The sequence below is a fragment of the Caballeronia sp. LZ065 genome (assembly GCF_031450975.1).
Classification (GTDB): domain Bacteria; phylum Pseudomonadota; class Gammaproteobacteria; order Burkholderiales; family Burkholderiaceae; genus Caballeronia.
Window position 1 is genome coordinate 249,560 of record NZ_JARUXV010000004.1, and the last position, 89,015, is coordinate 338,574.

An 89,015-nucleotide genomic window follows, 5' to 3' on the forward strand; every position below is an offset into this window, starting at 1 on the left:
CGGCGCCGCGCGGCGTCTTCAGGAAGCCGATCTCGGCCTGCACGGCGTCTTGCAGCGCGGCGTCGAGGCGGCCCGACGTCAGATCAGCATAGACCTGATCCTGGTTCTGGTACGGCGTGACCGTCACGCCCTTCGGCGCCCAGTAGGTCTTCGCGTAGGTTTCCTGGATGGTGCCCTGTTCCACGCCGACGTTCTTGCCCTTCAGGCTTTCGGCCGTCGGCATGATGTTGCTGCCTTTCTTCGCGACCAGACGCGTGGGCGTGTTGAACAGCTTGCTCGAGAAGGCGATCTGCTCGGCGCGTTGCGGGGTCATCGACATCGACGAGAGCACGCCGTCGAACTTCTTCGCCTTGAGGGCGGGGATCATGCCGTCGAAGTCATTCTCGACCCACACGCATTTCGCCTTGAGGCGCGAGCAGATCTCGTTGCCGAGATCGATATCGAAACCAACCAGCTTGCCGTCGGAACCCTTGGATTCGAACGGGGGATAGCTGGCGTCGACACCGAAGCGGATCGTCGAATAGTCCTTCGCCTGCGCGGCGGTGACGGCGGTGAGCGACGTGGCGGCGAGAAGGGACATCGTCAGTGCCGCGAGCAGTTTCTTCACTGTTGTAACTCCAGAAGGTGGTCGGTTCTACCCGGAAGGTCTCGTTTCCGGGCGACCGGCGCGTGGTTGGGGCGCCGGATCAGGTGCATTCCGCGGATCGTGTCCGCTCAGAATCGGCAGAAGGTTACCAAGCCAAAAATGTTGGGGAGCTAGTGAAAGCCCCGATAGCGGGTCTTTGAAGCCTTACGGTCTGAGGAAGGTGCTTCATGCGGCCTTCAACTCGATGTGCGGATGCAAGCCGACGCGCACGGCCAGTGCCAGCAGCATGTCGAGGCTGAACTTATCCCACTTGCTTCGGTTCAGGTCGGAAACACGCGGCTGGGTGATGCCGAGCGCCTGAGCAGCCTGTGCCTGGGTCCAGCCACGGGCTTCGATCACCTGACGCAGCGAAGCCATCAGGTCGGCGCGGAGACTGAGCAGCAGAGCCTCTTCCTCGGGAAAGCCGAGGTCGGCGAAGACGTTTCCGCTTGAATCTACAATGGGTTCGTTCATGATTCAGCCTCCAATCAGGCGATAGCGGCGAGCCGCCAGTTCGATATCTTCGCGTCGCGTCTTTTGAGTTTTCTTCTGGAACGCGTGCAGCACATAGACGGCGTCGCTCAGCTTCGCGACATAAAGCACCCGCCATTCTCCTTCGAGGTGGACGCGGATTTCATAAACCCCTGCGCCGACCGACGGCATGGGTTTGAAATCATCCGGCATCAGGCCACGCTGCACGGCGTCCAGCTGAAATCCGGTGTGGCGGCGCGCTTCTATAGGAAATTTGCGCAGATCCTCCAGGGTCGTACCGACAAAGCGTAAGGTTTTTATCGCGACAATATACAAGTATATGTATATTTTCGGCGGTTAAGCAATGTCAAATTTGGTGACGTCTGTGCGTTGACCTGCTCCGTTTGGCATGACGCGCTATGGCGTAGTGGCGGGGCTTGTCGACTAGTGGCTTCGCGTGCCCACTGCATGTTTGCGTTCCGTATGCCAGACTCCGCAGGACGTACCCGGGCCGCGACCAATCTTCGAATATGTCCGACACGCTCAACCCAGTCGAAGCGGATCATGCTATGCGTCACTGGACCTACCGGTCCACGGGGACAATTCCGATCGGTTCAGACCTGCACAAGCGCATGTTCTGCGAGATGCTCCTGACGACGCACAACCCGTACAAGCCCGCCGTCATCGACTGGCCGCCTCTCGACCCCGGCGCCCTGAAGCGCGTGACTTCGCTGCCGATCTGGGACATCGCGGTGCAGACGGAAGGACGCGCATCGATTCGCGTCGCCACCTACGCCGCCACGGTCGCGGACGCGCATCTGCGCGAGGCCCTGCGCATGAACGGCGGCGAGGAGGCGCGTCACAAGCTGGTGCTGTCGAAACTGGTGGAGGCGTATGGCATCGCACTCGCGCCGGAACCGCCGTATCCCGCCCCCGCCGATCCGTTACGCGCCTGGATGCTGACCGGCTACAGCGAATGCATCGACAGTTTCTTCGCGTTCGGGCTGTTCGAGGCGGCGCGGCAATCGGGCTACTTTCCCGAAGCGCTGGTCGAGACCTTCGAGCCGGTGATTCAGGAAGAAGCGCGTCACATCTTGTTTTTCGCCAACTGGGTGGCGTGGTACCGGCGCAGCCTGCCGTGCTATCGCAGGCCGTGGTTCCTGGCGAAGACCGCGAGTGTGTGGATTTCGCTGATCCGCGACCGCATTTCCCTCGCGCGCGGCTTCGACACGAGCGGCGCCGCGCAGGACGCGAACTTCCCGGCGAATGTCGGCGATTCGGTGGCGGGCGATGTCTCGGTGCGCGCGCTGATCGAAACGTGCCTGAAGGAGAACGACCGTCGCATGGGCGGTTACGACGCGCGGCTTCTGCGCCCCGTCACCGTGCCGAAGCTCGCGCGCCTCGCGCTGCGCTTCATCCGCAAATAAAGCTTCATTTTTCCTGCTTCGGCTTCGCTGCAGCATCGAAGCGCCGCGAGGCTTCCTCGACTTCCTGCCGGAAGCGCACCAGCGCGGCCACCTGCGCGTCCGGCGGTTGCAGCGCCGCCCACAAGACTTCCACGAGCTCGTTCGCTGTCGTCTCGATCTGAGTCTGACTCAAGCGCCGCTTCGCGAGCGTGGCATCCCACAGAACGTGCTCCATCGGACCGAACACGAGCGAGCGCAATAGCCGCAGCGGCACGTCGTTGCGCACGTGGCCGAGCGCCTGGCCATGCGCGAGCACGTCCATCAGCGGGGCGGTATAGCGGCGTTGCAGTTCCGTGAGCGCGTCCGACAGATCGTGCTGCTTGGTGCGCCCCTCCGACAGTACCAGCGAGCAGAGCCCGGTGCCGTTCATCAGCATGAGCCGCATGTGCGTCCGGACGATGAACGCAAACTGCTGATGCACCGTGCCGTCGCGCGGCAAGCCGGATTCGAAGGCATCGATGATCTCGTCGTACCAGTCCGCGATCACGCGCGCGCACAAATCCCGCTTGCCGCTGAAATAGCTGAAGACCGTGGCTTCGGAAATGCCTGCGCGCTGCGCGATCTCCGCGCTGGTCGCGGCGTCATAACCCTTCTCGGCGAAGACTTCGCGGCCGGCCTGAAGAATCTCCTTCACGCGCTGCTGCGACTTGACGCCGGCGGGCGCGCGGCGGCCGGAAGCGGTGGTATGCGTCGACATGATCGGAATGCAGCCCTGGAAATGTCTCGAATGAATGTGAGCGTAGCTCAAAAACATGTTGACGGCCAGCCAATTTGAGCGTGAAATTGCCCAATCCAGCGGTTTCCGTCGTAGTGTGAGCCAGACTCATAACACGGCACCCGCCGAAAACATCCGTATTCACGAGGAGACGCTTCATGAGCAACCTGCCCGGTCTGAATTTCGCGTTGGGCGAAGACATCGACATGCTGCGCGATTCGCTCGCCCATTTCGCGGCGAAGGAAATCGCCCCGCGCGCCGGCGAGATCGACCATTCGGATCAGTTTCCGATGGACCTGTGGAAGAAATTCGGCGACCTGGGCGTGCTCGGCATGACGGTGTCAGAGGAATACGGCGGCGCGAACATGGGCTACGTCGCGCACATGGTGGCGATGGAGGAAATCTCGCGGGCGTCGGCGTCGGTCGGCTTGTCGTATGGCGCGCATTCGAATCTGTGCGTGAACCAGATTCATCGCAACGGCACCGAGGCGCAGAAGCAGAAGTACCTGCCGAAGCTCGTCTCCGGCGAGCATATCGGCGCACTCGCGATGAGCGAGCCAAACGCGGGCTCGGACGTCGTCAGCATGAAGCTGCGGGCTGAAGAAAAGGGCGACCACTACGTGCTCAACGGCACCAAGATGTGGATCACCAATGGCCCCGACTGCGACACGCTGGTTGTCTACACGAAGACCGACATCGAAGCAGGCGCGCGCGGCATTACGGCGTTCATCGTCGAGAAGGGCATGAAGGGCTTCTCGGTCGCGCAGAAACTCGACAAGCTGGGCATGCGCGGCTCGCACACCGGCGAACTCGTGTTCGAGAACGTGGAAGTGCCGAAGGAGAACATCCTCGGGCAGTTGAACGGCGGCACCAAGGTGCTGATGAGCGGCCTTGACTACGAACGCGCCGTGCTCGCGGGCGGACCGACCGGCATCATGCTCGCGTGCATGGACGCAGTGGTGCCGTATATCCACGACCGCAAGCAGTTCGGCCAGGCCATCGGCGAATTCCAGCTGATCCAGGGCAAGGTCGCCGACATGTATTCGACGCTGCAAGCGTGCCGCGCCTATCTCTACGCGGTCGGCCGCCAGCTCGACACGCTCGGCGCCGGTCACGTGCGCCAGGTGCGCAAGGACTGCGCGGGCGTGATCCTCTACACCGCCGAAAAAGCCACGTGGATGGCCGGCGAAGCCATCCAGGTCCTCGGCGGCAACGGCTACATCAACGAGTATCCGGTGGGCCGTCTGTGGCGCGACGCCAAGCTCTATGAAATCGGCGCGGGCACGAGCGAGATCCGCCGCATGCTGATCGGCCGCGAACTGTTTGCCGAGACGGCTTGAGGGCGCGACATGACGATCATCGAATCGAAGCTGAATCCGCGCGGCGAGGAGTTCCGCGCCAATGTGCAGGCGCTCGACGCGCTCGTCGCCGATCTCAAGCAGAAGGTCGCGAAACTCGCGGAAGGCGGCGGGCAGGCCGCGCGCGACCGCCACGTGTCGCGCAACAAGCTGCTGCCGCGCGACCGCATCGCGCAGTTGCTCGATCCGGGTACGCCGTTCCTGGAGCTGTCGCAACTGGCCGCGTATGGCATGTACAACGACGAAGCGCCGGGCGCGGGCATCATCACGGGCATCGGGCGTATCGCGGGGCAGGAATGCGTGATCGTGTGCAACGACGCCACCGTGAAGGGCGGCACCTACTATCCGGTCACGGTGAAGAAGCATTTGCGCGCACAGGAGATCGCCGAGCAAAACCGGCTGCCGTGCGTGTATCTGGTCGATTCAGGCGGCGCGAACCTGCCGAATCAGGACGACGTGTTTCCCGACCGCGATCACTTCGGCCGCATCTTCTACAACCAGGCGAACCTGTCCGCGCAAGGCATTGCGCAGATCGCGGTGGTCATGGGTTCGTGCACCGCGGGCGGCGCCTACGTGCCCGCGATGTCCGATGAATCGATCATCGTCAAGAACCAGGGCACGATTTTCCTGGGCGGCCCGCCGCTCGTGAAGGCCGCGACCGGCGAAGAAGTGAGCGCCGAGGATCTCGGCGGCGGCGACGTCCACACGCGTCTGTCGGGCGTCGTGGACCATCTCGCGCAGAACGACGCGCACGCGCTCGGCATTGCGCGCAGCATCGTCGGCAATCTGAATCGCGTGAAGACGCCCACGCTGGCGCTGAAGGAACCCCTTCCGCCGCGCTACGACCCACAGAGCGTCTATGGCGTCATCCCCGCCGATACCCGCAAGCCCTTCGACGTGCGCGAAGTGATCGCGCGCATCGTCGATGACTCCGCCTTCGACGAATTCAAGGCCCGCTACGGCACCACGCTCGTCTGCGGCTTCGCGCATGTGTGGGGGCATCCGGTCGGCATCGTCGCGAACAACGGCATTCTGTTCAGCGAGTCGGCGCTGAAGGGCGCGCATTTCATCGAACTGTGCGCGCAGCGCAAGATTCCGCTCGTGTTCCTGCAGAACATCACCGGCTTCATGGTCGGGCGCAAGTACGAGAACGAAGGCATCGCGCGCAACGGCGCGAAGATGGTGACGGCCGTCGCCACGGCGAAGGTACCGAAGTTCACGATCATCATCGGCGGCTCGTTCGGCGCGGGCAACTACGGCATGTGCGGCCGCGCGTATTCGCCGCGCTTCCTGTGGATGTGGCCGAACGCGCGCATCTCGGTGATGGGCGGCGAGCAGGCGGCGTCGGTCCTCGCCACGGTGCGGCGCGACGGCATCGAGAAGAAGGGCGGCGCATGGTCGAAGGAAGAAGAAGAAGCGTTCAAGGCGCCGATCCGCGATCAATACGAAGCCCAGGGCCATCCGTACTATGCGAGCGCGCGCCTGTGGGACGACGGCGTGATCGATCCCGCGCAGACGCGCGACGTGCTGGGCCTCGGGTTGGCCGCGACGCTGAACGCGCCCATCGAAGACACGCGCTTCGGCGTATTCCGGATGTGACGACAGGAGTTGGCGCTTTAGCGCCTTACTCCTGTCCTCTGCAGAGCAAAGACATGTTCAACAAAATACTGATTGCAAATCGTGGCGAGATCGCCTGCCGCGTCGCGGCTACTGCGAAGCGCCTGAACATCGGCAGCGTTGCCGTGTATTCGGATGCGGATGCGAAAGCCAAGCATGTCGATGTCTGCGACGAAGCCGTGCACGTCGGCGGCGCGGCGGCATCGGAGAGTTATCTGCGCATCGAGCGCATCGTCGCGGCTGCACTGGCGACGGGTGCGCAAGCCATACATCCGGGCTATGGCTTCCTCTCGGAGAACGAGGACTTTGCCAACGCGTGCGAGAAAGCCGGGTTGGTGTTCATCGGACCACCCGTCGATGCCATCCGCGCAATGGGTTCCAAGGCCGCGGCCAAGGCGTTGATGCAGTCCGCGTCCGTGCCGCTGGTGCCGGGCTATCACGGCGATGACCAGGACCCCGCGCTGTTGCAGCGCGAGGCGGACGGCATCGGCTATCCGGTGTTGCTGAAAGCGAGTGCGGGCGGCGGCGGAAAGGGCATGCGCGTGGTCGAGCGCAGCGAGGATTTCGCGGCGGCGCTGGCCTCGTGCAAGCGCGAGGCGGCGTCGAGCTTCGGCAATGATCGCGTGCTGATCGAGAAGTATCTGCAGCGTCCGCGTCACGTCGAAGTGCAGGTATTCGCGGACCAGCATGGTCACACGGTCTATCTGTTCGACCGCGATTGTTCTGTCCAGCGCCGCCATCAGAAAGTGCTGGAAGAAGCCCCGGCGCCGGGGCTCGCCGATGAAACCCGCCGCGCGATGGGCGAAGCCGCTGTTGCGGCGGCGCGCGCGGTGAATTACGTCGGCGCGGGCACGGTCGAGTTCATCATGACGCAGGACGGCCAGTTCTACTTCATGGAGATGAACACGCGCCTGCAGGTGGAACATCCGGTGACCGAGATGGTGACCGGGCTGGACCTCGTCGAATGGCAGTTGCGCGTGGCGGCGGGCGAGCCGCTGCCGCTCGCTCAGGACCAGCTGAAGGTGCACGGACACGCCATCGAGGCGCGCATCTACGCGGAGAATCCGTCGCGCGGCTTCCTGCCGTCGACGGGCACGCTCAAGCATCTGAGCATGCCGCACGCGGTGGAATTTTCCATCGACGGCGACGTGCGCGTGGACAGTGGCGTGCGTCGCGGCGACGCGATCACGCCGTTCTACGACCCGATGATCGCGAAGCTCATCGTGCATGGCCGCGACCGCCGCGATGCGCTCGCCCGCATGGCGCGCGCGCTGGCGCAATGCGAGATCGTCGGGCTGTCGACCAATGTCGAATTCCTGTTGCGCATCGTGCAGAGCGAGCCGTTCAGCACGGGCGAACTGGACACGGGCCTGATCGAGCGTCATCACGACGCGCTGTTCGCGCCGTCGACGGTATCGCGCAAGCATGCGCTCGCGCTTGCCTGCGCGGCGCTGCTGACGCGCGAGGGCGGCGAGGCGCATGGCCATTCGCCGTGGGATGCGCTGTCGCACTGGCGCATGGCGGGCGGCTACAGCCAGGACTTGAACTGGCGCGCGGCGGACACCGACGAAACGCTGAAGGTGATCTTCACGAAAGCCGGCGACAAGCGCCTGCAACTCAACGGCGAGCAGACGCGCTTCGACTGGTCGCATAGCGGCGACACCTCGTTCGCGGTGCAACTGGACGATGCGCTCATCAAGGGGCACGTCTTCACCGACGGCGACCTGTTCCACGTCTTCCACGAAGGTGCGGCCATGCAGTTCGAGTGGCAGAACCTGATGGCTCACGCCGGCGATGTCGAGCAGGAAGGTCGCCTTACCGCGCCGATGCCCGGCAAGGTGATCGCCGTGCTGGTGGAGCCGGGCGCGCAGGTGCAGAAGGGCGCGCCGCTGATGGTCATGGAAGCGATGAAGATGGAGCACACCATCGTCGCGCCGGGGCCGGGCACGATCGGCGAGATTCTGTTCGCCGTGGGCGATCAGGTCGCCGACGGCTCGCAGCTGCTGGTGCTGGAAGCGGCGCAGGCGGCCTGAAAGCTGAAACGCTAGCGCCGGCCTCCGGCGGGCGTGCCGAGCAGCGTGGTTTCGCTCTCGGTGCGCACCAGGATCTCCACGCGCCGGTTGAGCGCGCGGCCTTGCGCGGTGTCGTTGCCGGCGATCGGCCGCAGCCAGGCCGCGCCCTTCGTCGTGATGCGCTGGGCCGGCACGCCGCGCTGGATCAGCGCCTGCGCCACCGCTTGCGCGCGCGCTTCGGACAGATTGCGGTTGTAGCCGAGCGATCCCTGGTTGTCAGTGTGCCCTTCGATCAGCACGGGCCGCATGCTGCGCTTCAGCACGACGGCGACCCGATCCAGCAGCGGCGACTGTCCCGCGCGAATGTCGACTTCGTCGGTATCGAACAGCGGCGCCTCGGGCAGCCGGATCTCGACGCCGCCCTTCACGGGAAGCGTCGTGATGCCGTAGCGTGCATTGACCTCGTCCTCCTTCGACCGGTTGAGCTTGGTCGAGCAGCCGGCCAGCAGCGCGAGCGCCACGCACGCCGAAGCCGTGGCCCGCAGCGTCATTCCCTGTGGGGTCTTTCCCGTCATTGAACCTTCCCTGCATCGATGCCGAACTTCGATTATAGGGAGAGCGGCGCGCCGTTCCGTAAAGCATGTGCGCCGGCCACGCGGTCGGGCATGCGTGATTACAATGAACGGGGACGAATCTCCCCGCTTCTCCCCATTGTTCGCACCACCACGAGGCCCCCGTTTTTATGCCCATTCAGCCGCGCAACGACCCGACGCCGGATTCATCCGGCCGCACCTTCAAGATGCAGCGCACGGCCTCGGCGGTGCTGTACGCGGTTCTCGTGCTGGTGGCGCTGTACACGGCGCGCACTTTCATTCCGGCGGTCGTGTGGGCGGCGGTGATCGCCATCGCGCTCTGGCCGGCGTTCGGCTGGCTCGAACGAAGGCCGTTCTTCAAGAACCATCACATCGTGCTGGCTGTGTGCCTGACGGCGGCCATCGGCCTGCTGTTCGTGGTGCCGTTCTTCGTCGTCGCGGCGCAGACCATCAACGAGGCGCGCGACATGCTGCACGGGTTCCACGATGTCCTGCGCACCGGTTTCCCGATGCCCGCCTTCGTCGAACATCTGCCGATGAGCGGACAGATCTCGCGCTGGTGGCAGGAGAATCTCGCGACGCCGCTCGATTCCTCGCCGGCCGTCAAGAACCTGCACAGTGCCACCGTGGTCGCGATGACCCGTCACTTCGGCGGCCGCGTCGTGCATGGTTTCGTCATCTTCGGCTTCATGCTGATGACGCTGTTCTTCGTGTTCCAGGCGGGGTCGAAGCTGGGCCAGCAGCTGCTCTCGGGCTCGCGCCGCGCATTCGGCGCCGAGGGCGCGGCGCTCGTGCGGCGCATGGCCGAATCGGTGCGCAGCACGGTGGTCGGGCTGGTGGTGGTCGGGCTGGGCGAGGGCGCGTTGCTCGGCGTCGCGTACATGGTGACGGGCGTACCGCACGCGAGCCTGCTCGGCATGCTCACGGCGGTCGCGGCGATGCTGCCGTTCTGCGCGCCGATCGTCTTTCTCGGCTCGGCGCTGTGGCTGTTCGCGCAGGGCTCGACGGTCGCGGCCATCTGCGTCGCCGTGTTCGGGCTGATCGTCGTGTTCGTGGCGGAGCACTTCGTGCGGCCGGTGCTGATCGGCGGCTCGGCGCGGCTGCCGTTCCTGCTGGTGCTGTTCGGGATTCTCGGCGGCGCGGAAACCTTCGGGCTCATCGGCCTGTTCATCGGCCCGGCGCTGATGACGATCCTCGTCGTGCTGTGGACCGATTATGTGGTGGAGCGGCGCTAGGCGGTCCGGGCGGGTTCCTCAGCCGCGCTCCTGCACGCAGACCCACGGCGACGTCACGACCGCCCACAATTCGGGGGCGCGCGCGGCGAGATCGGCGGCGGTTTCGGCCTGCATGCGCTCGACGAGCCCGGCCGACAGCCATTGCGTGACCTGACGGGTGTCGTCATTGGCGACGGCTTCCGCGACGCTCACCAGATCGAGATCGCCCTTGACCCAGATAAGCTTGCCTTGCGCGAAGAAGCGTTCGAGTTCGGACCAGCCGATCTGGGCGGTTTCGGCGAGGAGCCGGGCGTAGAGGGGGCTGGGCGTGGAGGCGTCGGACATGATGTGAGGCGGGGAAAAACGAAAAAGGCGTCCGACACTATAGCGCAGTGCCGGACGCCTTCTATTCGAACCTCTGCCGCGAAAGCCTTACAGATCGAAGAACACCGTCTCGTTCGCTCCGCGCAGATGGATGTCGAAACGATAGATGCTGCCCGACGATCCCGGCTTCGCCGCCGGGCCCGTCTCGCGCTTCGCGATCAGCGTATGCCGGCGCTCGGCCGGCACGCTTTGCAGCACGGCGTCTTTTGCGTTGGCTTCGGCTTCGTCCTCGAAATAGATGCGCGTGTAGGTATGCAGCAGCATGCCGCGCATCAGCACGATCACGTCCAGATGCGGCGCGGAATCGTCGGCGGTCTTGCCGGGCTTCACCGTATCGACGATGAAGCGCAGCTTCGGATCCGTGCCCGTGCCCACGCGGGCAAAGCCGCGGAAGCCCGACTCGCGCGCTTCCTGCACGCTCTGCACGTAGCGGCCCGAGGCATCGGCCTGGGCGACTTCGATCAGCGCGTCGTTGACGGCCTTGCCTTCGGCGTCATACACATTGCCGACCACGGCGATGTGCTCGCCCGGCACCTCACGGTCCGCCGCCGATGCGGTGAACAGGCTCTTCAAGTCGAAGTTGTACTGCTCGGGAACCAGGCCGTAGGCGAAGTACGGACCGACGGTCTGCGAAGGGGTTTGCTTGAGCGTGGTCATGGGGTTCACTCCGTCGGCGTCTGGTCGGGGCCGCGCAGCACGATGTCGAATTCGTAGCCGAGCGCGTAGCCTTCCTGCGTGGTGTCGATGGAAAAGCGCGACACGAGACGGTTGCGCGCCTGTTCAGGGATGCCCTGGAAGATCGGGTCCAGTTCCAGCAGCGGGTCGCCGGGGAAGTACATCTGCGTGACGAGACGCGAACCGAAATACTCGCCGAACAGCGAGAAGTGGATATGGTTCGGGCGCCATGCGTTCGTGTGATTGCCCCACGGATACGCGCCGGGTTTGATCGTCATGAAGCGGTAGCGGCCTTCGTCGTCGGTCAGGCAGCGGCCCGCGCCGAGAAAGTTCGGGTCGAGCGGCGCGTCGTGCTGATCCGCCTTGTGCACGTAACGGCCCGCGGCGTTCGCCTGCCACACCTCCACCAGCGTGTTGCGCACGGGGCGGCCGCCCTCGTCGAGCACGCGTCCCGTCACCACGATGCGCTCGCCCAGCGGCGCGCCGTTCTTGGCGGCATTGCGAGTGAGGTCGGCGTCGAGCACGCCCAGGTCGTCGGCGCCATAGACCGGCACGCGGCGATTGCGCAGATTTTCCTTCAGCGGCACCAGCGGCAGCCCGGGGCTGCGCAGCAGCGACGACTTGTAGCCCGGCGACAGATACGGCGGATGGGATGCCCAGTCGCGCGGCGTGAGGATGGGGGAGGTCATTCGACTGTCTCCTGTGATTTTGTGAGGACTGAACCCGGTGTTTCTGACAAACACTTTATAGAACGTCGCAAGTTATGGAAAATGATGTTTCGTGCCATCTTGCATAACCAATTCTCATGGATACCGACTTCACCAACACGCGCGTCAAGTTCCGGCATCTGCAGTGTTTCCTGGCCGTCACGCAACTCGGCAGCGTGCAGCGCGCGGCCGACAGTCTTTCGATCACCCAGCCGGCGGTGTCGAAGACCATCGGGGAACTGGAATCCATGCTGGGCGTGCGTCTGTTCGAGCGCGGCCGGCGCGGCGCGGTTCCTACCCGCGAAGGGCGCCTGTTCGCGCCGCATGCGAGCGCATGTGTGGCGTCGTTGCGGGAAGGCGTCGACATGCTGCTGCGCGAGCGCGGCGACGTGCCCGGTTCCATCTCCATCGGCATTCTGCCGACGGTCGCGCCCGTGCTGCTGTCGCCGGCGCTGCTGTCGTTCCGGCAGCAGTGGCCGGCGGTGTCGCTGTCCGTGTGGACGGATTCCAATGCGCTGCTGCTGGAGAAGCTCAAGGCGGGCGAGGTGGATCTGGTGGTCGGCCGGCTGTCCGAGCCCGAGGCCATGCATGGGCTGTCATTCGAGCAGATTTATCGGGAACCGCTGGCGGTGGTCGTGCGGCGCGAACATCCGCTTACGCTGGAGACGCCGTTGACGCCCGCGTTGCTGGCGCGCTTTGCCATCGTCGTGCCGCCGTTCGGCACGCTGATCCGTCAGTCGGCTGAAAGCGTGCTGACGGCGTTCGGCGCACATGCGTTGACCGCGCTCGTCGAAACGCTGTCGGTGTCGCTTGGACGTTCGCTTGCGATGAACAACGACGCCGTCTGGTTCGTACCAGCGGGTGCGGTGGAGCAGGACATCGCGCTCGGATTGCTGGCCGCCTTGCCGATGCCGTTCGCCGGCACCGACGAGCCGATCGGCCTGATCCGCCGCAACGACGCCGCGCGCACGCCGGTTGAGGAGACGCTGGTCGATGCGCTGCGGGAAGCGGGCCGAGGGCGGGCCGGGAGCAAATGACCGGCAGGCATGAGCGGCGCGCAAGTTGCTGAAGGAGCATTTACCGCGCAGATTTCGCGCGAAAGAAATACTATGACGATAGGGTGAAGGAACGGCGCGGCTGCAACGAATGCAGGTCGCGACGGTCAGAAGCAGATTCCGCCCGCGCCATGGTTTCCACGTTTGACCGCACCGTACCCAGAACATGTTCGCAAGATGAAGACTGTACTGCTCGTCGACGACGATCCCGCCACCATCGAAGCCTGGACCCTCTGCATGCAGGGCGAGGACTGCACCGTGTTATGCGCATTCGACGGCAATGGCGCCCTGGCGATACTCGGCGAGCAGCAAGTGGACATCGTCGTCTCCGACTGGATGATGCCGGGCCTGGGCGGCGCGCTGCTCTGCCAGACGATGAAGAACGACACGGCGTTCGCGCATATTCCTTTCCTGATGATTTCGGGGCATCCGAATCCGCCGGCGTTCGTCAGCTACGACGGCTACCTGCGCAAGCCCGTCGATATGGAAACGCTTCTTTCCGCCGTCAACCGGCTGTGCGCCGCGAAGAAGCGGCCGCTTTACTGAGTGACGGCTAGCGCAGGATCGCCAGCGCTTCGTCCATCTGCGTCTGCGCGAGGCGATTCAGTTGCTGCGGGATCTCGCAGTCGAGCGGCAGGCACGGCGTGACGATCACGCGGATATGTCCGCCACGGTCCGGCCAGCCTTTCGCGGGCCAGACCTTGCCGGCATCGTGGACCACCGGCACGACCGGCACCCGCGCCGCGCAGGCAAGGCGCACGCCGCCCGAGGCGAGCTTGAGCGGCGCATCGTGCGCGACGCGCGTGCCTTCGGGGAAGATCACCACCGAGTCGCCTTTCTTCAGCCGCACGGCGGATTCGCGCGTCACCGCGCCGTGAGCCTGGCGGATCGAGCCGCGATCGAGGCTCACCATGTCGAGCCCGCGCAGGACCCAGCCGAAGAACGGAATGTTCATGAGTTCGTGCTTGAACACGAAGCTGATGCGGCGCGGGAAGAGCGCCATGAAGGACAGCGTTTCCCAGGTCGATTCATGTCGCGACAGGATGATGCACGGTCCTGCCGGCAGGTGCTCCAGACCTTCGATGGAACAGGTGACGCCGGTGATGACGCGCATCATCGCGACCATGGCGCGGCACCAGAGCCTGGCAAGCCGGTAGCGCCCGTTACGGCCCACGAAGGGAAACAGCGGCAGGATCAGGATCGACCAGACGATGCCGCTGCCGAGCAGATAGGTGGCGAACAGCCACTTGACGAGGGTGCGGCGCATCGGATTCACAAGATGACGAGTGGGTGACAGCGGGAGCAAGCCGCAAGCATAGCGTATCGGGGCTGGCGGGCGCGTCCAGCGCCGTCGCGCGAGCGATGCAACAATGGACTTCGGTCAAACCATCACGCAGGGAAGCGAGCTCATGGAAAATCAGGCGCCCAGGGATTTCGACGAAGGCATGCTCGACGTGGGCGACGGCCATTCGATCTACTGGCGGGCACAAGGTCCGCGCGACGCGCCGGTGATGCTGATCGTGCATGGCGGCCCCGGCGGCGCGATGAACCTCAAATGGGCGGACGTGCTGGAGCCGGACGCGTGGCGCGTCGTGTTCTTCGACCAGCGCGGCTGCGGCAAGTCCACGCCGTTTGGCAAGCTGGAACACAACGGCATCGAGGCGCTGGTCGCCGACATGGAGACACTGCGCGACGCGTTGCAGATCGAGCGCTGGGCGCTGTTCGGCGGCTCATGGGGCACGACGCTCGCGCTGGCCTACGGCGTCGTGCATCCGGGGCGCTGTCTCGGCTTCCTGCTGCGCGGCATCTTCCTCGCGCGGCGCGAGGATATCGACTGGTTCCTGTGGGACGTGCGCCGCGTCTTTCCCGACGCGCATCGCGCCTTTCTCGACGCTATCGAGACCGCCAGCGGCAAACGGCCCGCCAGCGCGCCGGAAATCCTGCAACTGACCGAGGCGCCGCTTGCGCGCTTCGACGAGGCCGGCACGCAGCTCGCGCGTGCGTGGACCCGCTACGAAACCACGCTGTCGGTCGTGAACAAGCCCGAGAAGGAACCAGCGGACGAGGCGAAGCGGCCGAGCGCGGAAGCCAATGCCGCCGCGATCTCGATGGCTCTGCTCGAACGTCACTACATGGCGCACGAACTGCCGCCGCCGGCGCTGCTGCCGCGGGTCGCGCGCATCGCGCATCTGCCTTGCCGGATCGTGCACGGGCGCTTCGACATGGTGTGTCCGGCCGACCAGGCGAGCGCGCTCGCGGCCCACTGGCCCGGCGCGCACCTGGCGATCGTGGACGCCGCGGGGCACTGGACTTTCGAAAAAGGCAATGTGGCGGCGCTGCGCGAGGGGGCAGCCGCGCTTGCTGGCGTTATCGGAAAGACTTGATCTGAGGAACCGGCACTCAGAGTATCTCGGGCGCGCCGTCGATCAGCCGCCGCCAGTCGAGATCCGCGCCGATCACGACGGACTTCGACGCGCGTTTCGTCGCGATGGTGAGCGTCACGCACAATGAGGTGCCCGTCACGGAGAGATACGGCGCGCTCGTGATGACCTGCTGCGGATTGGCGTGGGCATCGACGAAATACGGCCGGTTGTCCCAGCGGCCCGTCGCCGGGTCGGCGATCGGCGCGAAACGTTCGCTTGGCGTCTTCGCGGCGGAACCGGCCAGCCCCGGCGTGAATTCGCGGCCCGTCTGATCCAGAAAGAAGCAACTGAGCGTGCAGGGCAGGGCGAGCAGGTCGGCGCAGGCGCTGTGCGTCGCGGCGCCGGCGGCGAAGCGCTCGGCCGCCTGGAATAGCCCCGCACGATACGGCAGCACCAAGAGATCGCCCGCCAGCCGCTCGGCGCGCCGCATGTGCGCGAGCTGGTCGAACACGTCCTCGAAGAGCGGCATGGCCGCGCCGCGCGCGGCGAGCTGCGCGGCGGGCAGCCCGAACAGATAGCCTTGCACGAAATCGACGTTCGAGCGCGCGGCCAGCATCAGATCCTCGCCGGTCTCGATGCCCTCTGCCACCACGAACATGCCCGACTCGTGCAGCAGATCGACGAGCTTCGGCATCAGCGCGTCGCGCATGTGGGCGCTCTTCGCGCGCACGAGGCTGCGGTCGAGCTTGACGATATCCGGCCTGAGCGTGAGCAGCCGGTCGATGTTGGAATGGCCCGCGCCGAAGTCATCGACCGCGACGAGGAAGCCCTGCGCGCGAAACGCGTGCGTCGCGCGCGCGATTTCGGCGACATCGGTGCCGCCGGATTCGAGCACTTCGATCACGAGCCGCTCCGGCGTCAGGCCCGCGGCGCGCGTGGCCGCGGCGAGCCGTGCGGCATAGCCGGGATCGGTGAACGTGGCTGGATTGATGTTGAGAAAGAGCCATTGCGCGGGCGGCAGCAGCGGCGCGGCGTTGCGCAGATGCGTGACGTGGCTCATGCGGTCGAGTTCGGTCAGCGTGCCCGCGACGATCGCCCGCCCGAACAGATCGAACGGGCCGATCAGCGCGCCATCGCCCGCATCGCCCCGCAGCAGCGCCTCGTAGCCGACCTCGCGTTGATGCGGCAGGCTGTAGATCGGCTGCAAGTGCGTGCGCAGCGTGATGCCATCGACGATTTCCGGCTGTGCGGTCGCCACGTTCAGACGGCGGAGACCGGCGTTGCAGGCGCGACGGCCGGGTTCGGCTCAAGGGACGCGCGCGCCGTCGGACGAACACAGAGAATGGCAGACAGGTCGATGAACAACACGGCAGTCACGCGTTTTCGTGGGGATGTGGGCAATATCGGCTGATCATGCTCAAACTTGAGCAGCGGCCGTCTGGACGTCCAGACGCGCACCCGGATTGCCGCCTCGGCCGCTGCGACCTATCTTTGTTGATGCAGCGGTATGATCCGGCTGCAACTTCTGCCGCGTGCCGCTCGTCGAACGCTGCAACGAACCCTAGAGAGAGACTGATGGCGCAACAAAAAACCAATCCGAAACTCGAACAGGCGCTGACCCGCGGCGATCTCGCGATCCGTCAGGCCAACTCGGGCCGCGCCACCGCGGTGCTGCGCGCACTCGGCAAGATGATCGTCGAGGCGTCGGCGACTATTGGCGTCGAGGCGCACGTCGTCATTCACGACGGCGACAAGATCTATGATCCCGCCGACGGCGTCTGGCCGCAGCAATTGCTGATTTCGCTCGATGGCCCGGTCGAGGAAAACGATCCGGACGAAGTCCGCACCGTGACCTTGCTCGCCGATACCCCGGCCACGATTTTCCGTTGCGAATGGCAACGCGCCGATGGCAATCTCGGCCGCCAGGAAGGCAAGCCGCTCGCGATGGTCGCGTTCATCACCGACGTGGATATTCCCTGGCTCGACGAAGACGACTGATTTTCCGAACTGTTTGACGGTCATTCACACGGCCGACACGATTATGTCGTGCCAAAGGCGGACGTCTCGAAACTGAGCGTCCGCTTTTTGTTTGTTCATTCCATTCCGGGTGAATCCGGATTTTCTCCATTTATGCCGTTTCGCAAGATCTGCGAAGCGACGCACACAGCAAACGTTACCGTGTCGCCTTTCTCCCGTGTTTTGCGGTATTTACGATGTCCTCCGAAAAGGTTTTTCGAACGCTATTCTTCATCAGGCTTCTCACGTCGTCAGCACAGCACGCCCTCGTTGCCATTTCACTCAAATTCCGGCTCGCATATATCGGTACGGCATATGCATATTTCGGCTTGCGGCGGCTGCCTGACGGTCGATTCGTCGATTAGAAGCTTTCCTCCAATGGTTTAGCCTGAAATTTGCTGGGAAACGGCGGCAAGCGCGCACGCCCTTATTTGACTTCGTGAGAGGCTCGTTGAGCCGTGTGTGAAGAACTCACCCAAAACCCGTTCTTCACGCCCGGACCTTTCCAATCGCCAAGAAAAAATGGGGTATTACAAATGGAACGTCTGAACCTTGCCAATCACACCGCCGCTAACCCGATCGAAGCAGCGGCCCGCCCGACTCTTACCGTGGTTCCCACGCTTCAGAAAACGGAGCGGATGCCGTTTACGATTCGTATCGTCCGTGACGATGCAGGGCTCCAAAAGGCCGTGAGCATCAGACGTTCGGCCTATGGGCGTCATCTGCCCGAATTCGCCGATACGATGGCCATCGAATCGTCCGACCGCGACCGCGGCACGGTCGTGCTGCTGGCGGAATCGAAGCTCGATGGCGCGCCGCTCGGCACCATGCGCATTCAGACCAATGCGTACAGTCCGCTGGCGGTGGAGCAGTCGGTGCGTCTGCCCGACGAACTGGCCGGCAGCCGGCTCGCGGAAGCGACCCGGCTCGGCGTGGCGGGCGGAATGGTGGGACGGGTGGTGAAGGTGGCATTGTGCAAGGCGCTGTGGATGCTGTGCGAACTGCACGAGATCGACTTCATGGTGATCACGGCGCGTACGCCGCTGGACCGCGAATACGAAGCGATGCTTTTCAAGGACGTGTTCGGCGTCAACGAATTCCTGCCGATGACGCATGTCGGCGGCCTGCCCCACCGGGTGCTGGCCAAGGATGTCGCCGCCGCGCGCCAGCGTTGGGAAGAGGCTCGTCATCCGCTGTTCAACTACATGGTCAATACGCACCACCCGGACATCGATTTGCATTCTGTAGATTTATCTTTTGAGTGGGAAACGGTAGGATGTTCCAAGACCCCGTTAATGGCTTACGGAAGGTAAAAACAGGGGTCTCGTGCGGGTAAAAAAGTACGATCGTATCTAGGACGGTAATAGAAAAAAACCGGACACGAAGCGGTCCGGTTGGCCAGAAGCGGCGGCGCCCGGGGATTCACACGGCACCGCCGCCGCTTTGCGCAGACGCATCGGGCGTCGGCGCACACGGGGGTTTTTCCAGGTATGGCGTCGGTTATTCCAGCTTCCCTTTCGCGTATCAGACGCAGCGGCTCGTGGATCGACGACGCGCTTTATGTCGTTGCGGTCTACGCCGTGCCCGTCCTGATTCTGCTCGGTACGCTGGCTACGCTTTATTTTCTGCCGCGCCAATATGAAACCCGCGGCGCCATTCCACTTTCATTACAGGTTGTCGCGGATAGAAGCGACATTACCGCCCCCGCCGATGCGCTCGAGGCATTGCACGGCGCCGCACCGGTCTCGAGTTACAGCACGCGTCTCTCCGAAAAACCCATCTGGTTCAGCTTCACCGTGCCCAGCATGAGCGCGGACGGGTCGACGGCCGTGGAATTGCCGTCGCGTCACGCGCAAACTCTCGCCTGCTGGAATGCGAGCACGCTCGCGCCGCTCGGCCGGGCAGACCGCGACAGCGTCAGCGGCACGATGCATCCGGTCAAGGCCGGTTATTACATTCAGGCCGGCCGCGTGCGGCAACCGGAAAACATTCTCTGTAAAGGCACATTTTCAGGCCCCGCGCAAATCAACGCTTTTGCCTGGGAATGGCAAGGCCTGCGTAGTTCGGCGCTCGATTTCCAGGAAAGCTCGGGTTTGATTGCCGGCGGCTTGCTGACGCTCGCCGTTTTCGTGTTTGTCACCGCGCTGATCAATCACGAATGGACTTATGTGATTTTCGCGGTATGGCTGGTTGGCAATTTGCGCTTGTGCGCGAATGCGATGGGCTGGGACATGCAATGGCTCGGCCGCATGCTGCCGTCCGATTACCTTCAGCCATTGCGCCAGATCACCTTCGCCGCTTATTACCTGCTGACCGCCGCGCTGTTTCAGCAGTTGTTCCGGCGTGAACTGCGAGTCGTCGGATATCGGTGGTTGCTGCGGGTCATTCAATATGTCGGCATTGTGCTGCTTGCTGCCGCGCTCGCGCTGCCGTACGCGTACTTCATTCCGGTGCTGTGGGTCATCGCCGGCTTCGGCATCTGCGTGCTGCTGTTCTTCCTCGTCCGGCTTGTCTGGATGGCGCGTTCGCGCACCGTGCTCTGGTATGTGGCATCGCTCGCCATCGTGCTGTTTGCCACCTTCTCCGAAGTCCTCGGCGCGGCCTTCGGGCTGAAGTTCCTGGTCGGCGGTGTGAATACCGTAATGGCCGCGTTGTCGTCGAGCATGATGGCGGCGTTCGCGATCGCCGAGCAGATGCGCGCCGAGCGCGACTTCCGCCGTCAGGCGCAAATGGAACTGCGCAATACCTACGAAGTCACACCCATCGGGCTCTTCACCCTCGACGCCGAAGGTCACTTCGTGCGCGCGAATCCGTCACTGCGCGCGATGCTCGACCTGCTGAAGTCCGACTACAAGATCCGCCACTGGAACGACTATTTCGAGGCGGGCGCCTGGGGCGCACTGCAGGCGCTCGCGTCGAAGGGCAGCGACGGCGAACTCGAAATGAGCGGGTCGCCCGAACGCGGCACCGGCGAGCGCCGTTACCTGTTGAAAGCCATTCGCTCGAACGGCTGGATCGAAGGGTCGCTGCAGGATACGACCGAGCGCTCGAAGGCCGTCGAGCGCCTGCGCTTCCTGGCCGAGCACGATCCGCTGACCGGCTCGCTGAACCGCCGCGGCATCGAGAAGGCGATCGCCGCGCAAAGCGACGAAACGTTGCCGTGGGCGCTGGCCTACGTCGATCTCGACCGCTTCAAGCTCGTCAACGACCTGTTCGGCCATCGCAGCGGCGACGAAGTGCTGCGTCAGGTCGCGGCGCGCACGCGGGCGCATTTTGCGCGCAGCTATCCGGTGGGGCGTATCGGCGGCGACGAGTTCGTCTGCGTGATGCACGACACGTCGATCGAAGAGGCCATCGCGCAATGCCGCGAGCTCATTTCCATCCTCTCCGACGCGCCATATCAGGTCGGCAATCGCGCGTTCCAGGTGAAGGCGTCGATCGGTCTGGTCGAATGTTCGCAGGGCGTGCGCGTGCAGGAAGCGCTGTCGCATGCGGACCGCGCCTGTCGCGAAGCGAAGAAGGTCGCGCACACGCATCTGGTCACGTATCGCAAGGGCGCGGCCGCGTTCGAGGAGCGCGCGGAAGAATTGAGACTGGTCGAAACGCTCGGCCGCAATCGCCTGCCGCCCGGTCTGTTTCTCGTCATGCAGCCGATCATGTCGCTTGCGGCGCCCACCGAATCGCTCAATTTCGAAGTGCTGCTGCGCATGCGCGCGCCCGACGGCGCCACGCTGCCCGCCGGCAAAGTGATCGTCGCGGCGGAGGAATCGGGCAACATCGCGGCCATCGACCGCTGGGTCATCTCCACACTGCTTGAATGGATCGAGGAGCACCAGCATCTGCTGGCCAACACGCAGTTCATCTGCGTGAACCTGTCGGGCGGTTCGCTCAACGACGAGCAGTTCATGGAGGACATCTTCGCGCTGTTCGGGCGTTACCAGTCCATCGTGCATTACCTCTGCCTGGAAATCACCGAAAGCGTGGCGCTGCACGATCTCGAGAACACGCAGCGCTTCATCGCGCGCGTGCATGACATGGGCGGCAAGATCGCGCTCGACGATTTCGGCGCGGGTTACACGTCATTCAAGTATCTGAAGGCGCTGTCGGCGGATGCACTGAAGATCGACGGCGAGTTTGTCCGCTCGATGTGTGCGCATCCGGCGGATATCGCGATCGTCGAGGCGATCGTCGCGCTGGCGCGCAATCTCGGCATGCGCAGCGTCGCGGAGTGGGTGGAGGATCTGGATACCTTGCGGGCGTTGCAGGAAATCGGCGTCGATTACGTGCAGGGCTACCTCGTCGCGCGGCCGCAGGAGAGCACCGCCATTCTTACGGCGGCTTCGGCGGCGAGCTTCCTTAAAGATCCGGACGTGGTGAGCTTCGTGGAAGGACTCTCGGAACCCGCCCAGGCCACCGTCTTCAATTACGACTGGCAGGCGCGCGCGTCGGGCACGCACTGACAAGCGCCGGTCCGTCGATCACGCGGTGTCCATCTCGTTGAGAATCTTGCTTGCCGCGATGGGAATGCGCGTGTCGTCCCATTGCGCGAGCCACTGGATTTCCTTGCGGGTGAAATAGCCCGGATGATTGCGCAGCGCGAACTGCAGCGAATCGACGATGTGATCGCGGATGATCTGGGGCGCGTTGTCGTCGTTGACGATGGCGTGCAGCGCTTCGAGTGTGCTCATGTTTCGGCGAGGTTTGATGAATGATCCTGCCGCCGAACATAACCGACTAAAAATCGCGTCAAAAATAACGGTTGAGGCTGACCGATTGGCAAGTCAGGCGCTTGCCAGAATCGGAACAGGCCGCTTTAGCCGATAAAATCAGCAGAATAAGCCACACGGGGACCTGTCCATGAATGTTGTCCGACGCGCGCGGCCGCGCCGCGAGGCCCGCGCCGATGCCTGATCCCAAGCCCGGGCGGACGCCTCTCGTTTCCACGCAATCCATCGGCTCCAATCAGCTGGGTATGCGGCAGTTCAACGAGCGCATCGTCCTGCAGGCCATCCGTCTGCACGGCGCGTTGCCCAAGGCCGATATCGCCCGCCTCACGCGTCTCTCGATGCAGACCGTGTCGCTGATCGTCGATCATCTGATCGGCGACGGCCTGCTGGCCAAGGAACCGCGCACGCGCGTGCCGGGACGCCTCGGCCAGCCGTCGGTGCCCATTTCGCTGCGCGCGGACGGCGCGTTTTCGATCGGCGTGAAGGTGGGGCGGCGAAGTCTCGATGTGCTGTCGATGGACTTTTGCGGCAACGTGCGTGCGCGCGAAACCCTCGACTATGCGTATCCCGATCCGCGCGCGCTGTTTCCGGCGCTCGAAAAGCGCCTCGCGCGCGTGACGGCCGCGCTCGGCGAGCACGCAAGCAAGATCGCCGGGATTGGCGTGGCCGCGCCGCTGTGGCTCGGCGGCTGGCGCGATTTCTTCGACACGCCCCCCGACGCGCTCGCGGCCTGGAACGAGATCGACATCCGCGCGCGCATCGGCGCGATGACCGCGCTGCCGGTCGAGTTCGCGAAGGACACGACCGCCGCCTGCGCCGCCGAACTCGTGATGGGTCAAGGGCGCGGGTTGCGCAATTTCCTCTACGTGTTCATCGGCACGTTCATTGGCGGCGGACTCGTGATCGATGGCCGGCTGCACGCGGGTCCCGGCGGCAATGCGGGCGCCATCGGTTCCCTGCCACTCACCCGCAGTGCCAGCGATGGCCAGCCCGGTCAACTGCTCAACACGGCATCGGTGTATGTGCTGGAGAAGGCGTTGGCCGCCGCGGGCGCGCCCGCCGAGGCGGCCCACGACGCACGCGCGTGGTCCACTGCATGGCGGCCGCTCGCGCAGGCGTGGATGAGCGAGACGTGTCCGGCCATCGCGCACGGGATTGCGTCGTCGGCGGCGCTGCTGGATCTGGAGGCGGTGGTGATCGACGGAGAAATCGATCGCACGTTGCTGCGCGAAGTGATCCGTGCCACCGACCAGGCCCTGTCCGGCTTCGACTGGCAAGGCATGGCGCGGCCGCGTCTGGTGGAAGGGCAGATCGGCCCCGACGCCCGCGCGATGGGCGGCGCGATCCTGCCGCTCTATGCGCATTTCGCGCCGAAGCACGAACTCTTTCTGAAGCCGCTGGAAAGCTGACTTGCCCGCGAAGGGCCACGTGCTTCAGTCCAGCGACAGCCGCACGGCGAATGCAAGCAGCGCGGCGGAAAAGGTCCAGCGCTGCACGGTCTGCGCTCTCGGATGGCGCTTGAGCCAGCTGGAGAGATGCGTGGTGCCGGCGACCATCGCAAGATCGAATGCCATGCCCACGACCACCAGCACCACACCCAGTTCAAGCACTTGCGACCAGACCGGCCCGGCGTCCGGATGCACGAATTGCGGCAGCAACACGGAGCAGAAGAGGAGCGCCTTGGGATTGAGGATGCTGCTCAGGATGCCTTTCGCATAGGCGGCGCGCAGTGTCGGCGCGCTGGCGCTGGCGGCCGCGGTATCGAGTCCGAAGGCCGGCGAGCGGAAGATCTGGACCGCGACATAGGCGAGATACACGCCGCCTGCGATGCGCACGCCGTCATAGAGCCAGGGCGCACTGCGCAGCAGCGCGGCGACGCCGAGCGCCGAGAGCGTCACATGCGTGGCGCGCGCGGAGGCCAGTCCACATGCCACCGCGACGCCGTGTCGGATGCCCCGGGTGGCGCTCGTTTGCAGGACGAGCGCCATGTCAGGTCCCGGCAACGCGTAGACGAGGGCGAGCGCGCCAATGAAAACCCAGAGCAAATGTGCCGAAACCATGATGATGAAACTCCCGTATGAGGGCATCATCGTGCCATGAGGTTTGAAGCGATTTCTGGCAATTTCAGATACTCTTCCGCATCCCGAGGTTGCTTTCCCCTAGAATATCCACAAAGAAAAGGGGAAACCACCATGACCGATCTGGACCGAATCGACCGCGCGATGCTCGCCGCGCTCCAGCAGGACGGACGCATGCCCGTGGCGAAGCTCGCCGAGCGCGTCGGCCTGAGCGAAACGCCCTGTGCTCGCCGGCTGAAGCGTCTGGAGAGCGAAGGCTTTATCGACGGCTATCGCGCCATGCTGTCGCGCAAGGCGCTGCAACTCGGTGTCGTCGCGTTCGCCCAGGTGCGGTTCAGCGTGCACGACCGCGCGTTGTCCGACCGCTTCGAGCGCGAGATTCACGGCATTTCCCGCATCCTGTCCTGCCACAACATTTCAGGCACCGCCGATTATCTTCTGCAAGTGGTGGCGCGCGATCTGGACGAATACGGCGAATTCCTTCGCGATGTATTGCGGACGCTTCCGGGTGTGACGGCGGTGGAATCGATGTTGTCGTTGCGCGAGATCAAGCGCGACAGCGGCCTGCCGATGCCGTGAGTATTGTCTATACAAGCATGCCGTCGCATGAAGCCATTACGGCACATAAGGCATCGGGTTCGCCCTAATACAACCCAAGTTGTATATACAAGAAGATGAGGTCGATCCGGCGTGCGCGACAACGTTCACGTCCTACGTCCATTCAGGAGCTGCCCGTGACTTCATCTTCCCGTTTCCGCGACATCGAAATTCGCGCGCCGCGCGGCACCCGGCTGAACGCCAAAAGCTGGCTGACCGAGGCGCCTTTGCGCATGCTGATGAACAACCTCGATCCCGAGGTCGCCGAGAATCCGCGGGAACTGGTGGTGTATGGCGGCATCGGCCGGGCGGCGCGGGACTGGGCGTGTTTCGACCAGATCGTCGAGACGCTGAAGCGCCTCGAAGCCGACGAAACGCTGCTGATCCAGTCGGGCAAGCCGGTCGGGGTGTTCCGGACGCATGAGAACGCGCCGCGCGTGCTGATCGCCAATTCGAACCTCGTGCCGCACTGGGCCAGCTGGGAGCATTTCAACGAACTCGACGCCAAAGGTCTCGCCATGTACGGCCAGATGACCGCCGGCAGCTGGATCTACATCGGCAGTCAGGGGATCGTGCAGGGCACCTACGAGACGTTCGTCGAAGCAGGGCGGCAGCATTACGCCGGCGATCTCAAGGGGCGCTGGGTCCTCACAGCCGGACTGGGCGGCATGGGTGGCGCGCAGCCGCTCGCCGCGACGCTGGCGGGCGCGTGTTCGCTCAATATCGAATGCCAGCAGAGCCGCATCGATTTCCGCCTGAAGACGCGTTACGTCGATGAGCAGGCCACCGATCTCGACGACGCCCTTGCACGCATGCAGCGCTACACCAGCGAAGGCCGGACGGTATCGGTCGCACTGTGCGCCAACGCCGCCGACGTGCTGCCCGAACTGGTCCGGCGCGGCGTGCGCCCCGACATGGTCACCGATCAGACGAGCGCGCACGATCCGCTGAACGGCTATCTGCCGAAGGGCTGGACTTGGGCGCAGTATCGCGACCGCGCGCAGAGCGATCCCGCGGGCACGGTGAAGGCGGCGAAGCAGTCGATGGCGGAGCATGTCCGCGCCATGCTCGCGTTCCGCGAACAGGGCGTGCCGACCTTCGACTACGGCAACAACATCCGCCAGATGGCCAAGGAAGAAGGCGTCACGAACGCGTTCGACTTCCCGGGCTTCGTGCCGGCCTATATCCGGCCGCTGTTCTGCCGGGGCGTCGGGCCGTTTCGCTGGGCCGCGTTGTCCGGCGATCCGGAAGACATCTATCGCACCGATGCGAAGGTGAAGGAACTGATCGCCGACGACGCTCATCTGCATCGCTGGCTCGACATGGCGCGCGAACGCATCAGCTTCCAGGGCCTGCCTGCGCGCATCTGCTGGGTCGGTCTGGGCCAGCGCGCGAAACTCGGCCTCGCGTTCAACGAAATGGTGCGTAACGGCGAACTGTCCGCGCCGGTCGTGATCGGCCGGGATCATCTGGATTCGGGTTCGGTCGCGAGCCCGAATCGCGAGACCGAGGCGATGCGCGACGGCTCCGACGCCGTATCCGACTGGCCGCTCCTCAACGCGCTGCTCAACACCGCGAGCGGCGCGACGTGGGTGTCGCTGCATCATGGCGGCGGCGTCGGCATGGGCTTCTCGCAGCATGCGGGCGTCGTGATCGTGTGCGACGGTAGCCATGAAGCCGATGCCCGCATCGCCCGCGTGTTGCACAACGATCCGGCGAGCGGCGTCATGCGTCATGCGGATGCGGGCTACGACATCGCCGTGGAATGCGCGCGCGAGCAGGGTCTCGATCTGCCGATGATCACGCGATGAAGACACTCTGGCATCACTGCAACGCCGCAACGATGGCGAATGGCGCGTATTCGAGTATCGAGGACGCGGCGATTCTCACCGATGGGCCGCGTATCGAGTGGATCGGCCCGCGCGCGGCGGCGCCCGAGTCTGATGCATGCAAGCGCGTCGATCTGCAAGGCGCGTGGGTGACGCCCGGTCTGGTCGATTGCCACACGCATCTGGTGTTCGGCGGCGACCGCAGCGGCGAGTTCGAAGAGCGTCTGCAAGGCGTGAGCTACGCGGACATCGCGGCGCGCGGCGGCGGCATCGCCGGAACCGTGCGCGCGACCCGCGCAGCCAGCGAGGACGCGTTATTCGACGCAGCGCGCACGCGTGCGCTCGGCTTGCTGCGCGAAGGCGTGACGACGATCGAGGTGAAGTCCGGCTATGGTCTGGATCTCCCCAGCGAGCGCAAGATGCTGCGGGTGGCGCGCCGTCTGGCCGACGCCCTGCCGCTGACGGTGCGCGCCACCTGTCTCGCCGCGCACGCTCTGCCGCCCGAATACGCGGCGCGCCCGGACGACTACATCGGCCATATCTGCGACGTGATGCTGCCCGCGCTCGTGGCCGAAGGTCTCGTCGATGCCGTCGATGCCTTCTGCGAGCACATTGCATTCTCGCCGCAGCAAGTGGAACGCGTGTTCCGTTGCGCGCAGGAACTCGGCGTCCCCGTCAAGCTGCATGCAGAACAGTTGTCGTCCCTGCATGGCGCGACGCTGGCGGCGCGTTATCGGGCGCTCTCGGCGGATCATCTCGAATACATGACCGAAGCCGATGCCGAAGCGATGGCGCAGTCCGGCACGGTCGCCGTGTTGCTGCCCGGCGCGTTCTATCTGTTGCGCGAGACGCAGTGTCCGCCCGTCGATGCGCTGCGCCGCCAGCGTGTGCCCATCGCGCTCGCCAGCGACATGAATCCGGGCACCTCGCCCGCGTTGTCGCTACGTCTGATGCTCAATATGGGTTGCACGCTGTTTCGCCTGACGCCGGAAGAAGCGCTCGCCGGCGTGACGCTCCACGCGGCGCGGGCGCTGGGTCTCGATGCCACCCATGGATCGCTCGAAGCGGGCAAGACGGCGGATTTCGTTGCATGGCGCATTGGCCGGCCCGCCGAACTGTCCTATTGGCTGGGCGGCGCGCTGCCCGCGCGGGTCGTGCGCGGCGGCGAGGAACTGGACTTTGCGCATTTGAATGCATAGAGGCGCATAAAAAAACGCCTCGCCCGGTGCAGGGCGAGGCGTTAACTCCCTCAATGCATGCTCACGTGCTGCGCTTGCGGATCATCCCCCAGACGACCAGCAGCACGATTGCGCCGATCACGGAAGCAATCCAGCCGGCCGGTTGCCCCGGCTGATACCAGCCGAGCGCGCGGCCCACATAGCCGGCGATCAGCGAGCCGGCGATGCCGAGCACGATGGTCATGATCCAGCCCATGTTGTCGTCGCCAGGCTTGACGGCGCGCGCGATCAGGCCGACAACGAGTCCCACGATCAAAGTACCGATGAATGCGAACATGCGCTTGCTCCTTAGCAGTAGTTGACGGCTTCTGACCTGAGCTGCCGGTGTTTCCGGGAACATCCGGTAGCTTCAAATTAGCACGGCGCACTGCGTTTGGGTATGACAGGGCCATGGCGAAGCACGGGAGGCCGGGATCGGCCATTCGGACGGTTGCATCAGCACGAACAATGCCGCGCATCGTTGACACGGTAAAATCCGGCGCATTGCCTCACTGCATGCTTGCGCATTTACGCCATGACCGATTCCGAATTCCCCTCCGCCGACGAAGCCATCCACGAAGACCGCCTGTGGCGCGATGACGGCTGGACCGCGCGGGTCATCAAGAACGAAGACGACGACGGCTGGGCTGTCGCGATGATCCAGGCGGGCGAGGCCGAGCCCGCGCTCGTCGGCCCGTGGACCATGGGCCGCGACAAGAAGAACCCCAAGCCGCTCGACGGCGCGGCGTTCCGCACGCTGGTAAAGACGGCGTCGGAAGTGCTGCGCCGCCACGAACAGCAGCGGCATGCGATGCTGCACAAGAATCTCACGATCGAAGTGAACGGCGAAGAGGTCACCGTGACGCTGGAGATCGTGCCCGATGAAGACGATCCCTACGCCAATCTGAAGGCGCTCGATGCCTTCGGCACGCAGCTCGCGCATGCGCGCGTCTCGCCGGCATTCAAGCTGACGAAGGCAAGCGCCGAGCGCTGGGCGGAGAACGATTTCGACAAGCCGAACTGAGCCGCGGTGGCGTGTGATTCAACGTCGAAACAGGGCGAGCACACGCCGCGCGCACTTGCGCAGCCATGAGGCCCGCGCGCGCTCCGTCTCGCGCCGCTCCACCGTCAGCGTGATGAACACTTGCGTCGTGGAGGGTCGCTCGGGCGCACGCTCCGTTGCATCGGACGGAGCGGTCCACGGGCACCTCCGGCAGTCGGGCTTCAAACAGGTATTGCAGGGCGGTTGATTGCAGCTCATGTCGGTCCTCGGCGGCTTCGGTCCATGATGTGCGAAGCCGTTTCGCAAAGGGATAGGACAGGTCTGATTGCCCATCGAATCGGAGCGCCAACCATCGCGTTGAAATTGCGCCAGAATCAGCCAAATCGGCGGACCGCCGATTCACTTCAGGAGAAGGCGATGCATCACCTGTTGATCTACGAACTGTGTGCGGATTATCTGGATCGTCGCGCCGAGTTTCGCGATGCGCATCTTGCGCTGGCGTGGGCTGCGGTCGAGCGCGGCGAGATCGTGCTGGCAGGCGCGCTCGACGCCCCCGCCGACCGCGCCATGCTGCTGTTTCACAGTGATTCTCCGGCGGTGGCGGAGGCGTTTGCGAAGAACGATCCGTATGTGACCAACGGGCTCGTGACGCGCTGGGAAGTGCGCAAGTGGAATACGGTCGTTGGCGCGAACGCGGCCACGCCGGTGCGCTGACCCCGCGCCGGGTTCAACGTCGTCAAGCGTCCGCGGTTTCCTCTTCCGGACGATCGCGCCGCGGACCGCCGCGCCGTTGCGCCGAGCGATACAGGTTGGTCAGCGTGTCGTCGATCAGCTGCGAACGCTCGAACAGCGTCGCCAGCCAGTCGACGAACACCGAGACGCGCGGCGTCGCCTGACGGCTCTTCAGGAACGCCACTGACACCTTGAGCGGCGGCGCCTTCAAATCCGGCAGCACTTCATGCAACTGTCCGGAGCGCAGAAACGGCTGCGCTGCGATGCGCAGCGGCTGAATCAGCCCGAGCCCTTCGATGCCGCACGCGAGATACGCGTGCTCGTCAGCGACCTGCACGAAGCCGCGCATTTTCATCGTGACGGGCTCGCCGTTCACGTCGAAATCGAAATCGGCAGGACGGCCCGTCTTCTCCGACACGCAGTTCACCGCGACATGCTGCGCCAGTTCGCCGAGCGTCGCGGGCGTGCCATGCTTCTCCAGATAAGCCGGGCTTGCGCACGTCACTTGTTCGAGCACGCCCAGACGCCGGGCGACCAGACCCGAATCCGGCAGTTCGCCCAATTGCACGCTGCAATCCACGCCGCTGCCGACCAGATCCAAATGGCGATTGCCGATACCGAGCGAAAGCTCGATCTGCGGAAAGCGCGCATGAAATTCCGGCAGCGCGGGCACGACGATGGACGTCGCGACGGTATCCGGCATTTCCACCCGCAGGCGGCCGCGCAGGCGTTCCTCGCCCGCGCCGAAACCGGATTCGAGTTCGTCGATGTCGGCGAGAATCTGCGCGCTGCGTTCGTAGTACGCCGCGCCGTCGACGGTGAGATTCAGGCGCCGGGTCGTGCGTGCAAGCAATTGCACGCCGACCAGCGCTTCGAGTTGTTGCACGGTCGTCGAAACACTCGCGCGCGGCATGCCCAGTGATTCGGCGGCGCGCGTGAAACTGTTCGTATCGACGACACGCGTAAAGACACGCATGGCATGAACGCGATCGATCACGTTGAGTTTCCCCTTGATGACGATTGAATGGCGATGCGCGAGAAAAAACGTCTCCGCCGCGGCTGCAAGGCTGCGGAAAAAGGGCGCATCGGCGATGGTTAGATCGTACGGACGGGAGACGTCAACGTGAATACACAAAACTGGAGGATTCTTGCCTGATCCTTTTTTCAGGGCGGTGCTTCAGGCAATGCATGACGCCATGAATGCCATGCGCCATGCGGCTCAGAGCGTCGGCATTTCGCCGCGCAGGCGCCCGGCCATGCCATTGAAGACCGAGCCCGACGGCGCCTGATACAGCCGCAGTCCCATCTCGGGAAGGATCGACAGCAGATGGTCGAATACATCGCCCTGGATGCGCTCATATTGCGTCCACGCGGTCGTCGCGGTGAAACAGTAGACCTCCACCGGAATGCCCTGCGATTCCGGCTCCATCATGCGCACCATGATCGCCATGTCCTGGCGGATCTCGGGATGCCGTTGCAGATAGGCCAGCCCATAGGCGCGAAAGGTGCCGATGTTCGTGAGCCGCCGGCGATTGGCCGGCTCGTTCGCGAGTTCGCCGAGGTTGCGGTTGGCCTGTTCCACTTCGGTCTGTTTCTGTTCGAGATAGTCGTGCAGCAGGCGGAAGCGCATCAGCCGGGCGGTTTCCTCGTCGGTCAGAAAGCGCACGCATTGCGCGTCGATGCGCAGCGTGCGCTTGATGCGCCGCCCGCCCGATTCGAACATGTGCCGGTAATTGCGGTAGCTCTCCGAAAAGAGCTTGTAGGTCGGCACTGTCGTCACGGTGTTGTCCCAGTTCTGCACCTTGACCGTGTGCAACGCGATGTCCTTCACGAAGCCATCCGCAGCGGCCTGCGGCATCTCGATCCAGTCGCCGATGCGCAGCATGTCGTTCGACGTGAGCTGGGTGCTCGCCACCAGCGACAGCAACGTGTCCTTGAACACCAGCAACAGCACGGCAGAAAGCGCGCCGATGCCGGACAGCATCCAGAGCGGCGAACGGTCGATGAGGATCGACAGCACGAGCACGCCGCACACCAGCGCGAGCGCCAGCTTGCCGATCTGGATATAGCCCTTGATGGAACGCGTCTGCGCTTCCTTGCTTTCCGCGTAGACATCCTGCCAGGCGGACAGCGCGCTGCCCGCGGCGAGAAACGCGCAGATCCACGCGCCGGCGTGCGCCACGCGGCCGATCATCGTGGCCCAGTGACCGACGTGCGGCACCTCGTCGATACCGAGCGCGATCGTCGCGAAGGGCACCGCGTACCAGAGCCGGTGATAGGCGCGCCGCCGGATGAACGCCTGATCCCACTTCACATGACCGGCCAGCACCAGCAAGCGGTGCGCAAGATACAGGACGATGCGCGCCACGACCCATTGCACGAACAGCGCGATGAGCGCGAGCGCAATGAATCCCGCGAGGGTCTGCGCCCACGGATGGGCGTCGATCTGTTGCGGCAGCGTGCCGGGAAGAAAGTCGAAATTCATGCTGGGTCGTTGGCCGGTGGGCGCACGCCTTGCAGCGCGTCTGGCCCCGTATTGTGCATGAAGGCGCGAGGCGGGGACATCGGACATGGCCGAAGCGCGCAGCGTGCGAAGCGGCGTCGAAGCCTCCCGGAAAACCCCGAGTGCGATGAAAATGAATTTTTTTTGGCGAGTTTTTCGAGTAAATATACTTTCATCGCTCACTGGCAACGAACTCGCGCGCTCCATGTCCCGAACGCAGTCAGTCTCCGCTCACATGCAGGCAACGGCTCGTGCCGACGACCTGATCGCCGCGCGCATCACCGCGGCCATGCCGACGCTCACGCCGATTCACCGGCGCATGGGAGCCTTCGTGCTGGCCAACCTGTTCCGTTCGGCGACCATGCGGATCGACGAACTCGCGGGCGCGGTGGGGGCATCGGTGGCGACGGCGAACCGCTTTGCACGCGCGCTGGGCTTCTCCGGCTATCCGGCGTTCCGCGAGGCGCTGGTGCGCGGCTTCGAGGCGACCATCGCGCCGGTCGAGCGGCTGCGGACCGCGCTCGAACAACCGGCGAGCGCCGCCGACGTGTTCGATGCGTCGCTCGCGCAGGCGGCGGCAAATCTGCATCTGGCGCAAACCTCCGTCGATGCCGCGACTGCCGAAGCCATCGTCGAGGCCATACTCGCCGCGCCGCGCGTGTTCGTGCTCGGCTACGGCGCGAGCGCGTTTCTCGCCGGACTGATGGAGCACGGGCTCACGCCGTATTGCGCGAACGTGCAGTCGCTGGCGCTGATGGGCGGACCGTCGCACGCGGCGCGACGTCTGTTCACCGCGACGCCCGGCGACGTGCTCGTGGCGATTGCGTTTCCGCGCTATGTGGACGACACCATCACGCTGGCGCGGCGCGCGCGCGCTCACGGCCTGCGCGTCATTGCGCTGACGGATCACGCCGCCTCGCCGCTCGCGCAGGTGGCGGATCTGGTGCTCGCGATCCGCGCCGAGCGGCGGCTCGCGGCGAATTGCGATACGGCGGTGCTGGCCGTCATCGAAGCATTGTGCGATGCAGTTGCGCACCGGGCGAAGCGCTCGGTGGAGGCTGCATCGGGTCTGACCGAATTCGTGTTGCCCTGGCTCATCGTGCCGCCGGCGCCGTCGGCGTCGAACGAGACGCAGGGGCTGCGGACAAGCCGGCCCGCCGCCGCGAAGCGACACCTTCAACCGGAACCGCGCGAATCATGAACGCCATCCCCGTCATCGCCATTCATGGCGGCGCAGGCACCATCGTGCGCAGCGCGATGAACCCCGACGCCGAAGCGCGCTATCACGCCGCGCTCAACGAGATTTTGAGCGCGGCTCAGCGCCTGCTCGCCGAAGGCGGCAGCGCGCTCGACGCGGTCACCGAGGCGGTGCGCCTGCTCGAAGACTGTCCGCTTTTCAACGCGGGCCACGGCGCCGTGTTCACGGCGGCGGGCACGCATGAACTGGATGCCTCCGTGATGGACGGCGCAACGCTCGAAGCCGGCGCGGTCAGCTGCGTGACGCGCGTGAGGAATCCGGTGCTGGCGGCGCGCCGCGTGCTCGACGTGAGCGATCACGTGATGTTCACGGCGGCGGGCGCGGAAGCGTTCGCGCAGGCGCAGGGACTGGAATTCGTCGAGCCGTCCTACTACTACACCGAGGCGCGTCATCAGCAGTGGCTCAAGGCGCGCGGCACCTCGCGCACGATGCTCGATCACGACGCGGCGACCTTCGCGTTCGCGGGCGCTTCGGGTGCAGCGGATACATCGAACGCACCGGGCGAAGACGATCCGCTCGATCCGGCGAAGAAGTTCGGCACGGTCGGCGCGGTCGCGCTCGATGCGCAGGGCCATCTCGCGGCGGCCACCTCGACGGGCGGCATCACCAACAAGCAGGCCGGCCGGGTCGGCGATGCGCCGCTGATCGGCGCGGGCTGCTACGCCAGCGACGCCACCTGCGCGGTGTCCACCACCGGTACGGGCGAGATGTTCATCCGTATGCTCGCGGCGTATGACGTGGCGGCGCAAATGGAATATCGCGGTGTATCGCTCGACGAAGCATCGCGCGATGTCGTGATGAACAAGCTGCCGCGCATCGACGGACGCGGCGGTCTCGTCGCCGTCGATGCGCGCGGCAACGTCGTGCTGCCGTTCAACACCGAAGGCATGTACCGCGGCTACGCGCGCGTGGGTGAAGCGCCCGTCACGGCGATCTACCGATGATCGATACGGCCACCACGCTCCCTGGTTCGCGCGTCATCGACGTGCGTGATCTGTCGGTTTCGTTTCGCTCGCGTGCGCGTACGGTCGAAGCGGTGCGCAAGGTGTCGTTCTCCGTCGAGCGCGGCGAGACGCTGGCGATCGTCGGCGAGTCGGGTTCGGGCAAGTCGGTGACGTCGCTTGCGCTGATGCGGCTCGTCGAACATGGCGGCGGCCGGATCACGGCGGGCCGCATCGACTTCAGGCGGCGCAACGGCCAGGTGCTGGATCTCGCGAAAGCGTCTTCGGCGACGATGCGCGGCGTGCGCGGCGCCGACATCGCGATGATCTTCCAGGAGCCGATGACCTCGCTCAATCCGGTCTTCACGGTCGGCGACCAGATTGCGGAAGCCATCGCGCTGCATCAGGGCAAGAGCCGCAGCAAAGCACGCGCCGAGGCGTTGCGCCTGCTCGATCTCGTGCGCATTCCCGAATCGAGACGGGTGTTCTCGCGCTATCCGCATCAGTTGTCGGGCGGCATGCGTCAGCGCGTGATGATCGCGATGGCGCTGTCGTGCAAGCCGGCGCTGCTGATCGCCGACGAACCGACCACCGCGCTCGACGTGACCATTCAGGCGCAGATCCTGCAACTCGTGCGCGGCTTGCAGAATGAGATGAACATGGGCGTGATCTTCATCACGCACGACATGGGCGTAGTCGCCGAAGTGGCGGATCGCGTGCTGGTGATGTATCGCGGCGAGAAAGTGGAGGAGGCCGGTTCGGATCAATTGTTCCACGCGCCGCAGCATCCGTACACGAAGGCATTGCTGGCGGCCGTGCCCACGCTGGGCGCGATGCACGGCACCGACCGACCCGCGAAGTTCCCGATTCTCGAAGTCGCGCCGGTGGAAGCCGCGCCGGACGATGCAAGCGCGCTGCGTCCTGCCGAGGCGGTGGGACACGAGACGCAACCCGCCGTCGATCAAACCGCGCCGCCGATCCTGCGCGTGCGCGACCTGGTCACGCGCTTCCCGGTGAAGACCGGCTTGTTCGGCCGCACGACGGCGGCGGTGCATGCGGTCGAGCGCGTGAGCTTCGACCTGCGTCCGGGTGAGACCCTGGCGCTCGTCGGCGAGTCGGGCTGCGGCAAGTCGACGACCGGGCGCTCGCTGCTGAGGCTGGTGGAGAGCCAGAGCGGTTCCATCGAGTTCGACGGACGCGACATCAGCACACTGCAAGGACACGCGCTCCAGACGCTGCGGCGCAATATCCAGTTCATCTTCCAGGACCCGTTCGCCTCGCTCAATCCGCGTCTTACTGTGGGCTTTTCGGTGATGGAACCGCTGCTGGTGCACGGCGTCGCGAGCGGCCGCGAAGCGCAGGCGCGGGTCGACTGGCTGCTCGACAAGGTCGGCTTGCCGCCGGAAGCCGCGCAACGTTATCCGCATGAGTTCTCCGGCGGACAGCGGCAACGCATCGCCATTGCACGCGCGCTCGCGCTCAACCCGAAGGTCGTGATCGCCGACGAATCCGTCTCCGCGCTCGATGTCTCCGTGCGCGCGCAGATCGTCAATCTGATGCTCGACCTGCAGCGGGAACTGGGCGTCGCCTATCTGTTCATCTCGCACGACATGGCCGTGGTCGAACGCGTGAGCCATCGCGTGGCGGTGATGTACCTGGGGCAGATCGTCGAGATCGGGCCGCGCGCCGCCGTGTTCGAGGCGCCGCGTCATCCCTATACGAGAAAGCTGATGAGCGCGGTGCCGGTGGCGGATCCCGCGCGCCGCCATGCGCAGCGCATGCTCGCCGCCGATGAAATCCCGAGCCCGATCCGCGCGCTCGGAGACGAACCCGTAGTCGCGAAACTGGTCGCGGTCGGACCAGATCACTTTGTCGCCGAGCATCACGTGGGCGGCGCTTACTAAAAGCACTTCAACAAGGAGTCAACCGATGCCGTCCTCTCGTCCTCATTCGTTGCGCGCGCTGATTGCAGCCGGCGCCTTCGCGACGCTCGCCGCGCTCGGCCCGGTCACGGCGGCGCATGCGCAAAGCACCGCCGTGATGGCCGTCGCCTCGACCTTCACGACGATGGATCCCTACGACGCCAACGACACGCTCTCGCAAGCGGTGGCGAAGTCCTTCTATCAAGGGCTGTTCGGTTTCGACAAGGACATGAAGATTCAACCCGTGCTCGCCACGAGCTACGAAGCGAGCCCGGATGCGAAGGTCTACACGATTCATCTGCGTAAGGACGTGAAGTTCCACGACGGCACCGACTTCAACGCGGACGCGGTGAAGGCCGTGTTCGACCGGGTCACGAATCCGGACAACAAGCTCAAGCGCTACAACCTGTTCAACAAGATCGAGAAGACCGAAGTGATCGATCCGTACACGGTGAAGATCACGCTGAAAATTCCGTTCTCGGCGTTCATCAACGTGCTGGCGCACCCGTCGGCGGTGATGATCTCGCCGACCGCGCTCAAGAAGTACGGCAAAGAGATTGCGTTTCATCCGGTCGGCACGGGGCCGTTCGAGTTCGTCGAATGGAAGCAGACCGACGACCTGAAAGTGAAGAAGTTCGCCGGCTACTGGAAAAAGGGCTTGCCGAAGATCGACATGATCGACTGGAAGCCGGTAGTGGACAACAACACCCGCGCCGCGTTGATGCAGACCGGCGAAGCGGACTTCGCGTTCTCGATTCCGTTCGAGCAGGCCGCCACGCTCAAGTCGAGTCCGAAGGTGGACCTGGTTGCGGCGCCGTCGATCATCCAGCGCTATGTCAGCATGAACGTGCTGCAAAAGCCATTCGACAATCCGAAGGTGCGCGAGGCGCTCAACTACGCCATCAACAAGGAAGCGCTGGTGAAGGTCGCATTCGCGGGCTACGCGGTGCCGGCCGAGGGCGTGGTGCCGCAGGGCGTCGATTACGCGACCAAGCTCGGCCCCTGGAAATACGATCCGGCGAAGGCGCGCGAACTGCTGAAGGAAGCAGGCTATCCGAACGGCTTCGAGACCACGCTCTGGTCCGGCTATAACCACACGACCGCGCAGAAGATCATCCAGTTCGTTCAGCAGCAGCTCGCGCAGGTGGGCGTGAAGACGACGGTCGAAGCGCTCGAAGCGGGCCAGCGCGTGCAGCGCGTCGAGAGCGCGCCGGATCCGAAGACTGCACCAGTGCGCATGCTGTATATCGGCTGGTCGTCGTCGACGGGCGAAGCGGACTGGGCCATTTCGCCGCTGCTGGGCGGCTCGTCGTTCCCGCCGAAGCTCTTCAACACCGCGTACTACAAGAACGACAAGGTGGACGACGATCTCGCGAAAGCGCTCGCCACGACCGATCGCGGCGAGAAGGCGAAGCTCTACGCCGACGCGCAGAAGCAGATCTGGACCGATGCGCCGTGGATCTTCCTCGTCACGGAGAAGGTCGTGTATGCGCGCAGCAAGCGTCTGTCGGGCGCGTACGTGATGCCTGACGGCTCGTTCAGCTTCGACGAGATCGCGATCAAGTAATGGCCCGTGGCCGGGCTTCGCCGCCCGGCCACTCTCTGACTCAAAACGATGCTCACTTTCCTCGTCAAGCGTCTTTTCGGCCTGCTGCCGACGCTCGTCATCGTCGCAGTGTTGGTGTTCTTCTTCGTGCACATGTTGCCCGGCGATCCGGCGCGTCTCGCCGCCGGCCCCGAAGCGGACGCACAGACCGTTGCGCTGGTGCGTGCTGATCTCGGTCTCGACAAGCCGCTGCCGCAGCAACTGGTGAGCTTCTTCGGCAAGATCGTGCAGTTCGATTTCGGCACCTCGACGCGCAGCAAGCGGCCCGTCTCGACGGAAATCGCCGAGCGCTTCATGCCGACGCTCTGGCTCACGCTTGCAAGCATGGTGTGGGCGGTGATCTTCGGCATGGCGATCGGGATTGTCTCGGCGGTGTGGCGCAATCGCTGGCCCGACCGGCTCGGCATGACGCTCGCTGTTTCCGGCATCTCGTTTCCGGCGTTCGCGCTCGGCATGCTGCTGATCGAGATTTTCTCGGTGAAGCTCGGCTGGCTGCCGATTGTCGGCGACGGCACCTGGAAGGGCTACGTGCTGCCGTCCATCACGCTGGGCGCGGCCGTTGCCGCGGTGATGGCGCGCTTCACGCGCGCGTCCTTTGTCGAGGTGCTGGGCGAGGACTTCGTGCGTACCGCGCGGGCGAAGGGCGTCCACGAGCCGATGGTGATCGTCAAGCACTGCCTGCGCAACGCGATGATTCCGGTCGTCACGATGATGGGCCTGCAATTCGGTTTCCTGCTCGGCGGTTCGATCGTGGTCGAGAAGGTATTCAACTGGCCGGGCCTCGGACGGCTGCTCGTCGATGCCGTCGAGATGCGCGACTACCCGGTGATCCAGGCGGAAGTGCTGCTGTTTTCGCTCGAATTCATCGTGATCAATCTGGTCGTGGACGTGCTGTACGCCGTCATCAACCCGACCATCCGTTTCAAGTAAGTCAAGTGAGGACCGCATGAGCGCGACCGCAGAAAGCGCAGTGAATGCCGCGCAGGAGATCCGCACGCCGTGGCGCGAATTCTGGCGCAAGTTCAAGCGGCAGCATGTTGCATTGATCGCGGCCGGGTTCGTGCTGCTGCTGGTGGTGATCGCGATCATCGCGCCGTACATCGCGCCTTATGATCCGGAAAACTACTTCGACTACGACGCGCTCAACGCGGGTCCTTCGGCGGCGCACTGGCTCGGCGTCGATTCGCTCGGGCGCGATATTTTGAGCCGCATTCTTGTCGGCAGCCGCATCTCGTTGACGGCGGGCTTGCTGTCGGTCGTGATCGGCGCGGTGATCGGCACCTTCTTCGGGTTGCTCGCCGGTTATTACGAAGGCTGGTGGGACCGCATCGTGATGCGCGTCGCCGACGTGCTGTTCGCGTTCCCGGGCATTCTGCTTGCCATCGGCGTCGTCGCGATTCTCGGCAACGGCATGGTGAACGTGGTGTGCGCGGTCGCGATCTTCAGCATTCCCGCGTTCGCGCGGCTCGTGCGCGGCAACACGCTCGCGCTCAAGCATCTGACTTATATCGAGGCGGCGCGCAGCATCGGCGCGTCGGACTGGACGATTCTCGCGCGGCACATCCTGCCGGGCACGATTTCATCGGTGGTCGTGTACTTCACGATGCGTATCGGCACGTCGATCATCACCGCCGCCAGCCTGTCGTTCCTCGGTCTCGGCGCGCAGCCGCCGACGCCCGAGTGGGGCGCGATGCTCAACGAAGCACGCGCCGACATGGCCATGGCGCCGCACGTCGCGATCTTCCCGAGCCTGGCCATTTTCTTCACGGTGCTCGCCTTCAACCTGCTCGGCGACGGCCTGCGCGATGCGCTCGATCCGAAGCTCGACCGGCCATGATGCAGGCGCCGCATATCGGCATGTTGCAGGCGGGCGCGCGCGGCAGCATCGCGGACGTCGCCGGCGTGAGCGTCGGGCATTGCACGCTCGACCAGGGCGCAATCCAGACCGGCGTCACGGTGTTGCGTACCCATCCGGGCGATCCGTATCGCACGAAAACGCCCGCCGGGGCCTGCGTCATCAATGGCTTCGGCAAGAGCGTCGGGCTGATTCAGGTGGACGAGCTCGGCGTGCTCGAAACGCCGGTTGCGCTGACCAACACGTTCGGCGTCGGCACGGTCGCGAACGCGCAGATTCGTGCGGCGATTCACGCGAATCCGCGCATCGGACGCGAGGAGCCGAGCGTCAATCCGCTCGTGCTCGAATGCAATGACGGCTATCTCAACGACTTGCAGGCGCTTGCCGTGGACGAAGCGCATTACCGCCGCGCGCTCGATGCCTGCAGCGATACGTTCGAACGCGGCGCAGTGGGCGCGGGTCGCGGCATGTCGTGCTTCGAGCTGAAGGGCGGCATCGGCACGGCGTCACGCGTGGCGCGCGCCGGCGCAAGCGAGTACACGACCGGCGCGCTCGTGCTCGCCAACTTCGGCCGCCTGCCGCAACTGACCATCGACGGCGTAGCGCTCGGTCGCGAGCTGCACGGCGCATCGCAAGCAAAGCCCGAGCAGGGCTCGATCATCATGCTCGTCGCGACTGATGCGCCGCTCGATGCGCGTCAGTTGCGACGGCTCGCGCAGCGCGCGGCGGCGGGCCTCGCGCGCACCGGTTCGGTCTATGGCCACGGCAGCGGCGATATCGCGCTGGCCTTCTCGACGGCCTACACCGTGCCGCACGATGCCGCCTACGTGAACGTTCCTCCGCTGCTCGCCGACGCCGCGCTCGACCCGCTGTTCCAGGCCGCCGCCGACAGCATCGAACAGGCCATCCTCGACGCGCTGTTCAGCGCGCAGACGGTCATCGGGCGCGACGGCCATCGACGGGTCTCGCTCAACGAAGCTTTGCAAACGCGATCATGAAAGTACTCATCTCGACGGATATCGAAGGCATCGCGGGCGTGTTCCATCCGGAGCAGGTGCGCGCCGGCAACGGCGAGTACGAGAACGCGCGCCGCTGGATGTCGAACGAAGCCAACGCGGCCGCGCTCGGCGCGTTTGAAGGCGGCGCGACGCAGGTCTGGATCAACGATTCGCACGGCGGCTTTCGCAATCTGCTGCCCGACCTGTTCGATCCGCGCGTGCGTCTCGTGCTCGGCAAACCGCGCACGCTCGGCATGATGGCGGGACTCGAAGCCACGCCCGATGTGGTGTTCATGATCGGCTATCACGCGCGTGCGCAAAGCCGCGGCATTCTCGCGCACACCATCAACAGCGCGGCGTTCGCGCGCGTCACGCTCGACGGCGAGGAAACCGGCGAAGCGGGCCTGTATGGCCGGCTCGCCGAGGAACACGGCGCGCGCGTCGCGCTGCTCACCGGCGACGATGTGTTCGGCGCCGAGACATTGCCGGCGTTTCCCGGCGCGCGCTTCCTGTGCGTCAAGACCGCGCACGGCTATTCGAGCGGCGTGACCGAAACGCCATCGGCCGCCTGCGAGGCGATCCAGCTCGCGGCGCGCGAGACCATCGAAGGCGCGGCCTCGCTTGATCGGATGCCTAAGCTTTCGCGCGCCGCGCATCGCTGCGAACTGCGCGCGCAGAGCAGCGCTTATGCCGATCTCTTCAGTCAGTGGCCCGCGCTCGAACGCATTGATGCGGTCACGCTCGCCTTCGATGCCCCATGCATCGAACATGTGGTGCGCACATTAAATTGCCTTTCGGCAATGTCCTTCATGTTACGTTAAGCGCCTTAACGGATCGGGTGGTCTATGGCTAGAATGGAGGCCGCCGCGAGACTGGCCTTCTCTTGACGCACACCGCAGGCGACCCTCATGCACCACGTGAAGCTGGAACACAATGATGACGAAACTCTCGATCCCGCCGCGCCGCAGGTCGCGGCGCGCGGCTCGCTGTTCATCGACGGCCTTGAGGCCGGTTCCTGGGAACAGCGGCGCGACGGCACCTGGGCCGCGCACGTGCGGCACCGCGACGGATGGATCGTTGAGCCGAGCCGCGACGCATTGATCGGGCGGCTTGCCGACGCGGCATGAGTCCGACTCCTGTGCACCCTCCGCACTATCTCAATAACATCGAACCGCTTCAACACTGACATGTATCTGTCGATCATCGCCGTGGGAATCGGCGGCGGCCTGGGGTCGCTGCTCAGGTGGGTCTTGAGCCTGCGTCTCAACGCCGTCTTTCCGAACTTGCCGCTCGGCACGTTCGCGGCCAACGTCATCGCGGGCTACATCATCGGCGTGGCGGTCGCGGTGTTCGCGCGCTTTCCCGATATCCCCGTGGAGTGGCGGCTGTTCATCATCACCGGGCTGATGGGCGGGCTCTCGACGTTCTCGTCGTTTTCAGCCGAAGTGGTCGCGCATCTCCAGCAAGGACGGCTCGGCTGGGCGTTCACCGAGATCGCCCTGCACGTGGGCGCCTCGCTGCTCATGACCGCGCTCGGCATTGCGACGGTCGCGGTGGCCGCCTGACACAACGCGTTCCATGACGGTCCCCGCGTTTTCGCATTCAGCATGTCAAACGTTTGCGCGCCGCGTTGTTCGCGTCGGCCGCACGCCGTTGACCCCCATCTTTTATTACTCTTGAAAGCAGGAAGGTGAAGGTATGGCACGATTTCCGGTCATCGAAGTCAGACCCTATCAGCCGAGCGATCTCGACGCCGTGATTGAGTTGTTTCAGCACGCGATCCGAGAAACCGCTTCGGCCGATTACAACCAGGCGCAGATCGACGCGTGGGCGCAAGTCGATCGCGACGAATGGGAACTCGCCCGCGCGACCCGGCCGACCTGGGTCGCGTTGGTCGACGGTGACATCGCCGGATTCGCGGATCTGGAAAAGAACGGCCTGGTGGACATGCTGTTCGTCCATCCGAAACATCAGCGCAAGAGCGTCGGGACCTCGCTGCTCGCGCGCATCGAGGCCGAGGCCGACGAGTGCGGCATCACCTGCCTGCACACGTATGCCAGCGTCACAGCCAAGCCGTTCTTCGAGTATTGCGGCTTCACGGTCCTGCTGGCGCGGGCGGTGGTCGTGCGGGAACAGCGCTTCATCCAGTACGTCATGGAGAAAGTCCTGTAACCAACTCAAAATGTATAGACAACATGCGGGTTCTGCCTGTTTGAGGATCGGTGGAATCCCGCATGTGCCGCGTTTCGACCTTGTCTCGGGCTTGCGCTGCGTTTAGACTTAAGTCCAACTTGTATAGACAGGACGAATCATGATGATGCTCACGCCCGGCCAGTTGACCTTGCCGCAATTGCGCCGCATCGCGCGCGGCTCTGACACGCTTCAGCTCGATCCCGCGAGATTTGTCGCCATCGATGCCAGCGCGCGTGCCGTCGCCGCGATCGCCGCGAAGGGCGAGCCGGCCTACGGCATCAATACGGGCTTCGGGCGGCTCGCCAACACGCATATCCCCGCCGACCAGCTCGAACTGCTGCAAAAAAATCTGGTGCTGTCGCATGCGGTGGGCGTCGGCGAGCCAATGTCTCGTCCGGTCGTGCGCCTCTTGATGGCGCTCAAGCTGTCGAGTCTCGGGCGCGGTCATTCCGGGATCCGCCGCGAGGTCATCGAAGCCCTCATCACGCTGTTCAATGCCGACGTCCTGCCAGTCATCCCGGTGAAGGGCTCGGTCGGCGCATCAGGCGATCTCGCGCCGCTCGCGCATATGTCGACGGTCCTGCTCGGGCTCGGCGAGGTGACGATCCGCGGCGAGCGGGCCCCGTCCGCAGAGGGTCTCGCGGCCGCCGGTCTGAAGCCGCTGACGTTGCAGGCCAAGGAAGGTCTCGCGCTGCTCAACGGCACGCAGGCTTCGGCGGCGCTTGCGCTGCATAACCTGTTCGCGATCGAGGACCTGTTTCGCACCGGACTGGTGGCGGGCGCGCTGTCCGTGGATGCGGCCGCGGGTTCGGTCGTGCCGTTCGATGCGCGCATTCATGAACTGCGCGGGCATCGCGGGCAGATCGACGCGGCGGCGGCGTATCGGACGCTGCTGAAGGGTTCGGGCATCAATCTGTCGCACGCGGACTGCGAGAAGGTGCAGGACCCGTACAGCCTGCGCTGCCAGCCGCAGGTGATGGGCGCGTGCCTCGACCAGATGCGGCATGCGGCCGAGGTGCTGCTGATCGAGTCGAATGCGGTCTCGGACAATCCGCTGATCTTCCCCGACACGGGCGAAGTGCTCTCGGGCGGCAACTTCCACGCGGAGCCGGTCGCTTTCGCCGCCGACAATCTCGCGCTCGCCGCCGCGGAAATCGGCGCGCTGGCGGAGCGTCGCATCGCGCTGCTGATCGACGCCACGCTTTCGGGGCTGCCGCCGTTCCTGGTGCGCGATGGCGGCGTCAACTCGGGCTTCATGATCGCGCATGTGACGGCGGCGGCGCTGGCGTCGGAAAACAAGACGCTCGCGCACCCGGCCTCGGTCGATTCGCTGCCGACGTCCGCCAACCAGGAAGACCACGTCTCGATGGCCACGTTTGCGGCGCGCAAGCTCGGCGATATCGCCAGCAACACGGCCAACATCCTCGCCATCGAACTGCTGGCCGCGGCGCAGGGCGTCGACTTGCGCGCGCCGCATCGCACCAGCGCACTGTTGCTCGAAGTCGTGGAAACCTTGCGCGCACACGTGCCGCACTACGATCTCGACCGTTACTTCGCGCCGGACATCGCGGCGATCGCCACGCTCGTGCAGCAGGGCGCGATTGCACGTCACAGCCCGTTTGCGTTCGCGTCGGAACAGGCCACATGAGCACGCCTGCGTATCAGGAGATCAAGGACTACATTCTCCGGCGCATCCACGTGGGCGAATGGCGCGAAGGCGATCAGGTGCCCTCCGAGAACGAACTCGCGCGGGAGTTCAAGGTGGCGCGCATGACCGTCAACCGTGCGCTGCGCGAACTCACCGCCGAGCAGGTTCTCACGCGCGTGCAAGGCGCGGGCACCTTCGTCGCGCAGCCGAAATATGCATCGACGCTCGTGGAGATCCGCAGCATTTCGGATGAGATTGCCGCACGCGGGCATGCGTACCGGGCGCAGGTGCTGCATCTGGGGGCGTCCATCGTCGATGAACAGCTGGCCGCCGAAATGCAGCTTGCGCTCGGCAGCCCGGTGTTTCACTCGCGCGTGCTGCATCTTGAAAATGATGAGCCCGTGCAGCTCGAAGAACGCCATGTGAATCCCGCGCTCGCGCCGGAATATGCGCGTCAGGATTTCACGACGATCACGCCTAACCAGTACCTCATGAGCGCGGCGCCGTTGCAGCGCGTGGAGTATCGCATCGAGGCATCGGTGCCGTCGGCGGAGATTCGCTCGGCGCTCGCAATGAAAGAGCACGCGCCCTGTCTGCTGCTGCACCGGCGCACCTGGTCGCGCGACGCGGTGGCGTCCGTGGCCAACCTCTGGCATCCGGGCGACCGCTATCAGTTCACCGGACATTTCTGAATTCATGATGATTCGTGCAGCTTCGCTTGCGCCGCAGCCCTGGAAGAACGGCGGCGGCATGACGCGGGAAATCGCGACGGGGCCGCAGGGCGCGTCGCTGGATGGATTTGCGTGGCGTCTTTCGCTTGCGGACGTGGCGCTGGAGGGCGCGTTCTCTTCGTTTGCGGGCGTCGATCGGGTACTCGTGCTGCTCGATGGCGCAGGCATGCGGCTCGCGGAAGCGGACGGTGCGACGCATGTGCTCGACCGGCCGCTGGCCATGGCGCGCTTTGCGGGCGAGACGAAGATTCACGCAACGCCCATCGATGGTCCGACACGCGATTTCAACGTGATGGTGCGTCGTGATCTTGCGCGTGCGGCGGTCGAGGCCCGGCGTGGTGCGCATGCGGTTGCGTGTGCGCACGACGTCACGTTTGTTTTCTGTGTGAGCGGGCAGATCGAGATCGAGCTTGCCGATGGCGCCCGTCTCACGCTTCATTCAGGCGACACGCTGCAGCTCGATCAGCCGGCGGTGTGTATCGCGGAGGACGATGCGGGGTGGCTGCATATCGGTATCGACTTGAATCAGGATCGCGAGACGGTCGGCTGAAGCTGTCAGAAAGATGGCGATTGGCTGGCCAATGTGCAATGACGTTTTGACCTGACGGATGAAGCAGGACTCGCGGGCGACGCGGCCGTCCTAGAAAAATATAATAAAATCAATTAGATGAGGTGGATTTGCATGACTTCTGCTTTGGCAGGCGTTTCATTCTTCAAAACGCATTATTGCAATCAGAACAAATATGTTTCATTGAAATCGGGGTTTCCCCTAAGTTGCCTGCCTCCTACACTGTCTTCAAGCGAAACGAAATCAGAAACGACTTAATTAGCTTCCGATTCGGTTTCGATTTCAAAACAAGACAATCTGGAGGTTCATCATGATCAAGGCATTCGTTCCCGCACTCGTCATCGCCACTGCTCTTGCTGCTCCGAGCTTCGCGTTCGCACAAAGCAATGCGCCGGTGACCCGCGCTCAAGTCCGCGCCGAACTGGTTCAACTGGAAAAGGCTGGCTACAACCCGTCGCAAGACCGCGTGAACTATCCGCAGGAACTGCAAGCAGCACAAGCCCGCGTGAACGCCGAAAACGGCCAGTCGGCTTATGGCGCTTCGACCGGAGGTTCGTCGCAATCGGGTGCGGCGCAGGGCGCAGCGCGCGCCAACGTGTCGATGTCGGATCGCAACTCGGTCTACTTCGGTCACTGATTTGACCCGGCGAATGCGCCGGGAGAGCAGCGTTGAAGAGCAGGTGCAGTTGATGTTGTAGTTGAGGTGGCAGTTGAAGGTGAAGCAGCAGTTGACGTTGCCGTTGCAGTTCAGAAAGCAAGAGCAGTGGCAAGACCAGCAGTACTTGCGAGAAATGCAGTAAGCAGTGAAGCATCACCGCAGCATGCAGTAGGCATCAGGCAGTAAGCATCAGGCAGTACCGGAACGCCGGCCGCTACCAAGCGACCGGCGTTTTTTTACGTCTCGCGTTCGTCGCCATCCCGAGGCGACTTCGCGCCACACGCGCGGATCACCAGTCTGACCACTTCCTCGGTCTGCTCGTCGAAGGCCTTGTGCGTCAGCGCACGCTTGCCTTTGAGCGCGCGGATCTGCGCATCGAAGTCGGCGTAATGCTGGGTGATGGCCCAGATCATGAACATGAAGGTATCTGCCTCGACCGGCGCGAGCAGGCCGCGCGCGACCCAGCCATCGATTACCTTCACCCGCGTGTCGAGCCATGGCTTCACGCGCTCGTTCAGAATGTCCTGCATGTGATGCGCGCCGTGGATGATCTCGCTCGCCCACACCTTCGAGCCGAGCGGCCTGCGACGCGACAACGCCATCTTCGCGCGTACATAACCGCCGATGGCTTCCACCGGATCGTCGCTGCATTCGAAGGTATCCGCCGCACGATGCCAGTCTTCGAACAGGTCTTCGAGCACGCGCCGGTACAACGCCAGCTTGGTCGGGAAGTAGTAGTGCAGGTTGGCCTTGGGAAGACCGGCGCGCTCAGCGATCATCGCGGTGCTCGCCCCTTCGAGTCCCTTCTCCGCGAACACCTCTTCGGCGCAGGCCAGTAACTGCGCTTCGTTGCTCTCGCGAATCTGTGCCTTGCGCCGCCGCAAGGGCGGCGCTTCGGCCTCGCTTCCGGTGATGCCGTTTGCCGCGTCGTCGTGTCTCATCGTCGATTGTCGAGCTCGTGTGTGCCGCATCGTGCCTCAATTGCGCCGTTCATGCACGCCGCGCTGCATCGCGACGAAAGCGACGCCTGAGCCATGCCACATCGATGCTGCACAGCAATGGCATGTAAATCGCTTGGTGCGCCCGCGCACGAAAGACGTTGATTTGCTTATTTTAATCGGCTACAACCTGTCCAACCGGACAGGATTCGACAAGTACTCGCATCAAGAAGCAGCACGTCGCTGGCAGCATGCATCGCAGAACAGACTTGTGCACCGCCTCCGTGCGGCACGCACGAGCGCGGGTCCCCACAGACGAAGGCCGATAGTAAGGAGCGCGTCGCATGAACGCTGTCACGGATTCACTCGGAGAGGCTGGTCTCGATACCTCCATCAAGGTCAACGGCGAGAGACTGTGGAACAGTCTCATGACGATGGCGAAAATCGGCGCCACGCCCAAAGGTGGCGTGTGCCGCCTGGCGCTGACCGACCTCGACCGCGAAGGCCGCGATCTCATCGTTGCGTGGGCCAAGGAAGCGGGCTGCACGGTGAGCGTCGATCAAATGGGCAACGTGTTCATGCGGCGCGCCGGCCGCAACCTCGACGCCTTGCCCGTGATGACCGGCTCGCACGCCGATTCGCAGCCCACCGGCGGCCGCTTCGACGGCATCTATGGCGTGCTCGGCGGACTGGAAGTGATCCGCTCGCTGAACGATCGCGGCATCGAGACCGAGCATCCGATCGAAGTCGTCATCTGGACCAACGAGGAAGGCTCGCGATTCGCCCCGGCGATGGTGGCGTCAGGCGTCTTCGCCGGTGCCTTCACGCTCGACTATGGCCTGTCGCGCAAGGACACTGACGGCAAGACGATCGGCGAGGAACTGGAGCGCATTGGCTATGCGGGCGATCAGCCGTGCGGCGGGCGCAAGCTGCATGCGGCCTTCGAACTGCACATCGAGCAGGGACCGATACTCGAAGCCGAGAACAAGACGATTGGCGTCGTGACCGATGCGCAGGGTCAGCGCTGGTATGAGATCACGCTGACCGGCCAGGAAGCGCACGCGGGCCCGACACCGATGCCGCGTCGCAAGGACGCCTTGCTCGGCGCCGCGCGCGTGGTGGATCTGGTGAACCGCATCGGCCTCGATCATGCGCCGCTTGCCTGCGCGACGGTCGGCATGCTGCAGGTGCATCCGAATTCACGCAACGTGATTCCGGGCCGCGTGTTCTTCACGGTGGACTTCCGTCATCCCGATGACGCCGTGCTCGCCCGCATGGATGCGGCGCTGCGCGAAGGCGTCGAGCGCATTGCGGGCGAGATCGGCTTGCAGACCGAGCTCGAGCAGATCTTCTACTACGAGCCCGTCAAGTTCGATGCCGCGTGTGTCGCGTCCGTGCGCGCCGCGGCGCAGCGCTTTGGCTACTCGCACCGCGACATGGTGTCGGGCGCGGGCCACGACGCGTGCTATCTCGCGCGGGTCGCACCGACATCGATGGTGTTCGTGCCCTGCGTCGACGGCATCAGTCATAACGAAATCGAAGACGCGACGCAGGAGTGGATCGAGGCCGGCGCCAACGTCCTCCTGCACGCGATGCTCGAACGCGCGTCGGAACCCGCCTCTTAAGCAACCCTTTTTCGTTCGCACCTTCAGTCCGTCCGCGACTCCACACGCGGACGGAAGGCACCGTCACGCCTTTTTCGAGGATCGTGTATGACCATGAAAACCATCGGCGACATCGCGACCGGACGTCTCGCGCAGGACCAGCTCGCCTGCGAATTCGCGGATGTCGCGCCCTTGCTCGACGCCACCGCCGCGGCCGCTGCCGCGAGCCGCTGCTTCTATTGCTACGACGCGCCGTGCATCCAGGCGTGTCCCACGCAAATCGACATTCCCGGCTTTATCCGCAAGATCGGCAACGGCAACCTGAAGGGCGCGGCCGTCGATATTCTCTCGGCCAATCCGCTAGGAGGCATGTGCGCGCGAGTCTGCCCGACGGAGATCCTGTGCGAAGGTAGTTGCGTGCGCAATCATCCGGGCGACAAACCGGTGGCGATCGGCGCATTGCAGCGTCACGCGACCGACCGCGCCATGGCCCGGGGCGAGCCCTTGTTCTCGCGCGCGCCGGACACGGGCCGGCGCGTGGCGGTCGTCGGCGCGGGTCCGGCGGGGCTTGCGTGCGCCTATCGGCTCGCGCTGGCGGGACATCGCGCCGTGATCTTCGATGCACGCGACAAACCGGGCGGTCTCAACGAATACGGCATCGCGGCGTACAAGACCGTCGAGGACTATGCGCAGCGCGAGATCGAATGGCTGCATTCGATTGGCGGCATCGAGATCAGGACGGGCATGGCGCTCGGCCGCGATGTCACGCTCGACGAACTGCGCACGCAATACGACGCGGTGTTCCTCGGCTTCGGGCTGGCGGGCGTGCGTGAACTGGGGCTGGACGGCGAGACGCTGGGCGGCGTGATGAACGCGGTGGATTTCATCGAGCAGGTGCGTCAGGCCGATGACCTCGCGAGCGTGCCGGTCGGGCGGCGCGTGGTCGTGATCGGCGGCGGCAATACGGCCGTGGACGCCTGCGTGCAAAGCCGCAAGCTCGGCGCGACGAACGTGACGATGGCCTATCGGCGCGGCGTCGAGAACATGAGCGCAACGTGGGCGGAGCGCGAGTTCGCGCAGACCAATGGCGTCGGAATCGTCACGCATGCGAAGCCTGTGCGGTTGATCGGCGTGGACGGACAGGTCACCGGGGTGGAGTTCGAACGCGACGCGGAGCGCTTCGTGATCGAAGCCGACATCGTGCTGAAGGCGATCGGTCAGACGCTCGTGCCGGTGGGCGTCGCGCGCGAACTGCTGACGCTGGATGGCGGACGCATCGTCACGGACGAGAACCGCCAGACGACCCTCCCGAAAGTCTGGGCGGGCGGCGATTGTGCAACGCATGAAGGACTCGATCTCACGGTGCAGGCCGTGCAGGACGGCAAGCTCGCGGCAGCGTCCATCGATGCCTCGTTCGCACTGACTGCCATCAAGGCTGCGTGAACCTCTCGAAGGAATCCAACGAACATGGCTGACCTGACTTGCAACATCGCCGGCATCACTTCGCCGAATCCCTTCTGGCTGGCCTCCGCGCCGCCCACCGACAAGGCCTATAACGTCAATCGCGCCTTCGAGGCGGGCTGGGGCGGCGTGGTCTGGAAGACGCTGGGACTGGACCCGCACGTCGTCAATGTGAGCTCGCGTTACGGCGCGGTGCAATGGAACGGACAGCGTATCGCCGGGCTGAACAACATCGAGCTGATTACGGATCGCCCGCTCGATATCAACCTGCGCGAGATCGAGCAGGTGAAGCGCGACTGGCCCGACCGCGCGCTGATCGTGTCGCTGATGGTGCCGTGCAACGAACGTGACTGGAAGTGGATCCTGACGCAGGTCGAGGACACGGGCGCCGATGCGGTCGAACTGAACTTCGGCTGTCCGCACGGCATGAGCGAGCGCGGCATGGGCGCGGCTGTGGGACAGGTGCCCGAGTATGTTGAGATGGTGACGCGCTGGGTGAAGGAAGGCACGAAGCTGCCGTGCCTCGTCAAGCTGACGCCCAACATCAGCGACATCCGCACTGGCTCGCGTGCGGCGTTCAAAGGCGGCGCGGACGGCGTGTCGCTGATCAACACGATCAACTCGATCGTGGCCGTCGATCTCGACCAGATGGCGCCGATGCCCACTGTCGATGGCCGCGGCACGCACGGCGGCTACTGCGGCCCCGCCGTGAAGCCGATTGCGCTGAACATGGTGGCGGAAATTGCACGCGACCTGGAGACGCCGAACCTGCCGATCTCGGGCATCGGCGGTATCTCATCGTGGCGCGATGCAGCCGAGTTCATGGTGCTGGGCGCGGGCAGCGTGCAGGTCTGCACGGCGGCGATGCACTACGGCTTTCGCATCGTCAACGATCTCGCGGATGGCCTCTCGAACTGGATGGACGAAAAAGGCTACGCGACGCTCGACGACATTCGCGGCCGCGCCGTGCCCAACGTCACCGACTGGAAATACCTCAACCTCAAGTACGACATCAAGGCGCGCATCGACCAGGACAAATGCATTCAGTGCGGGCTGTGTCATATCGCGTGCGAGGACACGTCGCATCAGGCCATCCTCGCGCAGAAGGACGGCAAGCGTCATTTCGAAGTGGTCGATGCGGAATGCGTCGGCTGCAACCTGTGCATGCATGTGTGCCCGGTAGAGCAGTGCATCACGATGGAACGCGTCGATGCCGGCGAGTACGCGAACTGGACCACGCATCCGAACAATCCGGCGCGCGTGACCGAGAAGGAGTCCGTGAAGGCCGCCTGAGCGGAACCTTGCGTTCCGCATCCATCGTTTCTTGGTTACATCAACCGGAGTGCATCCGATGAAGCAGACAGCGCACGACGTCGAGGCCAGCAGCCTGTACAACGACGATCTCGCGCCCACCGGCCCCGCGCAGCGAACCTGGAAGTGGTATCACTTCGCGGCGTTGTGGGTCGGCATGGTGATGAACATCGCGTCGTACATGCTGGCGGCCGGACTCACGGAGCAGGGCATGTCGCCGTGGCAGGCGGTGCTGACCGTCTTGCTCGGCAATCTGATCGTGCTGGCGCCGATGCTGTTGATCGGCCATGCGGGCGCGAAGCACGGCATTCCCTATGCAGTGCTCGTGCGCTCGTCGTTCGGTACGCAGGGCGCGAAACTGCCCGCGCTGCTGCGGGCGGTGGTCGCGTGCGGCTGGTACGGCATCCAGACCTGGCTGGGTGGCAGCGCGATCTACACGCTGCTGAACATCCTCACCGGCAACGCGCTGCACGGCGCCGCGCTGCCGCTCATCGACATCTCGCTCGGGCAACTGGCGTGCTTCCTCGTGTTCTGGGCCCTGCAGCTGTACTTCATCTGGCACGGCACGGATTCGATCCGCTGGCTCGAAAGCTGGTCGGCGCCGATCAAGGTTGTGATGTGCATCGCGCTCGTATGGTGGGCGACTTCGAAGGCGGGCGGGCTGGGCTCGATGCTGTCGGCACCGTCGCAATTCGCGGCGGGCGGCAAGAAGGAAGGACTGTTCTGGGCCACGTTCTGGCCGGGACTCACGGCGATGGTCGGCTTCTGGGCGACGCTCGCGCTCAACATTCCCGACTTCACGCGCTTCGCCCGCACGCAGCGCGACCAGGTGATCGGCCAGTCGATCGGACTGCCGCTGCCGATGGCCTTGCTTTCCGTGATCTCGGTCGTCGTGACCTCGGCGACGGTCGTGATCTACGGACACGCCATCTGGGACCCGATCGACCTGACGAGCCGCATGACGGGCATCGGCGTGGGCGTCGCGCTGCTGATCCTCACGCTCGACACCATGTGCTGCAATCTCGCGGCCAATCTTGTCGGACCGGCCTATGACTTTTCGAGCTTGTGGCCGAAGGGCATTTCGTACCGGGCGGGCGGCATGATCACGGCGACCATCGCCATTGTGATGATGCCGTGGAAGATTCTCGCGACCACGCAGGGCTATATCTTCACCTGGCTGGTCGGCTATTCGGCGTTGCTCGGGCCGGTGGCGGGCATCCTGATGGTCGATTACTTCCTGATTCGCGGCACGCGGCTCGATCAGCGTGAACTCTTCGACGAGCACGGCGAGTATTCGTATAGCAACGGCTGGAATGTGGCCGCCGTGGTCGCGTTGCTGGTCGGCGTGCTGCCCAACTTGCCGGGCTTCCTGCACACCGCGTTTCCCGCCTCGTTCCCGGGTGTGCCGGCCTTCTTCAATACGCTCTATACCTATGCATGGTTCGTGGGCCTCGTGCTGGCGGCGCTGGTCTATGGCTCGTGGATGAAACTGCGCGGCTCGCCGCGCGCCGGCGTGCTCAGCGCCTGAACGGCTCAATTTGTCTCTGTGGAGGACGACTCATGCCTACTCTGATTCGCGGCGGCACCATCATCGATGCGGACCGCACTTATCGCGCCGACGTCCTGTGCGCGGACCCGCAGGCCGGCGGCGCGATACTTGCCATCGGCACGGAACTCGACACGCCCGCCGGCACGCAGACAGTCGATGCAGGCGGGCAGTACGTGATGCCCGGCGGCATCGATCCGCATACGCACATGGAACTGCCCTTCATGGGCACGACCGCCAGCGACGACTTCTACACCGGCACGGCGGCGGGCTTGTCGGGCGGCACGACGAGCATCATCGACTTTGTGATTCCGAGCCCGAAACAGCCGCTGATGGACGCGTTCAAGGAGTGGCGCGGCTGGGCGGAGAAGGCGTCGGCGGATTATGGCTTTCACGTCGCGGTGACGTGGTGGGACGAATCCGTGCATCGCGACATGGGTCTGCTGGTGCAGGAACATGGCGTGTCGAGCTTCAAGCATTTCATGGCGTACAAGAACGCCATCATGGCCGACGACGAAGTGCTGGTGAACAGCTTCACCCGTTCGCTCGAACTCGGCGCGCTGCCGACGGTGCATGCCGAGAACGGCGAACTCGTGTTCCAGTTGCAGAAGCAATTGCTGGCGAAGGGCTTCCGCGGGCCGGAGGCGCATCCGTTGTCGCGTCCGCCGGAAGTGGAGGGCGAGGCCGCCAACCGTGCGATCCGCATCGCGCAGGTGCTGGGCGTGCCGCTGTACATCGTGCATGTGTCGGCGAAGGATGCCGTCGATGTCATTGCAAAGGCGCGCAACGACGGACTGCGCGTGTTCGGCGAGGTGCTGCCGGGGCATCTCGTGATCGATGAATCCGTCTATCGCGATCCGGACTGGAACCGTGCCGCCGCGCACGTGATGAGCCCGCCGTTCCGATCGGCCGAGCATCGCGAGGCTTTGTGGCGCGGCTTGCAATCCGGGCAATTGCACACCACCGCGACGGATCATTGCGTGTTCTGCGCGTCGCAGAAGGCGATGGGCCGCGAGGACTTCACGCGCATTCCGAACGGCTGCGGCGGCGTGGAAGACCGGATGTCGGTGCTGTGGCATCACGGCGTCAACATGGGCCGCCTGACGCCGAACGAATTCGTGCGCGTGACCTCGACCAACGCGGCGCAGATCTTCAATCTGTATCCGCGCAAGGGCGCGGTGCAGGTGGGCGCGGACGCGGATCTGGTCGTCTGGGACCCGAACGCGACGCGCACCATCTCGGTGAAGACGCATCATCAGAATGTGGACTTCAACGTTTTCGAGGGGATGACGGTGCAAGGTGTCGCCACCAGCACGCTTTCGCGGGGCGCGCTTGTATGGACGGGCGGCGAGTTGCGGGCGGAGCGTGGCGCGGGGCAGTATCTGAAGCGTCCGCCGAATGGGTCGTACTTCGAGGCGGCGCGGGTGGCGAACCGGCTGCGGGAGCCGCATCCGGTGGAGCGGGTCTGAGGCACGGTTGCCTTGCGTTTTTGGTGGATGCGGGTTCGCGCTCTTTCAGGCTGTTTCACGCGCTCGCAAGCATAATCCGGCAGGCTGGTGACTTTCTCAGACTGCCGGATCATGCCGATGAAAATTGTTCAGGGAATGGGGCGCCTCGCGGCGCTGTGCGGCGTCGCCGTGACGCTCGCGTTGCCGCTTGCGTGCGCGGCGAACCCGAACGCGTTGTGGGACATCGTCCACGATTATTGCGAGCCCGCCGCCGAAGGCGCGCCAGTGAAGCAGAAGTGCGCGGACGTGAATCTGCCGGAAGGTTATGCGGTGCTGAAGGATCTTGTGGGCGTCGCGCAATATCTGCTGATTCCGACGGCGCGCGTCTCCGGTATCGAGAGTCCCGCGTTGCTGACGCCGGATTCACCCAACTACTTTCGCGATGCGTGGAACGCGCGAGGGTATGTGGACCGCAAGTTGCATCGCACCTTGCCGCGCGATGAAGTATCGCTCGCGATCAACTCCGCGAGCGGACGCACGCAGAACCAGTTGCATATCCATATCGATTGCCTCGCTGCCGATGTCGCCCAAACCCTGCGCGAAGTGGGGCCGCGCATCGGCACGGAATGGGCGCCGTTGCCGGTGCGGCTGCGCGGGCATGTCTACAGTGCAATGCGCATCGACGACGATGATCTGTCGCACACGGATCCGTTCAAGCTGCTCGCGCCTTATGCCGCGCAACGCGGACAGACGATGGGCCAGCAGACACTTCTGCTGGTGGGCGCGGTGCGTGGCGATGGGGCGGCTGCTTTCTATCTGCTCAACGATCATGTGCAGCCGGGCGACTGGGCGTCGTCCGAGGAGTTGCAGGATCACACGTGCTCGCTGGCCGATCGGTCTATAGAGAAACCTTGAGGATTGCAGAAGAATGAAGTGACGCGGGATCTCACGCGGATTCGTATCAGGCGGGTGCGAATTCGGAGATTTCGCGGGTTGTTACTTCAACTTCTGGGAACCACAATGAATGCATTCGGATATCACGTTTGACCCGTTGAAGGACGCGATCAATTGTCTTCAGCATGGGGTGTCGCTTGGGCTTGCGCGGGACATAGCGTGGGACAACCTGATTCGCTGGGTTGATGATCGATACGACTATGGAGAGCTTCGCGAAGTAGGCTTGGCGCCTCTTCGCGGCCACATATTCTGCGTGGTGTTCACCCGCAGGGACAATCAGCGACGCATCATTAGTCTGCGCCGCGCCAACAAGCGAGAGATAAAACGATATGGAATTGACGGATAAAGGACTCATCTTTCCCACGCCGGAAGAAGAGGCGGAAATCCAACGGGGAATTGAACTCGACCCGGATACGATTGATCTTTCCGATGAGCGCCTTTTACTGAGGCGGTTTCGGGACGTCAGGGATCTATGTCGGGTTTGAAGTCGCTCAGGTATTTGAGCGTTAGCCATCAGGTCTATAGCGAGTCATTGAGGCTTTCCAGAGGATTGAAGTGACGCGATATCTAGCGCGGATTCGTATCGGGCGGTAGGGAATTCGGAGATTTCGCGGCTTGTTACTTCAATCTTTGGGAGCCACAATGAACGCATTCGGATATCACGTTTGATCCGTTGAAGGACGCGATCAATTGTCTTCAGCATGGAGTGTCACTCAAGCTTGCGCGTGAGATCGCTTGGGACGAAGTCGTGCTGAGGGTCGACAAGCGTCGAGATTATGGAGAGGTTCGAGAAGTGGGCTATATGCCCATTCATGGACGAATGTTCTGCGTGGTATTCACGCGAAGCGCCAAGTCGCGGCGCATCATCAGTCTGCGTCGCGCGAACGATAGAGAGATTCAAAAATATGCGAAAGAAACTTAGCGAAATCATCCGGCCAACGCCGGAGGAAAACGAAGAAATCAACCGCGGCATAGCGTTGGACCCGGATAAATGGGAACTGACTGACGAAGAGTTCAAGCAGCTTAAGCCTTACGCCATTTACGAGGAAGAACGCCGGAAGGATGGCTATCGGTAGCGCACGTAACTGCCTCGATTGCGCCGCAGTCATTCGCCTTTAGGCAACATGGGTCAAATTTGCGTGATTCGAAAGCGCGCAGCAAAGTGTGTCGCACCCCTCTTAACCTAGCTACAAGAAAGATCAATGAAACATAAACGAACGCCCAAGGGTTTGATCCTCCCAACAGACGAAGAAGACGAAGCAATCAACCGCGGCATAGCATTGGACCCGGACACTTGGGAACTGACCGAAGAAGATTTCAAGCGCTTCAAGCCCTATGCGATTTATGAGGAGGAACGCCGAAAGGCAGGTGATCGATAGCGCGATGCATAGCTGCACTCCCGCCGCACGTCACTTGCCTTCGGCCATCACGTGCGGCGCGCGACCCATCAATCAAACCCCTGAAACACCGCATCGTCCGGACCAATAGAAGCCGGCGATTTCCATGCAGCATCGCGCATCGAATGACCCACCTGCTGTTCAACGCCCAGCAGCACGGCGAAAATCGCCATGCGCACCGCAATGCCGTTATCGGTCTGCCGGAAGATCGCGAGGCGCGAGTCGTGGTTCAGGTCCGTGGCAAGATCGTTCGCTCCCGGGCGGCTGTCGCGCGGCAGCGGATGCATGATGAGCGTGTCGCGGCCGCATACTGCATCGACGAGTGCCTGATTGATCTGGAAATCGGGCGTATAGCCTTCAATGGATTCATCCGCGAATCGCTCTTTCTGAATGCGCGTCGCGTACACCACGTCCGCACCGGCAAGCCCGGCGCGCAAGTCGCTGGTTTGCTCGATCACATGATCGCCGCGCGCAAGACGGTCGATGATATGCGCCGGCATCTCCAGTGACCCTGGCGAGACGAGCGTGAACTTGAGCCCCTTGTAGAGCGAAAGCAGCTTGGCGAGGGAGTGCACGGTGCGGCCATACTTGAGATCGCCGACCATCGCGATATGCGCGCCATCGACAATCTTGCCGAGCCGCGAGAACTCGCGCTGGATCGTATAGAGGTCGAGCAGCGCCTGGCTCGGATGCTCTCCCGGTCCGTCGCCGGCATTGATGACGGGAATGTTGGTCGCGCGCGCGAACTCGGCCACCGAGCCTTGTTCCGGATGTCGCACGACGATAGCGTCCGCATAACCGCTAATCACGCGGCTCGTGTCGTAGATCGATTCGCCCTTGGCCATCGACGAAAACGTAAAGCCGGTGGTGTCGCACACCGCGCCGCCAAGACGCGCGAATGCCGCGCCGAAACTGACGCGCGTACGCGTGCTGGCTTCGAAAAACAGGTTGGCAAGCACCGCGCCCTCGAGCACCCGCGTGATTTTCTTGCGGCGTGCGATGGGCTGCATCATGTCGGCCGTGCGGAACAGCGCCTCCGCCGAATCGCGCGAAAACTGGTCGATGGACAACAATTGCGGCCGTCCCTCAAACGTGATTTCGGAATATGCGCTTTGCGTATATTCGCCATTCTGCGGCATGCCACTGAGAATCTCGGCGACGTAGCGCGCCGCGATTTCTGGCATCGCGCGGGATTCCGGCGATTCGTCCGGCAAAAGCCAGGTATCCAGTGCTCGCCTTGTCACGCCAATGCGCGCGGCAAACGCATCGCGGGTCATGTTGAGACGCCGCATGGCATCGCGAAGAATGGTTTGCTGCTGATGGTGCTGTGACATGGCGCCGCTCCCGAGATATACGCGTTGCGTATATTAGATCACTCGCCAATCAGATGCAACACCAGTTCCCGCTGATGCTCCGCCGTACGGTGCTCGAAGACATAGATGCCTTGCCATGTGCCCAGCACCATGCGTCCGGCCTCGACGGGAATGGAAAGCTGCACGGTCGTCAGTGCCGTACGCAGATGCGCCGGCATGTCGTCGGGGCCTTCGGCGTCATGCACGTACCGGCCGGGCGCTTCGGGGGCAACGGTCTCGAAATAGCGCTCCAGATCCACGCGGACGTCCGGATCGGCATTTTCCTGGATCAGCAGCGACGCCGACGTATGCCGGCAGAACAGTGTCAGCAAGCCGGTGCGGATGTCCTGAAGGTCGATCCAGCGGTCGATGTCGCGGGTGACTTCGTGCAGGCCGCGCGAGCCTGTCGCGACCGTCAGATGGTGCAGTGCCTGTTTCATGTCGGTCTCGGTTCAGAAGTGCGTCGGGATCTTCAGTGTATCGGCTTGGGCGCGGGCGGTTCGGGCCGGCACAATCCACTATGCTGTTCGAATCCCGGCTCGATGAAGGGCGTCATGATGCGCTCAGCGCTCCCCACCCCAAAAACGCTCTCGCGCGTGCGGACGATGCTGGCCGCCGCGCTGGCCGTGTCCACGTTTGCCCACGCCGACGAAGCCCGTGAGAATCGCGGCCACGATCCTTTCATTCAGGTGTCGAGCGCGCTGCCCGGTTGCAGCGCGCCGCGTGGACCGTTCGAGACCGAGCAGGAGTGGCTGGACGAGGCGCACTACCGCATCGAACGCGGCAATAGCTGCTGGCTCGCGGGCCGTTGCCGACTCTCGAACAGCTATGACTACGACCAGGAGATCGCGGCGAGTGTGACGCGGCGTCTCAACTCACTGAATGCGTCGTTCCAGTGGCGCGAGAAGACCACGCTGTGGCTGACCATCCAGCGGCGTTTCATTTACGTCGACGGCTGCGTCGCACGCGATTTCGACAAAAGCCACTTTGTCTCGGCCCTCGGCGAGACGGCCGATGTCGACAAGGTCATCGACCGGATCACGGTTCGGCAGTGAACGCACGGCGCGTCCGTTTGCTCTAAGCTTGAAGCGAAGGCAAAACGGCAATAACCGGCAACATGAGGAGGACCGTGGCGGCGTGCGCGCTGGCGGTGTCAGCCCATGACGAAGAAACTCGTTGACTGCTTGTGGACCTGCGCCAGGCTGTTACTGGGCGCGCTGGTTTTGACTGCGTCCGCTCACGCGGCAGCGGCGTCGGCGCCGGTCGTCGTGATTCCGCTGAAAGGGGCAATCGGCCCGGCGAGCGCGGATTTCGTCGTGCGTTCGCTGGCTCGCGCCGCCGCGGGGCATGCGAAGCTCGCGGTGCTGCAACTGGACACGCCCGGCGGCCTCGACCTGTCGATGCGCACGATCATCCAGGCCATGCTCGCCTCGCCGGTGCCGGTGGCCGTGTTCATCGCACCCAGCGGCGCGCGCGCCGCGAGCGCCGGAACCTACATCGCCTATGCCAGCCACATCGCGGCCATGGCGCCCGGCACGACGCTCGGCGCGGCGTCGCCGGTGCAGCTCGGCATCGGCGGCGCGGGAGGCGAGCCGTCGCGCGCGGGCAAGGAAGCATCGGCAACAGATTCACACGCGGATGCCCGATCGACCGAAACCCGCAAGCAGATGCAGGACGCTGCCGCCTATATACGCGGCCTCGCCCAGTTGCGCGGGCGCAATGCGCAATGGGCGGAACGCGCCGTGCGCGAGGCCGTCGCGCTCTCGGCGGACGAAGCGCTCGCCCAGCATGTGATCGACCTGAACGCCGCTGATATTCCCGATCTGCTCACGAAGCTCGATGGCCGTCACGTGCGCACCGTCTCCGGAGAACACGTGCTCGCCACGCGCGGCGCGCCCGTCGAGACGCTGGAACCGGACTGGCGCAGCCGCTTCCTCGCGACCATCACGGACCCGAGCGTCGCGCTCATTCTGATGATGATCGGCCTCTACGGTCTGTTCTTCGAGTTCGCCAATCCGGGCATGGTGCTGCCGGGCGTCGCGGGTGCGATTTGCCTGCTCGTCGGCTTGTTCGCGCTGCAACTCCTGCCGGTCAGCTATGTCGGACTGGGACTCGTCGTGTTCGGCCTCGGCTGTCTGATCGCCGAGATGTTCCTGCCGACCTTCGGCGCGCTTGGCATCGGCGGGATTGTCGCGTTCGCCATCGGCGCGCTGATGCTGATCGATACCGATGTGCCGGGTTTCGGCATTCCATTGGGCCTCGTGATCGGCCTTGCACTCTTCACGGCGCTGTTCGTGTTCGTCGTGGGCGGCGTCGCGCTGAAGGCACGCAGGCGGCCGGTCGTGAGCGGTGCGGAGGCAATGCCCGGCAGCATCGGCGTGATGCTGGCAAGCGAGGGCGCAGCGCCCGGCAGCGGCTGGGCGCGCGTGCGCGGCGAGCGCTGGCGTGTGCGCGCCGGCGACGCGCAGGCGCTGCCGGCCGAAGGCGCGCGCGTACGCGTGATCTCACGCCAGGGACTGACGCTGACGATCGAAGCGCACGACGCGCTCAAAGCCGGTCATCTATAACCACCTTCACTGCGAGGCTCGCGAAATGGGGCTTACCTTCGGTTTCAGCGGCATTCTGATTGCACTCGTCGTCTTCATCCTGGCGTCGGCGGTGCGCATCTTCCGCGAGTACGAACGCGGCGTCGTCTTCATGCTCGGGCGCTTCTGGAAGGTCAAGGGCCCGGGGCTCGTGCTGATCATCCCGGTGGTGCAGCAGGTCGTGCGCATGGACTTGCGCACCGTCGTGTTCGACGTGCCGCCCCAGGACGTCATCACGCGCGACAACGTCTCGGTGAAGGTGAACGCGGTGGTGTACTTCCGGGTCGTCGATCCGGAGAAGGCGGTGATCCAGGTCGCGCGCTTTCTGGAAGCGACCAGCCAGCTCGCGCAGACCACGTTGCGCGCGATTCTCGGCAAGCACGAACTCGATGAACTGCTGTCCGAGCGCGAGCGCCTCAACGCCGACATCCAGCGCGTGCTCGATTCGCAGACCGACGCGTGGGGCATCAAGGTATCGAACGTGGAGATCAAGGACGTCGACATCAACGAGACGATGATCCGCGCGATCGCCCGCCAGGCCGAGGCCGAACGCGAGCGCCGCGCGAAGATCATCCATGCGGAAGGCGAACTGCAAGCCTCCGAGAAGCTGTTGCAGGCGGCGCAGATGCTCGCGCAGGCGCCGCAGGCGATGCAGTTGCGTTATCTGCAGACACTGACGACGATCGCCGGCGACAAGAATTCGACGATCGTCTTTCCGGTGCCGATCGATCTGGTGAACTCAATCGTCGACCGGTTCACCGGCAAGAATAACGCGCCCTGATCCGCTTCAGACCAGCTTCGGGAAGTCGAGCGTCGTGTCGTTCACGCGGTTCACGAGGTTCGTGAAGTTGATGACGCTCATCGCGAACAGCGTGTCGATCACCTGCGCTTCCGAGTAACCCGCTGCGCGCACTTCGTCCAGCCGCGCCGCATCCACGGTGCCGCTGCTGCTGACGAGATGCCGCACGAAGCGCACGAGGGCGTCGCGCTTCGCGTTTCCGGTGGCTTCGCCCGCGCGAATCTGCTGGGTTTCCTGCTGCGTGAGACCGACCATCTTGCCGACCACCGTATGCGCGGCGGCACAGTAATCACAGCCGACGAGTTCGCTGACGGCCAGCTTGATCGCTTCGACATCGGACTTCTCGAGGCTGCTCTTGGCGAGGATCGCATCGCCGTTGAGCGTGGCGCCCAGCGCGGCCGGGCTGTGCGAACCAATGGCCGCATAGGCGTTCGGCACGCGGCCCATGGCCTTCTTGATGCCGGCGAACAGGTCGGCGGTGACGCCCGTGGCTTCGTTGACGTTGACTTGGGAAAGACGTGACATGGTGAACTCCTGGGTTCGTTGAGACGCCATCTGGATGGCGTGAGTGAACTTTAGGCGCGCGCCGTCGCGGCGTGAATGTCCGATCGACTCGTAAAACCGCGCGATCGTCTCAAGTGCCGGGAGAGCGTCCCGGCTTGCTTCGTGCCATGATCGGGGCTTCGCCTCCGCCTGCATCGACGAAACCGCAATGGAATATCTGACGAGCCTGAAAGTGTTCTGCTCCGTGGTCGAAGCGAAGAGCTTCGCGCGCGCCGCCGACATCCTGGGCTTGTCGCCGCCGGTGGTTTCGCGCGCCATCGCGGGGCTGGAAGAGCGGCTCGGCAGCCGCCTGTTCAACCGGACCACGCGGCAGATCTCGCTGACCGAGACGGCCGAGCGTTTCTACGCCGATTGCTCGCGCCTGCTCGACGAACTCCAGGCCATGGAAGAACGCGTGTCGCACCGCGCCAGCGAGGCAACCGGCCTGTTACGGCTGGTCGCGCATACCACGGTGATGACGAGCCGCTATACGCCCCTCGTCGCCAGCTTCAGGCGCGCGCATCCGCACGTGCGCCTCGACGTGACGCTGACCGAGCGGCCCGTGGACCTCGTCGGCGAAGGCTACGACCTGGCCATCGTGCTGCCGTTCATGCTCTCCACGGACACGGCGGTCACGCGCCTGCTCGAAACCATTCCGCTCGTGCTGGTCGCGAGTCCCGCGTATCTCGCGCGGCATCCCGCGCCGCGCCATCCGTCCGAACTGACGGATCACGAATTCGTGCCGATGTCCCCGTCGATCCGCAAGCCCGCGCTGACCTTCCGCATCGGTGGCGAGGAACTGCGTGTGCCGCTCGGTCACGGCGTGTCGTCGAACAGCGCCGTGTTCAACCGCGAGATGGTGCTGCAGGGCTTTGGCATCGGCGTGCTGCCGACGGCGCTCGTCGATCGAGACGTGGCAGAAGGCCGCCTCGTCACGCTGCTCGACGCCTATGAGCGTGTGGATTCCGCCATCGAGATCCGCATCGCCTACAGCACGCGCGCGCTGTTGCCGGCCAAGGTGCGCGCCTTTGTCGAGCATGCGGTGCGCTTCTGCATCGATCAGTCGATGCTGGCCGACATCGCCCAATCCTGACCGCAGCCGCGCGCAGCTTGCCTCGGGGCGATTGTTTCCGTCTGTGTCATTCACTCATGCGAGCCGTGACGGTTGACGGGGTGCATATGCACATCTAGTCTACCGGCCTATGACGGACGGCTTTAGCGGTCCACTTTTCACTCTCAATCGTGCATATGCACACAAAGCGGACAACATGACGACTCCAACGACAAACCTTCCTTCGGTCGCCGCGCCCGCCCTGGCGCGGCCTGAGCGGCGGATTCCGTGGATGCTGCTGGCGCTGGGCCTGGTCGGGCTGGTGGTGATCGCGGCGGCGGCGTGGTGGGCGCTGGTGCTGCGCTTCCAGGAATCGACCGACGATGCCTACGTGGGCGGCGATGTCACCGTGCTGGCGCCGAAGGTGAACGGCTTCGTCACGGACGTGCTGGTGCAGGACAACCAGCGCGTCAAGGCGGGCCAGGTGCTGATCCGTCTCGACGCCCGCGACTATGACGCGCGGCTCGCGCAGGCGGACGCCGACCTGTCCGGCGCGCGCGCCGCCGTCGTCGAACTGCAGGCGAAGGACGCGCTCCAGGCCGCCGTGATCAACCAGCAGCAGGCGGAAGTGCATGCGTCGGCGGCGGAATTGACGCGCAGCGCGCAGGACCGTTCGCGCTATCGCGAGCTGGTGAAGGACGACGCGGTGTCGAACCAGATCGTCGAGCGCGCCGATGCGGACTACGCGAAGGCGCAGGCTTCGGTGGACCGCAGCGGCGCGGCGCTGGTCGCGGCGAAGCGCCAGCTGAGCGTGATCGACGCGCAGATCGCGGACGCGGAGGCGCGCGTGGCCACCGCCGAGGCGGCGCGACGGGTCGCGGCGCTGAACGTGGAGTACACGACGATCCGCGCGCCGGTCGACGGCTATGTCGGCAACCGGACGGCGCGCGTGGGCGTGCTGGCGAATGTCGGCACGTCGTTGCTGACCGTGGTGCCCGCGACGGGCCTGTGGATCGACGCCAACTTCAAGGAAGACCAGTTGAGGAAGATGCGCGCGGGCGACACGGCGGATATCGAACTCGATGCGTCCAACCTGCCGCTCAGCGGCCACGTCGAGAGCCTGGCGCCCGCAACCGGCGCGACCTTCAGCGTGTTGCCGGCCGAGAACGCGACCGGCAACTTCACGAAGATCGTGCAGCGCGTGCCGGTGCGCATCCGTCTCGACGTGCCGAAGGGTATGGAGAACGTGTTGCGTCCGGGCCTTTCCGCGACGGTGAAGGTGCATCTGCGCCAGCAGGCGAACAGCTGAGGAGCGCGCTCATGACCCGATCACCGACCCCGGCGCCGCTCGCCGACCCGTCGACCCAGCCGCTCAAGCTGCGCGCATTCGCGTTCGCGCTGATGTGCCTCGGCTTCTTCATGGCGACGCTCGACATCCAGATCGTCGCGTCGTCGCTGAAGGACATCGGCGGTGGCTTGTCCGCGAGCCAGGACGAACTCTCCTGGGTGCAGACCTCCTATCTGATCGCCGAAATCCTGGTGATCCCGATGTCCGGCTGGCTTTCGAAAGTCTTCTCCACGCGCTGGCTGTTCGCGGCATCGGCGGTGGGTTTCACGATCACCAGCATGCTGTGCGGCATGGCGTGGGACATCAACTCGATGATCCTGTTCCGCTGCCTCCAGGGCGCGCTCGGCGCCGCGATGATCCCGACCGTTTTCACGACCGCCTTCGTGCTGTTTCCGGGCAAGCAGAGACTGATTGCATCGACAACCATCGGCGCGCTGGCTTCGCTTGCGCCGGCGATTGGTCCGGTGATCGGCGGCTGGATCACCGATCAATGGTCGTGGCACTGGCTGTTCTACCTGAACGTCGTGCCGGGTCTCGTGGTCGCGGTGCTGGTGCCGAAGTACGTGCATATCGATACCCCGGATATTTCGCTGCTGAAGAAGGGCGACTATCTTGGCATTGCGCTGATGTCGGGCTTTCTCGGCTGCCTCGAATACGTGCTGGAAGAAGGGCCGCGCAAGAACTGGTTCGGCGACAACGTGATCATCGCGTGCACCTGGATTTCGGCGATCTGCGGCTTTCTGTTCCTCGTGCATGCCTTCACCGCCAAAGACCCCATCGTCGATCTGCGCGCGCTTGCGGTGCGCAACTTCGCGATTGGCAGCGTGCTGTCGTTCGTGACCGGCATCGGCATCTTCGTCTCGGTGTTTCTGACGCCGGTGTTCCTCGCGCGCGTGCGCGGCGTCGATTCGCTGCACACGGGTCTCGCGCTGCTGTCGGTCGGCTGTTTTCAGTTGCTGTCGATCGGGGTGTACGGCTTCGCGTCGCGCTTCATCGACATGCGCGTGTTGCTGGCCTTCGGGCTCGTCTGCTTCGGCGCGGGCTGTTACTTCTACACGCCGCTCACGCACGATTGGGGCTGGCAGCAATTCCTGCTGCCGCAGGCGCTGCGCGGCATCGGCCAGCAGTTTGCGGTGCCGCCCATCGTCACGATGGCGCTCGGTTCGCTGCCGCAGTCGCGTCTCAAGTCGGCGAGCGGCCTGTTCAACTTGATGCGCAACCTGGGCGGCGCGATCGGCATCGCGGTGAGTTCCACGATGCTCAACGACCGTCTCAACCTGCACTATCTGCGCCTCAATGAGAACGTGACGACCGGCCGCTCCGCTGTGGAAGACATGCTGGCGCGCAGTTCGTCGCATCTCGCCTCGGTGGCGGGCGACGCGCTGAACGCTTCGCAGGCGGGGCTGGCGTCGCTGCACGCGCTGGTGTTGCGCGAGGCGCTCGTGCTGACCTTTGCCGACTGCTTCTACGTGCTCGCCTTGTGTTTCCTGTTCGGCCTTACGACGGTGCTGTTCGCCAAGCCGATAGGCGTTGCGCCGGCATCGCCGGACGCTCATTGATTCTGCTTATCCGACTCCGACCATGAAGAAACTCGTCCTCTCAAGCATCGCGCTGCTGACGCTTGCGGCCTGCGCGGTGCAGCCTGCAACGCACGCCGACTTGCCCGCGACGGTCCAGGCCACCGCGCCCGCCGACTGGAACGTCGAGACGCCGAAAGCGGCCGCTGACCCGCTCGCGTGGTGGCAACAGTTCAACGATCCGCTGATGCACGAACTGGTGGCATCGGTGCTCGATGAGAACCTCGACCTGCAAGCCGCGCTCGAACGCGTGAAGCAGGCGCAGGCGATCACCACGCAGCGCCGCTCGGTGCTGCTGCCGCAACTCGACGTCAACGCCGGCGCATCCGACTCGCGGCAGAACACGCCGCCGCCGCTCGGTTATGTGAGACAGGCGGGCATCGGCCTCGCATTGAGCTGGACGCCCGACGTGTTCGGCGGCGAGCGGCTCGAGTTGCTGGCCTCGCAGGCGCAACTGGTTGGACGGCAACACGCGGCGGATCAGGTGCGGCTCGCGCTGGCGGCCAACACGGCCGGCGCGTATATCGACTTGCGCTGGGCGCAGGCCGAACTGAAGATCCTGCAGGACAATCAGGCGATCCGCGAGCGTGCGCTCAAGCTCACGCAACGCCGCCTGCAATACGGCCTTTCAACGCAACTCGACGTCGCGCGCGCGCAGAATCAGTTGAGCGACTTGCTGTCGCGCATTCCGCGCACGCAGGCCACGATCCAACATCAGTTGAGCCTGATCGCGGTGTATTCGGGACGCACGCCGGAAGCGCTCGACCGATTGATGCTCGCCGATGCCGGCACGACGCCGCGTATCCCGGTGCCGGCTGGAGGCGCGCCGCAGATATTGCCGTCGGAGGCCTTGCTGCGTCGTCCGGACGTGCTGGCCGCCTACGCCACGGTCCGGCAACGCGCGGCCGAAGTGGGTGTGGCGCGGGCGGAGCGCTATCCGAAGTTTTCATTGCGTCTGACCGATGGCCTGCTCGCGTCGTCGTATCTCGGCCTGCCTACGCTTACCGACAACCTGTTCTCGGCCGCGCTCAATGCCACGAGTCCGATTTTCAACGCGGGACGCATCACGGCGGAAATCGGCCAGAACGAGAGCCGCATGCGGGAATCGGAACTCGGTCTGCGGCAGACGATGCTGGCCGCGCTGAAAGACGTCGAGGACACGCGCAGCGATCTCGTCAGCACGACCGAATCGAGCGCGCGTCTCAACGATGCGCTCGCCGCGTCCGGACAGTCGCTGACGCTCTCGACGCAGTTGTACAAGGGCGGCGCGGCGAGCTTCCTCGACGTGCTCGACGCCCAGCAGACCTATCTGCGCGACGCCGATGCGCTCAACCAGTCGCAACGCGACCATGCGCTCGCCGCCGTGGCGTTGTACCGCGCGCTGGGCGGCGGCTGGAGCGTGACCGGCGACGACAGCACGATCCAGACCGCAAGCAGCACGACGGAGAAGGCGAAATGAGTTTGATCGAAGAAACGGCCGCGGGCCTCGATGGCCTCGCGCAGATGCGCAAGCTGATCGCGAGCGGACGCAAGCCGGGCATCCTGGTGTCGCTGGAATTCGACTTCATCGAAGTGGAGGCGGGCAGGGCGGTGTTCGCGGGCGTGCCCGGCGATCATGCGTACAACCCCATCGGCACCGTGCATGGCGGTTATGCGGCCACGCTGCTCGATTCGGCCTGCGGCTGCGCGGTGCATTCGTGCCTGACCGCGACGCAGGCCTACACGACGCTCGAACTCAAGGTCGCGTACCACAAGGCCCTCACGCGCGAGACCGGCGTGGTGCGCGCGGAAGGCCGCGTGTTGAGCATCGGACGGCGTGCGGCGTTCGCCGAGGCATCGCTGATGGACATGAGCGGTCGACTGTTTGCATCGGCGACATCGACGCTGCTGGTGATGGAACGCTAGGCTGAAAAAGCATCAGGCGTGGCGGCGCGCGTAGCGTTTCGCGGCCACCGAAGGCAGTTCGCCGAACATGACGCGATAGTCGTTCGCGAAGCTGCTGAGATGCCAGAAGCCCCACTTCGTCGCGGCCGAGGTCACGGACTCGCCGAGCCGCAGATCGCGCCGCACGTGATTGAGGCGCACGGCGCGCAGCCAGGCGATCGGATTGAGATTCAGCGCTTCCTGGAAGGCGTATTGCAGCGTGCGTCGGCTGAGTTGCAATTGCACGCACAGATCGGCGATGGACAGCGGACACGTGCTCGCATCCTGCAGCCGCTCCTGCACCTCGTTGACCAGCGACCAGTAAAGCGTGGGGCGCGTATCGGTGGCGGGAGACGCTGACAACACTTCCGAGACGGCATAGAGCACCGTGCGTTCGAGCAATTCGATGCGCTCGTCGGTGTCCGCCTGTTCGCCCGGCGACGATTGCGCCGCAGCCGCCAGCGTCTGCTTGAGCAGACTGCGCAGGTTGTCGGCGACATCGGATGCCATCGGGATCAGCGGCGCCATGTGCCGGCCGAGCAGCGATGCGCCGAGTATGCGCAACGGGTTCGACGAGAGTTTCTCCGGCTCGATTTCCACGTTCACCAGAAGATGCCGGTCGGGCGGGTAGAACTCGCATTCCGGACCGCTCGAGAAGACGTGCAGGCTGTCGCGATCGCTCTTTTCGCCGCACATTCTCGCGTGACCTTCCAGTTTGAGCGGCACCGCGACGGCAATCCGGTCCGAAGGCACCGAGGCGCGAGCTGAAGGATCTTCAGGCCATGGGCGTCGATGTCACCGAGGCGGCCATCGCCGCGCAGCAGGGGCGTCTGTGCGAACCGGCCGAAGTGGCGGCCGCAGCGCTGTTTCTCGCGTCCGATGAATCCAGCTTCGTCAACGGCACGCACCTGTTCGTGGACAACTGCTTCTCGGCGGTCTGAGGCTGCCGACGCCGAACGTTCCGCGCACGGTCATGCGAATCGAAGGTCACGCACCAATGCGGCCTTCGATTTTTTTTGTGCTGTTGTGGCGTCCCGTCCCATCGGAATGTCGGAATTCTTCTAGCAGGCCGCGCGCGACTTCGATGAAATGCAGCGTGTGGATCAGGCACCCGAAGCAGTTCGACTTCAACTTTCATCGATACTTCACCATGTTCAATCGCGCTAGCAGCACCGTCGAAAACGTCGACCCCGAACTCTGGGCGGCCATCAGCCATGAGAATCGCCGTCAGGAAGAGCACATCGAACTGATTGCGTCGGAGAATTACACGAGCCCCGCCGTCATGGAAGCGCAAGGCTCGCAGCTCACCAACAAGTATGCGGAAGGCTATCCGGGCAAGCGCTACTACGGCGGTTGCGAGTATGTGGACGTGGTGGAGCAACTGGCCATCGACCGGGTCAAGCAGCTGTTCGGCGCAGAAGCCGCCAACGTGCAGCCGAACTCGGGTTCGCAAGCCAATCAGGGCGTGTTCTTCGCGATGCTCAAGCCGGGCGACACGATCATGGGCCTGAGCCTCGCGCACGGCGGTCACCTGACGCACGGGTCGCCGGTGAACATGTCGGGCAAGTGGTTCAACGTCGTGAGCTATGGCCTGAACGAAGCCGAAGACATCGATTACGACGCGGCCGAACAGCAGGCGCGCGAGCACAAGCCGAAGCTGATCGTGGCGGGCGCTTCGGCGTTTGCGTTGAAGATCGACTTCGAGCGTCTCTCGAAGATCGCGAAGAGCGTCGGCGCTTACTTGATGGTGGACATGGCGCACTACGCGGGATTGATCGCGGCGGGCGTATATCCGAATCCGGTGCCGCATGCGGACTTCGTCACCACGACCACGCACAAGAGCCTGCGCGGTCCGCGCGGCGGCGTGATCCTGATGAAGGCCGAGTATGAGAAGCAGATCAACTCTGCGATTTTCCCGGGCATCCAGGGCGGTCCGCTGATGCACGTGATCGCGGCGAAGGCCGTGGCGTTCAAGGAAGCGCTCTCGCCGGAGTTCAAGGAGTATCAGCAGAAGGTGGTTGACAACGCGCGCGTGCTGGCGGAAACGCTGGTGAAGCGTGGCCTGCGCATCGTCTCGGGCCGTACGGAAAGCCATGTGATGCTGGTCGATCTGCGCGCCAAGAAGATCACGGGCAAGGCCGCTGAAGCAGCACTCGGCGCGGCGCACATCACGGTCAACAAGAACGCGATCCCGAACGATCCGGAGAAGCCCTTTGTCACGAGCGGCATCCGACTCGGTTCGCCCGCGATGACCACGCGCGGCTTCGGCGTGAAGGAGGCGGAGATCGTCGGCAATCTGATTGCCGATGTGCTCGAAAGCCCGGAGAACGCGGCCAGCCTCGAACGCGTGCGCGCGCAGGTCGCGGAGTTGACGAAGCGGTTCCCGGTTTACGGTTGAGGCTTTTTGTACTTCTGGCAGGGCTGCACAGGGCCGCGCTCATGCGCGGCCCTGTGCGTTGTACATGCTGGCTTTACGCCTGAGCAAGCGCCTCGTATGCATCCTCCGGAATCTCCGCGAGTCTGGAAGGATGGACTTGTCCGCTGAGCCCATAGAACTTCTGGAAGTTCATGATGAGCGGCGACCACTTGTCCGGATCGATGCGATTGGCGTGACCTTCCATGAGCAGATCGGGATGGACGTGAACGCGCTGGATCCGCACTTCGAAGAGACTCAGCGCGCCGCGCAGTTCGTCACTGTCCTCGCCGATGCCGTGAGCCGCTGCCAGCACGGCTTCGAGCTGGATCGGGCATTCGAGCGCGCGTGCAGCGGCGACGGTATCGGACTTCACTCGCGTCATGCCCGCGCGGCCGAACTTGTCGGGTTCATAGACATAGCCCAACGCCTGCCGGAACGGTGAAACGGGATTCATGCCCGTGGTTCGCGCGATCCGGTCCACGGCGCCCACTTCGCCGCTCGACGGCAGATTCAGCACGCATTCGCCGGTGCGCAGCAGATTTTGCGCGGTCTGCGAACTCGTCGCGATGCCCAGCGCGCCGCGCCAACCCAGCCAGAAGGCCGACGATATCGGAGCGAGGTTATGCGTGCCGTCTTCGTTGACGGTGCTGACGAGCACGACGGGCGTGCCGAGATACAGGATGTGCGGTTCGGCGACGACGTGGGGCGCATTCATGGTTTCTTCCTCGTTGATTGAATGTGTCCATGATGCGGATGCCGCGCGCTTCCTTCACCCCGGATCTTGCGCCGTCATCAGTGAAGACCCGCATTTTCCGAAAAGCGATAGTCCTCAAAAAAACGGCCTCCTAGAGTGGCACTCACCGGCTAACCGGCCAAGCGGCGACATCGACGTCGCCCGGGCCCCTCCGGGAGACTGAGCATGGATGTGGAACAGCGCAGTATCGAATTCATTCCGCTGAGCGAGCGCTACGGCACGCCCAGGCGGCTCTTCACGATCTGGTTCAGCGCGAACATGCAGGTGACGGCGCTGGTGATCGGCACGCTCGGGATCGTCGCGGGGCTGAGCCTGTTCTGGACCATCGTCGGGCTGATCCTGGGCAATGTGATCGGCACCGTCTTCATGGCGGCGCATTCCGCGCAAGGACCGCACCTCGGCATCCCGCAGATGATCCAGAGCCGCGCGCAGTTCGGCGTGTTCGGCGCGGGGTTGCCGCTCGCGATCGTCGTGCTGGCGTACATTCTCTTCGTGGCCGCGGGCGGCGTCGTGATGCGGGATTCGATCAAGGCCATCTAATCCGATGGGCGACAACGAAGCCATCATCCTGTTCGGCATTCTGACCTTCGTTATCAGCTATATCGGCTATGAGCTGATCCACAAGATGGGCGCGTTCATGACGCTGCTGTCGTGCGTGATCTTCTTCGCGTCGGCGGTCATGGTGTTCCTTCAGCCCGACACGCTGACGATGCTGCATCAGGCGAAGCACGGCTTCTCCGCAGGCGCCTTCAATCTCGTCGTGGCGCAGGCCGCTTCGTGGACGCTCGGCTTCGGTCCGTATGTGGCCGACTATTCGCGCTACCTGCCGGCCAACGTGAAAACGAAGCACACGTTCTGGTACACCTACCTGGGCGGCTTGCTGGGTTCGCTGCTCGTCATGATGCTCGGTGCGTTGCTCGCGACGCTCGCCCCGGCCATCGCCAACGATCCCGGCACCGGCACCGGCATTGCCTCGATGTTCGGCCACGGGTCGCGTCCGGCGCTTGTGATCATCGTGCTCGGCGTGCTCGAATTCAACGTGCTCAGCCTGTACAGCGCATATATGTCGACGGTCACGATCTTCAGCGGCTTTCGCAAGATGACGCGGGTCGGCAAGCTCGTGACGTTTTCGGTGTTGGCCGTGACGGCGGCCGTGGCGACCGTGATTGCCATCGGCACGCAGTATCACTTCAACGACTACTTCGCCGACATCCTCAACGCCCAGATCTACGTGCGGGTGCCGTGGAGTTCGATCAATCTCGTCGATTACTACCTCGTGCGCCGCGGCGACTACTCGGTCACGGAGATGTACGACAGCCGGGGACGCTACGGGAAGTTCAACCTGTCGACGCTGGACATCTACTGCCTGGGCATTGCCAGCACGCTGCCGTTCATGGATCTGTCGTTCTATCACAGCTATTTCGCGAAGATCATCGGCGCGGATGTGAGCTGGATTCCGAGCCTGCTCGTGCCCGGCATTCTCTACTATGGGGTGAACCGGGGACTGCTGATCGAGTCCCGCGCGGTGGCGAATCAGGCGTGATGCATCGCGGACTTGCCACAGACATGTGGCAAGTCCGCTTCCAGCTGAAGACGCTTACTTGACGCTTTCCAGCACCTTCTTCACCGTGCCGAAGATCTGCTCGATCTGCGCATCCTCGATGATGAGCGGCGGCGAGAACGCGAGAATGTCGCCGGTGTAGCGGACCAGCACGCCCGCCTCGAAGCACTTGACGAACACCTCATACGCACGCGCACCCGGCGCGCCTTCGCGCGATTCGAGTTCGATGCCGGCCACCAGCCCCAGATTGCGGATGTCCTTGACGAAAGGCGCGTCACGCAGCGCGTGCACGGCGGTTTCGAACTTCTCCGCCTTCGATGCGGCGCGCTCGAACAGCTTGTCGCGCTGATAGAGATCGATCGTGGCGATGGCGGCCGCCGTTGCAATCGGGTGCGCCGAATAGGTATAACCGTGGAACAGTTCGATGGCGTTGGCGGCGCCCGCATCGACAATCGCGTCGTGAACCTTGCGATGCGCCGCGACCGCGCCCATCGGGATGGCCGCATTGTTGATCGCCTTGGCCATCGTGATGAGGTCCGGCGTCACGCCGAAATATTCGGCAGCGGTGGCCTTGCCGAGACGGCCGAAGCCGGTGATGACCTCGTCGAAAATCAGCAGGATGCCGTGCTTCGTGCAGATGTCGCGCAGCTTTTGCAGATAGCCCTTCGGCGGCACCAGTACGCCGGTCGAACCCGCGAGCGGCTCGACGATCACCGCGGCGATCGTCGAGGCGTCGTGCAGCGCGACGATGCGCTCCAGTTCTTCCGCGAGATGCTCGCCCCAGGCGGGCTGGCCTTTGGTGAAGGCGTTGTGGGCGAGATCGTGGGTATGCGGCAGATGATCGACGGACGGCAGCAGGCCGCCCGAGAAAGTCTTGCGATTCGGCCCGATGCCGCCCACCGAAATACCGCCGAAGCCGACGCCGTGATACCCGCGCTCCCGGCCGATCAGGCGGGTGCGCTGGCCTTCGCCACGCGCGCGATGATAGGCGAGGGCGATCTTCAGCGCGGTATCGACGGACTCGGAACCCGAGTTGGTGAAGAAGATCCGGTCGAGCCCTTCGGGCATCAGGCCGGCAACCCGGCTGGCCGCTTCGAACGCAAGCGGATGGCCCATCTGGAAGGTCGGCGCGAAGTCGAGCGTGGCGACGGCCTTCTGCACCGCCTCGACGATCTCGTCCCGGCAATGTCCCGCATTCACGCACCACAGGCCGGCGGTGCCGTCGAGCACCTCGCGGCCGTCGGTCGAACGGTAATACATGCCCTTCGCGCTTTCCAGCAGGCGCGGCGCGGCCTTGAACTGGCGATTGGCGGTGAAGGGCATCCAGAACGACGAAAGGTCTTCGATGACGGGGCGGGCATTCATGGCAGGTTGTCTCCGGGAGAAGTGCGGTCACTGCACTGTATTCCGCCGCCATTTTGCGCGGCATAGACAGTTCTCTCACTGCGCTGCTAACTGTGCTGGCAAAATGCGGCGAACTGTATTGGTTAGCGCGCATGGCACGCGCTATGCTCGCCTCCATGATCGAACTCAAACTGGAGCGCGGCTCGCGGCAGACGCCGACGCTCGTCGAACAACTGGTGCGCGCGTTCTCGCAGGCCATCGAGGAGCAGACGCTGCGCGCGGGCGCGTTGCTGCCCTCGGTGCGGCGGCTGGCCGAAGCCGAACGGCTCAGCACCTTCACGGTGACAGAAGCGTATGGCCGGCTCGTGTCGATGGGTCTCGTCACCGCGCGGCGCGGTTCGGGTTACCGGGTGGCGGTGCGTGGCCGTAGCGAGCGTGTGCGCGACCAGGCGTGGCAGCCGCCGAGCCTCACCGCGACCTGGCTCCTGTCCGATGTCTTCGCTGATCATTCCGTGCCGATCAAATCCGGTTGCGGCTGGCTGCCCAACGAATGGGTCAACGAAAGCGGCCTGCAACATGCGCTGCGGGCGGTGAGTCGCGTGCCGGCGGCGCGCATTGCCGACTACGGGCATCCGTATGGGTTCGCGCCGCTGCGCGAGCGCATCGCGGAACAGCTCGACCGCCATGGCCTGCCGGTCGATGCCGCCGCGAACGTGCTCCTGACCGCCGGCGCCACGCAGGCGCTCGACCTGATCGTGCGCACGCTGCTGCGCCCGGGCGATGCCGTGGTCGTCGAGGATCCCGGTTACTGCAACCTGCTGCAGATTCTTCAGCTCGCGGGCTTGCAGGTGCATGGCGTGCCGCGCACGGTTGCAGGCATCGATACGGACGTGTTCGAGCGCGTCGTCATCGAGCACCGGCCCAAGGCGGTGTTCCTCAACACCACGTTGCAGAATCCCACGGGCGCAACTTTCAGCATGGCGTCGGCGTTCCGGTTGATGCAGATCGCGGAGCGCCACGGCGTGTGGGTCGTCGAGGACGATGTGAACCGCGAGCTCGCGCCGCCCGGTGCACCGTTGCTCGCGTCGATGGAAGGGCTCAACCGCGTGCTGTACGTCGGCGGTTTCGCGAAGACGATCACGCCGTCGTTGCGCTGCGGGTATGTGGTCGCGGAGCGCGAAGTGCTGCGCGAACTGGCGCGCACGAAGATGGCGGTGGGTTTGACGACTTCTGAAGCGACCGAACGGATCGTTGAAAAGGTGCTGACGGAGGGACGCTACACGCGGCACGTCGAGTTCGTCGTCGAGAAGCTGAAGGATGCGCACGTGCTGATCGAAGAGCGCATGGATGCGCTCGGCGTGGAACTGTTCCGCCGGCCGCGCGCGGGGCTGTTCGTGTGGGGCGCGCTGCCGATCGATCCCGCACGCGGCAATACCGTCGCGACGCAGGCGTTGCAGCATGGCATCTGGCTCGCGCCGGGTTCCTACTTCCGTCCCGGTGACGCGGCGAGTCCGTGCTTCCGCTTCAACGTGCCGTATTCCGCCGATGACGCGCTGTGGGCCTTTCTGGAGGGAGCGATCAGCGGCGGCTGATGAGCGGTCTCAAGCGACTGCGTGTTGTTGCTGCATGCGTTGCGGGCGGTTTTGTTTGAAGCGCGCGGCCGCGAGATGCGTCCGCGGAGGTTCGCAGACATCCGTGCGGCGCACCGGTTTGAGTGGATCGCAGAGCCGGATGGTGAGCGTGGCCGGGCGCATCTGCGCCTGCGTGAGTTCGGGCGCCTCCCACAAGACCACCGTGAAGGTTCTATCGGAAATCTGCACCAACTGAAACCGCGAGAGATCGATGTGGGTCAGCTCATAAGGTTTGATCGAATGATGCATGAGGTCCTCGACGTTTTCCGACTGGGTCAGGCCGCATGATGCGAACAGGGTGCCGGTTTTGGAAGGCGCATGCGCCCGTGTCTCACGGCGCTGGGCTGTGTGTCAAAGATTCTGCAAGAGCACCGAATCCTTGAGACTGGTACTCCAGCATAGCCAATGACTTGCTCACGAATTCGGTCTCGCGGCGGACGACGCTTGAATAGAATTCGCGAGTTTTACCGGATTTGAGACGCGAATGATCTGGAACGTCTGGACGTTGCGACCGGCGTACGTACGCCGGTCATGTGGGGGCGCATCCGGCCAGTTCCTGCCGTTAAGTCACCAGATACAATGGTCATCGGGACGGCCGGTACATCCCGAAATCCGCCCGTTGTTCGGCGCAACCAGGTCAGTCTAACCTGTATTCGATAAGGGACTCAGCCCGTTTAACGGCCATACAGTTGGTCCGACGGGAAGAGATCCTTGCACCGGAGCCCGGATAGCTTCGCCAATCGAATCTCACGCCCCGAAATCCATAGACGCCCGCTCGGCAACGCCCAGAATAGGACTCTACAAATTAGCACGATCCTTTGGAAGGCCATTTATTTATCAGTCTAACGGATCAATCATCGGCGACAGGTTACCTCGATATGGCTCTCCTAACTCCAATCCGCACAGCGTTTGTCGAAAATTATCTGTCAGACCGCATGTTGAAAGACGGTCTTGGATTTTTTTTAGCTGTGGCGCCGCGTCGGGAATAGTATCTAGGTCCCCGCCAGCTAGAAGCTGATTCATATAGGAAGCAGCTTTTTTATATTGAGCGCCAGAGTTATGGTCGCCGGTACGAATCGAGATGATGGCTCGATTTCCAAAGATGTACGCAATATCCAATTTCAATCCAGGAGGAACATTGTGATTTTCATCTTGATACAGCAATAGCGTCTCTTTCAGTTCCTCGGTGAATTTGCGGTCAACACTTGCAGCAGTGTCGCGACCGGCGGAGCCGCCGTATTTTAGAAGGCTTGCTAAATAGGTTAAGTAGATCTTATATCTACTTTCAAAATAAGGAGAATATACATTCCAACTACTATAATTCAACTTATTGGGCGCTGTGAAATCAAGGATGTATTGAGCATAGCTATGACTGCAGTCTCCGGATGGTGCGCATGGAGCACCGGCTCGAAAGTTCTGTCGTGCCCTCGTAACGGCTAAATCAAAGCATTTTTCCAAATAGCTGTAACCACATCGGAACTCAATAAACACGCTTAACCCTTGGGGCGTTGAAAGCAGTGCCTGGCGTTCAGTGATTTTCGCAAGATAGTCTTGTCGCAGTCTTTTATCACCGTTCAGTAGTGCCTGTGGTTTGATGTATTCCAAGCTCGCTTCCTTTACCTGACCGCTCGCCTCGAAGGCTCGTGCTTTTAAAATGTGCAAATTTGTTATAATCAAAAGGCCGGCATGTGTCGTGACAATATCGGGGTCTCCCAAGGCGATGCTGAATGCAGCATCGATTTGCTGAGACGCTTGTGATATGTACCCAGCGTCCAAAAGCGTTTCGATCGCTTTGATTTGACGCGCTAGTGATTTTACACGGTCAAGTTTGGTAGAAGGCACCTGATAAAAATTCGTAATCTGATATGTCTTCACTTCCACGTTTTTTGATGCAATTGTCCCAATAGCAACTCCCGATGTGGTAGCGCTGACAGAGGGCGGGTTCGCTCGGTCTCCGACTGACTGTGCGCCGACCCTGCCGCCAAGCAAGACAAATAGAAGGAAAACGGCAGTAATTTGATGGACAAGCGTACCGAAAGAGGATGCTTGAATCATTTCTGGCACTCGACACCTATGGCGATACCGCCGGACTGCGCACTAACGGATCCTTTGTTGACGCACTTTTCGGATGAATCGATCATTTGAGGCCGAGGAACATTGGCAGGGGTAGCCGATTCAGCGATCGGTCGGAGAGAGTCGTCCTTCGAATTAGTGGATTTTCGAACAGAGTCGTCTTTCGATTCGATTGTTGAAGGATGAGAATTAAGGACCGCAACATAGAATCCCGCCATCAGTGTTCCGGCAATTAAAAGCACAGCCAATAGTGTGCTGGTCACTGAGTATCCGATTAGACGGCGCCCCGCTAGGCCAATAACCAGCGCGAGAGCGAAAGCACCGAATCCCACTGGGCTAGCCCCGATTTTCGCGAGCTCCGCAAGGATCGTCGAGTTCATTGACATCTTCCTGAAGGAACCCTAACAATACAATTCTAGACAAAAAGGAAGAATTTTCCTGAAATATTTCTTTTGGCTTAGTCGTGCTCGTACCGCCGTTCGATCTCAAACATCCGACAAGGTCGGACCTCTTAGGCATGATCACGTATGTTGATCGCGCCCGTGTTGAATGTCGCAGACACGAACTTCGGGAATTGAAGCGCCGGGAACAATCCGCGACATTGCTGACGTACAACTGAGCGCGCCTCAATCACGGCCGAACTGCAATCTGCAAGAAGGTGGCGTGCATGACGGAACCTTTCAACTCCCCGCCGTTGAGTCCCAGTAGTGGTTTCAATGCTTCGAAACGTGGTTAGCATCAGGTTGTCGAAGCGACGCTCTAGCCGCGTGCTTCGCTCGCGAACAGGACGTCAACGTCAATTTGATGTTCAGATGGCGTCGTCGTCAACAGCTTGCCGGCTAATTCGGCATCCCTTGAAGCTGCGATGTCTGGTCCGACAGCACTGAACCGGTTCTTGTTGACGGTTGCAGCGCTGTCGTTGGAGGTGGTCGAGTCGGCACGATTTTGATTGCTCATTGTCGTGAGCGCGAAGTTGCCAACAAGAATCAATGTCCGGGATGGGTTGCTTACTTTTACGAAGAGTCAGCGTTCCCGATTCGCAGTCAGAGCTTAAATGAATCGTCCGGTTTGGTGCTGGCCGCTCCAGACACGTCCGGATGAGGAGATGTGTTGCCCGGAGCCGCCGCAGTGCTGCTCGGGGCCGGAGGGACACTGTTTGAAGGAAAGGCGTTGGTGACCGCTGGCGGCTCTCTATTGTCTCGTGGGACAACAGTTTGGACTGTGTTATGACTTGTGCCAAAGAGATAGCCCACTATCGCACCTAGAAGCGCAGTCATGGCCTCGCTCGCCAAAAGTCCGGTTGAGCCAATTACGAGGATGACGGGCAGCAAGAACGATACGCCCATAATCTGTAGGAGATGAGGACTTAGAGGATCATTTCTCGGATCCCTGATCGAAAATTTTCCCCTCCAGACCATCACCAGTAGAGCGAAACCGCAGACCAATATTGCAAGCGCCAGTGCACCGACAATAAGTGTTACGGAAGTGCCTTTCGCGCAAACAAACTTCGTGCAATCGACGATCGCTGGTGTTACTCCGCTTGCACCAATTGCGATATCACTCATTTCGGTTACCTCGGCTTGTGGTCGATGGCCGTACGATTTGGCCGTTGGCAAAGGCGAATCAACGATTGATACACTTGCTCCCTGTGGTATCGCGGATAGAGCAGGATCGGTTGGCTTCTTAAGCGTCGAGGCTGAAGCCGAGTTGGGAACTCTAGCCGCGGGGGGCGCCGAGTCGGCATTCCGGGGTTTCGGCAATTGCGTCGCTGAGGCGAAATCGTTTACTTCGGTACTAGGTGACGTTGCTGGGGCGCTGGAAGCAACAGGTGGCACCAAGGCCGAATTCGACGGGTCCGGCGGCTGCACGATTGGAAAGGAATTCGCTGCCGCTGCAGCCACCGCTTCCTTTACAGAATCTGTGGGGGTATCGGCCCGCGCTTTAAGATGGGATTCAGATACCGTTATCGGCGGGGTGGTTGACCTGGAATTAGAAGCTTTCTTTGGCAACTCGATTGCATCGGCATGAGAACTTTCGGCTCTTCGAGTGTGAGAAAGAAGATTTGCAGTTCTCTCAGGCTGGGTGCCTCGCTCGGAACGATTTTTCTTCGAAGGAAGCGTCGCCGAGGCGGAACTAGGTGTGTCAACGGAGGATATGGGTGAACTACCTTCTTGGCGGAATGGTATGGAGGTACTCGATTGTGCCCGAAGAGGTAACGTCCTGCTCACTGCGGAGTCCGGCAAATCTTTCGTATTGGACCCACAGCCGTTCAAAAGCAACGCGATGAATGCAGTCGTCAGCGGGAATAGCGGTCTCGGAATCCTAGTCAAGGCAACCCCCGATGCATTTCTTTGGACTTACAGCGAGACCGTGTGTCACGAGTTTGTTCAATACCAAAGAACGATTTCCGATGCAACCAGAAAACAAGCAGCAGTCAGGAATTGTTGTTCCCCTCGGAGCTGAGGTTACATCCCTTATTAAATAAGCAATTGAGTTTGCATGGTACGATTTTTTTTGATTAACGCCTGAGGATGATCGAAAACCGCCAAAAATGTCTAGCGGGCGCTTAATGATACTAAAGTTCATTTGGTGGAGGCCGCTTGGTCTTTTCCTCTTCGACGGAGAATATGATGTCCTGTGAGCCTCATCAATCCATTCCGTGCTCATCATACGATAAAGAGCGTGATAAATTGTCAGGGAGAGAGTGCGCTTGCTCACACTCATTAGTTAAGGTTTCGCTTCATTCCGATGTTTGCCGTCTCATCGAGATCACCTTGATGAATGAACGACTCTCTGCTAATGAACAGATTGCAGTCATTGTCGAGCTAAGGAAGTTAGCCGGCCTCGATGCTCCGATATTTCGATATTACATACTCGGTTTTGTGTTAGCGATTATATTTAGTGTAGTTATGCTTATCATGCTTAGTGTGGAGCGAGTGACTGGCGCGTTAAGTGGGGGGGTGGTCGCCCTTGCGTCAACCGCTGTTGGATGCTTGGCAGGATTACTCATGCCGGGGCGAAAAGATAGAAGTTGAGTGAAGATCCGACGAACACGCGGCCTCCGATCCTTGTGTCACTACAAGTCTTTCCGAGTACATCTTGAGCCGAATGTTTAATGAATTATTGACCTTAATTCAATCGAGCGCAGTTTGGCTGTTTCAGGCAAACCGGGAGAGGGAAGGCTGAATGTCGCCTGAACAGAAAAAGCGCGACGCGGAGTGCGCCCATTCACATCGCTATGGCAGGGTAGCACATGCTCCAGACCATCATCGGGCGAAGGGTTCGGAAGCCTGCACTGACCTCAACCAACTCAGAAATTCGGCAAAGTGACGTGAAGCAGTCAGACGGAGCGTGCAGGGCGTGCGTCCCCTGAGGCCGATGACTCGCTGGCGGGGCTGCGAGCGAATGACCATTGCACGTCATGAAGAGACATCCAATGCAGCGGCTGTCGAATGGCCGAGAAGGGTCGGCTACGGTCAACCCCGCCGGCCATTTCTGTCCTTGGAAGACCTGTCAGCGCCGTATGGCTGCTTCCGCCCCTGGTCCCCGACCGTGACCACCGCTCACTGCAACTCAACTTTCCGCCTAAGTTCGGGCTGTCTCACGGTTCCTGTTTTTCGAGTTTCACCAAAAGCGCCCAATCTTACTAATTCCGTTCCCCAGCACTTCCTCGCCTCCCTGCAAAAAAGCGCTAAATCCACGCGCAAGAACACATCGCGACGCGTTTCCTCAGCGGCAAAATTCCTCACTTCGACGATGCTGCCGTCTTCCTGCCAGACGTCTTGCGAGCCGGCACTGCTGCGGACTTCTTCGCGGCGGGTTTCGGCGTCTGCTTCTTCGCTGCCGGCTTCGGCTTGAGTCCCGCAGCAGCCTTCGGCTTCGGCTTCACTGCGATCTCCGTCCCCTCCGCATCAATCAAAAAACGGCTTCGGTCCTTCACATTAACGATCCACGCGGGCGGCCGGGCCCAACCGCTCCAAGTCTCGCCGGTTTCCGGATTGCGATACTTCGCCGGCAGCTTGCCCTTCTTCGCGGCCCGGTTCACCGCTTCGTGCCGTTTCACGGGCGCGGGAATCGCGACATTCGGTTTGGCCGCGCGCTTCGCCTTCCTGCGATGCCGCTCGATGTCGCTCGTCGTCAGACCATGGCGCTCCATCATCGCGCGGATGTCGTCGAGCACCGCCTGCGCGCGATCGGAAATCAGGCTCTCCGCGCGTTCCTGCAACTTCCTGAGCCGCGCCTGAATCTGCTTGAGCGTTGCCATCGACGTCTCCTTGTCATTGAAGAAAGCGCTAATCCACGCCGCTTCGCGTTTCATCGACGAACTTCTCGGTCGCTTCATCGATGCGCCGCGACTTGCGCCCCATCGGTCCGTGCACGTAGACGGCCTTGACGTTCGCGGCCGCATCGGGCGGAGGCGGCGGCGTCATCGGGTAACGCACCGTGCGCGCGTGATCGCCCAGTTGCAGGCGCGGATCGAACACCGAGTTGAAGCGCCACAGCATGCGGATGAAGTTCGTCTGACCCTGCATCAGCAAATGCACGGCCTGGCCCGCCGCGCCGCGCAACGCCGTCCAGCCCATGTGCTTGCGATTGAGCACCTGCTGCGTGCGCACGAGTTCCGCGTAGAACTCGGGCAAGGGCAGGCGCGTGGGCAGCACGGCGTGCTGGATGTCGTAGAGACGATAGTCGAGACTCGTCAGCCGGCGCTGCTCGCGCAGCCAGATTTCCGTGCCGGGATAGGGCGTGTTGACGCTGATGTTCACGATCTCCGGAATCTCCAGGCACCATTGGCGCACGGCCTCGAAGCGCTCGCGCGTCCAGTCGGGATCGGCGATGAGATTGATCGCCACCGTGATCCCGAGCGATCGCGCGAACTCCAGCGCCTCGAAATTCTTGTCGAGCGTGATGCGCTTGCGAAACGCTTTCAGCCCTTCGGCGTCGATCGCCTCCATGCCGATGAACATGTACTGCAAGCCGAGCGTGCGCCAGAAACGGAACACCTCCTGGTTGCGCAGGAGCACGTCGCCGCGGGTTTCGAGGTAATACTGCTTGCGGATGCCGCGTTGCTGGATCGCGCGGCCGATCTCCATGCCATGCTCGGCGTGCACGAAGGCAACGTCGTCGACGATGAACACGCCCGGCTCGCGGATCGACGCCAGTTCATCCGCGATCACCTGCGGACTGCGCGCGCGATAGCTTCTTCCATAGAAGGTCCACGCACTGCAAAACGTGCAGTCCCACGGGCAGCCGCGCGCGAATTCGATCGACGCGCACGGATCCAGCGTGCCGATGAAATACTTGCGCCGATGCCGCAGCAGATCGCGTGCGGGCAGCAGGTCATCGAGACTGTCGACGAAACGCGGCGGCGGCCCCGCGCCTTCGCTCGTCACCGCGCCGGGCACGTCGAGCAGGGAAGCGCCGGTCGCGAACGCGTGCAGCAGCGCATTCACCGAGGCTTCGCCTTCGCCTTTCAGCACGCAATCGATCGCGCCTTGCGCGTGGCGCAGCAGATCCGCCGCCGTGAACGACGCGCTATGGCCGCCGACGAACACGAAGCAGGCCGGCAGGACGTCGCGGACGGCGCGGGCCAGATCGATGATTTCCGGAATGTTGGCGAGATAGTTGCCCGAGAAGCACAGCGCATCGGGGTGCCAGTCGCGGATCAGACGGTCGAGGTCGCGATGCGTTTCGACCTGCAGGTCGATCAGGCGCACGTCGTGTCCGGCGCGACGCACGGCGGCCGCGACGGTTTCGAGCCCGAGCGGTTCGAGGCAGAGGAAGACGCGGGTGTACATCAGCCCGCTGGGATGAACGGCAAGCACCTTCATGGACTCTCCTTGCGAGAGTGAGCGGCGCCAGCCTGCCGGCCGCTCCGGTCATGTCAGATCAGGCGGATCGGATCTCCATTCGTGCGCGGCCTCGTTCAGTGCGGCTTCATTTTCAGTGCCGATGCGAGGTCGTCTTCATTCTACTGGCGGCGTGCGCAGGATGCCGGCAGGGTGCGCGGCGGATTCCCAAGAAGGCTATTGACGCACCGCGAGGAAAGCGGCGGTTTCGTAAGGCACGGTGACTTCGCTTTTGCCGCGCAAGTCGGGTTCATCGTCGATCAACTGGCGCACCGCGCGTTCGATGTCCTCGCGCTCCGCCGCAGGCAACGCCGCGATGAAACTCGTGGAGCGCACGCGATTCAGGATCACGTCTTCCGGCGCGCCCGTGTGGCCGATGCCGAAGTGCGTTTCGACGAGCGGCCCGAAACCCGCATGCGGGAACGCGCTGCGCCATGCGCCGGTGTAGTAGCGCGGCGTGTCGCCTTCGTAGCGGTTGACGATGGCGTCCAGCTTCGCGACCCACGGCACGCGCGCATCGCGCATGTTCCAGACGAGGCCAAGCTTGCCGCCGGGCTTGAGGACGCGATGAATCTCGTCGAGCGCCGCGCGGCCGGCGAACCAGTGGAACGACTGGGCGCAGACGACGGCGTCCACCGAGGCATCGGCGAGCGGAATGGATTGCGCGGTGCCCGCCAGCGCCTTTACCTCGGGCAACGCCGCCGACAGCTTCGCGCGCATGGAATCGACCGGTTCGACCGCGAAAACCTGCGCGCCGGTCTGCACGAGCCGCGGCGTGAACTTGCCGGTGCCCGCGCCCAGATCGACGACGCTCGCGCCCGGCCGCAAGCCCAGCTGTTCAACGAGCCAGCCCGCGAGCGCGGGCGGATAGTTCGGCCGTCCGCGCACATAGCTGTCCGCGTGGGCCGTATAGCCGACAGCCGCCGCGCGGTGGACGTTGGAGGAAGCGGATGCGGGCGGCTGCGTCATGATGATTACTCGCCGTAGATGTCGAAGTCGAAGTACTTCTGCTCGATGCGCTTGTACGTGCCGTCCTTGATCATCGCGGCGATGGCGCCGTCGAGCTTCTCCTTCAGGTCGGTGTCTTCCTTGCGCAGGCCGATGGCCGTGCCGGGCCCGAAGATCGCGCTGTCCTCCAGCGCGCCGCCCGCGAAGCCGTAGGGCTTGCCGCGCGGCGTGTCGAGGAAGCCGCGCTCGGCCTGCACGGCGTTTTGCAGCGAGGCGTCGATACGGCCGGCCAGCAGATCCTGATAGACCTGGTCCTGATCGGCGTATGACACCACCTTCACGCCCTGCGCGCCCCAGTGAACCTTCGCATAGGTTTCCTGCATCGAGCCCTGCTCGACGCCGACAGTCTTGCCCGCGAGCGCTTCGGCGGTCGGCTGGATGGACGAGGCGCGTTTTGCCACGAGACGCGTGGGCACGTGAAAGAGCTTGCTCGAGAAGGCGATCTGCTTGACACGTGCAGGCGTCATCGACATGGTGGACAGGACGCCGTCGAACTTGCGCGCCTTGAGGCCGGGGATCATGCCGTCGAAGGCGTTTTCCACCCACACGCATTTCGCGTTGAGGCGGCGGCACAGTTCATTGCCGACATCGATATCGAAGCCCACCAGCGAGCCATCCGGCGCTTTCGATTCGAAAGGCGGATAGCTTGCGTCGACGCCGAAGCGAATCGTCGACCATTCCTTCGCATGCGCACCGATCGATACCATCAGCATCGAACCCAACAACACCGTCAACAGCCTCTTCACGATAGTCCCTTGTTTTCTTGAATGATTGACTTGGGCGGCGGGCGCCGCCAGGGACGATTATAAAGAGTCGCTTTCAGATGCGAAAACGGCCGCGAAGACGCGGCCGTTCTTGTTGGGCTTACTGGCGTTTCAGCTGGCGCGCACGTCGACCCGACGCGGACGCGCCTGTTCGCGGCGCGGAATGGTGAGCTTCAGCACGCCATGGCTGAGATTGGCGTCGATCTTCGTGGTGTCGAAGTCGTCGCTCACCGTGAAGGCGCGCACGAAACGCGGCGCGCGCAGTTCAGTGTGATGCGCGCGAACCGCGCCCTGAACCGGCAAGTCCGCTTCGGCTTCGATGGTGAGGCGCGCGTCGTGCACCTTCACATCGAGCTTGTCGCGCGGCACGCCGGGCAGGTCGGCCCACACGGTGATGCCCTGGCTGTCCTCGATGATATCGACGGCGGGCGTCACGGTGGCACGGCGCACGGCGTCCTGCGGTGCCACACGTGTGGCTGCTTGCGGGGTATCGAACATGATGGCTTCCCTCTTACTGAATGGTGATGGCGCGCGGCTTCGATGCCTCGCGCTTGCCGATGGTGACGAACAGCGTGCCGTTCTCATAGCGCGCTTCGACCTTGTCGCTGTCCGCGTTCTGCGGCAGTTCGATCACACGGCGGAAGCTGCCCTTGAAGCGTTCCTTCGCATAGGCGCGCGAGCCTTCCGCGGCGGCCGGCGCACGCCGTTCGCCACTGATGGTGAGCGTGCCCTTGTCGACGGTGACATCGAGCGATGCAGGCTCGACGCCCGGCGCGAAAGCGACGATCTGGATGGCTTCGTCGGTGCTGCCGATGTTCAGTTGCGGAAAGCTGTCCGCGCGGCTCGAACGGATGCTCGAAGGAACGTTGCCGAAGAGCGTGGACACCTGCCGTTGCACGCGGTCCAGTTCGGAGAACAGGTCGCCGCCAAAATAAAAGTCACTCATGGTCGAGTCTCCAGGGTTGCGGCCATGCGGCCGGCAGCAGGAAATTGAAACGGCAGCGTGTCGATTCGCCGCCTCCGCATCCAAGGTAGGTGCGCAGGCTATCGTTTCAATACCCTGCAACAGGGCTTCAGGCGGACTATATTTTTGCCGCGCGTCTCTTGAAACAGCGAAGCGAGCCCATAGAGCGCAGCCTTCTGCTACCGCTCGAAATGCCGCAACTGCTGCTGTTTTTTGCCGGCTGCGCCGCTCATCATCGAGGCATGAAGCACTCATGTCCCCTTTGAAGGAGCCGCTCGTGAACCTCTTGAAGATGATCCGCATCGTGCTATGGAGCTTTTTCGGCGTGCGCCGGCGCGCGTCCCACAACGCCGATTTCGCGCAGGTCAAGGTGTCGCTGCTGCCGTTCATCGCTGTCGCGCTGGCGGGCGCGTTCGGCGCCACGCTGCTGATCGTCGCCCGGCTCGCGACGGGCATCGCGCACTGAATGTGCTGCGGCGCCGTGTTCCGCTCTTACAATGGCGAACGATCGATAGCCGGCGAAGAGAGGAATCAGGACCATGAAAACAGGCATCTACGGCGCGGGCGCCATCGGCGGCTGGCTCGGCGTCAAGCTCGCGCAGGCGGGCTGCGACGTCAGCGTGGTCGCGCGCGGCGCGACGCTCGACGCGCTGCGGCAGGACGGGCTGCGGCTCGTCGAACAGGACGCGACTCATACCGTGAAGGTCGCGGCGAGCGCCGACCCGGCGGACCTCGGCGTACAGGATCTGGTCATCGTGGCCGTCAAGGCGCCGGCGATGGAGTCGGTCGCCGCGCATATCGCGCCGCTCATCGGGCCTGACACCCTCGTCCTGACCGCAATGAACGGCGTGCCCTGGTGGTTCTGCGACGGGCTCCCCGCGCCCTTCACCGGCAGGCAACTGTCATCGGTGGATCCGCATGGCAGCATCGGCGCCGCGATTCCGGCTGCGCAAACGGTCGGCTGCGTCGTGCATGCGAGCTGTTACGTCGAGACGCCGGGCGTCATCCGTCATCATCACGGGCGCGGGCTGATGATCGGTGAAGTGGCGGGCGGGCCGGCCGCGCGTACCGAGGCGCTCGTGTCCCTGTTCGCCAAGGCGGGCTTCGACGCCACGCTCTCGCCCCTGATCCAGCGCGACGTATGGTTCAAGCTGTGGGGCAACATGACGATGAATCCCATCAGCGCGATCACCGGCGCCACCACGGACCGCATTCTCGCCGACGATCTGGTGCGCGGCTTCGTCACCGGGGTCATGCTGGAGGCGAAGGAGATCGGCGCGCGCTTCGGCATTCCGATCGAGCAGGCGCCCGAAGACCGTCACGCCGTCACGCGCAGGCTCGGCGCGATGCGCACCTCGATGCTGCAGGACGTGCAGGCGGGCAAGGCGGTCGAGCTCGACGCGCTGGTGGCCTCCGTGCGCGAGCTTGGCGCGATGACGGGCGTGCCGACGCCCTTCACCGATGCGCTGCTCGGACTGGCGCGGCTGCATGCGCGCACGCTGGGGCTGTATCCGGATGCGTGAGAGCGGAACCTCGTCGGAGGAGAGCATGGAGCCCGGGAACCCGCAGGAAACGGAGCGCGGCGAACTCGCCGAGATGCGCGACCTGCTGCGCGAGTTCGTCCGCGAGCGCGACTGGAGCCGCTTCCATTCGCCGAAGAACCTGGCGGCGGCGCTCTCGGTGGAAGCGAGCGAACTCCTCGAACCGTTCACGTGGCTTTCGAGCGGCGACAAAAGCGAACTCGACGAAGCGAAGCTGCGCGCCATCCGCCACGAGATGGCCGACGTGCTCGCCTATCTCGTGATGCTCGCCGATGCGCTCGATGTCGACCTGTATCGCGCGCTGATCGAGAAGATGGCGCTCAACCGCGCGAAATATCCGGTGGAGCGCGTCAGGGGCGACGCGCGCAAATACACGGATTACTCCGACCAGGACGATTGACCGCTGGCTGCTTTCAGTGCTGCGCGGTGTTGCCCTGCGCCTGTCGCTGCGCGACGATGCGGCTTGCCGCGATGGCGTTGTCGGGATAGTTGAGCCAGTCGTCCGGGTCATAGCCGGCTGCGCGCCAGATCAGGAAGTCCTGGCGGACCTGCGCGCGGGTTTTCGGCGCGTTCGGATCGCCGGGCTGCGTCGCGGTCTGGGCGAATACGGATGTCGCGCAGCACAGCGCAAGCGCGAAAGGAATCAGGCGGAATGGATGTGTCATGACGGTGACCTCGCGCGCAACGAAGGCGAACCACAAAGGCGAACCACAGAGGCGAACCGCAAAGGCGGACCGCAAAGGCGAACCGCAAAGGCGAACCGCAAAGGCGAACCACAAAGACGAACCACAAAGGCGAACCACAAAGGCGAATCACAAAGGCGAATCACAAAGGCGAACCACAAAGGCGAACCACAAAGGCGAACCACAAAGGCGAACCACAAAGGCGAACCACAAAGGCGAACCACAAAGGCGAACCACAAAGGCGAACCACAAAGG

Annotated in this window: 91 protein-coding genes and 1 pseudogene (1 of these 92 cut by a window edge); 59 read left to right on the forward strand and 33 right to left on the reverse strand. The window is 63.6% G+C overall.

Features of this window, described 5'->3' with window-relative positions:
• The 3 genes from QCE63_RS27655 to QCE63_RS27665 form a co-directional block, all read right to left on the reverse strand.
• A protein-coding gene (locus tag QCE63_RS27655) for an ABC transporter substrate-binding protein (protein WP_309837625.1) crosses the window boundary here: on the reverse strand, positions 1-607 show its 5' portion. 188 nt of this gene lie to the left of the window's left edge; the window shows 607 of its 795 coding nt (coding positions 1-607); its start codon is at positions 605-607; the stop codon falls past the left edge of the window.
• A 204-nt stretch (positions 608-811) separates the two neighbouring features.
• A complete protein-coding gene (locus QCE63_RS27660; protein ID WP_309819528.1) occupies positions 812-1,099 on the reverse strand; it encodes a helix-turn-helix transcriptional regulator in 288 nt (95 codons plus the stop codon).
• Positions 1,100-1,102: 3 nt separating this feature from the next.
• On the reverse strand, positions 1,103-1,432 hold the full coding sequence (locus QCE63_RS27665) for a type II toxin-antitoxin system RelE/ParE family toxin (RefSeq protein WP_404990196.1): 330 nt from the start codon (positions 1,430-1,432) through the stop codon (positions 1,103-1,105).
• A 194-nt stretch (positions 1,433-1,626) separates the two neighbouring features.
• Between QCE63_RS27665 and QCE63_RS27670 the strand changes: the two genes are divergently transcribed.
• Positions 1,627-2,523 carry a ferritin-like domain-containing protein gene (locus QCE63_RS27670; RefSeq protein WP_309837627.1) on the forward strand — a complete coding sequence of 299 codons (897 nt, stop codon included), beginning with the start codon at positions 1,627-1,629 and terminating at the stop codon, positions 2,521-2,523.
• Between the two features lie 4 nt (positions 2,524-2,527).
• Here the strand turns inward: QCE63_RS27670 and QCE63_RS27675 are convergent, their stop codons facing one another.
• A complete protein-coding gene (locus QCE63_RS27675) occupies positions 2,528-3,259 on the reverse strand; it encodes a TetR/AcrR family transcriptional regulator (RefSeq protein ID WP_309837628.1) in 732 nt (243 codons plus the stop codon).
• A gap of 176 nt (positions 3,260-3,435) precedes the next feature.
• On the opposite strand from QCE63_RS27675, the gene QCE63_RS27680 reads away from it, so the two are divergent.
• From QCE63_RS27680 to QCE63_RS27690, 3 genes are read left to right on the forward strand one after another with little or no spacing between them, the layout of a single operon-like run.
• Entirely contained in the window at positions 3,436-4,617 is a 1,182-nt protein-coding gene (locus QCE63_RS27680) for an isovaleryl-CoA dehydrogenase (protein WP_309837629.1), read from the forward strand.
• 9 nt (positions 4,618-4,626) lie between these two features.
• Positions 4,627-6,234 carry a carboxyl transferase domain-containing protein gene (locus QCE63_RS27685; RefSeq protein WP_309837630.1) on the forward strand — a complete coding sequence of 536 codons (1,608 nt, stop codon included), beginning with the start codon at positions 4,627-4,629 and terminating at the stop codon, positions 6,232-6,234.
• Positions 6,235-6,287: 53 nt separating this feature from the next.
• On the forward strand, positions 6,288-8,285 hold the full coding sequence (locus QCE63_RS27690) for an acetyl/propionyl/methylcrotonyl-CoA carboxylase subunit alpha (RefSeq protein ID WP_309837632.1): 1,998 nt from the start codon (positions 6,288-6,290) through the stop codon (positions 8,283-8,285).
• 11 nt (positions 8,286-8,296) lie between these two features.
• Here the strand turns inward: QCE63_RS27690 and QCE63_RS27695 are convergent, their stop codons facing one another.
• On the reverse strand, positions 8,297-8,839 hold the full coding sequence (locus QCE63_RS27695; RefSeq protein ID WP_309837633.1) for an OmpA family protein: 543 nt from the start codon (positions 8,837-8,839) through the stop codon (positions 8,297-8,299).
• Between the two features lie 167 nt (positions 8,840-9,006).
• Here QCE63_RS27695 and QCE63_RS27700 point away from each other — a divergent pair, with 167 nt between their 5' ends.
• Positions 9,007-10,092: an AI-2E family transporter gene (locus QCE63_RS27700; RefSeq protein WP_309837634.1), complete on the forward strand. Its 1,086-nt coding sequence runs from the start codon at positions 9,007-9,009 to the stop codon at positions 10,090-10,092.
• Between the two features lie 18 nt (positions 10,093-10,110).
• On the opposite strand, the gene QCE63_RS27705 is transcribed toward QCE63_RS27700, so the two are convergent.
• The 3 genes from QCE63_RS27705 to pcaH all read right to left on the reverse strand — a co-directional run bounded on the left by QCE63_RS27705 (position 10,111) and on the right by pcaH (position 11,819).
• The gene (locus tag QCE63_RS27705) at positions 10,111-10,416 is read right to left on the reverse strand and encodes a DUF2288 domain-containing protein (RefSeq protein WP_309837635.1); all 306 of its coding nucleotides are present in this window, start codon (positions 10,414-10,416) and stop codon (positions 10,111-10,113) included.
• Positions 10,417-10,503: 87 nt separating this feature from the next.
• Complete coding sequence (gene pcaG, locus QCE63_RS27710; protein WP_309837637.1) at positions 10,504-11,112, reverse strand: protocatechuate 3,4-dioxygenase subunit alpha; 609 nt, start codon at positions 11,110-11,112, stop codon at positions 10,504-10,506.
• A 5-nt stretch (positions 11,113-11,117) separates the two neighbouring features.
• Complete coding sequence (gene pcaH, locus QCE63_RS27715) at positions 11,118-11,819, reverse strand: protocatechuate 3,4-dioxygenase subunit beta (protein ID WP_309837638.1); 702 nt, start codon at positions 11,817-11,819, stop codon at positions 11,118-11,120.
• 116 nt (positions 11,820-11,935) lie between these two features.
• Between pcaH and pcaQ the strand changes: the two genes are divergently transcribed.
• On the forward strand, positions 11,936-12,874 hold the full coding sequence (gene pcaQ, locus QCE63_RS27720; RefSeq protein WP_309837640.1) for a pca operon transcription factor PcaQ: 939 nt from the start codon (positions 11,936-11,938) through the stop codon (positions 12,872-12,874).
• Between the two features lie 195 nt (positions 12,875-13,069).
• A complete protein-coding gene (locus tag QCE63_RS27725; RefSeq protein ID WP_309837641.1) occupies positions 13,070-13,438 on the forward strand; it encodes a response regulator in 369 nt (122 codons plus the stop codon).
• Positions 13,439-13,445: 7 nt separating this feature from the next.
• Here QCE63_RS27725 and QCE63_RS27730 read toward each other — a convergent pair whose 3' ends face one another.
• Entirely contained in the window at positions 13,446-14,159 is a 714-nt protein-coding gene (locus tag QCE63_RS27730; RefSeq protein WP_309837643.1) for a lysophospholipid acyltransferase family protein, read from the reverse strand.
• Between the two features lie 103 nt (positions 14,160-14,262).
• Between QCE63_RS27730 and pip the strand changes: the two genes are divergently transcribed.
• Complete coding sequence (gene pip, locus QCE63_RS27735; protein WP_309837644.1) at positions 14,263-15,276, forward strand: prolyl aminopeptidase; 1,014 nt, start codon at positions 14,263-14,265, stop codon at positions 15,274-15,276.
• A 16-nt stretch (positions 15,277-15,292) separates the two neighbouring features.
• On the opposite strand, the gene QCE63_RS27740 is transcribed toward pip, so the two are convergent.
• Positions 15,293-16,513 (reverse strand): EAL domain-containing protein, encoded by a 1,221-nt coding sequence (locus QCE63_RS27740; RefSeq protein WP_309837645.1) that lies wholly within the window; start codon positions 16,511-16,513, stop codon positions 15,293-15,295.
• A gap of 317 nt (positions 16,514-16,830) precedes the next feature.
• Between QCE63_RS27740 and QCE63_RS27745 the strand changes: the two genes are divergently transcribed.
• The 3 genes from QCE63_RS27745 to QCE63_RS27755 all read left to right on the forward strand — a co-directional run bounded on the left by QCE63_RS27745 (position 16,831) and on the right by QCE63_RS27755 (position 21,731).
• On the forward strand, positions 16,831-17,253 hold the full coding sequence (locus tag QCE63_RS27745; RefSeq protein ID WP_309837646.1) for a hypothetical protein: 423 nt from the start codon (positions 16,831-16,833) through the stop codon (positions 17,251-17,253).
• A 554-nt stretch (positions 17,254-17,807) separates the two neighbouring features.
• Positions 17,808-18,584, forward strand: coding sequence for an N-acyl amino acid synthase FeeM domain-containing protein (locus QCE63_RS27750; RefSeq protein WP_309837647.1), 777 nt, complete (start codon positions 17,808-17,810; stop codon positions 18,582-18,584).
• A gap of 177 nt (positions 18,585-18,761) precedes the next feature.
• Complete coding sequence (locus tag QCE63_RS27755; RefSeq protein WP_404990197.1) at positions 18,762-21,731, forward strand: putative bifunctional diguanylate cyclase/phosphodiesterase; 2,970 nt, start codon at positions 18,762-18,764, stop codon at positions 21,729-21,731.
• 18 nt (positions 21,732-21,749) lie between these two features.
• Here QCE63_RS27755 and QCE63_RS27760 read toward each other — a convergent pair whose 3' ends face one another.
• Positions 21,750-21,959 carry a hypothetical protein gene (locus tag QCE63_RS27760; protein WP_309819565.1) on the reverse strand — a complete coding sequence of 70 codons (210 nt, stop codon included), beginning with the start codon at positions 21,957-21,959 and terminating at the stop codon, positions 21,750-21,752.
• Positions 21,960-22,174: 215 nt separating this feature from the next.
• Here QCE63_RS27760 and QCE63_RS27765 point away from each other — a divergent pair, with 215 nt between their 5' ends.
• Positions 22,175-23,407: an ROK family transcriptional regulator gene (locus QCE63_RS27765; RefSeq protein ID WP_309837650.1), complete on the forward strand. Its 1,233-nt coding sequence runs from the start codon at positions 22,175-22,177 to the stop codon at positions 23,405-23,407.
• A gap of 24 nt (positions 23,408-23,431) precedes the next feature.
• On the opposite strand, the gene QCE63_RS27770 is transcribed toward QCE63_RS27765, so the two are convergent.
• Positions 23,432-24,058 carry a LysE family translocator gene (locus tag QCE63_RS27770; RefSeq protein WP_309837652.1) on the reverse strand — a complete coding sequence of 209 codons (627 nt, stop codon included), beginning with the start codon at positions 24,056-24,058 and terminating at the stop codon, positions 23,432-23,434.
• 132 nt (positions 24,059-24,190) lie between these two features.
• On the opposite strand from QCE63_RS27770, the gene QCE63_RS27775 reads away from it, so the two are divergent.
• The 3 genes from QCE63_RS27775 (at position 24,191) to hutI (ending at position 27,701) form a co-directional block, all read left to right on the forward strand.
• On the forward strand, positions 24,191-24,655 hold the full coding sequence (locus tag QCE63_RS27775) for an Lrp/AsnC family transcriptional regulator (RefSeq protein ID WP_309837653.1): 465 nt from the start codon (positions 24,191-24,193) through the stop codon (positions 24,653-24,655).
• A gap of 155 nt (positions 24,656-24,810) precedes the next feature.
• Positions 24,811-26,484: a urocanate hydratase gene (gene hutU, locus QCE63_RS27780; protein WP_309837654.1), complete on the forward strand. Its 1,674-nt coding sequence runs from the start codon at positions 24,811-24,813 to the stop codon at positions 26,482-26,484.
• Positions 26,481-27,701 (forward strand): imidazolonepropionase, encoded by a 1,221-nt coding sequence (gene hutI, locus QCE63_RS27785; RefSeq protein WP_309837656.1) that lies wholly within the window; start codon positions 26,481-26,483, stop codon positions 27,699-27,701. The genes hutU and hutI overlap by 4 nt, the downstream gene beginning before the upstream one ends.
• 61 nt (positions 27,702-27,762) lie before the next feature.
• On the opposite strand, the gene QCE63_RS27790 is transcribed toward hutI, so the two are convergent.
• Complete coding sequence (locus QCE63_RS27790) at positions 27,763-28,017, reverse strand: GlsB/YeaQ/YmgE family stress response membrane protein (protein WP_309837657.1); 255 nt, start codon at positions 28,015-28,017, stop codon at positions 27,763-27,765.
• A gap of 237 nt (positions 28,018-28,254) precedes the next feature.
• Between QCE63_RS27790 and QCE63_RS27795 the strand changes: the two genes are divergently transcribed.
• Together QCE63_RS27795 and QCE63_RS27800 are read left to right on the forward strand one after the other, a co-directional pair.
• Complete coding sequence (locus QCE63_RS27795) at positions 28,255-28,743, forward strand: hypothetical protein (RefSeq protein ID WP_309837659.1); 489 nt, start codon at positions 28,255-28,257, stop codon at positions 28,741-28,743.
• 396 nt (positions 28,744-29,139) lie between these two features.
• Positions 29,140-29,436: a YciI-like protein gene (locus QCE63_RS27800; RefSeq protein WP_309837660.1), complete on the forward strand. Its 297-nt coding sequence runs from the start codon at positions 29,140-29,142 to the stop codon at positions 29,434-29,436.
• Positions 29,437-29,458: 22 nt separating this feature from the next.
• Here QCE63_RS27800 and QCE63_RS27805 read toward each other — a convergent pair whose 3' ends face one another.
• Positions 29,459-30,451 carry a LysR substrate-binding domain-containing protein gene (locus QCE63_RS27805; RefSeq protein ID WP_309837661.1) on the reverse strand — a complete coding sequence of 331 codons (993 nt, stop codon included), beginning with the start codon at positions 30,449-30,451 and terminating at the stop codon, positions 29,459-29,461.
• A gap of 222 nt (positions 30,452-30,673) precedes the next feature.
• Entirely contained in the window at positions 30,674-31,939 is a 1,266-nt protein-coding gene (locus QCE63_RS27810) for a mechanosensitive ion channel family protein (RefSeq protein ID WP_309837663.1), read from the reverse strand.
• 223 nt (positions 31,940-32,162) lie between these two features.
• Between QCE63_RS27810 and QCE63_RS27815 the strand changes: the two genes are divergently transcribed.
• From QCE63_RS27815 to QCE63_RS27885, 15 genes are all read left to right on the forward strand, one after another.
• Complete coding sequence (locus QCE63_RS27815) at positions 32,163-33,158, forward strand: MurR/RpiR family transcriptional regulator (RefSeq protein ID WP_309837665.1); 996 nt, start codon at positions 32,163-32,165, stop codon at positions 33,156-33,158.
• Positions 33,155-34,159, forward strand: coding sequence for an isoaspartyl peptidase/L-asparaginase (locus tag QCE63_RS27820; protein ID WP_309837667.1), 1,005 nt, complete (start codon positions 33,155-33,157; stop codon positions 34,157-34,159). Before QCE63_RS27815 ends, QCE63_RS27820 begins: the two co-directional genes overlap by 4 nt.
• Positions 34,156-36,060, forward strand: a complete 1,905-nt coding sequence (locus QCE63_RS27825) for a dipeptide ABC transporter ATP-binding protein (protein ID WP_309837668.1) — start codon at positions 34,156-34,158, stop codon at positions 36,058-36,060. The genes QCE63_RS27820 and QCE63_RS27825 overlap by 4 nt, the downstream gene beginning before the upstream one ends.
• Before the next feature lie 25 nt (positions 36,061-36,085).
• A complete protein-coding gene (gene gsiB, locus QCE63_RS27830) occupies positions 36,086-37,645 on the forward strand; it encodes a glutathione ABC transporter substrate-binding protein GsiB (RefSeq protein WP_309837670.1) in 1,560 nt (519 codons plus the stop codon).
• A 48-nt stretch (positions 37,646-37,693) separates the two neighbouring features.
• On the forward strand, positions 37,694-38,614 hold the full coding sequence (gene gsiC, locus QCE63_RS27835; protein ID WP_309819598.1) for a glutathione ABC transporter permease GsiC: 921 nt from the start codon (positions 37,694-37,696) through the stop codon (positions 38,612-38,614).
• A 16-nt stretch (positions 38,615-38,630) separates the two neighbouring features.
• A complete protein-coding gene (gsiD, locus tag QCE63_RS27840; RefSeq protein ID WP_309819600.1) occupies positions 38,631-39,521 on the forward strand; it encodes a glutathione ABC transporter permease GsiD in 891 nt (296 codons plus the stop codon).
• Positions 39,518-40,537: a P1 family peptidase gene (locus tag QCE63_RS27845; protein WP_309837671.1), complete on the forward strand. Its 1,020-nt coding sequence runs from the start codon at positions 39,518-39,520 to the stop codon at positions 40,535-40,537. Before gsiD ends, QCE63_RS27845 begins: the two co-directional genes overlap by 4 nt.
• The gene (locus tag QCE63_RS27850) at positions 40,534-41,358 is read left to right on the forward strand and encodes a M55 family metallopeptidase (protein WP_309837672.1); all 825 of its coding nucleotides are present in this window, start codon (positions 40,534-40,536) and stop codon (positions 41,356-41,358) included. The genes QCE63_RS27845 and QCE63_RS27850 overlap by 4 nt, the downstream gene beginning before the upstream one ends.
• Before the next feature lie 87 nt (positions 41,359-41,445).
• On the forward strand, positions 41,446-41,664 hold the full coding sequence (locus tag QCE63_RS27855; protein ID WP_309837674.1) for a hypothetical protein: 219 nt from the start codon (positions 41,446-41,448) through the stop codon (positions 41,662-41,664).
• 60 nt (positions 41,665-41,724) lie between these two features.
• A complete protein-coding gene (crcB, locus tag QCE63_RS27860; RefSeq protein WP_309837675.1) occupies positions 41,725-42,102 on the forward strand; it encodes a fluoride efflux transporter CrcB in 378 nt (125 codons plus the stop codon).
• A 133-nt stretch (positions 42,103-42,235) separates the two neighbouring features.
• On the forward strand, positions 42,236-42,709 hold the full coding sequence (locus tag QCE63_RS27865; protein ID WP_309837677.1) for a GNAT family N-acetyltransferase: 474 nt from the start codon (positions 42,236-42,238) through the stop codon (positions 42,707-42,709).
• Positions 42,710-42,848: 139 nt separating this feature from the next.
• Positions 42,849-44,378 carry a histidine ammonia-lyase gene (hutH, locus tag QCE63_RS27870; RefSeq protein ID WP_309837678.1) on the forward strand — a complete coding sequence of 510 codons (1,530 nt, stop codon included), beginning with the start codon at positions 42,849-42,851 and terminating at the stop codon, positions 44,376-44,378.
• Positions 44,375-45,070, forward strand: coding sequence for a histidine utilization repressor (gene hutC, locus QCE63_RS27875; RefSeq protein WP_309837679.1), 696 nt, complete (start codon positions 44,375-44,377; stop codon positions 45,068-45,070). The genes hutH and hutC overlap by 4 nt, the downstream gene beginning before the upstream one ends.
• A 4-nt stretch (positions 45,071-45,074) precedes the next feature.
• Positions 45,075-45,659 (forward strand): HutD family protein, encoded by a 585-nt coding sequence (locus QCE63_RS27880; protein ID WP_309837682.1) that lies wholly within the window; start codon positions 45,075-45,077, stop codon positions 45,657-45,659.
• A 331-nt stretch (positions 45,660-45,990) separates the two neighbouring features.
• A complete protein-coding gene (locus tag QCE63_RS27885) occupies positions 45,991-46,314 on the forward strand; it encodes a DUF4148 domain-containing protein (protein WP_309839282.1) in 324 nt (107 codons plus the stop codon).
• A gap of 257 nt (positions 46,315-46,571) precedes the next feature.
• Here QCE63_RS27885 and QCE63_RS27890 read toward each other — a convergent pair whose 3' ends face one another.
• Positions 46,572-47,276 (reverse strand): TetR/AcrR family transcriptional regulator, encoded by a 705-nt coding sequence (locus QCE63_RS27890; RefSeq protein WP_309837683.1) that lies wholly within the window; start codon positions 47,274-47,276, stop codon positions 46,572-46,574.
• A gap of 341 nt (positions 47,277-47,617) precedes the next feature.
• Between QCE63_RS27890 and QCE63_RS27895 the strand changes: the two genes are divergently transcribed.
• From QCE63_RS27895 to QCE63_RS27940, 10 genes are all read left to right on the forward strand, one after another.
• Positions 47,618-48,898, forward strand: coding sequence for a Zn-dependent hydrolase (locus tag QCE63_RS27895; protein WP_309837685.1), 1,281 nt, complete (start codon positions 47,618-47,620; stop codon positions 48,896-48,898).
• 87 nt (positions 48,899-48,985) lie between these two features.
• Positions 48,986-50,320 (forward strand): NAD(P)-dependent oxidoreductase, encoded by a 1,335-nt coding sequence (locus QCE63_RS27900; RefSeq protein WP_309837687.1) that lies wholly within the window; start codon positions 48,986-48,988, stop codon positions 50,318-50,320.
• Between the two features lie 24 nt (positions 50,321-50,344).
• Positions 50,345-51,631, forward strand: a complete 1,287-nt coding sequence (gene preA, locus QCE63_RS27905; RefSeq protein WP_309837689.1) for an NAD-dependent dihydropyrimidine dehydrogenase subunit PreA — start codon at positions 50,345-50,347, stop codon at positions 51,629-51,631.
• A gap of 58 nt (positions 51,632-51,689) precedes the next feature.
• Positions 51,690-53,177 carry an NCS1 family nucleobase:cation symporter-1 gene (locus QCE63_RS27910; RefSeq protein WP_309837690.1) on the forward strand — a complete coding sequence of 496 codons (1,488 nt, stop codon included), beginning with the start codon at positions 51,690-51,692 and terminating at the stop codon, positions 53,175-53,177.
• A 32-nt stretch (positions 53,178-53,209) separates the two neighbouring features.
• Complete coding sequence (gene hydA / locus QCE63_RS27915; RefSeq protein ID WP_309837691.1) at positions 53,210-54,664, forward strand: dihydropyrimidinase; 1,455 nt, start codon at positions 53,210-53,212, stop codon at positions 54,662-54,664.
• A 117-nt stretch (positions 54,665-54,781) separates the two neighbouring features.
• Complete coding sequence (locus QCE63_RS27920) at positions 54,782-55,558, forward strand: CDP-diacylglycerol diphosphatase (protein ID WP_309837692.1); 777 nt, start codon at positions 54,782-54,784, stop codon at positions 55,556-55,558.
• A gap of 109 nt (positions 55,559-55,667) precedes the next feature.
• Positions 55,668-55,943: a BrnT family toxin gene (locus tag QCE63_RS27925; protein ID WP_309837693.1), complete on the forward strand. Its 276-nt coding sequence runs from the start codon at positions 55,668-55,670 to the stop codon at positions 55,941-55,943.
• Between the two features lie 327 nt (positions 55,944-56,270).
• Positions 56,271-56,519, forward strand: coding sequence for a BrnT family toxin (locus tag QCE63_RS27930; RefSeq protein ID WP_309837695.1), 249 nt, complete (start codon positions 56,271-56,273; stop codon positions 56,517-56,519).
• Positions 56,503-56,673, forward strand: coding sequence for a hypothetical protein (locus tag QCE63_RS27935; protein WP_309837696.1), 171 nt, complete (start codon positions 56,503-56,505; stop codon positions 56,671-56,673). The genes QCE63_RS27930 and QCE63_RS27935 overlap by 17 nt, the downstream gene beginning before the upstream one ends.
• 126 nt (positions 56,674-56,799) lie before the next feature.
• Positions 56,800-56,976 carry a hypothetical protein gene (locus QCE63_RS27940; RefSeq protein WP_309839390.1) on the forward strand — a complete coding sequence of 59 codons (177 nt, stop codon included), beginning with the start codon at positions 56,800-56,802 and terminating at the stop codon, positions 56,974-56,976.
• A 68-nt stretch (positions 56,977-57,044) separates the two neighbouring features.
• On the opposite strand, the gene QCE63_RS27945 is transcribed toward QCE63_RS27940, so the two are convergent.
• Together QCE63_RS27945 and QCE63_RS27950 are read right to left on the reverse strand one after the other, a co-directional pair.
• The gene (locus QCE63_RS27945) at positions 57,045-58,328 is read right to left on the reverse strand and encodes an aspartate carbamoyltransferase (protein ID WP_309837698.1); all 1,284 of its coding nucleotides are present in this window, start codon (positions 58,326-58,328) and stop codon (positions 57,045-57,047) included.
• Between the two features lie 38 nt (positions 58,329-58,366).
• Positions 58,367-58,786 carry a secondary thiamine-phosphate synthase enzyme YjbQ gene (locus tag QCE63_RS27950; RefSeq protein WP_309837700.1) on the reverse strand — a complete coding sequence of 140 codons (420 nt, stop codon included), beginning with the start codon at positions 58,784-58,786 and terminating at the stop codon, positions 58,367-58,369.
• A 114-nt stretch (positions 58,787-58,900) separates the two neighbouring features.
• Here QCE63_RS27950 and QCE63_RS27955 point away from each other — a divergent pair, with 114 nt between their 5' ends.
• The 3 genes from QCE63_RS27955 (at position 58,901) to QCE63_RS27965 (ending at position 61,712) form a co-directional block, all read left to right on the forward strand.
• Entirely contained in the window at positions 58,901-59,401 is a 501-nt protein-coding gene (locus tag QCE63_RS27955; RefSeq protein ID WP_404990198.1) for a BON domain-containing protein, read from the forward strand.
• Positions 59,402-59,506: 105 nt separating this feature from the next.
• Positions 59,507-60,913, forward strand: coding sequence for a nodulation protein NfeD (locus tag QCE63_RS27960; RefSeq protein ID WP_309837702.1), 1,407 nt, complete (start codon positions 59,507-59,509; stop codon positions 60,911-60,913).
• Positions 60,914-60,938: 25 nt separating this feature from the next.
• A complete protein-coding gene (locus tag QCE63_RS27965; protein WP_309837703.1) occupies positions 60,939-61,712 on the forward strand; it encodes a slipin family protein in 774 nt (257 codons plus the stop codon).
• Between the two features lie 6 nt (positions 61,713-61,718).
• Here the strand turns inward: QCE63_RS27965 and QCE63_RS27970 are convergent, their stop codons facing one another.
• On the reverse strand, positions 61,719-62,255 hold the full coding sequence (locus QCE63_RS27970; protein ID WP_309837705.1) for a carboxymuconolactone decarboxylase family protein: 537 nt from the start codon (positions 62,253-62,255) through the stop codon (positions 61,719-61,721).
• A gap of 187 nt (positions 62,256-62,442) precedes the next feature.
• On the opposite strand from QCE63_RS27970, the gene QCE63_RS27975 reads away from it, so the two are divergent.
• The 5 genes from QCE63_RS27975 (at position 62,443) to QCE63_RS27995 (ending at position 68,154) form a co-directional block, all read left to right on the forward strand.
• A complete protein-coding gene (locus QCE63_RS27975; RefSeq protein ID WP_309837707.1) occupies positions 62,443-63,366 on the forward strand; it encodes a LysR substrate-binding domain-containing protein in 924 nt (307 codons plus the stop codon).
• A 175-nt stretch (positions 63,367-63,541) separates the two neighbouring features.
• On the forward strand, positions 63,542-64,633 hold the full coding sequence (locus tag QCE63_RS27980; RefSeq protein WP_309837709.1) for an HlyD family secretion protein: 1,092 nt from the start codon (positions 63,542-63,544) through the stop codon (positions 64,631-64,633).
• Positions 64,634-64,644: 11 nt separating this feature from the next.
• Positions 64,645-66,231, forward strand: a complete 1,587-nt coding sequence (locus tag QCE63_RS27985; protein ID WP_309837711.1) for a DHA2 family efflux MFS transporter permease subunit — start codon at positions 64,645-64,647, stop codon at positions 66,229-66,231.
• 22 nt (positions 66,232-66,253) lie between these two features.
• Positions 66,254-67,708 carry an efflux transporter outer membrane subunit gene (locus tag QCE63_RS27990; protein WP_309837713.1) on the forward strand — a complete coding sequence of 485 codons (1,455 nt, stop codon included), beginning with the start codon at positions 66,254-66,256 and terminating at the stop codon, positions 67,706-67,708.
• Entirely contained in the window at positions 67,705-68,154 is a 450-nt protein-coding gene (locus QCE63_RS27995; RefSeq protein ID WP_309837715.1) for a PaaI family thioesterase, read from the forward strand. The genes QCE63_RS27990 and QCE63_RS27995 overlap by 4 nt, the downstream gene beginning before the upstream one ends.
• Positions 68,155-68,166: 12 nt before the next feature.
• Here the strand turns inward: QCE63_RS27995 and QCE63_RS28000 are convergent, their stop codons facing one another.
• The gene (locus QCE63_RS28000) at positions 68,167-68,925 is read right to left on the reverse strand and encodes a helix-turn-helix domain-containing protein (RefSeq protein ID WP_309837716.1); all 759 of its coding nucleotides are present in this window, start codon (positions 68,923-68,925) and stop codon (positions 68,167-68,169) included.
• A 71-nt stretch (positions 68,926-68,996) separates the two neighbouring features.
• Here QCE63_RS28000 and QCE63_RS28005 point away from each other — a divergent pair.
• Positions 68,997-69,113, forward strand: a pseudogene (locus QCE63_RS28005) (SDR family oxidoreductase); the annotation flags it as partial.
• A 209-nt stretch (positions 69,114-69,322) separates the two neighbouring features.
• A complete protein-coding gene (gene glyA, locus QCE63_RS28010; RefSeq protein ID WP_309839286.1) occupies positions 69,323-70,570 on the forward strand; it encodes a serine hydroxymethyltransferase in 1,248 nt (415 codons plus the stop codon).
• A 73-nt stretch (positions 70,571-70,643) separates the two neighbouring features.
• Here the strand turns inward: glyA and QCE63_RS28015 are convergent, their stop codons facing one another.
• Positions 70,644-71,303: a flavin reductase family protein gene (locus QCE63_RS28015; RefSeq protein WP_309837717.1), complete on the reverse strand. Its 660-nt coding sequence runs from the start codon at positions 71,301-71,303 to the stop codon at positions 70,644-70,646.
• A 204-nt stretch (positions 71,304-71,507) separates the two neighbouring features.
• Between QCE63_RS28015 and QCE63_RS28020 the strand changes: the two genes are divergently transcribed.
• Positions 71,508-71,882 carry a cytosine permease gene (locus QCE63_RS28020; RefSeq protein WP_309837719.1) on the forward strand — a complete coding sequence of 125 codons (375 nt, stop codon included), beginning with the start codon at positions 71,508-71,510 and terminating at the stop codon, positions 71,880-71,882.
• A gap of 4 nt (positions 71,883-71,886) precedes the next feature.
• Positions 71,887-72,885: a cytosine permease gene (locus QCE63_RS28025; RefSeq protein WP_309837723.1), complete on the forward strand. Its 999-nt coding sequence runs from the start codon at positions 71,887-71,889 to the stop codon at positions 72,883-72,885.
• Between the two features lie 54 nt (positions 72,886-72,939).
• Here the strand turns inward: QCE63_RS28025 and QCE63_RS28030 are convergent, their stop codons facing one another.
• On the reverse strand, positions 72,940-74,268 hold the full coding sequence (locus tag QCE63_RS28030) for an aspartate aminotransferase family protein (RefSeq protein ID WP_309837725.1): 1,329 nt from the start codon (positions 74,266-74,268) through the stop codon (positions 72,940-72,942).
• 155 nt (positions 74,269-74,423) lie between these two features.
• Between QCE63_RS28030 and QCE63_RS28035 the strand changes: the two genes are divergently transcribed.
• The gene (locus QCE63_RS28035) at positions 74,424-75,839 is read left to right on the forward strand and encodes a PLP-dependent aminotransferase family protein (protein WP_309839288.1); all 1,416 of its coding nucleotides are present in this window, start codon (positions 74,424-74,426) and stop codon (positions 75,837-75,839) included.
• Between the two features lie 9 nt (positions 75,840-75,848).
• Here QCE63_RS28035 and QCE63_RS28040 read toward each other — a convergent pair whose 3' ends face one another.
• The 4 genes from QCE63_RS28040 to QCE63_RS28055 form a co-directional block, all read right to left on the reverse strand.
• Positions 75,849-76,127 carry a hypothetical protein gene (locus QCE63_RS28040; RefSeq protein ID WP_309837726.1) on the reverse strand — a complete coding sequence of 93 codons (279 nt, stop codon included), beginning with the start codon at positions 76,125-76,127 and terminating at the stop codon, positions 75,849-75,851.
• A gap of 588 nt (positions 76,128-76,715) precedes the next feature.
• Positions 76,716-77,933 (reverse strand): hypothetical protein, encoded by a 1,218-nt coding sequence (locus tag QCE63_RS28045; RefSeq protein ID WP_309837727.1) that lies wholly within the window; start codon positions 77,931-77,933, stop codon positions 76,716-76,718.
• Positions 77,930-78,331 carry a hypothetical protein gene (locus tag QCE63_RS28050; RefSeq protein ID WP_309837728.1) on the reverse strand — a complete coding sequence of 134 codons (402 nt, stop codon included), beginning with the start codon at positions 78,329-78,331 and terminating at the stop codon, positions 77,930-77,932. Before QCE63_RS28050 ends, QCE63_RS28045 begins: the two co-directional genes overlap by 4 nt.
• A gap of 379 nt (positions 78,332-78,710) precedes the next feature.
• Positions 78,711-78,908, reverse strand: coding sequence for a hypothetical protein (locus QCE63_RS28055; protein ID WP_309837729.1), 198 nt, complete (start codon positions 78,906-78,908; stop codon positions 78,711-78,713).
• A 552-nt stretch (positions 78,909-79,460) separates the two neighbouring features.
• On the opposite strand from QCE63_RS28055, the gene QCE63_RS28060 reads away from it, so the two are divergent.
• Entirely contained in the window at positions 79,461-79,979 is a 519-nt protein-coding gene (locus QCE63_RS28060; RefSeq protein WP_309837731.1) for a hypothetical protein, read from the forward strand.
• Between the two features lie 1,717 nt (positions 79,980-81,696).
• On the opposite strand, the gene QCE63_RS28065 is transcribed toward QCE63_RS28060, so the two are convergent.
• From QCE63_RS28065 to QCE63_RS28090, 6 genes are all read right to left on the reverse strand, one after another.
• Positions 81,697-82,215 carry an H-NS histone family protein gene (locus QCE63_RS28065; RefSeq protein ID WP_309837733.1) on the reverse strand — a complete coding sequence of 173 codons (519 nt, stop codon included), beginning with the start codon at positions 82,213-82,215 and terminating at the stop codon, positions 81,697-81,699.
• A gap of 28 nt (positions 82,216-82,243) precedes the next feature.
• Positions 82,244-83,782, reverse strand: coding sequence for a hopanoid C-3 methylase HpnR (hpnR, locus tag QCE63_RS28070; RefSeq protein ID WP_309837734.1), 1,539 nt, complete (start codon positions 83,780-83,782; stop codon positions 82,244-82,246).
• 195 nt (positions 83,783-83,977) lie between these two features.
• On the reverse strand, positions 83,978-84,769 hold the full coding sequence (locus QCE63_RS28075; protein ID WP_309837736.1) for a methyltransferase domain-containing protein: 792 nt from the start codon (positions 84,767-84,769) through the stop codon (positions 83,978-83,980).
• 5 nt (positions 84,770-84,774) lie between these two features.
• Entirely contained in the window at positions 84,775-85,554 is a 780-nt protein-coding gene (locus QCE63_RS28080) for an ABC transporter substrate-binding protein (RefSeq protein ID WP_309837737.1), read from the reverse strand.
• Positions 85,555-85,683: 129 nt separating this feature from the next.
• The gene (locus tag QCE63_RS28085; protein ID WP_309837738.1) at positions 85,684-86,070 is read right to left on the reverse strand and encodes an Hsp20/alpha crystallin family protein; all 387 of its coding nucleotides are present in this window, start codon (positions 86,068-86,070) and stop codon (positions 85,684-85,686) included.
• 13 nt (positions 86,071-86,083) lie between these two features.
• Positions 86,084-86,518: an Hsp20/alpha crystallin family protein gene (locus QCE63_RS28090; protein WP_309837739.1), complete on the reverse strand. Its 435-nt coding sequence runs from the start codon at positions 86,516-86,518 to the stop codon at positions 86,084-86,086.
• 295 nt (positions 86,519-86,813) lie between these two features.
• Here QCE63_RS28090 and QCE63_RS28095 point away from each other — a divergent pair, with 295 nt between their 5' ends.
• From QCE63_RS28095 to QCE63_RS28105, 3 genes are all read left to right on the forward strand, one after another.
• Positions 86,814-87,002: a DUF2970 domain-containing protein gene (locus QCE63_RS28095; protein WP_309839291.1), complete on the forward strand. Its 189-nt coding sequence runs from the start codon at positions 86,814-86,816 to the stop codon at positions 87,000-87,002.
• Between the two features lie 73 nt (positions 87,003-87,075).
• On the forward strand, positions 87,076-88,059 hold the full coding sequence (locus QCE63_RS28100; protein ID WP_309837740.1) for a 2-dehydropantoate 2-reductase: 984 nt from the start codon (positions 87,076-87,078) through the stop codon (positions 88,057-88,059).
• A 25-nt stretch (positions 88,060-88,084) separates the two neighbouring features.
• Entirely contained in the window at positions 88,085-88,477 is a 393-nt protein-coding gene (locus QCE63_RS28105) for a nucleotide pyrophosphohydrolase (RefSeq protein ID WP_309837742.1), read from the forward strand.
• A gap of 13 nt (positions 88,478-88,490) precedes the next feature.
• On the opposite strand, the gene QCE63_RS28110 is transcribed toward QCE63_RS28105, so the two are convergent.
• Positions 88,491-88,742: a DUF4148 domain-containing protein gene (locus QCE63_RS28110; RefSeq protein ID WP_309837743.1), complete on the reverse strand. Its 252-nt coding sequence runs from the start codon at positions 88,740-88,742 to the stop codon at positions 88,491-88,493.
• Between the last annotated feature and the right edge of the window lie 273 nt (positions 88,743-89,015).

What these genes read in the sequence shown, in the direction of transcription:
- QCE63_RS27660 (WP_309819528.1), bottom strand. Translation starts at nt 1,099, where the DNA reads ATGAACGAACCCATTGTAGATTCAAGCGGAAACGTCTTCGCCGACCTC.
- QCE63_RS27670 (WP_309837627.1), top strand. Translation starts at nt 1,627, where the DNA reads ATGTCCGACACGCTCAACCCAGTCGAAGCGGATCATGCTATGCGTCAC.
- QCE63_RS27675 (WP_309837628.1), bottom strand. Translation starts at nt 3,259, where the DNA reads ATGTCGACGCATACCACCGCTTCCGGCCGCCGCGCGCCCGCCGGCGTC.
- QCE63_RS27680 (WP_309837629.1), top strand. Translation starts at nt 3,436, where the DNA reads ATGAGCAACCTGCCCGGTCTGAATTTCGCGTTGGGCGAAGACATCGAC.
- QCE63_RS27685 (WP_309837630.1), top strand. Translation starts at nt 4,627, where the DNA reads ATGACGATCATCGAATCGAAGCTGAATCCGCGCGGCGAGGAGTTCCGC.
- QCE63_RS27690 (WP_309837632.1), top strand. Translation starts at nt 6,288, where the DNA reads ATGTTCAACAAAATACTGATTGCAAATCGTGGCGAGATCGCCTGCCGC.
- QCE63_RS27695 (WP_309837633.1), bottom strand. Translation starts at nt 8,839, where the DNA reads ATGACGGGAAAGACCCCACAGGGAATGACGCTGCGGGCCACGGCTTCG.
- QCE63_RS27700 (WP_309837634.1), top strand. Translation starts at nt 9,007, where the DNA reads ATGCCCATTCAGCCGCGCAACGACCCGACGCCGGATTCATCCGGCCGC.
- QCE63_RS27705 (WP_309837635.1), bottom strand. Translation starts at nt 10,416, where the DNA reads ATGTCCGACGCCTCCACGCCCAGCCCCCTCTACGCCCGGCTCCTCGCC.
- pcaG (WP_309837637.1), bottom strand. Translation starts at nt 11,112, where the DNA reads ATGACCACGCTCAAGCAAACCCCTTCGCAGACCGTCGGTCCGTACTTC.
- pcaH (WP_309837638.1), bottom strand. Translation starts at nt 11,819, where the DNA reads ATGACCTCCCCCATCCTCACGCCGCGCGACTGGGCATCCCATCCGCCG.
- pcaQ (WP_309837640.1), top strand. Translation starts at nt 11,936, where the DNA reads ATGGATACCGACTTCACCAACACGCGCGTCAAGTTCCGGCATCTGCAG.
- QCE63_RS27725 (WP_309837641.1), top strand. Translation starts at nt 13,070, where the DNA reads ATGAAGACTGTACTGCTCGTCGACGACGATCCCGCCACCATCGAAGCC.
- QCE63_RS27730 (WP_309837643.1), bottom strand. Translation starts at nt 14,159, where the DNA reads ATGCGCCGCACCCTCGTCAAGTGGCTGTTCGCCACCTATCTGCTCGGC.
- pip (WP_309837644.1), top strand. Translation starts at nt 14,263, where the DNA reads ATGGACTTCGGTCAAACCATCACGCAGGGAAGCGAGCTCATGGAAAAT.
- QCE63_RS27745 (WP_309837646.1), top strand. Translation starts at nt 16,831, where the DNA reads ATGGCGCAACAAAAAACCAATCCGAAACTCGAACAGGCGCTGACCCGC.
- QCE63_RS27750 (WP_309837647.1), top strand. Translation starts at nt 17,808, where the DNA reads ATGGAACGTCTGAACCTTGCCAATCACACCGCCGCTAACCCGATCGAA.
- QCE63_RS27755 (WP_404990197.1), top strand. Translation starts at nt 18,762, where the DNA reads ATGGCGTCGGTTATTCCAGCTTCCCTTTCGCGTATCAGACGCAGCGGC.
- QCE63_RS27760 (WP_309819565.1), bottom strand. Translation starts at nt 21,959, where the DNA reads ATGAGCACACTCGAAGCGCTGCACGCCATCGTCAACGACGACAACGCG.
- QCE63_RS27765 (WP_309837650.1), top strand. Translation starts at nt 22,175, where the DNA reads ATGCCTGATCCCAAGCCCGGGCGGACGCCTCTCGTTTCCACGCAATCC.
- QCE63_RS27770 (WP_309837652.1), bottom strand. Translation starts at nt 24,058, where the DNA reads ATGGTTTCGGCACATTTGCTCTGGGTTTTCATTGGCGCGCTCGCCCTC.
- QCE63_RS27775 (WP_309837653.1), top strand. Translation starts at nt 24,191, where the DNA reads ATGACCGATCTGGACCGAATCGACCGCGCGATGCTCGCCGCGCTCCAG.
- hutI (WP_309837656.1), top strand. Translation starts at nt 26,481, where the DNA reads ATGAAGACACTCTGGCATCACTGCAACGCCGCAACGATGGCGAATGGC.
- QCE63_RS27790 (WP_309837657.1), bottom strand. Translation starts at nt 28,017, where the DNA reads ATGTTCGCATTCATCGGTACTTTGATCGTGGGACTCGTTGTCGGCCTG.
- QCE63_RS27795 (WP_309837659.1), top strand. Translation starts at nt 28,255, where the DNA reads ATGACCGATTCCGAATTCCCCTCCGCCGACGAAGCCATCCACGAAGAC.
- QCE63_RS27800 (WP_309837660.1), top strand. Translation starts at nt 29,140, where the DNA reads ATGCATCACCTGTTGATCTACGAACTGTGTGCGGATTATCTGGATCGT.
- QCE63_RS27810 (WP_309837663.1), bottom strand. Translation starts at nt 31,939, where the DNA reads ATGAATTTCGACTTTCTTCCCGGCACGCTGCCGCAACAGATCGACGCC.
- QCE63_RS27815 (WP_309837665.1), top strand. Translation starts at nt 32,163, where the DNA reads ATGTCCCGAACGCAGTCAGTCTCCGCTCACATGCAGGCAACGGCTCGT.
- QCE63_RS27820 (WP_309837667.1), top strand. Translation starts at nt 33,155, where the DNA reads ATGAACGCCATCCCCGTCATCGCCATTCATGGCGGCGCAGGCACCATC.
- QCE63_RS27825 (WP_309837668.1), top strand. Translation starts at nt 34,156, where the DNA reads ATGATCGATACGGCCACCACGCTCCCTGGTTCGCGCGTCATCGACGTG.
- gsiB (WP_309837670.1), top strand. Translation starts at nt 36,086, where the DNA reads ATGCCGTCCTCTCGTCCTCATTCGTTGCGCGCGCTGATTGCAGCCGGC.
- gsiC (WP_309819598.1), top strand. Translation starts at nt 37,694, where the DNA reads ATGCTCACTTTCCTCGTCAAGCGTCTTTTCGGCCTGCTGCCGACGCTC.
- gsiD (WP_309819600.1), top strand. Translation starts at nt 38,631, where the DNA reads ATGAGCGCGACCGCAGAAAGCGCAGTGAATGCCGCGCAGGAGATCCGC.
- QCE63_RS27845 (WP_309837671.1), top strand. Translation starts at nt 39,518, where the DNA reads ATGATGCAGGCGCCGCATATCGGCATGTTGCAGGCGGGCGCGCGCGGC.
- QCE63_RS27850 (WP_309837672.1), top strand. Translation starts at nt 40,534, where the DNA reads ATGAAAGTACTCATCTCGACGGATATCGAAGGCATCGCGGGCGTGTTC.
- QCE63_RS27855 (WP_309837674.1), top strand. Translation starts at nt 41,446, where the DNA reads ATGCACCACGTGAAGCTGGAACACAATGATGACGAAACTCTCGATCCC.
- crcB (WP_309837675.1), top strand. Translation starts at nt 41,725, where the DNA reads ATGTATCTGTCGATCATCGCCGTGGGAATCGGCGGCGGCCTGGGGTCG.
- QCE63_RS27865 (WP_309837677.1), top strand. Translation starts at nt 42,236, where the DNA reads ATGGCACGATTTCCGGTCATCGAAGTCAGACCCTATCAGCCGAGCGAT.
- hutH (WP_309837678.1), top strand. Translation starts at nt 42,849, where the DNA reads ATGATGATGCTCACGCCCGGCCAGTTGACCTTGCCGCAATTGCGCCGC.
- hutC (WP_309837679.1), top strand. Translation starts at nt 44,375, where the DNA reads ATGAGCACGCCTGCGTATCAGGAGATCAAGGACTACATTCTCCGGCGC.
- QCE63_RS27880 (WP_309837682.1), top strand. Translation starts at nt 45,075, where the DNA reads ATGATGATTCGTGCAGCTTCGCTTGCGCCGCAGCCCTGGAAGAACGGC.
- QCE63_RS27890 (WP_309837683.1), bottom strand. Translation starts at nt 47,276, where the DNA reads ATGAGACACGACGACGCGGCAAACGGCATCACCGGAAGCGAGGCCGAA.
- QCE63_RS27895 (WP_309837685.1), top strand. Translation starts at nt 47,618, where the DNA reads ATGAACGCTGTCACGGATTCACTCGGAGAGGCTGGTCTCGATACCTCC.
- QCE63_RS27900 (WP_309837687.1), top strand. Translation starts at nt 48,986, where the DNA reads ATGACCATGAAAACCATCGGCGACATCGCGACCGGACGTCTCGCGCAG.
- preA (WP_309837689.1), top strand. Translation starts at nt 50,345, where the DNA reads ATGGCTGACCTGACTTGCAACATCGCCGGCATCACTTCGCCGAATCCC.
- QCE63_RS27910 (WP_309837690.1), top strand. Translation starts at nt 51,690, where the DNA reads ATGAAGCAGACAGCGCACGACGTCGAGGCCAGCAGCCTGTACAACGAC.
- hydA (WP_309837691.1), top strand. Translation starts at nt 53,210, where the DNA reads ATGCCTACTCTGATTCGCGGCGGCACCATCATCGATGCGGACCGCACT.
- QCE63_RS27920 (WP_309837692.1), top strand. Translation starts at nt 54,782, where the DNA reads ATGAAAATTGTTCAGGGAATGGGGCGCCTCGCGGCGCTGTGCGGCGTC.
- QCE63_RS27925 (WP_309837693.1), top strand. Translation starts at nt 55,668, where the DNA reads ATGCATTCGGATATCACGTTTGACCCGTTGAAGGACGCGATCAATTGT.
- QCE63_RS27935 (WP_309837696.1), top strand. Translation starts at nt 56,503, where the DNA reads ATGCGAAAGAAACTTAGCGAAATCATCCGGCCAACGCCGGAGGAAAAC.
- QCE63_RS27940 (WP_309839390.1), top strand. Translation starts at nt 56,800, where the DNA reads ATGAAACATAAACGAACGCCCAAGGGTTTGATCCTCCCAACAGACGAA.
- QCE63_RS27945 (WP_309837698.1), bottom strand. Translation starts at nt 58,328, where the DNA reads ATGTCACAGCACCATCAGCAGCAAACCATTCTTCGCGATGCCATGCGG.
- QCE63_RS27950 (WP_309837700.1), bottom strand. Translation starts at nt 58,786, where the DNA reads ATGAAACAGGCACTGCACCATCTGACGGTCGCGACAGGCTCGCGCGGC.
- QCE63_RS27955 (WP_404990198.1), top strand. Translation starts at nt 58,901, where the DNA reads ATGATGCGCTCAGCGCTCCCCACCCCAAAAACGCTCTCGCGCGTGCGG.
- QCE63_RS27960 (WP_309837702.1), top strand. Translation starts at nt 59,507, where the DNA reads ATGACGAAGAAACTCGTTGACTGCTTGTGGACCTGCGCCAGGCTGTTA.
- QCE63_RS27965 (WP_309837703.1), top strand. Translation starts at nt 60,939, where the DNA reads ATGGGGCTTACCTTCGGTTTCAGCGGCATTCTGATTGCACTCGTCGTC.
- QCE63_RS27970 (WP_309837705.1), bottom strand. Translation starts at nt 62,255, where the DNA reads ATGTCACGTCTTTCCCAAGTCAACGTCAACGAAGCCACGGGCGTCACC.
- QCE63_RS27975 (WP_309837707.1), top strand. Translation starts at nt 62,443, where the DNA reads ATGGAATATCTGACGAGCCTGAAAGTGTTCTGCTCCGTGGTCGAAGCG.
- QCE63_RS27980 (WP_309837709.1), top strand. Translation starts at nt 63,542, where the DNA reads ATGACGACTCCAACGACAAACCTTCCTTCGGTCGCCGCGCCCGCCCTG.
- QCE63_RS27985 (WP_309837711.1), top strand. Translation starts at nt 64,645, where the DNA reads ATGACCCGATCACCGACCCCGGCGCCGCTCGCCGACCCGTCGACCCAG.
- QCE63_RS27990 (WP_309837713.1), top strand. Translation starts at nt 66,254, where the DNA reads ATGAAGAAACTCGTCCTCTCAAGCATCGCGCTGCTGACGCTTGCGGCC.
- QCE63_RS27995 (WP_309837715.1), top strand. Translation starts at nt 67,705, where the DNA reads ATGAGTTTGATCGAAGAAACGGCCGCGGGCCTCGATGGCCTCGCGCAG.
- glyA (WP_309839286.1), top strand. Translation starts at nt 69,323, where the DNA reads ATGTTCAATCGCGCTAGCAGCACCGTCGAAAACGTCGACCCCGAACTC.
- QCE63_RS28015 (WP_309837717.1), bottom strand. Translation starts at nt 71,303, where the DNA reads ATGAATGCGCCCCACGTCGTCGCCGAACCGCACATCCTGTATCTCGGC.
- QCE63_RS28020 (WP_309837719.1), top strand. Translation starts at nt 71,508, where the DNA reads ATGGATGTGGAACAGCGCAGTATCGAATTCATTCCGCTGAGCGAGCGC.
- QCE63_RS28025 (WP_309837723.1), top strand. Translation starts at nt 71,887, where the DNA reads ATGGGCGACAACGAAGCCATCATCCTGTTCGGCATTCTGACCTTCGTT.
- QCE63_RS28030 (WP_309837725.1), bottom strand. Translation starts at nt 74,268, where the DNA reads ATGAATGCCCGCCCCGTCATCGAAGACCTTTCGTCGTTCTGGATGCCC.
- QCE63_RS28035 (WP_309839288.1), top strand. Translation starts at nt 74,424, where the DNA reads ATGATCGAACTCAAACTGGAGCGCGGCTCGCGGCAGACGCCGACGCTC.
- QCE63_RS28040 (WP_309837726.1), bottom strand. Translation starts at nt 76,127, where the DNA reads ATGCATCATTCGATCAAACCTTATGAGCTGACCCACATCGATCTCTCG.
- QCE63_RS28045 (WP_309837727.1), bottom strand. Translation starts at nt 77,933, where the DNA reads ATGATTCAAGCATCCTCTTTCGGTACGCTTGTCCATCAAATTACTGCC.
- QCE63_RS28050 (WP_309837728.1), bottom strand. Translation starts at nt 78,331, where the DNA reads ATGAACTCGACGATCCTTGCGGAGCTCGCGAAAATCGGGGCTAGCCCA.
- QCE63_RS28055 (WP_309837729.1), bottom strand. Translation starts at nt 78,908, where the DNA reads ATGAGCAATCAAAATCGTGCCGACTCGACCACCTCCAACGACAGCGCT.
- QCE63_RS28065 (WP_309837733.1), bottom strand. Translation starts at nt 82,215, where the DNA reads ATGGCAACGCTCAAGCAGATTCAGGCGCGGCTCAGGAAGTTGCAGGAA.
- hpnR (WP_309837734.1), bottom strand. Translation starts at nt 83,782, where the DNA reads ATGAAGGTGCTTGCCGTTCATCCCAGCGGGCTGATGTACACCCGCGTC.
- QCE63_RS28075 (WP_309837736.1), bottom strand. Translation starts at nt 84,769, where the DNA reads ATGACGCAGCCGCCCGCATCCGCTTCCTCCAACGTCCACCGCGCGGCG.
- QCE63_RS28085 (WP_309837738.1), bottom strand. Translation starts at nt 86,070, where the DNA reads ATGTTCGATACCCCGCAAGCAGCCACACGTGTGGCACCGCAGGACGCC.
- QCE63_RS28090 (WP_309837739.1), bottom strand. Translation starts at nt 86,518, where the DNA reads ATGAGTGACTTTTATTTTGGCGGCGACCTGTTCTCCGAACTGGACCGC.
- QCE63_RS28100 (WP_309837740.1), top strand. Translation starts at nt 87,076, where the DNA reads ATGAAAACAGGCATCTACGGCGCGGGCGCCATCGGCGGCTGGCTCGGC.
- QCE63_RS28105 (WP_309837742.1), top strand. Translation starts at nt 88,085, where the DNA reads ATGGAGCCCGGGAACCCGCAGGAAACGGAGCGCGGCGAACTCGCCGAG.
- QCE63_RS28110 (WP_309837743.1), bottom strand. Translation starts at nt 88,742, where the DNA reads ATGACACATCCATTCCGCCTGATTCCTTTCGCGCTTGCGCTGTGCTGC.